Raw genomic sequence first — 111,330 nt, forward strand, 5'->3', positions numbered from 1 at the left:
CAAAAAGGATGATAAAAAAGACGACAAAAAAGAGCCTTCGACTGAACAAAAAGTGTTAGATGCAGTGCTAGCTGGTGAAATGCCTCTTATTGCAAGCGTGCAGCGCGCATCAGACATCTATGAACTTGTTAAGTTAAAACAAAGCTATGGCATTAATTTAGTGATTCATGGTGGTGATGATGCGGTTGTTGTGGCTGATACGCTAGCTAAAGCTAATGTACCTGTGATCATCAGTTCAATGGCTAACTTACCGGGTAGCTTTGATTCATTACATGCAAACCTTGCTAACGCAGGTAAGCTTGAAAAGGCCGGTGTAAAAGTCATTATTGGTGTAGCGGGCGATTCTAGCCACAATGTATACCAGTTACGCTTTGATGCGGGTAATGCTGTATCTTATGGTATGAGCCAGCAAGGTGCACTAAGCGCTGTTACAAGTAACATTGCTGATGTATTTGGTTTAAACTCAGGCGCAATTGCGACGGGTAAACGTGCCAACCTTGTAATGTGGTCTGCAGATCCATTTGAGCTTAATTCACACGTCAGTAAAATGTGGATCAACGGTGAAGAGGTTTCAACCGAAGCGCGTCAAGATAAACTACGTGAACGTTATACAACTGATTCAGCGATGCCACGTGCTTATACAAAATAAGCGCACGAGCACTTAGAGAAAAGGCCGCTATTGCGGCCTTTTTTGTATTTAAAGTGTTTATATTACCAAGTTTACAAGCTTATAGAGGCTTAGCCCGAATATCAGCAATAATACAGGCACAATCACAAGGTTAACTAACATCGAGTTAGTATGCTCTTTCATTACAGATTTTTGATTCACTAACCAAACTAGGTAACAAGTAACAATAGGTAATAATAAACCATTGGCAGCTTGCGCGAAGATGATCACCGCAACAGGATCAAGCCCTAGCGATGCGACAAAAGCACCAAAAAGCAAAATAACAATAGCGACAAGCTTAAACCGTGTATCGCTCATTTGTGTTGACCAGCCAAGCATACCACATACCGCATAAGCACCAGCGAGTGGGGCGGTGATGGCACTTGTAAGGCCTGCGGCACACAAACCGATAGCAAAGAAATAATGAGCCATACCCCCAAGCAGAGGCTCAAGTTGCACGGCCATATTAGCAGCTGATATTTTACCTGCGTCAGTCCCGTAAAATGCCACTGAGGCCGTTGATAAAATGGCTAAAGTGATTATGCCACCTAAAGTAATTGAAATACCGGTATCAAGGTTCGTTTCTTTAATAACTTTATCGATGTCTTGTGAGCTATCGTGTTTTTCAGCAAGTACCCCTGAATGTAAAAACAGGTTATAGGGAACGATAGTTGTACCAATTAAGGCAAGCACGGTGGTGAGAGAATCATCAGGTAGACTAGGTATAAAACCCTTCATAACTTGGCCAAGAGGCGGTGCCGCCATTACCAGTGTTGAAATAAACACCAAGCTCATTAAAACAACTAAAACAATCAGTGCAGTTTCAATTACTTTATGTTTACCTGTGTATAATAATGCAGCACTTAATAGCGCAATAAGTGGTGTCCAGATCAATGGGTTTATTGATGGGATAATTTCTTGTAACCCCATACTTGCACCAGTCAAATTTCCCGCCTCGTAAGCTGCACTACCAATACCAATCGCACTGATCACTAATATCGCAGCAAGGGCTTTAAAGATCGGTGTTTGAATAGTGGTTCTAAGTGCAGTTGCTAAATCTTGACCAGTAGCCACACCAAGACGAGCAGCCATTGATTGCAACAAAATAGTCGCTATAACAGAGAATAATAACGTCCAAATAAGAGCAAAGCCAAAATTAGCACCTGCAACACTTGCTGTGGTGATTGTACCTGGGCCAATAAAAGCGGCGGTGACAAGAAGTCCGGGACCTAAACGCATGACAAAACCTTTTATTATTATTTTTAGTGCATTAACAGTTTAAACAAAGCAGATCTTAAGGGTATAGAGAGTATTTGCAAGGGTAAAGTAAAAGAGATGAGTCGTTTAGCGTTAGTGTGTTGAACTTATAACTAACCCACACTGTAATTTTTATACACTTTACGTAGTAATGGCACAGCATGTTTAGCTTTTAAATATGCTTAATTATTATAAATCAGGCAGTTATATTAACTGGAGTATTGGTTGGATTATTGCAAGGTATAAGCATATTTGTTATAAGCAAAAGGAAATAAAATGCCTGAACTTACTTTTTCAGCTTACGCGGCTGTGTATGTTTATCTAATTATGTTGACTATTCAGTGGATAGTTGCGGCTGTAACTAAAGCAAAACAACCCAATGCGGTGCCAGGTAAACTCGACAGTTCCTTGAGTCATGATAGTTTTGTGTTTCGCGCGCATCGCACCTTTATGAATAGCCTAGAGAATAGCCCATTATTTTTAGCCACTGTGTTTTTAGGTTTTTTTCTTAACTTGAATAGCATGGCATTTGCTTTGTGCATCTGGATATATGTAGCTGCGAGGCTTATCCATATGATTCTGTATTATGCGATAGCAACAGAAAAGAACCCAAGTCCACGCAGCTATTTCTTTTTGATTGCAGCAATGGCTAACATGGTGATGTTGGTATTAATAGGCTTACGTTTATTGTAAAAGGGTGGTGAGGTATTGTGATTCAATGCCTCACCTGAGATTTATTTAAATTGACAAAGTCATTATTCGATATTTATTAAAACACTGCTAATTTCTGTGTCATATTGAACAGTGATCAATGCTGTTCCCAATGTATTTGAGGTACTTGTAACTCTGTAGCCGGCTTGAGCTGTGCCCGCATTTACTAATTTAGTCGTTACTAGATTACTGTTATTAATACTCCAATTAGCAAACTCAGTTACATTTAAAGATGATTGATTTGAGCTGTAGTTAGCGAACAATTTGAGTTCAATCGTTCCTAAAGGAGAAATTGAATACTCGCTAGAGCCATCATTAATTTCTAAAGAATCAAGTTCAGCGTCACCTTCAATTTGTACTGTTGTAATCTTTTGCTTAGTACCACAATCGGCTAACAGTTGCGTGGTACCAGGTTTAAGTGCAAGAAAACTAGCTGTCGAATCACTATCGTCAATACTTTTTGGTGTTAAACCAATAAAGTTACTGTTGATTGCAGACCACTTGATACTTGAGCTAATGTCTTCTGTTTGCTCTGAATTGCCATTTTGATATACCGCTTTGGCAGCAAGTTGGATTCGATCTCCAACGCTGATGTTTAACTCACTATCTTGTTCAGAATTAAACGAAACATTAATTTCTTTTAAATTGCTAGGATCTGCAACAACAGATAATTGATCGGTAACATTGCCAATTGCAGCTGTAATTACAGTGCTTTCAACAGCTGCAGCAGATGTATATACAAAGCCTTGCTGATTGATTTTGGCAGTTGTATTTTCATCGACACTTAGATTTATATCTCTCAAGCTATTTAATGCAGTATATCCATCAACGTAGGTTATATCGGCCGATACTCTCGCAGGCGTGCATGTATTGATAGAGCCTGTTGCAGGAATGACTTGTTTTAAATTAATTGATTCTGCCGCCACATCTGCAATAGATATTTGTTTTTCATCACTAATATCATTTATAGTCGTCGCGGATATAGTAATTAACCCTTGGTTCGATGGCGAATTTTTTAGAGCAGTTAACAAGCCATTACTATTGATTTTAGCAATACTCTCGTCACTTGTTTGCCAGGTTATTTCATTGGTTACGTCTCTAGATTCACCATTTGAATCTATACCCGTTACTTTCAATTGATGGGTGTCACCTTCTTTTAAACGAACTTGGTAGTTTTCAATACTAAGTGACTCAATGATAGTGCCTTCTTGGCGTAACTTTTCAAGTTCAACTTCTTTTGCTAACTGAGTTGAGTCAGTTTCAGATCCGCAACCCAAAATAGCGCTAACAATTAAAGAGATACTGAAAAGTTTTGATACGTTCAACTGCGTGTTCATGAAAATCCTTGCGATTAGCTATTTAAAAATGGTAAGTAAGGCCAAGTGTTACACCACTGATTTCTACGTCGTCTCCTTTGAATAAAGATTGGTAGGCTAATCTCACTTGTGTATTTTTGATATAAGGTATCTGCTGGTGAACTGCCACTCCCCATGCAAAGCCATCATAATTATAATTTGTGGGGAGCTTTTCAGATGTTGAATTAACGATCATTTCGTTTTTTGCATAGCCTAATGAAATATCAAGTCCAAAGCCGTTAACCACATCAGATTGCATAACAAAAAAGAGTGCGGCGCTTTTTTCAAGTTCAAACTCTAAATTGTAAATGTTGTCGTCATCACTTGATATTAAGTACTGTGCCTCAAATGCCATATTATTGTTGCTGGCGCCTGCTCTTAAGAAGGTAGCAGTTGGTTTAGCACTTTCACTACTAATTTCAATATCACTGAGCATATAGTCAGCACCTAGATAGTACGTATCTGCTTTAGTCTGAAAACTAGCTGCAAATATAAAAAGCAAAATATACTTTTTCATAATTTAATTTCTTGTGTTTATATTAGGGTCGATACTAGCGTTTAGTATTAGTGGAATCAAGCAGCGTAATTGTTAATTTACATACAACTGGTTGAATTATATTTGAAACTGTAAATAACTAGCTTGCAGATACAAGTACCAGTTAGCTAGTTAAATACAGCAAAAACTTAATTACTCAACACCAATAAAACCACCGGTTTGATGTGACCACAGGGCAGCATAGATGCCACCTTGTGAAATTAATTGTTGGTGAGAACCTTGTTCAACCACGCCACCTTCATCAAGTACAATGAGTCTATCCATTTGTGCAATAGTTGATAAGCGATGCGCAATTGCTATAACCGTTTTACCCGTCATTAAATCGTCTAAGCTGGTTTGAATTGCCGCTTCTACCTCTGAATCAAGGGCACTAGTTGCTTCATCTAATATCAAAATTGGAGCATCTTTTAGAAGGACTCGTGCAATAGCAATACGCTGTCGCTGACCACCTGAAAGCTTCACACCTCGCTCACCGACTTGTGCTGCAAAGCCTTTATTACCTTTGCTATCTTCTAAGTCTTCGATGAACTCAAGTGCCTTAGCTTGCTTTGCAGCAGCGAGCATTTCTTCTTCAGTTGCATCTGGCCTGCCATAAAGAATGTTGTCTTTTACAGAGCGATGTAACAGCGAGGTATCTTGCGTCACCATCGCAATATGTTTACGTAAACTTTCTTGGCTTACATCAGCGATGTTTTGACCATCAATACGGATAGTGCCCGAGTCAACATCATAAAAGCGCAGTAATAAGTTCACTAGGGTCGACTTACCAGCGCCAGAACGACCCACTAAACCAATTTTTTCACCTGGTTTTATATCAAGGTTTAAGCCATTGATAACAGGGCCGCGATGGGTTTCGTTAGCTGCTTTACCATAGTTAAATTGCACATTCTCAAAGCTTATCGACCCTTTATCAACGTTAAGGGTGCTCGCATCTGTTTTATCATCTACTTCAATCGGCGTTGATAGGGTTTTCATACCATCAGCAACAGTACCAATGTTTTCAAACAGGCTACTGATCTCCCACATGATCCATTGTGCCATACCGTTTAATCTAAGAGATAAACTCACTGCAATAGCGATAGCCCCAACACTGATGGCACTAATAGACCACAGATACAATGACAAAGCGGCAATGCTAAATACCAGCAAATAATTAAGAGTATTGATAGAAAAGTTCAAGCTGGTAACTAAACGCATCTGCTTATATACCGGCTGTAAAAACACATCCATGCTGTCTTTTGCGTATTGCTCTTCACGCTGCGTATACGAGAATAATTTTATTGTTGAAATGTTAGTATAACTATCAACCACACGTCCGGTCATTTCTGAACGCGCATCTGCCTGCGAGCTGGCTACTTTTTTGAGTTTGGGCACAAAATACATCTGAATTGCAGCATAAAGGACTAACCAAACTAACAATGGCAGCATCAAACGCCAGTCAGATTCAGCGACTAAAAATACCATGGCACCAAAGTAGACTACGATATACATTAGTACATCGAGCAGTTTCATCACTGACTCACGAACGGCTAATGAGGTCTGCATGACTTTTGTCGCAATACGACCGGCAAATTCATTTTGATAAAAGCTAACACTTTGACGAAGCAAATAACGGTGCGCTAGCCAACGGATAGACATAGGGTAGTTACCCAGTAGCGCTTGATGTAACACTGCTGAGTGAAAAAATACAACTATGGGCAATACTACCAGCAGCACAATTGCCATTTTTGTAAGCTCAGCCTGCTGCTCAACAAAAAGGGTATTAGGGGTGTATTGACCGAGCCAATCAACTAATTGCCCCATATAACTAAAAAGCGAGACTTCTAAAATAGCAAGTGCAGCTGCGCTTAAAGACATCAGTAGCAATGAGAGTTCCATGCCACGGGTATAATGACGACAAAATGCAAATAAGCTATTAGGTGGTTGAGATGGTTGCTCTTTCGGAAACGGATTAGTCATCCGTTCAAATAAACGATACATAGACGACGCTTTTTAAAAATCAAAGTAGCACTACTATATCATTTGAGTGGTTTTTTAGCAGTTCATTTAGCTCAAAAACTCAGATCAAAATCTATCCTCTATTCAGTTATTTACATCTTCTGTGAGAAGTGAAAATATAATAAGAAAAAGGAATTAATTATGAAAAAGTTGCTCTTTACACTTTCGCTAGTTATTAGCTTACCACTTTGTGCCTACCAAACCGAAACCCATACATTTAAGGGTAAACAAACCGCCATTGAGAAACCCGTTACGGTAACGATACCGGATGGCTATCAAGAATCTAATAATTACAATGTTATTTATGTATTACATGGCTATAGCGGCAACCATACTGATTGGACAAAACTAACAGATATCGAAAAACTTGCCGATCAATATAACGTCATTATCGTTAATCCTGATGGAAACTTCGGCTCTTGGTATCTCGATTCTGACATCGACAAAAGTTCGCAATACGAAACTTACATCGCTGAAGATTTAGTCAATTATATAGACACAACCTATTCGACCAATCGGTCTAAAAATGGCCGTGCAATAACAGGTTTATCGATGGGGGGATTTGGTGCTTTGCATATTGCCATTAATAACCAAACTCGTTTTGCCGCAGTATCGGGAATCTCGGCAGGTGTTGATGTAAGACCGTTTAGTGCTGAATTTGGCCTTGCAAAAGTATTGGGTGGCTATGCCGATAATCAAGAAAAGTGGGATAACATTGCCATTATTAATAACTTACATAAAATAGCTGCAGGTAACACAGCATGGAAAAAAGGCGCTGATACTCTCGCTATCATGCTCGATATAGGTGTAGATGACTTCTTTGTAGAGCAAAACCGAGCGCTGCACCAAGCTATGCTTAAGCTGCGAATTCGTCACGATTACATAGAGCGTCCGGGTTCTCACGATTGGCATTACTGGAATAAAGTAATCCCTTATCAGTTTCTGTTTTTAACAACTCATATGGGGCAATAAGATGATGTTGCAACGACTGCTGTTTTTAATGGCGCTAATCTTTTTTGGATTTATTGGTTGGGTAATTTATTTAGCAAATACGGGGCAAAAATCACTGCTTTTTGATTTAGTTGCTGCAATTCCTTATGGCGATAAACTGGGCCATTTTTGCCTGTTTGGTTTGCTGACTTTATTCATTAACCTTGCGTTTAAATTTAAAACTATCAAAGTTGTTGGACATGAAATTTATTTAGCGGTGCTCATTGTTTCCACGTTCGTTGTATTAGAAGAATTTAGTCAATATTTTGTGGCAACGCGTACTTTAGAAGTTTTCGATTTCATTGCAGATTTCTTAGGGATTGCTGTATTTAGCGCAATATCACTTTGGCTTAGTAAAAAGTTATACCCAGTTAAGCCCTAAACTTTCAGTCACTTGCTTGGTTTCGTCTATACTTATTGCAAAGCAAACAATTTAGTCGCGTATGAACCAAGAAACATCGGAATATTTATCTGATATTATCACTCTCTTATTAGATGCTGTTTGTGTTGTAGACTCGAAAGGTACTTTGCTTTTTGCAAATCCAGCCTTTGAGTCTATTTTCGGATACGCACCAGAAGAGGCTATTAATAGACAGATGCTCGACTTTGTTTATCCAGAAGACAGAGCAAAAACAATTCAGGCTATCAACAAAATAGTTTCTAGCAATGATGATCCACGTTTTGAAAATCGTTGGGTAAGAAAAGATGGCAGAATAGTCCATGTTTTGTGGTCAGTTTATTGGTCAAAAGAAAAACAAGTCAGAGTGGCAATCGCTTATGACATTACTGAGCAAAAAAAATTAGAACAAAAATTAATTTATATGGCAGGCCATGACTCACTTACCGATTTACCTAACCGTCATTATCTGACCACACAATTAGAAGAATCTTTGTCAATTGCGAATACCATTTCAACAGTAATAGGCGTGTTATTTATTGATATTGATGGCTTTAAGCAAGTTAATGATATCCATGGTCATGGAGCGGGCGATAAGCTGTTAAAAACAATTGCCATGCGTATTCGCCATGTATTGAAAAAAGGTGACTCAGTAGGCCGTTTAGGTGGAGATGAATTTGTCGTGGTATTGAAAAGCGTTAAGAATAAAAATGACGTGATAGAAGCCGTTGATAAGTTAAAAGCAGAAATCTGTAAACCACTTATCTATAATGATGCAGAGCTTATTTACTCGCCAAGTATTGGTGCTGTGTTATTTCCAGAACATTATGGCGATGCAGAGTATTTAATTCAGTGCGCCGACAAAGCCATGTATAACGCAAAGTACGCGGGTGGCAATCAGGTGGTGTTTTATAATGATACGATGACATTACCAGGTACAAAATCATAGTGTCACTTACAACTGAGCCGTTACCTTCAATTCCTACGATTCTTACTTACTTTAAACTTCACAGCACCTACACAAAAGATAAACCCTGATTATTCAACCTGATAATTTGTTTTCTAACTCATAACTATTGCGTGAAATGAAATATTAGTTAGCCTTGAATGATTCATTGAAGGAGTGAAACTATGTTTAAGCGTAAAATAATAAAAACAACGGGTGCTTTGTTTAGCTCATCGCTGTTATTGGTCTCGGCAGCTCATGCCACAACACCTCAATACAAAGATCAACAAGCTTTGCATGATATTGCAAATGCAGTTTCAAAAACGCGTATAGAACAAGATATACAAACGCTGGTTGATTTTGGTACTCGTCATACTCTCTCTGAGACCAAATCTGATACCCGCGGCATTGGTGCTGCACGACGTTGGATCAAGTCTGAATTTGAGGCAATTTCTAAAGCTTGCGGAAATTGCCTGGAGATTATCGAAGTAAAAGACACTATTTCCGGTGAAAAGCGTATTCCAAACCCGGTAGAGGTTGTCAATATTGTGGCTATTCAGCGCGGCCAAGTTGATGCAAATCGTATGGTTATGATGTCAGGTGATATTGACTCGAGAGTCTCTGATGTAATGGACTATACCTCGGACGCACCCGGTGCAAACGATAATGCATCCGGTGTAGCTGGTGTGCTTGAATCAGCGCGAGTTTTATCGAAGTATAAATTTAATGGCTCAATTGTTTATGCGGCCCTTTCTGGTGAGGAGCAAGGCTTGTTTGGCGGTAAAATTTTAGCTAAATACGCACAAGAGCATAACTGGCGTGTCCATGGCGTTTTAAACAACGACATGATTGGTAACTCAACGGGAATCAATGGTGTAACAGATAATACAACTGCACGTATCTTTTCTGAAGGCACCCGCGTTATCGAAACCAAAGAGCAAGCTCATAAACGCCGTTTTACCGGTGGTGAGGTTGATTCTGCAAGTCGTAACCTTGCGCGTTACATAGATACAATCGCAGACCGCTATATTGAAAACCTAGATACTATGCTGGTATATCGCCTCGATCGTTTTGGCCGAGGAGGGCATCATCGTCCATTTAACGATGTAGGCTTTGCAGCTGTGCGTATTATGGAAACCAACGAAAATTATAACCAACAACACCAAGACTTACGAACTGAAAAAGGTATTACCTACGGTGACACCATTGATCATGTTGATTTTGCCTATGCAGCGAAATTAACGTCACTAAATGCAGTGACGATGGCATCAATGGCATGGGCGCCTGCACCACCAACGGGGGTCAGTATTTCAGGTGCTGTAAAGCCAAGTACAACCTTGGCGTGGCATGAAAGTGATGACCCAACTGTGGTTAGTTATAAAATCTATTGGCGTTATACCAGTGAGCCACAATGGCAATTTAGTCGTGATGTTGGCAAAGTCACCGAAGCAACACTGAAAAATATTGTTATCGATAACTACTATTTTGGGGTCGCTGCTGTGAACAAAGATGGAATTGAATCACCGGTTGTATTTCCTGGTGATGTTGGTGTATTTGAATGGCCAGACAAATCAACTAAATAGCAATCGTTAAATCATAGCGGACACCACCTAGTTCGCTATGGGCTGCCGTTATACGCCAATTATGGGCTTCGACAATTTGTTTTACTATCGCAAGCCCAATCCCTGATCCTGATTGCTTAACTGTATTTAAGTCAGGCACTCTATAAAGGTGGTCAAAAATCTTTGTTAAACTTTCATCGCTCACGCCAGGGGCTGAATCTTCATAGCCGATCAATAGCTGTGTTTGGCTTTGGCTAATCGTTAAATTAATCTTACCGGGCTGATGCGTGTACTTAAGCGAATTACTGATTAAGTTTGCAAATAACTGTGAAAGCCTTGTTGCATCACACTCTAATGTTAATTCATCGGCTATGTTTTGTGTGAATCCCACTTCAAATTGATCCAGCTGGATCACCATATCTGCGTGTAAACTTTGGAAATACTCAGCAGCATTAATTGCTGTTAGCTTGAGCTGAAAACTACTTTGTTCTAAAAGAGAGATTTTATTTAAATCAGCAACTAAGGTCGCCATGTCGGTGATTTTTTGGTTGAGCTTTTCGTAGGTAAGCTCATTAAATTGAGTAAGACCAGCTTGCAGAGTTTCAAGGTGTAAGCGCAACCCTGTTAATGGACAACTTAGTTCGTGGGCAACTTGTGATAATAACTTACTACGTTGGCTGATTTGTTTATCTAGATAATTCCGGCGTTGTTCAATCAGTTGTTTTCTTTGTTTTACTCTTAATAATGCGATGCCCATTACAGCTAAAAGCAAGCTAAATAATAAAATGCTGTATAAGATTGTTTGACGCTGTGAGGCTATGGCTTGGCTTTTTTCATGGTCTTGCAGTTTTAAATTTTGAATGGCCAAATCTCGGTCGCGAATAGCAATTGAGTTTTGTAACTCTGCTAAACGTTGATTGTAGTTGTTATGGGCAAAGTTTTTTTCAAGCTCCGTGATAGTGCGTTGATACGACAATGCTTGTTGATAATCAGCTTGCTGTTGTGCAACTGTAATTAGATGTTCAAGGGCAAGGATCTGCTTTTGCAGCCTATTTTTTTGATTACTTAATTGAAAGGCCTGCTGTGCATAATGTTTAGCTTGTTTAAGCTCAGTCGAGCCAATGTATAGTTTTGCTAATGTCAGTAACACATCAGTATATAAGTGATCGTCTTCTTTCAGTTCAGTGATTACTTGTTTTTCAATTGCTAATGCTTCATCAGCTTTATCAATTTCAAGCAAATTTATCGCAATATTATGCTTGGCCCAAGCGGTATTTCTTGTGCTGTTATAACTAGCAAATACTTGCTGAGCCTCTTGTGCGTATTCAAGTGCTTTAGTGTAATTGTGTAGCCCATATTCGCATTGTGATAACTTAACTAAGCTATGTCCGATATCTGAAAGTGACCCCGTTTGTCTATCAAAACTGAGGGCTGTAATAAATTCGCTCTTTGCTTTTTCGTATTGGCCTAAATCTAAATAACTTTGAGCAATTGAATAGGTTATGCCTGCTTGTAATGAAATAGACGGTGACATCTGCTGAACTAGCTCACGGCGTTTTAGTTTATACTCCAGAGCAAGCGTTAACCGGTCTAACTGCTCAAGATTACGTGAGTAACCATGGTAGAGCATTTCTTTTTGCTTTAAGGTTAATTCGCGATTGTTGTCGTGAATATAAACCTCAAGCAAGTTCAAGGCGGCTTGATACTCACCAGCATTATGATAGGCACTGACAAGGCTCGCCACGGCGTCAATTTCATAATCGCTAAGTTGCAAACGCTGAAATAGCGCGACATTTTGTTGAGATAACGAAATCGCGGTTTCTAAGTCACTTTCTCTGTAGGCCAGTCGTGCTTTAGCAAGATACAACTCGCTGTATATAGGGGAGTCGTTTTTGTATTTTGGGCCTGCTTCAAGCTCATCTATGATAGTTTGCGCCTGCTGAAACTGTCCTAGCTGTATATGAACGTGAATTAATCTAACGTTAAAACTAATTCTTTCTGCAAGGCTTGCAGATTCTACAAGTTGTTTATCGATACTTAATAAATACTCATATCGTTTTTGGTAATCACTGATTGCTCTGGCTTCGTCAATATGGTTTTGCAATGATGATGCAAAAGCACAGTTCATTGATAAGGCAAAATACAGAAAAACAGCGGCTTTAAGTTTCATAGTAGGGTTTATTATTTTTTTAAATCCCAACTAGTCTAGCATGTCATACTTTTAAATGGGAATGATTTGCTTTTATAGTTAAAAGGAGTTGCATTATGCAATTATTCTTCTCGCAACTTGCGAATAATATTGGCTAGATTTTTATAACGCATTGTTAAAAGGCAATTTATTTTTTGGAATGGTTGCTGCTTTAAGTAATTACACACCCAAAGGAGAGTGTAATTATGAAAATTAACATGTTCATTTACTTAACAGCGGCACTTGCTAACGGCTTGGTAAGTGCAGCACCATTTGAGCAGTGTCCAAGTAAAGCATTTTTAATTCAGGGTTCGCCCGCACAGATGTATGGTGTTGATTTAGTATCTGCGAAAACGACAGTGCTTGCAGCAGCAATGGATTTTGCAAGCGAAGCTAATAACGACAGTGTTAATGCGGTGGGTTTTAATTACCAAGACCAATATATGTATGGTTTTAGTAAGCAAGCCCCTAAAAGTGTGGTACGCATAAATAACCAATACATGTTAGAGCGTTTAAATGTAAGCGGCTTACCAGATACGAACTTTTATGTGGGTGATATTTTAGTTGATGAGCAGCAAAACAAGGCTGTGTATTACTTATATCATCCGCGCTTTGGCCTTTACGCCATTAATTTAACAGCACAAAATGAACAATACCAAGCTGAATTAATTCCAGGCTCTGCTAACTGGAATCTCTCTATTTATGACTTTGCATTTCATCCGCACAGTACTCTTCTTTACGCTGTTGAATCAAATGGCGACTTATATGAGATCAACGTTGAAAATGGTGGCCCTGTTTTTATTACAAATCTCGACATTGCAGGTGATACAGGCGCCAATGGTGCAGCTTACTTTGATTTGCAAGGACAGTTTTATTTTAGTAACAATCGAAGCGGTAAAGTCCATAGGGTTAATTTAAACATCAGCCCTGTGTCGGGTTATACACCAACTGCGTCTGTGTTTACGTTGGGCCCTACATCTAACCAAAATGATGGGGCACGTTGTGCTATAGCAGAGGTAAAAGTTACAGATAACTCGATTGATTTTGGTGATGCGCCTAGACCTTATCAAACAACGTTAGAAGATAGCGGTGCAAGACACTTGTTCGATCCTAATGAAGACCAATCTAACCTTGTTTATCTCGGCGCAAGTGTTGATGGAGAAAACCTAAACACTGCCAGTGATCTTCTCCAGTCATCAGTAGATAGCTCTGACGATGGGGTCAAGTTTGTGACTGATTTTGTTGCCGGCTCAACAAGCCAAATTATTGTCACATCACCAAATGATAATGGCTATTTATATGCTTGGTTTGATTGGGACCAAAATTACCAGTTTGATGCAGACGAAATCACAGTGAGTAAATATCGCCTTAATCAAGGGGATAACAGTGTTCTTGTTGATGTACCAAATAATGCTGTTATGGGGGCAACATGGGCACGTTTTCGGGTTACAGACGGTAGCGAAGCAAATCCAATAACTGCAACAGGTGGGGTTACAGGCGGAGAAGTTGAAGACTATCCCATTAATACCTACGGTAGTCTTGCTTACCCAAGTGAGAATGGCTGGGTAACTCTGGCTTATGAAGACCAATGGCCCTTCGCTGGTGATTATGACTTTAATGATTTGGTTATGAATTACCGTACAAAGTTGATTGATAAAGATGGACAAGCGCTTGGTTATAAAATTGAAGGAGATCTTGTAGGAATAGGTGCTACTTTTCATAACGGGTTTGCAGTTCGCCTTTATCAATCTAGCGCCAGTGGTATAAACAAACGCATTTTACGCAGTCAAATAGACCAAGCATCAATCAGTTTAATCATTAATGGCGAACAGCAAACACATACGATCCTTGAAGAAGGAACAGAAGACGCAATTTTTATTGTGATGCCAGACACATGGGCCTATGCAAGTAAAGATTCTAGCTGTAGTTTTTTCAGAACAGAAGCGGGTTGTAACATTAATAATAAAGTTAGCTTCACTTTGAGTGTGTCATTAAATACTTATATAGCGAGTGTTGATGCACCTAAATATACACTGGACCCATTTATTTTTGCGGCAGAAGGTCATTATCACGGTACTTTTTTAGATGGCTTGAATCCTCGCGGATGGGAAGTGCATATTAAAAACCAACCGCCGACAGAAAAATTTAATCAAAGCTTGTTTTCTTTAGTAGGCAGTGATGATGCAACTAATACTCAGTTTGGGTATTACTTCCAAACGCCATCTGGATTACCTTGGGCCATTGAAGTGGGGTCATCATGGGCGCACCCAAAAGAAAGTGTTGATATAACCCAAGCCTATAGTGAGTTCCAAACATTTGCTGAATCTGATGGCAGAGAAAGTCCAATGTGGTTTAACAATGCAACAACATCTAAAGTGATTTCGGGAGCACAGTAGCCATGAAACATCTATTAATTACAATGATTTGTTTAATTCTTACAGCGTGTGGTGGTGGCGGTGAAGGTGATGCTGTTAATGAAAACTCAAATACTTTGGCAACATCGGCAACAACCGCCACTACAGAAAACGAAACAGCAACTGAAACAACAGTACAAACGGATACAATGACTGATTTAACTATTTCTCCAACGTTTGATTTGTCTAGTAAAGTGTTACTTTATGTTGATGTTGATATAAATATGGGCAATCCACGTGCGTATATAAATATCTGCCTTAAAGGTGAGGATAACAAAGCGGATTACTCCGAATGTTTGTTACGCTCTTCACTTGTCGAGAGTAAGTTGAATTCGGATATTATGCTTGCAAACTCAGCGGTTGAGCTAGTGGCTGAGATATGGTTTTACGATGGCCAGCATGAACCAATGCGCTATTTTTGGCACTTTGATGCTTCGCAAGAGTCTCAACGGTTTGCGATTCGTTAAACTAAGTGATCGTTTAAGGCTGTTTAGAAGTTTAATAGTAATTAGGTGAATACAATATTTTCAATAGCTTGAGGAGTTAATATGCAATATCTACAAGATGTACTTAACCAAGTAAAGGAAGCAAATGCAAACGAACCTGAGTTTTTCCAAGCTGTTGAAGAGGTATTTCACTCGCTAGAACAGGTTGTGCAAACCGGGTCCGATTTTCAAAAACAGGCAATATTAGAGCGATTAGTTGAACCTGAAAGGCAAATTATTTTTCGAGTACCTTGGCATGATGATAAGGGCAATCTTAGAGTAAACCGTGGGTATCGAGTCGAATTTAGTTCATCACTTGGCCCCTACAAAGGCGGTTTGCGATTTCATCCAAGCGTGAATCTGAGTGTCATTAAGTTCTTAGGTTTTGAGCAAGTTCTTAAAAATGCCCTAACAGGGTTACCTTTAGGTGGAGCGAAGGGTGGCTCAGACTTTGATCCTAAAGGTAAAAGCGACAATGAGATCATGCGCTTTTGTCAGTCATTTATGACTGAGCTTTACCGTCACATTGGCGAAAATACAGATGTTCCAGCCGGTGATATCGGAGTTGCTGGTCGGGAGATTGGTTACTTATTTGGCCAGTACAAACGAATCACCAATCAGTTTCAAGGTGTGCTGACAGGCAAACCCGAAATAATGGCGGGATCTGCTTTGCGAACAGAAGCGACTGGTTACGGAGTAGCGTATTTTTTAAGTGCTATGCTTGATGCCAAAAATGACTCATTACGTGGTAAACGTTGTTTAGTATCAGGCGCTGGTAATGTGGCGCTCTATTTAATGGAAAAACTAGCGCAGCATGACGCGGTTGTACTTACCTGTAGTGATTCGCAAGGTACCCTATATTGCAAAGAGGGATTAGATGTTGAGTTAGTCAAACACCTAAAACAAGAAAAAGGTGCGAAGCTTCGTGATTATTTAAATGAACACCCAGATGCTGAATTTACCCCTGTAAATCAGTACCCGAGTGATGCCCATCAAGTGTGGCAATATGAGGCTGATATTGCTTTGCCATGTGCAACACAGAACGAAATAACTCAAAAGGATGCAGAGGCACTTGTTTCAAACGGCTGTATGACCGTGTGTGAGGGCGCTAACATGCCAACGACTGCAGACGCACTTGCTGTCTTTAAAGAGCATGATGTTTACCTAGGGCCGAGTAAGGCTGCAAACGCTGGTGGAGTTGCGACCAGCCAATTTGAAATGGCTCAGAATGCCAGTATGCAGAAATGGCGCCCACAGCAGGTCGATGAAAAACTTCAACAAGTTATGAAAGAAATTTTTGATCGAGTATCATCAACTGCAAAACAATACGACCATGAAGGTGATTTATTGTTAGGGGCTAATGTTTCAGGGTTTGAACGTGTTTCACAGGCTATGATCAAACAAGGCGCTGTTTGATATCACACACTGCTAGCGCAAACCTTAAAATAGTTAACTATCATAACTCCACCAAATAGTCGGTTGGGCGTTAGAGCTCAATAGTACTGCAAATAAGTTAAATTGAATTAAACGAGTTAAAGCTCAGCATGGCTGAGCTTTAATACTGGATGCTTACGAAAATGCGTTTTCTTTAAGAAGCTCTTGCATTTGCTCGCGCATTTTAAATTTCTGTAATTTACCAGTTACAGTCATAGGGTATTCTTCAACGAAGCGAATATGCTTCGGTACTTTAAAATAGGCAAGCTTATCTTGTAGGAAATCACGTATAGCATTTTCATCAAGCACTGCGTCATCTTTAGGTTGGATCCACGCACAAACTTCTTCTCCATACTTTTCATCACTTATACCAAAAATAGCGGCATCTTGAATACCCGGGTAACTATAAAGCACTTCTTCTATTTCGCGAGGGTATATATTCTCACCGCCGCGGATGATCATATCTTTAATACGACCAACAATAGCAACAAAGCCTTCTTCATCCATTACACCTAAATCACCGGAGTGTAACCAACCTTCGTTATCTATGGTGGCATTGGTTTTCTCTTCATCATTCCAATAACATCGCATAATGCCTGCACCACGGCTGCAAACTTCACCAGGAACACCGATTTGTTGAATATCCCCAACTTCATTAATAATTTTAACTTCTGTATGTGCTAGTGCACGCCCTACAGTCGTCACTTGCTTTTCAAGAGGTGAGTCAGTTTCAGTTACATTGTTGATAGGGCTACACTCAGTTTGACCATAGCCTATTACTACTTCTTGCATATGCATTAATGAGTGAACTTTACGCATCACTTGTTCTGGACATGTCGAACCGGCCATGACGCCTGTTCGTAAGCTTGAAAGGTCATAACTGCTAAACTCTTTTAGTTCAAGTTCAGCGATAAACATGGTAGGAACACCATGTAAACCCGTGCAGCGCTCTTTTTCTACCACCTCTAGGGTTGTTTTAGGGTCAAAAGAATCTCCTGGGAAAACAGCTGTAGCCCCTTTACTTATACAAACCAAGTTGCCTAGTACCATACCAAAGCAATGGTACAAGGGCACGGGGATACACAACTTATCTTGATGAGTAAGCTTCATCGCTTCGGCCATTAAAAAGCCATTATTTAGAATGTTCTTATGGGATAAAGTGGCTCCCTTGGGGTTACCCGTGGTACCTGAAGTAAATTGAATATTGATATCCTGATCGCAATGCAAAGTGGCAGCGATAGCATCAAGCTCAAGTTTATGGGCTTCAGTAGGGCGTTCCATTACATCAGTAAAGCTATACATACCAGGAGATTTTTTGTCGCCAATTCGAATAATATTTTTTAAATGCGGTAATTTTTTTAGGTTTAATCCATCTGCAGGTAAATGGCTTAATTCAGGTGCAAGTTCATTAAGCATTTCAATATAGTTACTAGACTTAAATTGACTTGCAGTGATCAACGTTGAACATTCAACACTATTTAACGCGTACTCTAATTCACTCGGACGGTAAGCGGGGTTAATACAGACCATAATGGCACCAATTTTCGCTGTTGCGAATTGGGTTAGACACCACTCAATATTATTTGGTGACCAAATACCAACTCTGTCTCCCGGTTTAACCCCTAATGATAATAACCCCATTGCTAATTGGTTAATTTGTTGTTGGTATTCTTTGTAGGTAAGACGAATATGTTGATGATGAACCACAATAGCAGGGTGGTTAGGGTAATTGTCGACAATATCATCAAGGTACTGACCAATAGTCTGTTCGATTAAGGGTACATCGGTGCAACCTTTAAAATAGCTTTTCGAAAGTGGAAGATTATTGTTTGGTGTGTTCTTTGTCTGCATTGTTTTCTCCGTGTCCGGCTAGTTAGTTGTCATGGACTTGATGCAATGCGTAATGAGGTAATCAAAAACTTGAGTCTCAAAACGTGCGTTCGTATCTAACTAAACACAGATTGTCGACAAAGAAAAGTTTTTTAAGACTAATGTATATGTTGGTTTTTTATGGGTAATACTTAATGGGTAATAAAAAACGTGCCGTAGCACGTTTTATTGGAAGTTATTGTTCGTCTTGTTTGTAGGTTTTGCGCATAAGGTAAACGTAGGCGCTAATAAAAGCATTTTCTTGAAATTTCTTTAACCCAGTATCTTCGAAATCAATAGGAATTGGATTACGTTTAAGTTGCTCTTTAATTGTCGTTGCACTAAAAATTTGCACATCTAACTCGTCAATAAGCTGAATAGCAGTTTCCATTTTAAACCCTTTAGCACTGCCAGCAAATTTCCCTTTTGGTTGACGCTCTTTAATTGCAACAGAGTCAATTTGGTAATCTTGCATCAACTTCCTAAAATCAAACTGAAACTTACGCATTACTTCGGTGTCATTGCCATCACCTAAAGTGAAGCGTGTTTGTCTGACATCACGGATATCAAATACGTCATTGTCTTTGGTTAAAATACACAGTAGTACATCACTACCCGTAATTTCTACACCGCATGTTCTCATGGTCATTCTCTAAATAACTTAATTTGCGCAATTATAGCAAGTAACGTCATGAAAAACAGTTGCTTTAAAAATGAATTTTTATAGCAATTGCGCTGTGGTCACTGACACTGATGTCTTCAGTTGATTGTGTAGGGTTTAAATGCGCTGCATAGCTTTCATATTCCAGCAGTTTAACCTTAGACATCTGGCAGTCAGGATTAAAGTGAGCAGAGGCCAATATATAATCAAGTACATTCCCTTTGCCATGAAAGTAATGACTAAACGGTTTTTCTTGTTGCTGATGAAATGCTGCACTGAACTCATAGCTATCTGTTAACCCAACAACGGGTTCATTGTGCTCAATGCAAGGTTCACAGCGGGTAGGGTGAAAGCCTTGTGTCATAAACGAAAGGGTTGGGCTGGTAAGTGAATCATTAAAATCCCCCATTACTAGCGTGGCGCATTGCTTTTCTCGTTGAGTTTTTAAGGCATCATAGTAAACAATCGATGCCTCTAGCGAACGAGATATCTGTGATTGCATTGCCCCAACTGTTTGATGTAGTAGTTGTAAAAGTGGATCTTCAAGATTATGAATATTTAATATATGTGCCATAGACTGCACACGTTGTGATTTAAAATGCACAACATAACAGCATACATCGCCAAACTCAGGGAATGAAAACAAGCATTTTATTGGAGTACGGTTAAATTTAAATTCATTTTGATTATTTAAGTACTCAAGCATCTCTGGGCATGGGCTTAATGCTTCAGCTTTTTTAAATGGAAACTTACTGGCGATTGCAACAATTGGGTTAAATAAAACTTGTGGGTATAGGGCATCTTGAGAAGGAGAATCCACAGTTTTAAAATAGTCGTAGCCCGCTTCTTTGCACTGTATCTCTAAAGCATGAGCGCTAAACACTTCTTGAAAAGCAACAACATCGGCGTTTGTAGTTGATAAAAAGTTAGCGACAAATTGTTGTTTTTGTTGCCATTGAGTATTGTTGTAACGCTCGTGTAACTGATAAAAGGAATAGGGCGGCGCAGTATAATTTAGCAAGTTTAACGTAGCAAACTTGAGCGTATGCATGTGTGGCATTATGGTAACCTTCGAAGTACAGACCTCCTAATTATGAAATGAGTTAAGTAATTGTCAATTTGCTCGCATAACTACTTGTATTTAAGTGCTTGAGCAGCGACAATGGCCGCTTGTATTTGCGAAGACTCAGTAAATACATGCTTAATTAGCAATGCTTATTCGTAAAAGCGTTGCAGAGTTATTCAATTTTTTAAAAAATACTACATGTGATGCATTGTAGGCATCACCACTGTATAAGGATTTATAATGCCAGTTATTACCCTCCCTGACGGCAGTCAGCGTAGTTTTGAAAACCCAGTAAGTACTTATGATGTTGCAAGCGATATCGGTCCAGGTTTAGCTAAAGCAACCATCGCTGGACGTGTTAATGGCACACGTGTAGATGCATGTGACTTAATTACTGAAGATGCGCGTTTAGAAATTATCACAGCAAAAGATGAAGACGGCTTAGAGATTATTCGTCACTCTTGTGCGCACCTTATTGGTCATGCAGTTAAGCAACTTTTCCCTGAAGCGAAAATGGCTATCGGTCCAACCATTGATAACGGTTTTTACTACGATATCGATATGGATCATTCTTTAAGCCAAGATGATTTAGATGCAATTGAAAAGCGTATGCTTGAACTTGCTAAAACAAACTACGATGTGGTTAAAAAGACCGTAAGCTGGCAAGAAGCGCGTGATACATTTGAAGCACGCGGTGAAACTTACAAGATGGAAATCCTAGACGAGAACATTGCAAAAGATGACCGTCCTGGTTTATACCATCACGAAGAATACATCGACATGTGTCGTGGTCCACACGTACCAAACATGAAATTCTGCCAACATTTCAAAATCATGAAAGTGGCAGGTGCATATTGGCGCGGTGATTCAGAAAACAAAATGCTGCAACGTATTTACGGAACAGCATGGGCGGATAAAAAGCAACTTAAAGCATATTTAAAACGCTTAGAAGAAGCTGAAAAGCGTGACCACCGTCGTATTGGTAAAGCACTTGACTTATGGCACTGGCAAGAAGAAGCGCCAGGTATGGTGTTTTGGCATAACGATGGCTGGAGCATTTACCGTGAGCTAGAAGACTTCGTTCGTGAAAAACTACGTGAGTATGATTACGAAGAAGTAAAAGGCCCATTGATGATGGACCGTGGTTTATGGGAAAAATCAGGCCACTGGGATAAATACGCAGATGCAATGTTCACAACTGAATCTGAAAAGCGTGAATATGCAATTAAACCAATGAACTGCCCAGGTCACGTACAAATCTTTAATCAAGGTTTAAAATCGTACCGTGATCTACCATTACGTATGGCTGAGTTTGGTTGTTGTCATCGTAATGAACCATCAGGCGCTTTACACGGTTTAATGCGTGTACGTGGCTTTACCCAAGATGATGCACATATCTTCTGTACAGAAGAGCAAATCATGGATGAAGTATCATCATGTATCAAAATGGTTTACGATACATACGAAACGTTTGGTTTTGAGAAGATTGTTGTAAAACTATCAACTCGTCCAGAAAAACGTATCGGTGAAGACGCAATGTGGGATAAAGCTGAGTTAGCGTTAGCCGATGCATTAAAAGCAAACAACATTGAATTTGATTACCTACCAGGTGAAGGCGCATTCTATGGCCCTAAAATCGAATTCACGCTTTATGATTGCTTAGACCGCGCTTGGCAATGTGGTACTGTACAGCTAGACTTTGCATTACCAGGCCGTTTAGGTGCGACTTATGTTGCAGAAAACAACGAACGTCGTACACCAGTGATGATTCACCGTGCTATATTAGGCTCGATTGAGCGTTTTATCGGCATTCTAACTGAAGAATACGCTGGATTGTTCCCAACATGGCTTGCACCAAAGCAAGTTGTGATTATGAACATCACCGATAAACAAGCTGATTATGTGCAAGAAATTGTACAAAAATTAAATAAACTTGGAATTAGAGCCGCTGCTGACTTGAGAAATGAGAAGATTGGCTTTAAAATTCGTGAACATACGTTAAAACGTATTCCATATTTACTTGTTGTTGGCGATAAAGAAGTTGAACAACAAGAAGTAGCAGTACGCACTCGCACAGGTGAAGACCTAGGCAAATTTAGTGTTGATGATTTCATTGCAAAAGTAAGTGAAGAAATTAAAAATCGACAATAAATCATGAGCGTGTAGGGCAAAACAAACAGCCAACTACACGCTTTTTATTTTATATTCTTGGAGGATCGTACCATTAGAGGCGGCAAGAAAGGGCAACAAACAGCTCAAAAAAATCGTATCAACGAAGATATTACAGCTAAAGAAGTTCGTTTAATTGGCATCGACGGCGAGCAAGCTGGCATCGTGTCATTAAAAGAGGCGCAAGCTATCGCTGATGATGCGGGTGTAGATCTTGTAGAAATCAGTCCTAATGCTGAGCCACCTGTTTGTAAGGTTATGGACTACGGTAAGTTCATCTTTGAAAAAAGCAAAGAACTAAAAGAACAAAAGAAAAAGCAAAAGCAGATCCAGGTTAAAGAAATCAAGTTCCGTCCAGGTACGGATGAAGGTGACTACCAGGTTAAGCTTCGCAACTTGCGTAAGTTCTTAGAAGCGGGTGATAAAGCTAAAATCACCATCCGTTTCCGTGGTCGTGAAATGGCTCACCAAGAAATTGGTATTGAATTATTAAACCGTGTTAAAGCCGATTTAGAAGATGTTTCACAAGTTGAATCATTCCCTAATCGTGTTGAAGGTCGTCAAATGGTTATGATGATGGCCCCTATTGCTAAAAAGCAATAAACAGGTTATATTACGCACCGATTTTATTTCAGGTCTGCAAGTAACAGTTTACTGTTCACCTGAAATAACCGGTTTAAAGTAAGGTTGCAAAGCAATAGCAATGAACCTTCACCGGATTATGGCAGTAAGTTAGGCCTTATAAAGTAGAGCTATTTTATATATCTCTCGCCTGCTTGCTAATGTTTTAAGCAATACATTTGGAGTTATTGCAATGGCTTATAAGCTAAAAACTCACAGAGGCGCGGCTAAGCGTTTCAAGAAAACTGCTTCAGGCGGTTTCAAGCGTAAACAAGCGCATCTTCGTCACATTCTGACTAAGAAAACTTCTAAGCGTAAATTACACTTACGTCCTAAGATGATGGTTCATAAGAATGACCATGGTCTAGTTTCACGTATGTTACCATTCGCTTAATAGGAGTCTTCAGAAATGGCAAGAGTTAAACGCGGTGTTATCGCACGTGCACGTCACAAAAAAGTTTTAAAACAAGCTAAAGGTTACTACGGAGCACGTTCACGTGTTTACCGCGTAGCTTTCCAGGCAGTTACTAAAGCGGGTCAATACGCTTACCGTGACCGTCGTGCTAAGAAACGTACTTTCCGTCAACTTTGGATTGCACGTATCAATGCAGCAGCTCGTCAAAACGGTCTTTCATACAGCCGTTTTATCAATGGTCTTAAAAAGACATCTGTAGAAATCGATCGTAAGATCCTTGCAGATATCGCTGTTTACGACCAAGTTGCATTCGCAGCGCTTGTTGCAAAAGCAAAAGAAGGCCTAGCGGCTTAATTTCGCTTTTAATACAGTTTAAAAAGGAGCCTAGTGCTCCTTTTTTTGATCCTGAAAATCACTCGTTACTTCATTATAGATGCTAGCTAGCATGTCATTTGCTCCATTTTTTTGTTGAATCACCGCAGTTTACGCAATCCATAATAATTAGTTGGTATAATTTCAGGTATTAGAATAAGTTCTGCACTTGAGAGTGATATGTTTGCGAGTTTAGTGTTTTTATCTGCTGTAGTAACGTTAGACAGCCACTTACCCCCATTAATGCCATGGCACGGAAACAGTGTGTCATTACTACAAGAAAAAGGGCCATTAACGACAGAGTTCGAGTTAAGTGATGGTACTTTGTCTCCTAATTATGATGAGACAATGGCATTTGTTGACCGTTTAGTTGCAGCTAACCCAACTCAATTTAAATTAAAGACCATCGCTACTAGTAGTGCAGGTCGTGCAGTGAAAATGTTAGTCGCAAATGAGCAGGGGTTATTTGATGCAGAGCAGCTAGTTGCAGACACTAAACCTACGATTTTTATTCAAGCGGGCATTCATAGTGGCGAGATTGACGGCAAAGATGCCATGTTTATGCTGCTACGCGATATTGCCACGGGTAAACGTCGCGATATCTTGAGCAAAGTTAATATTCTATTTATACCGATTTTAAACGTAGACGGTCACGAGCGTAGTAGCCAATATAATCGTATTAATCAGCGTGGCCCAGTAGAAATGGGTTTTAGAACAAACGGTCTAAATTTAAACTTGAATCGTGATTACACAAAGCTTGATACTCCAGAAGTTCGTGGTGTGATGAAGGTGATCAATCAGTTTAAGCCAGATTTATATGTTGATGTTCATGTAACCGATGGTGCTGATTATCAATACGATGTCACGTATGGCTATAACCCTGTATTTTCAAGTGAATCACCAAGTGTATCTGAGGCATTAGATAATTTGTTTAAGCCTGTAATAGATGCGAAGCTTGAAAAGGCAGGGCACATACCAGGACCTCTTGTGTTTGTGATGGATAAGCGCGAATTTAAGAAAGGGCTAGCTGGCTGGGTTGCCACACCACGCTTTTCAAATGGTTGGGGTGACTTGCGTTCATTACCGACGATTTTGGTTGAGAACCATTCATTAAAGCCCTATAAGCAGCGTGTATTAGGTACTTATGTTTTCATTGATGGTGCAATTGATGCCTTAGCTGCAAACGATAAAGCACTAAATGAAGCGGTTAGAAAAGAGCTTGATTTCAAACCAACGCAATTAGTTGTTGAACGTGGATATGCAAAACAACCAGACACTATTGAATTTAAAGGAATTGCGTACAGTCGTTCTGAAAGTGCTCTTTCTGGTCAATCTGAGGTCAAGTATTTAGGTCAGCCTAAAGACTATGACGCGTTACCTATTTTTTGGCAAAAAGAAGTTAAAAAGACTGTTAATGTGCCAAGCGCGTTTTACATTCCACCTGCGTACAGTCACATTATTGAAAAGTTAAACTTGCATGGTATTAGGGTTGATAAAGTTACTGAAAACGTATCTGTACCGTTAACTCAAGCAATTGTGAAAGATTACAGCTTTGCCAAAGCGCCTTTTGAGGGACGTTTTAGGGTTGATGCTAGCTTTGATTATACCAAAGTAGACAACCTAAATATGTTAGGTTGGTATAAAGTATCGACTGAGCAACCATACTCTGAACTTGCTACTCACTTACTGCACCCAGAAGCGCCAGATTCATTCTTTGCTTGGGGAGACTTCAATACTATTTTTCAGCGGACTGAGTATGTTGAAAATTATGCATTGATGCCTTACGCAAGACAGATGCTTAAAGAAAAGCCTGCCTTGGCGTTGGAGTTTGACCAAAAAATACGTGAGGACAAGCAGTTTGCAAATGACCCACAAGCGCGCCTAGATTGGCTTTATGAGCGTACGCCATTTTATGATCAAGCTTATTTAAAATACCCAATTCTTATGAGCTTTGAGCAATCTGAACAAGGACAGTAATATGAAAGTAGTGACAGTTCCGGTGACTGGTTTTGCACAAAATTGTCGTATTATAATTTGCACCGAGAGTAATCAAGCTGCATTAATTGATCCCGGCGGTGATAAAGAAAAACTTATCACTGAGCTGACGAAATTAAAATGTAAAGTGGTTGCGGTATATCTTACTCATGGGCATTTAGATCATGTTGGCGCCGCTAAAGAACTAGCTGAGCACTATGATGTTGAAATAATCGGTCCGCATATTGATGATCAATTTTGGTTTGATGCACTTCCTATGCAAGCACAAATGTTCGGTTTTAATGCTATCGAACCATTTTATCCTACAAAGTGGTTATGCCACGGCGATACGATAGAGGTGGGTCAACTATCGCTTTCTGTTCGCCACTGCCCAGGACATACACCAGGACATGTTGTGTTTTACCATGAACAGTCACAGCAGGTAGTTGTCGGCGACGTAATTTTTCAAGGTTCAATTGGACGTACTGACTTCCCTAAGGGTAATAGCAGTCAGTTAATTGAATCTATTCAGTCACAAATACTTACGCTGACTGATGATGTTGTTATCTTAGCGGGTCATGGTCCAAACACTACGGTAGGCCATGAGCGAAAAACAAACCCTTTTATCAGTGGTAAGTATGGCTAAAATTGCAATTTCATTGCATAAGTAGTAGAAAATAAGCAGACTGTTTTTTAAATCAGTTATATAATTTAACCCATAATCTTAAAGAAAAAGAAATAAAATGTCTCTTAACCAAGTAGATCGCCAAATTTTGGCATTATTACAGCAAGATGCTAGCTTATCAACGGCAGAGATTGCCGATAAAGTTGGTTTGTCTCAATCGCCATGTTGGCGTCGTATTGCTAAGCTTGAGCAAGATGGCTACATCAAAGGTAAAGTTGCTTTGCTTGATGAGAAAAAGCTTGGCTTTGATATGTTAGTCTATGCCCATGTTCGTTTATCAAATCACGGCAGAACAAACTTAGCTGAGTTTGAACGATTAATTATGAGCTACGACGAAGTCACTGAGTGTTACAGTATGGCTGGTACAATGGACTTTATGCTTCGTATTATCTCTAAAGGTATTGAAGGCTATGAGCAATTTGTTCGCGATAACCTGTTAAACCTAGAGTTTGTACAAGAAGTTCATTCTAATGTCACTATGACGTGTGTTAAACGTAGTACGTCTTTACCACTTTAGTTTTTATTTACTACGATTGATAACAGTTAAAAACGGTTAGTACTTAACAGTACTGACCGTTTTGTTGTTAATAATTGTTAACTTTTCTGCTTTTTGCTAGAATTGCGCGCCTTGCCGAAACGTATTCACTACAAAGAGGAACTTAATGTTTAACTTACTCAGCAAAGCGCCAAGCTCTGCTAAAAATGATATTTTATCTGGCTTGACGGTCGCACTGGCATTGGTGCCTGAAGCTGTTGCATTCGCTTTTGTTGCTAATGTAGAGCCTTTAGTCGGTTTGTATGCTGCCTTTATTGTTGGTTTGATCACCGCTATTTTTGGTGGCCGTCCTGGTATGATTTCTGGTGCTACCGGCGCATTAGCCGTTGTAATGGTAAGTTTAGTATTAGATCACGGAGTTGAATATTTATTTGCGACCGTGCTTTTAATGGGCATTCTGCAGGTCTTAGCGGGTGTCTTTAAACTTGGTAAATTTATTCGCATGGTTCCGCATCCCGTTATGCTCGGCTTTGTTAATGGTCTAGCTATTGTTATTTTCTTAGCTCAACTTGGTCAGTTCAAAGTACCTGATGGCATGGGAGGGCAGCAGTGGATGGAAGGTCAAGCCTTGTATATTATGCTTGGCTTAGTGGCACTTACAATGGCAATTATCCATTTTTTACCTAAATTGACTACGGCTGTGCCTTCTTCATTAGTTGCAATTGTCACAGTTACAGGATTGGTAATTGGTTTTGACTTAGAAGCGCGTACCGTTCTTGATTTCTTAAAAGGTATGACGGGTAATGAGCAAGCAACTATTGCCGGTGGTTTACCACAATTCCACATCCCTATGGTGCCATTTAACCTAGAAACATTAAAAATTATTTTCCCTTATGCGCTTGTTCTTGCGGCAATTGGTTTAATCGAGTCATTACTAACATTAACCTTAATTGACGAAATAACAGAAACACGTGGTCACAGTAACAAAGAGTGTATCGGTCAAGGTGCTGCGAATATTACCTGCGGTTTCTTTGGAGCGATGGGCGGTTGTGCGATGATCGGTCAGTCAATGATTAATATTAACTCTGGTGGTCGTTCACGTTTATCTGGTATCAGTGCTGCATTATTGCTGCTAGCGTTTATTATCTTCGCTGCAAGTCTAATTGAAATGATCCCACTGGCTGCACTTGTCGGTGTTATGTTTATGGTTGTTCTTGGTACGTTTGAATGGGCAAGCTTTAAGATGATGAAGCGTGTGCCTAAGTCTGATGCCTTTGTGATTGTTCTTGTATCGGGTGTAACGGTAGTTACTGACCTTGCTATTGCGGTATGTGTTGGTGTTATTGTATCGGCACTGGTATTTGCTTGGCAGCATGCAAAACATATTTACACAAACAATTATATTGATGAGCAAGGCTCAAAAGTATACGAACTTCATGGTCCATTATTCTTTGGTTCAGTGAAAAACTTCGCTGAGTTATTTGATGTTAAAAATGACCCTGAAGATGTGATCATCGAATTTAAGCATAGCCGAGTAGCAGATCACAGTGCGATTGAGGCAATTGATAACTTAGCAGATAAATATGCTAAAACGGGCAAGAAATTGCACTTACGCCACTTGAGCCCTGATTGTATCCAACTTCTGCATAATGCGCGTGATTTAGTTGAAGTAAACGTGATTGAGGATCCGCATTATAAGGTGGCTTCTGATAAGTTAGCTTAAATAGACAATGTTTAAAAAGCGAAGGCGGCTGTCGTCTTCGCTTTTTTTATACCTGAATTATGCGTTAAGGCTATAAAAAATTAAGATAGGCGGCAGTGCTTTGTATAACTGTCTATCGGTATAATAACTATAAGTTTGTAAGGTAACTTGATATTTTGAATTGGCAATCATTAGTTGATAATCGACAACGTTTTTTCTGGGTTTTGCAAATTGCAGGCTGGATAGGGTATGCGTTAGTTAATTACATCGGCTCTAAAGTATTTGAAATGCGTGATATTTACGTGTTTGTTATTGTATTAAATGCTTATGCTGGTTGTTTAATGACAGTGCCTTTACGCTACATGTATCGCAAAGTGTGGAATGCTTCGCCTTGGGTACTCATGTTAGTGGTATTTGGTGCCTCTTATTTAACGGGCACACTTTGGGCTGTAGTACAAAAATTTAATTTATGGGAGATATATCGCCATGGTTATCGCCCAAATGAGTGGTTTTATTACTTTCAGCAAGGTTTAGATTCAGTCTATATTATCCTTTGTTGGAGTGGATTATATTTTGGTATTAAGTATTACCAGTTATTGCAAAGTGAACGTCAAAAGGCTTTAAAAGCGACAACAATGGCTCACGAAGCACAACTTAAGATGCTACGCTATCAGCTTAATCCGCACTTTTTATTTAATACGCTTAATGCAATCTCTACACTTATTTTGGTTAAAGAGAATAAAGATGCTAATTTAATGGTGTCTAAATTAAGTGATTTCTTGCGTTATACACTCAATACAGATCCAATTAAAAAAGTTCCATTAGAGCAAGAAATTCATGCATTAATGCTGTACTTAGAAATTGAAAAAGTACGCTTTGATGAGCGTTTACAAATTAACGTTGATGTAAGCGAACAAGCAAAAAAAGCCTTAGTACCAAGTTTAATTCTCCAGCCGTTGATAGAAAACGCCATTAAGTATGCGATAGCACAACTCAACGAGGGCGGGGTCATTGATATTAAGGCACAAGTTTTTGCAAATGAATTATTATTGGAAGTAGGCGATAATGGTCCTGGCACTGAGCTTAAAAATGGTCAGCTTGTTAATTCTCAAGGGGTTGGTATAGCTAACACTCAGGATCGATTAAAAACACTTTATGAGAACAACTACTCGTTTGTTCTCTCTGACAATACGCCAAGTGGATTAAAAGTAAATCTGCGCGTTCCGTTTGAAAAGGCTGTTAAGAAATGAGCAAAATTAGAACTTTGATCGTTGATGATGAACCGCTTGCAAGGAAAGGCTTAGCCGTTCGACTTTCTGAATTTGAAGACATAGAAGTAATTCGTTTATGTAGCAATGGTCAAGAAGCAATAGATGAGTGCTTATCAGGTAATATAGAACTGGTATTCTTAGATATTCAAATGCCAAATATGAATGGTTTTGAAGTGGCCCGCGCTTTAAGCGAAAGTGTTAATCCATTGCCTGCCATTGTGTTTGTAACTGCGTTTGATCAGTTTGCGGTAAAAGCATTCGAGATTCATGCATTGGATTATATTCTTAAACCAGTCGATGACAACAGACTAAAACAGGCGGTAGAAAAAGTGCATACTTATTTAAAAACACAACAAGATAACGCCCATAAGAAGAAACTAGCAAGCTTTGTGGCTGGTATTACTGGCAACAATTGTGAAGAGATTTTGAAAAAGCTTGCGACAGGCGATAGCCTTGCAGATCGTCGTTATCCTGAATCACTGGCAGTAAAAGAGCAGGGCGAAATTGTTCGTGTTCCTGTTGTTACAATTCAATGGGTTGATGCTGCAGGTGACTATATGTGTTTACATTGTCAAGATGGCCAAACTCATATCTTACGTAAAACCATGAAAGAGCTAGAGCAAGAGTTAGATCCGCAACTGTTTGTTCGTGTTCACCGCAGTGCCATTGTTAACACCAAGCAAATTAGTAAGCTCGTTACTCAGGTGAGTGGGGAGTACTTGTTAGTTCTCGATAATGGGCAAGAGTTAAAAGTTAGCCGCAGCTATCGTGACAAAGTAAAAGCTGCACTAGCAAGTTAATAAGCTGTCATAATAAGTTAAAGACAAATAAGGCGCAATCAATGCGCCTTTTTTAATCAGTGATTGCAACAGTTTAAACTGTCACAATCTTCATTGTATTGGTAGCACCAATAGTTTCCATCGCATCACCGTGCGTTAAAATCACAGTATCTCCGGTGCTTAAAGAACCAAGTTCTACTAATGTATTAAGTGCTTCGCGAACCATATTTTCATCTTCACACTTAGTTGAATCAAAAAATACAGGGTAAACACCGCGATACAATGCAGTTTGACCTAAAGTGCTAGCGTGACGTGATAATGAGTAAATTGGTAAGCCAGAACTAATGCGAGACATTAACTTAGCTGTGCTACCTGATTCAGTCAGTGTCACAATCGCTTTTACAGAATCAAGATGGTTGGCTGCATACATAGCAGACAGTGCAATTGATTCAGCATTAGATGAAAAGCGGCTGTCTAAACGGTGCTTAGAAACGTGAGTTTCTTTTTGAGACTCAGCACCTAAACATACGCGGGCCATAGTAGCAACGGTTTCTTCAGGGTAGTCACCAGCTGCTGTTTCAGCAGATAACATTACTGCATCAGTGCCATCTAGAACCGCATTTGCAACGTCCATAACCTCAGCGCGTGTTGGCATCGGGTTATCAATCATTGATTCCATCATTTGCGTTGCTGTTACTACAGTACGGTTTAGTGAACGTGCGCGGCTAATAATTAGCTTTTGTTTACCAACGAGGGCAGCATCACCAATCTCAACACCAAGGTCGCCACGAGCAACCATAACAGCATCAGAAGCTAGTACGATATCATCAACTGCTTCAACTGTTTCTACAGCTTCTGCACGTTCGATTTTGGCAAGAAGCTGCGCGTTAGAACCAGCAGCTTCTGCTAATGAGCGAACATAGCGCATGTCATCGCCACTACGTGGGAATGATACAGCAATATAATCAACACCAATTTCTGTTGCTGTGATTAAATCTTCTTTGTCTTTATCTGTAAATGCCGGAGCCGTAAGACCACCACCTAAGCGGTTGATACCTTTATTGTTAGAAAGTACACCACCCACAGTTACTGTGGTGTGAACTAAATGACCATCTACACTATCAACAGTCAGTTGGATAAGGCCGTCATTTAATAACAGTAAGTCACCTGATTTAACATCGTTTGGTAACTCTTTATAATCGATACCTACAGCATTTACATCGCCTTGGCCTTTTTCCATTTTTGCATCTAAGGTAAATTTAGCGCCAACTGCTAAGTTTACTTTACCGTCTTTAAACGTAGATACGCGGATTTTTGGGCCTTGTAAATCAGCAAGAATTGCAATGTGCTTGCCTAAACGCTTTGCAATATCGCGAACTGCTTGTGCGCGGTCTTTGTGATCTTGTGCTACGCCGTGTGAGAAGTTCAAACGAACCACGTTTGCACCTGCACGAATGATTTTTTCTAAGTTGTTATCGCGATCGGTTGCCGGCCCAAGTGTCGCAACAATTTTAGTGCGTCTTAGCATCAAATTCTCCTGTGCGCTTAAAAATATTAAGCGAATTGATGGTTATCTATAAAAATGTTGTGCTTATTTAATAGCATATAAATGAATCAAATTAAGCTTAATGCAGAATTCATAAGTAAAAAATCATTGTTTTTACGTATGAGTATCTGGCTCTTTGTATTAAATACAGAGTTTACAAAGCATTAATGACGCTATTATGACACCGGTGTCAGGTAGCGTCAATACACATACCTTTTTAAAGGGTATTATAAAAATCTGGTCCGATGCCCTTATTAATTTGATATACTAACCCCAGCTTGCTGCGTGCCTTTTATAGATTTATAGCAAGTTAGCTCGGAAGCTCGCATTTTTGGGCTGCTTGGGTATAATGCGCGCGTATTTATTTTGATTAACTAACCAATAGTTGTTACCGAGGAGGACACTAAATGCAAGTTGCATTAGTAGGGTTAGGCGTTATGGGTAAAAATCTTGCCCTCAACCTGATTGAAAAAGGGCTGACATTAGTAGCTTATGATAAAAACCCAGATGCGGGTGCCGAGTTACTAAGCTGTGCGAAAGCACTAGGTTTGGCAGACCGTTTACATATTGTGTCTGATTTAAATGATATGGTTAGACGCTTAGAGCCGCCTCGTTCGATTCTACTTTTAGTTCCTGCTGGTGAATTGGTTGATAAAGTATGTACAGAGCTTGCAGAAGCAGGCGTTGACTGTGATGACATTATCGTAGATTGCGGCAATAGTAACTATAAAGACGGCATAAGCCGTAAACTTAAATATCAAAACAAATTTGAATTTGCCACTATGGGTATTTCTGGCGGTGCCGAAGGTGCTCGTCACGGCCCAGCTATGATGGCAAGTGGTTCAGAAGGCGGCTGGGAGCGTGTTGAGCCGTGGTTTGAAAAAGTAGCTGCAAGCTATAAAGGTGAGTCATGCTTTGCCCGTGTTGGCCAATCTGCAAGTGGTCACTTTGTGAAAATGGTTCATAACGGTATCGAATATGCGTTAATGCAATTAATTGCAGAAATGTATCAATTATTGCGTTTAGGCACGAATCGTTCACCAAAAGAAGTTGCGGACATTTTTAATGAATGGTCTGAAGGCACATTAAATAGCTACTTACTGTCAATCTCAAGCCATATCTTGAGCCTCGAAACAACAGAAGGTGAACCGCTAGTTGATTTAATCGACAACAAGGTTGGCGCTAAAGGCACTGGTTTATGGACTGCGCAAAATGCGCTAGAGCTTGGTATTGCGGTACCATCATTAGTTGCTGCTGTTCAAGCACGTCACTTAACAAATACTTGTGATACGCATGCTGCTAAAGAAATGACTTACGCTGCTAAAGCAACTGACACAGTTGATTTAGACTTAGCTGAGCTAAAAGATGCATTCACTCTGGCAAGTTTACTTGCTTATCGTCAAGGTTTAGCACTTATCAAAGGTGCATCACGCGCTCATCAGTGGAAAGTTGATCTTTCTAAAACGCTGCAAACATGGCGCGCAGGCTGTATTATCCGTGCTGATTACTTAGACAACGTTGCTGAAGGTGTAGAATTTATTGATTCTATGCAGTGTGAGTCAGCGGCTTTACGTAAAGTGACAGGTGCAGCGGTTGCTTCTGGTCTTGCTTTCCCTGTATTAACAGCTACGCAAACTTACATTGCGACGTTAACAACACCAAGCAATGGTCACCTTGTACAAGCACAACGAGATTACTTTGGTGAACATGGTATTAAAACCCACAGCGGTGAAATATGCCATTTAACTGACTTAGTTGAGATTGACGAAAAAGTTCGTTAATCATCAAAAAACGAAAAAAGGCACCAATTGGTGCCTTTTTTTAACGGCTTAACTCGCCGCGAAGGTTATCTTGCATCAAGTGTCGAATTGTTTCTACTTCAAGCTTTTGACTAAATAAGTAGTGCAACTTGGTCAAACAGGCTTCTAATGTCATATCATAGCCGCTAATAACACCGCAATTAAGCAAAGCATTCCCTGTGGCATAGCCGCCCATATTCACTTGGCCTTTTAAGCACTGCGTTAGATTAACAATTACCATACCGCGTTTACTTGCATCATTAAGAATATCTAAGAACGCCGGAACTTGCGGGGCATTACCCACGCCAAAACTTAATAAAACAAGTGCTTTGATGTCGTCATTAACTAAACTTTTAACCACTTTTGGGCTTATCCCAGGGTAGAGATAAAGCACACCAATTGGCTGTGGTGTGATATTTGACACCTGTAGTTCGTTATCAACGTAAGGGCTTAGTTGCCCTTTGATCAGTTGAATATTAATTCCAGACAGTGCTAATGGTTCAAGGTTCGGTGATGCAAAGGCATCAAAGCCATCAGCATGGGCTTTTGTCGCACGGTTACCACGGAACAACTGGTTATTAAAAAACAGGCTTACTTCAGCAATTGGGTAATTAGCGGCTAAATACATGGCATTAAGTAAGTTTACTTGGCCATCAGAACGAAGCTGAGAAAGCGGAATTTGCGAGCCTGTGACAATCACAGGTTTTGTCAAGTTCTCGAACATAAATGACAGGGCAGAAGCGGTATAAGCCATAGTATCTGTACCGTGCAGAACCACAAAGCCATCATAGTCTTGGTATTTACTTTTGATATCGTCAGCAATTAGTTGCCAGTGGGCAGGTGACATATCTGAAGAATCAATCAGTGGGCAATATTCGTGAATATCAAACAAAGGCATTTCGTCACGATTAAATTCTGCATTATTGACCACAGTTTCGGTTAAAAAACCTTCAGCCGGTACATAGCCTCGGCTCGATTTTTTCATCCCGATGGTACCACCTGTGTAGGCGATATATATACGTTTACGTTTCATAAAAAAGGCCCAGTTAAATAACTGGGCCTAGTATACCTAAAATTGAATTGCTAAGTAACTTATTGAATTACATTACACACCAAACAACGAGCGTATACGCCTTGTGGATCGTTGTAATCTTTAAGATTGTCAACTTCACTACTTAGTTGCTTGATCAGGCTCTGTAAATTAGCTTGTGTTGCCAATACTGATTGTGATGGATCAGACTTAGCAAAGAAGCTTTTAACTGCTGCTGTACCAAAGATATCTTGAAGCATTTGCTCTTGCGGTGTAAGCGATTGTTTGATGGTTTTAACATCATAATGCTTAAGTTTAGCTAGTTCAGCGGCAGCTTCAATTGCATCTTGCTTGTCACCCAGTTTATCAACTAAACCAAGCTCTTTTGCTTGTGTTGCAATCCATACACGACCTTGAGCAATTTTATCTACTTGTTCAGGTGTCATATTGCGCGCTTCAGCCACAACATCTAAAAAGCGTTTATATGCATTTTCAACACTTAGTTGGATAATATCTGCCATTTTCTCATCAAGCGGTCGCGCAATTGAGAAGCCTGCAAGATCTGTTGTCGCAACACCATCTGAATAAATACCCAGTTCAGCCATAGTATTTTCAAATGTCATGAACGTACCAAACACACCAATTGAACCTGTAATTGTGCTAGGTGCAGCCCAAATTTCATTGGCGGCTGAGGCAATCCAGTAACCACCCGATGCTGCTACCGAGCTCATAGAAGCAATAACCGGTTTACCAGCAGCCTTCAGAGCTAAAACTTCAGCTCGAATAACTTCAGATGCGAACATACTGCCGCCGCCTGAATCTATACGTAATACCACTGCTTTTACTTTGTCATCTAAACGAGCTTTACGAAGTAGGGCAGCTGTAGAATCACCACCGATTTCACCGGCTTTACGTTCGCCATCGACAATAGTGCCTTTAGCAACAACAACCGCTACTTTTTCAGTGATTGGGTTGTCAAATTCAACAGGTGGTTTTACCAATGATAGATATTCACGGAAACTGACTTGCTTAAAGGTTTTACCGGTTTCTTCTGCACCGACTAATTCAATCAGTTGCTGGCGGATTTGCTGTGATGTTTTTAAAGAATCAACCCATTGATTGTTCAAAGCGTACTGACCAGAGTTACCGTCAACGGCCTGCATTTTAGCTAAGTACACATCCATATGTTCATCAAAATTGCTTTCATCGAATGGGCGGCTTGCAGCAACATCTGTTTTATATTCATTCCAAAGTGCTGTTAACCAAACGCTGTTCGCTTCTTTAGCTGCATCAGACATGTCGTTGCGAATAAATGGTTCGACTGCTGATTTATAAGTACCAACACGGAAAATATGCTGTGTTACTTTTAGCTTTTCTAATGCCTCTTTAAAGTAAAGAGGGAACATGCCATAGCCTTCGATACTCACACCACCGTAAGGATGCATTGAGATTTCGTCAGCATGGGCTGCAATATAATATTGTGCTTGAGTGTAATAATAGCCTGTAGCAATGACTTGTTTACCAGCCGCTTTAAACTCATCGATAGCTTTAGTAATTTGCTTAAGCTTATTGATGTGTGCACTAGGCATTTTTTGTAGGTCAAGTAGCATTACAGTGATGCGATCATCATTGGTTGCTTCATTGATAACTTCGATTACATCATCTAGTAAAATTTCTGATGGTTCTTCTTTACCCATAGTTGCGTCATTAATCGCAGCTTCTACAGGATCAACGTAAGTTTTTTCTTCAACTATTGGGCCATTTAAGTTGAGGCGCAACACAGTTCCGTCTGCTACTTTTACTTTGTCTTCTTCACCTGTTATTGCAACGAAAAAGAGTATTACTAGTAATAAAAATAAAATGTTTAGGACTAAACGGCGGGAGAAGTTAATCCCAGTCCAAATGCCTTTAAATATCTTTGCTAGCAAAATAAATCCTTAATTCAATACAGCTTTGTAATGACTCATCTTAGCTTAGATTAACTTTAAATTTAACTGTTAAATAGTAACAGAGTGTTTAAAAAGACAATTTGCTACAGAATATTTACTAGCGAAAAGTTGATTATTCTAAGTTATTACCGCAGAATCTATTTCAAGTAGAGGTTCGACCAGTTAACGGGGCACACAATGTTAGAACAAAAATTACAATTACAGCATACCGAACTTCGTAACCGTTTGGTTATGGGATCAATGCATACCGGCTTAGAAGAGGGATGGCACAACCGTAAACGCTTACGCGCATTTTATGAAGCACGTGCAAAGGGTGGCACTGGATTAATTATAACTGGTGGTTACAGTCCAAATTTACGAGGCAAACTATCGCCTTTCGCCTCAACGTTTAACTCGTTTTATGATGTGATTAAACATCGCGCATATACGGATGCAGTGCATCAACATGGCGGAAAAATTTGCTTACAATTATTACATGCTGGCCGTTATGCATATCATCCATTTAATCAAGCACCAAGTGCTATTCAAGCACCTATAAATCCTTATAAACCTAAAGAAATGTCGTTAGGCTCAATTAAAAAGACTATTAAAGACTTTGCAAGCTCAGCAAAACTTGCTGAAAAAGCAGGTTACGATGGTGTTGAAATAATGGGATCTGAAGGTTATTTGATTAATGAGTTCATGGCCAACCATACTAATAAACGTACGGATAGTTATGGAGGTAACCTTGAAAATCGTATGCGTTTAGCGATTGATATTGTAAAAGCTGTACGCGCTAAAGTAAGTGAAAAATTTATTATTGTATTTCGCTTATCTGTAATGGATCTGATCCCAAACGGCTCGACACCTGAAGAAGTTAAACAGCAAGCGCTTGCACTTGAAAAAGCGGGCGTTGATATCTTTAACACGGGGATTGGTTGGCACGAAGCACGTGTTCCAACAATAGCAAGCATGGTACCACCAGGCGCCTTTAAAGAGGCATCAAAACGTTTAAAAGATACAGTATCGGTACCGGTAATCGCAGTAAACCGCATTAATACACCTGAAATAGCCAATGGTATTTTAGAGGCGGGTGAGTCTGATCTAATTTCGATGGCGCGTCCTTTATTAGCTGATCCTGAGTTTTTTAATAAATACGTAAATAACAAGTCAGAGCAAATCAATATCTGTATTGGCTGTAACCAGGGTTGTTTAGACCATGTATTTAAAAACAAACGTGCGACTTGCTTAGTTAACCCACAGGCGGCTTTTGAATTAGACTATAGCCTTGAAAAAGCGTCATCTTCTCGTTTAGTGCTTGTTGTTGGTGCAGGCCCCGCTGGTCTAGCTGCTAGTTGCTATTTAGCAGAAAAAGGTCATAAAGTGACTCTAATTGAGCGTAAAGAGCAGATGGGCGGTCAATTTAATTTAGCAATGCAAGTACCTGGTAAGGAAGACTTTAACCATACTCTTAATTACTTTACTAATGAGTTAAAACGCTTAAATGTTGATTTAAAGCTAGGCACTGAATTTACAGAAAACATGCTTAACCAATACGATGATGTTGTGTTTGCAACAGGCGTTAGACCTCGTGAAGCAAAAATAGAATGTAACGATGGCAAGCGTGTGTTTGCCTATGATGAAGTGATCCGCGGTGAGGTAGAGCTAGGTAACAAAATAGCGATTTTAGGTGCCGGCGGTATTGGTTTTGATATGGTTGCCTTTTTAAGTGAACACAAAGGGCAAACTATTGAGCAATTCAAAACTCAATGGGGTATTGAATGTGAAGCTGCACCTGAAAAAGATAACCGCCAAATATACATGCTTAAGCGAAGTGCAGGGCGTTTTGGCAGTGAACTGGGTAAAACAACGGGTTGGATCCATCGTCAAGTTGCTAAACAGCATGGTGTAAAACAAATTGCTGAGTGTCAGTACCTTAGCTTTGATAACCAAGGTTTGAAAATTACTGTTAAAGGTGAAGAGCAAATCTTAGATGTTGATACTGTGATTGCTTGTATTGGTCAGGTTTCAAATACAGAAACATTCGAAAAACAAACAGAAAACGCCAAAGTTCACGTTATTGGTGGAGCCAAACTAGCTGCCGCTATTGATGCGAAACGTGCGATTTTTGAAGCGCTACAAGTCGCTCGTAAAATTTAATTGAAAGTAAACTAGAAAACCCGCGGTCTGTGTGATTAATCTAATTAGTCACGAGACCGCAATGTCGAGCACACACTTATTACCTCTTTACCAACGCATCTTAACTAAACTTCAGTTTTTAGATGGACTACCCAGCCTATTTATTCGCTTAATCTTAGCCCCAGTGATGATCATTGCCGGCTTTAATAAACTTGCCTTAAGCGGTGATGTTACCCATTTTTATCAATACTTTTTAGCCTCTGATGATATCGTCGCTTGGTTTGGCAATAGTGAATGGGGGTTAGGCTTACCAATGCCCTCTGTACTGTCCTTTTTAGCTGCATGGACAGAGTTTTTAGGCGGCATTTTGCTGTTATTTGGTCTGTTCACACGTTTAGTAGCAATCCCCTTAATGATAACTATGCTTGTTGCTGCAACGACTGTCCACGCAAGTAATGGCTGGTTTGCTGTTACCCCAACAGATGCGAGTACTAGCCCTGCAAGAGTCCTCAGTTGGCTTGCAATTCCCGCAAGTGAAGCCAGTTTGATTAATTCAAAAGAAGCGGGTGAGAGATTAACTAAAATGCGCGAGTTATTAGAGATTCATGGTTATACGGAATACCTGTATGCTAAAGGGAAACCTGTGATTTTAAATAATGGTATTGAGTTTTCAGCGCTCTATTTCGTGATGCTACTTAGCTTATTTTTTTCGGGGGGAGGTCGCTATTTTAGCCTCGATTATTGGCTTGTTAGAAATCGCACTAAGCTCTTTATTGCAAGTGAATATAAATGATAAGCTAGAACTTTAATGCCTTTATAAAATGAGGCGCTGTATTAATGTTTTAATAGGAATTAAATGGACGCTTTAACTCTTTTACAAACTCGACAATCAGATCCACGTCTTATTGCTCCTGGTCCATCAGAAGAACAGCTTGAGATTATTCAAAGAGCTGCAATAAAAGTACCGGATCATGGTTGCCTTGCTCCTTGGCGTTTTATTGTTGTTGAAGGCGATGCTCGGCATAGATTAGGTGATATTTATCATCAAGCTGCAGTTGCTGAACATCAAGATGAGCGCACGGTTAATCGTGCAAAAGAACTACCACTTCGCGCGCCTATGATTATCATTGCAATTGCTGATGTAAAAGAAAACCCTAAAGTGCCACGTATTGAACAAGTTCAAAGTGCTGGTTGTGCAGTGCTTGCCATGCAGCAGGCCGCTTTTGCCCAAGGATTAGGTGGGATCTGGCGCACAGGCTATTTTGCTCAAAGTGAATCAGTCAAAAAAGCTTTAAATTGTAAAATTGATGACGAGATAGTTGGCTTCTTATATTTAGGTACTCCTGAAGTTGATATTAAAAAGCCTATTAGGCATAAACCAGATACTTTTTTTGAGAGACTTTAAAAATTAGGAACTTTTTTATATTTATGCAGTCAGATGCTATTAAGCTTGCATGTGTTAGTTTAATTAATTTAGGCTGCAGTGTAAGAATTATTAGGATGCAAAAAACAAAATAATTATTCTTCAGTGTGTTTTTTAATCGGTTGTTTTTTGTTAACGTAGGGATAGTCTTAAAAAATAACGATAAAGAAGACGAGGACAATGGGAAACTTATTTTTACGAGAAAAAGAAAATTGGTTCGCTTGGTCAATATGGGGCATTATAGGTGCTGCCGTCACTTTTTTTGTGGCTATCTCAACTAGAGCGCCACAATTTCTTGGCTTATCTGCTATTGGGTTCTTGTTGTTACTTACGTGGTGGATGCATAGTACTAAGCGATTTGATTTTGGTCGCGCTTTTAAAGTTTGTTGTTATGTATTGACCTTAACCTGCTTACCCGCATTTTTATTAGTGATAGTACCAAATAACAATCTAAACAAAATAGACGTTATTGTTCAGGGGGCAGGGTTTGCTCTTATCAGTTTAATTGTCTGTTTTGTCTGCTCAATGATTGCGCGTCGACCTAAACAGTATTACTAAATATGAGTTTTTATTGTTTTTTTACAATTAAGGCTTTACATCGACCACGGTAACTAATATTATGCGCGCCGTACGGAGAGATGGCAGAGTGGTCGAATGCACCGGTCTTGAAAACCGGCAGGGGTTTGTAGCCCCTCTAGGGTTCAAATCCCTATCTCTCCACCATTATTTAAAAAAACCGCCTACAGGGCGGTTTTTTGCTATCTGGAGATAAATAATGTCAGCAAGCACACCTTCTACACCTATAAGAATGATAAAGCATGTTTTACTTTGGTGTATCTTCTCTTATTTTTATCATAGTGGCATTAATGTACTTGTTGCTATGGCTCATGATGCACAACCAGATTACGGATTGTTATCCTCAATTGCGTATGGCATTGGTTTCAATGTACTCGTAGGTCATTTAATTGGTAAGTACGACAAACATTGGCCTGTTATTGCGGCAATATTTATCGCTGTAGTTGGGCTTGTTGTAGTGCCTTTAATATTAATGGGGCAGGCGAGTTTAAAAGATACATATTTTATTTTGGCTATGGTGATAAGTTTACCGGTTGCAACATTAGTCATTGAAAAAATAAAGCAACGAATTAGTTTAAACACTGAGCAAACGCAATAAACTAAGCGATATTCGTTGTTTTTTTATGTTAGTATGAGCACGTCTTTTAACTAAATAAACGTGAATTTAAACATGTCAGATAATTTTACAACAGACGCTGAAAAAGCAAGTTACGGTATTGGTTTACAAATGGGTGAGCAATTAAAAGCAAACCCTTTTGAAGGTTTAAACTTAAACTCTGTATTTGAAGGTATGAAAGACGCATACACTGGTAACGATTTCCAAGTTGAAATCCCAGCAATTCAAGCTGCCTTTGAAAAGATCAATGCTGAAATCCAAGCTCGCCGCGAAGAAGAAGCTAAAGTACTTGCTGCTGAAGGTATTGCCTTCTTAGAAGAAAATGCAAAACGTCCTGAAGTAACAGTAACTGAGTCAGGTCTTCAATACGAAGTGCTTACTGAAGGCAATGGTGAGAAACCAACTGTAGATTCAACAATTCGTGCGCATTACCATGGTACACTTATCAATGGTACGGTATTTGATAGCTCTTATGAGCGTGGTCAACCAGCTGAATTCCCAGTGGGTGGCGTTATCAAAGGTTGGACTGAAGCAGTACAAATGATGGGTACTGGTTCAAAATGGCGTTTATACGTACCGCATGAGCTTGCTTATGGTGAGCGTGGTGCTGGTGCTGCAATCGCACCTTTCTCAACACTAATCTTTGATGTTGAGCTATTAGAAATCATCTAATTGATTTTAATAGGTATAAAAAAACCTGCTTTAAAGCAGGTTTTTTTATGTCTGAAATAAACAGCTAATTAGCTATTTGACTCAGCGTATTCTTTACACTTAACTTTGTCCTCACACTCACCATAAAGGTAAAGAGAGTGGTTAGTTAATTTAATGCCATTTTCTGTAGCAATCTCTTCTTGACGACGTTCGATTAAATCATCTTCAAATTCAACAACCTTGCCGCATTTAAGACAAACGAGGTGGTCATGGTGAGTGCTACCTGATAATTCAAATACTGACTTGCCGCCTTCGAAGTGGTGGCGAGATACAATACCAGCATCATCAAATTGGTTAAGTACACGGTAGACAGTTGCAAGACCAATCTCTTCGCCTTTGTCTAATAGAATTTTATAGACATCTTCAGCGCTGATGTGTTGATTGTCTGGAGATTGTAGAATCTCTAAAATTTTAATACGCGGCAAAGTTACTTTTAACCCTGCTTTTTTTAGTTCCAAGTTGTGATCAGTCATTCAATCTGTCTCAATTTATTTAGTTATACTAGGCATCATTAAGATGCACACGACACATTAGCAACTGTTAGAATAACGTGCCTAGTTACTAAGTGCAAAGAACAATTCGTTTGATTGCTGTTTTTTTAGACGAAAACGAACTGGTTGTGCATCTTTACATCAGCTAGTAAATGCGAGTAGTACTTGTTATTAATCAGCAAGTTCCGCTAAACACATCTCTTCATAAACTTGAGCGCACCAGTCTTTTACACGTTGCTCTGTCAGTTCAGGTTGACGATCTTCGTCAATCCCTAAGCCAACAAACGTTTTGTCATCAATTAATGCTTTTGATGCTTCGAAGTCATAGCCATCAGTTGACCAGTGACCTACTACAATCGCGCCACGCTCAGTAACGATGTCGTTGATCATACCCATTGCATCTAAAAAGTATTCAGCATAGTCTTCTTGGTCACCACAACCGAAAATTGCAACCAGTTTACCTTCGAAGTCTACTTCTTCTAATTCAGGGAAAAAATCATCCCAGTCACATTGCGCTTCACCGTAGTACCAAGTTGGAATACCGAATAACAATAAATCGAATTCAGCAATCTCTTCTTTAGAACTTTTTGCAATGTCATGAACCGCGACTAGCTTTTTACCTAATTCTTTTTGAATCATTTTAGCTACGTGTTCAGTATTACCTGTGTCGCTTCCGAAAAAAATACCTACGCTTGACATGGATTTAAAACCTTCTATCTATCAATAGCCAATCTTTCTTGTAAAATTGTTTCAATCAACGCGCTACGGCTAATATTCTGCGCATCTGCCATATCGCTTAATGCCTGATATAACTGTGATGAAACCTTAAATTCTACACGCTTTAAACCACGTGCTTTATCTCGCTTTATTTGATTACGTTTATTTACTTTTAATTGCATGTCGCGAGGTAGGGGATTTGTTTTAGGTCTACCTGGACGTTTCTCGTATTCAAATAAATCGGGTGTTGTTCTATCTGTTTCTGATTTTGCCATATCTAGCCCACACCTGCGCCTTGCCAAAAGACTTGAATAAGACCTTTAGCTATAAACCCAGAACAGCCTAAGAATAGCACTAACCAAACGATGTATCGGCCAAATTTTGGTACATCACCTTTTTTAAGGACGTCTTGAATTGCCATTCCAATAAAAAAGAAAATGCCGGCTAAGCCAAAATACAACCCTAAGGTATCAAATTCGTTAATTAACTGACTGACCATCAACGTATAAACCTTCAAAATAAACGGCGCGTACTATACCACACAAATTCATAATAATTTAGTGCGCACGATCAAAAACAGCGAAATTTATCTGTCTTTTATGTGGCTAAAAAATCGCTAATTGCTTTATTTACGGCAAGCGGTTTTTGTGCGTGTAACCAATGACCAGCGCCATGAATTATTTTTGCTTTAGCATTAGGAAATAACGCCATAATTGCAGGGCGGTGCTCAGCTAAGATGTAGTCTGAATCATTACCTTTGATGAACAAAGTATCACATAAACAAGAATCATTTTCATCAACTTGAGCTAAAATATTTCCATATTGCTCATATATAACCGCTAAATTAAAGCGCCATTGGTAGTGGCCTTGATCGTTTTTAGCAAAGCTCTTTAATAAAAACTGGCGTACACCCACTTCATCTATGTGCTTTGCAAGGACTTCATCAGCGGCTTTCCTGTCAGCAACATTCGACTCGGCTACCTCATTCAGGCCTGCAAAAATAGCACTATGACGAGGGTTATTAGCAACAGGAGAGATATCTAACACCACTAGTTTATTGATTAGCGCTGGGTGATTAAGGGCTAATTGCATAGCAACTTTACCGCCCATTGAATGACCAATGATGTGAGCTTTATTAATGTTCAAGTGTTCAAGTAACTCACTGACATCTTGAGCCATAGCATGGTAATTCATGGTATCGCTGTGGAATGATTTACCATGATTTCGTAAATCGATATTCGTTACGCGGTAATTTTCAGCTAAGGCTTTTGCGATTACATTGAGGTTTTCTAGCGAGCCAAACAAACCATGGATCAACACAACGTCTGAACCTTGACCCATTTGTTGGTAGTTTAATAGCATTTTCAACTCCTAATTTTAATGGCAGTATTTTGCCTAGCGAAATAACAAATTGCAAAACATAGAGAATTACTGCGAGCTTAGGTATAATCATCGAGAACTTTTATAATGTGACCCGTAAAGACAGGAATAACATGAAAAAAATTGACATAGACGACGAGTTATATCAATACATAGCTAGCAACACGCAAAGTATTGGTGAGAGCGCTTCCACTATTTTACGTCGTTTATTAAACCTTTCTGATGGCACCTTAGCGCCCGTTGAAACAGCAACTAGCAAAACTGAACAAGAATCTCCAGTTGTTGAACCTGAACAAGCAATAGAGCAAGAACCAGCCCCTAAACACGATGAACCTGAACAAGTCGAAACTGTCACAACAGCACAACAAGTCAAAGGTAATGTGTTTAATGTGTTAAACAAAGAAGAACTGGCAATGCAAAAAGGTGTTGTTGGTCGTTTCTTATTTATCTTGGCAGCGCTTTACAGAACACACAAAGCAGATTTTGCGAACGTTCTAGAAATTAAAGGCCGTGACCGCGTCTATTTTGCAACTAGTAAAGAGGCGTTGCTTGAAAGTGGCAGTAGTATGAATCCAAAAAATATCACCGATACAGAGTATTGGGTGATGACTAACTCAAATACAACCAGAAAAAAAATGATGCTTCATGAAGTGGCCTTAAGCCTAGGCTATAGTGCGGACGAAGCAGAAAAAATTCGTGATTACTTATAATAGGTAAGGAAATAATATGGCGATTCATCCAGAGGCAGGGAAACCTGCGCCACAACAGAGCTTAGTAAATGTTCCAAAACTAATCTCTGCTTATTACTTAAATGAACCTGATCTTGAACAAAACCCAGAGCATTGCGTTGCTTTTGGTACGTCTGGTCACCGCGGTTGTTCATTCGATGTAAAATTTAATGAATCGCATATATTAGCGATCACTCAAGCAATTTGTGATTATCGTAAAGAAAATAACATTTTTGGACCTCTGTTTCTTGGCAAAGATACGCATGCTTTAAGTGAAGCTGCTTTTAATTCAGCAATTGAAGTGTTGGTTGCGAATGAAGTGCAAGTTATTACTCAAGAGAATGACGACTATACGCCAACCCCAGTGATCAGCCACGCAGTTGTTTGTCATAATAAAGAAAATCCAAATGAATTGGCCGATGGTATTGTTGTAACTCCATCACACAACCCGCCTGAAGATGGTGGTTTCAAATATAATCCACCAAATGGCGGACCTGCTGATACTGACGTTACTAAATGGATTGAAGATAGAGCAAATCAATTACTGCTTGAAGATTTAGTTGCTGTAGAGTTATTTCCGTTTGCTAAAGCATCACGTTCTGGCTTTATCAAATACCAAGATTTAATAACACCTTATGTCGATGACTTAGCGAACATTGTTAATTTAAAAGCTATTAGCGATGCAAAAATCAAAATTGGTGTGGATCCACTCGGTGGCTCTGGTATCAACTTCTGGCCAGTGATTGCCGAAAAATATAATTTAGACTTAACGGTCGTAAATAAGTCTGTTGATCCAACATTCTCGTTCATGCCTTTGGATAAAGACGGTAAAATCCGTATGGACTGCTCATCTCCTTATGCAATGACTAATCTTATTGCATTAAAAGATGACTACGATATTGGTATTGGTAACGACCCTGATTATGACCGTCACGGCATTGTTACACCTGACGGCTTAATGAATCCAAATCACTTTTTAGCGGTTGCAATTGACTACTTACTAAATAACCGTGAATGGTCAAAAGATGTTGCAATTGGTAAAACGCTCGTATCAAGCGGAATGATTGATAAAGTGGTTGCACGTAATAACCGTGAAGTAAAAGAAGTACCAGTAGGCTTTAAATGGTTTGTTGAAGGCTTAAGCAAGGGGACACTTGCTTTTGGTGGCGAAGAAAGTGCAGGGGCGTCATTCTTGCGCTTCGATGGTACAGTGTGGAACACCGACAAAGACGGTTTTATCTTAGGTTTACTAGCGGCTGAGATATTAGCAGTAACGGCTAAAACACCTTCACAGCTATACAAAGAACTTGAGCAAGAGTTTGGTGCACCTATTTATAAACGTATTGATGCCCCAGCTAATGCACAGCAAAAAGCGCGTCTAAAAGCGTTATCAGCAGATGATGTAACTGCCAGTACCTTAGCGGGTGATGCTATTACACAAAAACTAACTCATGCACCTGGCAATAATGCTGCTATTGGTGGTTTAAAGGTTGTTACCGAAAATGGTTGGTTTGCAGCTCGTCCATCAGGCACAGAAGATATCTATAAAATTTACCTAGAATCATTCAAAGGTGAAGAGCATCTAGCATTACTAGAAAAAGAAGCGAAAAAACTGGTTGATTCAGTAATTAGCTAATTTCATTTTTATCTTTTAAAACGGCTGAGATTCTCAGCCGTTTTTGTATTCTACTCTCACGTATTTTTAGGATAGGACAATGAGCTATTCAATTCCTTCATATCTTGACGAATTAAAAAGCAATGGCGACTTTTTAACCTTAACCCGTAACAATGAATTTTCACTTGAGCCTTGTGCATTCACCCTTGAAAATGGCACTGATGTGACAGTTCATGATACGGGCATCATTGAATTTCAACCAAATCAGCAAACAAACAAAGATATTGTTCTTTCAAGTGCGATACATGGTAACGAAACGGCGCCAATTGAAATTTGTGACCAATTAATTAGAGCAATTATTAAAGAACAACTGCCGCTTAAGCAGCGTGTACTGTTTATTTTTGGAAATCCAAAGTCGATTAATATAGGTAAGCGCTTTGTAGATGAAAACCTAAACCGCCTGTTTAACGGTCACCATACTGTAGAAGGTATTGCTTCAAACCCTGAGCGAGTTCGCGCTAAGCAGCTTGAGGATGTTGTTTCTGATTTCTTCCAAAGAGGCAACCACAACAGTGAGCGTTTTCATTATGACCTTCATACTGCAATTCGTGGCTCTAAAAATGAAAAGTTTGCTGTATACCCATTCTTACATGGAAAACCGTGGAAAAAATCACAGCTGCAATTTTTACTCAGCTGTGGTGTAAACACAGTATTAATGATGAAATCAGCGGCAACAACGTTTAGTTACTACTCGTCGTTTGTACATGGTGCTGATTCATTTACGGTAGAGCTTGGTCAAGTAAAGCCATTTGGTGAAAATGACATGAGCCGTTTCGAGAAAACCAAACAAACTTTAACTGCATTAATTAGTCAAGAAAAGGTGGATTATAAAGAATTTAATGCAGATGATTTTGAGTTGTTTTCAGTTTATAGAACAATAAACCGTACGTGTGAAGACTTTAGCTTCCCATTTGCTGATGATGTAGAAAACTTCACCGGTTTCGCAAAGGGTGAATTATTGGCAATTGATGGTCAGACCAGATATGAAGCGGAGGTAGAGGGTGAAGCTATTATCTTCCCAAACGCTGATGTAGCCTTAGGTCAGCGTGCTTTGCTTACCGTTATCCCAATGCAAGTTGATAGCAACTTTATTTAAAATCTCTGCATTAACACCCATCTATATTAAGTTAACTATATGACTATAAAGAGTTTATTTTGTTGTATAGTTAACTTTCCATGCGTTTTTAGCCATTTCTCATCTATTCGTCTATGATTAGTTGAATAACAACTTACGTTAACGTAAAGTGACGGCAGTTTAATTTAATTAGATTGAATATTGCGCAAACTTTATCCTTACAGCAAATGCTGATAATAAACACAAATAAGGGCAGTGGCGTAGGTTTCTGACAACGAAAGAAGGTAGGTTATGAGTAATCCAAATAACGTATCGCTAAACATTAATCATGATCTGTCATTTATTGATGGTCACGCATTAACGATCCCTACATTAAGTATTCTTAATGAGGAAGGCGACATTCATGAAGGTGCCACCGCACCCGATATCGACAAAGCAACCGCAATCCGTTTATACGAGACAATGCGTTTTATTCGAGCACTTGATGAACGTATGCAAGCAGCACAGCGTCAGGGTCGTGTAAGCTTTTACATGCAATGTTTAGGTGAAGAAGCGGCTGTAACCGCATCAGCAGCAGCGCTTGACCAAAACGATATGATCATGGCCCAATACCGTGAACAAGCCGCTTTGCGATACCGAGGTTTTACACTTGACCAATTCATGAACCAAATGTTTTCAAACGAAAAAGATTTGGGTAAAGGTCGCCAAATGCCAATTCACTATGGCTCACGCGAACTTAACTACATGACAATTTCATCACCACTTGGTACGCAAATTCCGCAAGCAACAGGTTATGCGTATGGTCAAAAAGTTCGCCATATTGACCCACAAACAGGTGAGTTAAACAGCACAATTGATAACATCACCATTTGTTATTTTGGTGAGGGTGCAGCCTCAGAAGGTGATTTTCATGCGGGCTTGAATATGGCTGCTGTTCACCAAGCGCCAGTTATCTTTTTTGCTCGTAATAATGGCTATGCGATTTCAACCCCTGCTGATGAGCAATTTAAAGGGGATGGTATTGCTTCTCGTGGTGTCGGTTATGGTATTAAAACAATCCGTGTTGATGGTGCTGATGCCCTTGCAGTTTATGCTGCAACTAAAAAAGCACGTGAAATTGCCACTAAACATGGTGAGCCAGTTTTAATTGAATCAATCGCTTATCGTTTAGGGGCTCATTCAACGAGTGACGACCCAAGCGGCTACCGCAGCAAAGACGAAGAAGCTAAACACAAAGGCTGTCCAATCGAACGTTTCCGTAACTGGTTACTAAAACAAGGTTGGTTAGACGAAGCGCAAGACGCAAAAGACAAAGAAACAATTCGTGAAGAAATTTTAGCAGCGCTTAAGCGTGCTGAAAAAGTAGCAAAACCAGCATTAGAAGATCTCATTTCTGATGTTTATGATAAGCCAATCCCATCACTGCAAAAACAATACGAACAATTAAAAGAGCACATTTTGCAGCATCCTGATGCTTATCCAACAACTGCTGGGAGATTAAAGTAATGGCTAAAATGAACATGCTTCATGCAATTAACTCTGCCCTTGATATCACCATGGCAGAGCATCCAAATGCATGTATTTTTGGTGAAGACGTTGGTTATTTTGGTGGTGTATTCCGTGCAACATCGGGCTTACAAGAAAAATATGGTAAGCACCGTGTGTTTAATACACCGTTAACTGAGCAAGGTATTTTAGGTTTTGCTAATGGTTTAGCGGCGTTTGGTGCACCTGCTTTAGCTGAAATTCAATTTGCAGATTATATTTTCCCTGCATTTGACCAAATCGTGAATGAATCAGCTAAATTCCGTTACCGCAGTGGTAATGAATTTGATGTAGGCAATCTAACAATTCGTACTCCGTATGGCGGTGGTATCGCAGGTGGTTTATATCACTCACAATCACCAGAAGCCTATTTTGCTCATACACCAGGTTTGAAGTTAGTTGTGCCACGTAATCCTTATCAAGCAAAAGGCTTACTTCGTGCATCAATCAAAGATGATAACCCTGTTATTTTCTTTGAGCCAAAACGTTTATACCGTGCATCAACGGGCGAAGTACCAGAAGAAGATTACAGCATCGAACTTGGCAAAGCTGAAGTTGTGCAAGAAGGCACTGATGTCACTTTGCTTGCTTGGGGCGCACAGATGGAAATCGTTGAAGATGCGGCTAAAAAAGCAGCTGAACAAGGTATTAGTTGTGAAGTTATCGACTTACGTACTATTTTACCTTGGGATGTTGAGACAATCGCTAAATCAGTGACTAAAACAGGTCGTTTAGTCGTTAGCCACGAAGCACCAATCACTAATGGTTTTGGGGCTGAAATCGTTGCAACAATTCAACAAGAGTGTTTCTTACACCTTGAGTCGCCAATTGCTCGCGTGTGTGGTCTAGATACGCCATATCCATTAGCACTTGAAAAAGAATATGTGCCGGATGCACTAAAAGTGCTTGCTGCGATTAAGCAATCAGTTGAGTTTTAGGAGTCAGTATGTCTAAAGATTTTATCTTGCCAGATATCGGCGAAGGCATCGTAGAGTGTGAAATTGTAGAGTGGTTAGTTGCAGAGGGCGATGCTGTAAAAGAAGACCAGCCTATTTGTGATGTGATGACCGACAAAGCGCTTGTGCAAATTCCAGCTGTCCATGATGGTGTGATCAGCAAGCTATATTATGCAAAAGGTGATATTGCGAAAGTCCATGCGCCATTATTTGCAATGGATGTTGATGGCGAAGCACCAACACAAAGCGAAGAAGCTCAAGCTTCTGCGGCTACTGAAGCACCATCTGAGACTGGTGAGCACTTAGAAGATTTCATTTTGCCAGATATCGGTGAAGGTATCGTTGAGTGTGAAATTGTTGAGTGGTTAGTGAGTGAAGGCGATGAAATCGTTGAAGACCAAGCTGTGTGTGATGTAATGACAGACAAAGCATTGGTGCAAATTCCGGCTAAATACACAGGTAAAGTGAAAAAGCTTTATTACCAAAAAGGTGATATTGCAGCGGTTCATAGCCCATTATTTCAAATGAGCATTGCGGGCCAAAGCGCAGAGCCTGATGTAAGCTCTGCGGTAGTTAAAGCACAAACAAATGCAGTGACTAAATCTGCAGAAAAGCCAGCACCTGCATCTAGCGCAACTAAACAACTTAACAAAAAAGCAGTTGCTTCACCTGCTGTTCGTCGTAAAGCCCGCGAACTAGATGTTGATTTAACGCAAGTACCAGGCTCTGGTAAAAATGGCCGGATTTACAAACAAGATATCGAAGATTTCTTAAACGAAACACCAAGCCAAGAAACACAACAACAAGCTGCGCCAAAAGCGGCAGAACCAGCGGCAACTGTAACAGCAGTGTCTGGTGGTAGTCGTGTTGAGCCAATTAAAGGCATTAAAGCCGCAATGGCTAAGCAAATGGTTGCCTCAGTTTCGACAATTCCTCACTTTACATTCTGTGATGAAATCGACCTGACTAAACTAATTGCAATGCGCAGCGAGTTAAAAGAGCAGTATAAGCAACAGGGCGTTAAGCTCACTATGATGCCGTTCTTTATCAAAGCGCTGTCATTAGCTATTAAGCAATTCCCAGTACTTAACTCACAAGTTAATGATGATTGCAGTGAGCTGACTTACTTTGATGATCATAACATCGGTATGGCGGTTGATTCTAAGATTGGTTTACTCGTGCCAAACATTAAATCATGTCAGTCAAAGAGCATTGTAGATGTTGCAAATGAGGTTACTCGTTTAACTGAAGCGGCACGTGATGGTCGTGTTTCACCAGATGATTTGAAAGGCGGCACTATTAGCATTTCTAACATTGGTGCGATTGGCGGCACAATTGCAACCCCGATCATCAATAAACCTGAAGTAGCGATTGTTGCTTTAGGTAAACTGCAGCATTTACCTCGTTTTGATGCACAAGGTAATGTAATTTCAGCTGCTATTATGCAAGTAAGTTGGTCTGGCGACCACCGCGTGATTGATGGCGGAACGATTGCCCGCTTCAACAATTTGTGGAAGTCATACTTAGAAGATCCTGCAAAAATGATGATGGCGATGAGCTAACATTAACAAGCATTAAAAAACCAGCCTCGGCTGGTTTTTTATTATCTAAAGCAAAAATTATATTCCGTAAAAGTACAAGCCATAACCGAATAACAGTGCCGGTATTGTTGAATACACAGTTGCCATTAACGCTGCTTTTGGTGCTAATGCGATTGCTGGGAATAGGGCGTCGCCATCATTCGAAATTGCATTTGCTGCCATCGCGCTAAATGGAATAATACCTTGAATATAGAGTGTCATTACGACAATTTGCGGCCCACAACCAGGTAATAAACCAATTGCTACAGCCACCAGCGGTGCTAAATATGCGTAGTCAGAAAACCATACGATCAAATTTATACCAGCCAGATTAACTAAAATTTCAAAAAGCATAAAGCTGGCGACAACCCAGGCCGTAACAAAGTGGGTGTCCATTAAAACCTTTGTTAGTTTTGAAGGTGGAGTACAAGGAGCCTCTTCACTGGTTACTTGTTTATAACTGCTGCCTTTAGATGAAAGTGCCCATACAACTACAGTGAATAACGCCATAATCGAGCCAAATAGGGTGATACCTTGATTAACGCTATTACCGAATACGCTAAGGTCGTTATTGGTGGCGATAACAAAGGCAACTATCAAGCTTGGTACTAGGGTCAATTTCCAAACAGAGCGGCTAAATTTCAAAGCGCTTGGTCGGCACTGCGGCGGTTCTGTGTATTCGCTTGCTTCATCAGGTTGAAATTTATCAGCTTTATGAAATGTGTTAACTAACTGACCGCTAATAACGCCCACAGCAACACCGATTAACATCATTAATAAACCATCAAGTGGGCGAGTGGCTAATAGCAAAAAAGCAGCATCCCCCATGGTTGCGGTTAAGACTGCAACAACAGAACCAAAACTAGCTTGTTTTTTGGTAAATTGGGTTACCACAATAATGGCACCCCCACAGCCAGGTAAAGCACCTAAGATTGAAGCAAAACTCACTTCTAGAATGCCTGATTTAGCACGTAAATAGCTAAGCTGTAACTGAGGAAGGCGATCAATAAGGTAGTAATAGATTAATAAGGTGGCTGCAACAAATACTGATACTTGAAAAAAAGCATCACTTAAAGCTTGAAGGGTAAATTCACGCGTTGTTGGTTCTACTAATGCAACAAGCAAAAGAAGGGGTAAAAACAAGCGTTTATTATCCGTAATATAACACCTCACTTTTTTAGGAATGAAACTCGATGTTTGTGATAATGAGAGCATACAGTGCAACCTAAAAATTAATCAGGTTACACTGTAAATTAGATTTTAATGTAAATCAATCTCATTTGCATCTATTGGCGTTGGAACTCTGAAGTAGCATTCCATTTAGGCCATTCTTTACGCTCAGAGATATCAAAACCTACTTGATAGAATAACTGAAGATCCTGAACGGCACCTGATAAATCCCATTCATCACGGTAACGATCGCATGGCTGATGGTAACAACCACGAAGCACTAAACTCATACGCTTACGGTAATTTGCTGTTTCTTCATCAAGGGCTTCACTACCGCCACCGGCATACATTGCTGGTACACCCATGTTTGCAAACGCAAAGTGATCAGAGCGATAGTAACCACCTGAAGACGGTTTAGGGTCGCCAGATACTGTACGGCCTTGTGCTTTTGCAGCTGTTTCTAGCAGACTATCCATTTCTGATTTGCCAATACCAACAACACTGATATCTTTCACTTTACCTAATAAGTTCAAGCTATCCATATTGATGTTTGCAACAGTTTGAGAAGCTGGGATCACAGGGTTTGCAGCATAATATTTAGAGCCAAGTAAACCTTGCTCTTCAGCCGTGACAGCTAAGAATGTCATTGAGCGGCTAGGGTGCTCTGGTAAACTTGCAAACGCTTCTGCCACTTCAATTAAACCTGCAGTGCCAGTCGCATTATCGTGGGCACCATTATAGATTTGGTCGCCTTTACGGGTTTTATCTGTACCAAGGTGGTCCCAGTGAGCAGAATAAATGATGTGCTCATCTGGCTTTTCGCTACCCGGTAAAGTCGCGATAAAGTTATACGAAATTGACTTTTTAATCGTATTGTTTACTTCAACGCTGGCTGTTAGGTCGCCCATATCAACATGGTAAGCACCTTTTGCAGCATTTGCTTTCATGGTGTCGAAATCTAAACCGGCGTTCGAGAACAACTCTTTAGCAACGTCTGTGGTTACCCAGCCTTCAACAGCAACACGATCCATGTTGTTGTTTTCTTTTTGGAAACCAAACTGTTCGCCGCTCCAAGAGTTTTCAACAACAGACCAAGGGTAAGAAGCTGGTGCTGTTTCGTGAATGATAATTGCACCTGCTGCACCTTGACGGCTCGCTTCTTCGTATTTGTATGTCCAACGACCATAGTAGGTCATGGCATCACCGGTGAATAAATCAGGGTTTTTAGTCGCAAAACCAGGATCGTTTACCAGCATGACAACTGTTTTGCCTTTTACGTCCAGGCCTTCGTAGTCGTTCCAGTTGTATTCAGGTGCATTGACACCATAACCAACAAACACAAGTTCTGAGTCTTTAATACTTTCTTTTGCACTTATGCGGCTACTGCCCATAACCATGTCTTTTTTGTATTGGTAATCTTTGCCACCAATAGTCAGTACCATGTTTGAATCTGCTTCAAGTGAAACAAGCGGTACTTCTTGTAAGAAACTATCACCGTTACCCGGCTCAAAACCTAATGCTTTGAATTGTTCAGTTAAATAGGCAAGGGTAAGCTCTTCACCTTTTGATGATGGTGCACGGCCGCCAAACTCATCTGATGCCAACACTTTAATATGCTCAGCTAATTGCTCTGAGTTAATGCTTTGATAGGCTTTTTCTACATCATTTGAAGTGATACTTGTTGAAGCACAGCCTGCAATGATAGCACTTGCAAGGAGTGTCACTGGAAAATAGCGTTTCATAATAGCTCTTTTTTTGTTTTATGGTGGCATTAGTATATGAGGTTCTATTAATGAGAACCAGTTTTTGCGGTAAACTAGTCACAATACATCAAGAAGTTAATATATTACGCAATGAAACGATTTACCGCACCCGAGCAGTGGTCTACACAATACTTAACAACCGGTGCCTTTGCTGATTTAGCAACACTATTTAATATAGATAAGCTATCAGATTGGCCTTCATGTCACTGGTTTAGTCAGTATCTGAATGCACAAACATCACAAGGCACCGCCATTAGTTTTGTTGAAGATGAAAAATTTGCTGACGAAACTCGCTATTACGAACAAATTATCTTTGAAACTGGGCAAGTACCAACAAGACAACAAAATTGGCACGACCTTTTTGGCGGATTTATTTGGTGTTTATTCCCAAAAACCAAAGCGCTGATCAATCATCAACATATAGAAGAAATTAAACTACACGGTCTAAAAGAGCGTAGCAAACATAGAAACGCACTGACTTTATTTGATGAATGTGGTGTCGTGCTTGCAATTACAGAACAAAGTTGGCAACAGCTGTTACGCGACCACCAATGGCAACAGGCGTTTGTTGAGCAGCGACAACAATGGGGGAAAAGTATTAGGCCATATATGTTTGGTCACGCTAATTACGAAATGCTCACTCAGCCTTATATAGGCCTAACAGGTAAGGCTTTGTTTGTTGTTGTTCCTGATGACATATTTTGTAAAGATTTAAGCGAGCAATATGCGTATCTAGATCAACGTCTTTATGAGATGATAAAAAATGATGATTGCTTGCGGGACAATAAAAATTTATCGCCGCTGCCATTGTTAGGTGTGCCGGGTTGGTGGACTGACAATGAAAATCCAGATTTTTATAGTAATACCGATTACTTTAGACCGAAACGAAGGAAACGCACATGATTGAAGTCGCAGGGCTTAAGAAAAAGTTTAAGCTAACGAAAGATCATAAGAAAAATAAAACGGACAATATAGATCCCCGTGAAGATAAAGAGTTTTTTCATTCTGTAAGAGACGTTAGCTTTCAATGTAATAAAGGCGAAGTGTTAGGGTTGTTAGGTCCAAATGGTGCTGGCAAAACGACCACTTTAAGAATGATTTCAACAGCTTTAAAACCAGATGAAGGTAGTATTACTATCTCTGGGCACGATATTGTTAAAAAGCCATTAGTTGGCCGTAAATCTATCGGTTTTCTATCTGGCAGTACTGGCTTATACGGGCGTTTGACGGTTAAAGAAAACATAGAATATTTTGCCCGTTTACATGGTATGAGCAAAAAAGCAGTAGCAGCACGTTGTGATGAGTTATTTACATTGCTTGATATGCACAATTTTATTGATAAACGTGCAGAAAACCTCTCTACGGGTATGAAACAAAAGGCCAATATTGCTCGCGCTGTTGTTCATCACCCTGACGTGGTTATTCTTGATGAGCCAACGACTGGCTTAGACATTATGACAACGCAAACTGTTATTAACTTTATTCGTGGTCTTAAAGAGCAGGGTACACCGGTTATTTTCTCAACCCACCACTTAGATGAAGTAGCGTTACTTTGCGATCGGGTTGCGGTAATTAATCAAGGTATTAGCTGTTTTGATGGCACCTTAGATGAGTTTAAACAAACGGGTAAAAGCGAAGAGCTAAACCAAGCGTTTATGAATATTTTAACGGAGAGCCGTGATGTTTGAAGTATTTAAAAAGGAATTAAAAGAGCTGCTACGTGACCGTAAAACCTTGATATTCGTCGTTGCTCTTCCGGTTGCTATATTCCCACTGTTATTTGCTGTTATGGCATTTATTAGCTCGCAAGCGGCACTTGAGGCCGAGCAAGAAGTGCATACCTACGCAATTATTAATGGTAACTACGCGCAAGAGTTTACAGATAAGGTGTTTTACCACAAAAGCTTTACTTTATATAAAGGCGACGAAACCTTTAATAGCGTAGAAGACCTCACTAATGCGGTAAAAGAAGGCACCATCGATATGGGTATCTATTTACCGTCAGACGCAAAGCAAACACTAGACGACGCTAAGCAAAGTGAATGGCAAGTTGTTTATAACGATGCAAAGGCAATTAACTTTTTATTTGACCGCGTTAAAGAGCTTGCAAAAGACTATGGCGATAAACTGCGTACTAGCAAATTATTAAGCTTTGGCGTATCTGAGCAGCAACAAGCTGCCATTATCGAGCCTATCAAAGTTGTAAAGGTTGATACCGCAGATAAACGTGAAAATCTGGGTGAGAAAATAGGTGGGTTTATTCCTTATCTACTTATTCCTCTGGTATTGGTGGGCGCAACGTATCCTGCGATTGATTTAGGTGCTGGTGAAAAAGAACGTGGAACGTTAGAAACTCTGCTACTAACACCAATAACACGCACTCAATTGGTACTTGGTAAGTTTATTACTTTATTAGCGTCATCGATTGCAACAACGACAATTACTGTATTGAGTATGGGAATATGGATCGCGGTTGCAATTGCGTTTGTTGATTTAGCTGTTGTTAAAAACGCATTTAGCTCTTTAACGGTATTAGATTTAGGGCTGATCTTTGTATTACTGTTACCGATTGCAGCTATTTTTTCCTCATTAGCGTTAGCTATTTCTATTTATGCTCGAACATTCAAAGAAGCGCAAAACTATATGGCGCCGCTTAGCATGGGCGTATTTTTCCCCATAGTGCTTTCAGTTTTACCTAATATAGAGCTTACAAGCAAAACAGCCTTTATTCCTGTTACAAATGTAGCTTTGGCAATTAAAGAAATCATTAAAGGCACAGTTGATTACACATTAGTGGGGTTAATTTTCTTAGCGACAGTCATTGTGGCAGGTGCATTACTCGCGTTTTGTGTTAAATGGTTTAATAAAGAGGATGTACTGTTCCGCTAGTCAAAATTCTGGCTAATAAAAGAGCACCGCAGCGGTGCTTTTTTATTGTCTGTGCGAAAGTAAAAGTACGTCTTAGTGGTTTTGTTTTTTATTTACGATCAATCTTTATTATTATAATTTTGACCTATACTGAAGGAAGACTCGCATAATAGGCAATTGATTAAATGGACTATGTACAGCCGGGACGTATTTTTAGTCGCCATAAAATCCCCATTATTACCTTGTTTGTGTTAGTAATCGCGGCAGGCTTAATCACAGTACAATACGAATACTCGCTGCGTGAACAATTATTTGAACGTACTCAAATAAAGATGCAAAGAGAACTGACTGATAAAGAAGCTGCTTTACGCTCTGTATTTAGAGAAAATATTTCTGCACTTAACTTTCTAGATGCAACCCCACCTATTATGGCCATTATGCGCGCCACTAATGAACAACAAATAGATCCTGTACTTGGAACACCTATTTCAGCATGGAAAGACAGGTTAGCAAAAATTTTCAGTGGTTTTATGACTACAGATAAGAATATAGCCCAAGCAAGGTATATTTACATTGCAGATAACGGTAAAGAAGTTGTAAGAGTCGATAATATAGATGGTCAAGTTATTCGTGTGGCAGAGGATAACCTACAACATAAAGGCAACAGAGAATACATGACCATCACCTCACAATTAGCAAATGGCTTTGTATATATTTCGCCAATTAATTACAACCGAGAAAACGGCCAAATTCAGCAACCCTATGTGACTAGTTACAGGGTTTCTAAACTGGTTCAAGATGCCAATGGAAGCCCATTTGCGGTACTTATCATAAACTACTTTGCAGACAATCTTTTACGTGAGCTAACAGCTGATACTGATAAGCAGTTTAATGTGTACTTGCTTAATGCTAACCAGCAATATTTGTATCACCCAGATGAAACATACCGGTTTAGTTTTGAGTTAGGGAGCGATAAATCGTGGTCTAAGGATTTTTCTGAAAATCAAAACATAAACACAGTCGATTTTTTTGATGCTTTTTATCTACATAAGCAACTTTACTTAAAACAAACAGTGGAATTTAAAAACGGTATAAAAATGGCACCATTAACGATTGCGGTGTCAGTTGATACAGATGACTTACTAAAAAAATTAGAGCAAAAGCGAAACAAATTTATCTTTCTAATCTGTTTAGCACTTATATGCGTTATAGCTGTATTTATTATCTATCAGCGCAACATTAACAGAAAGCTAGAATTAAATTTTTTGAAAGAAAAAAATAGCAAGATTATCGAAAGTTCTTCAGATTCAATTTTCATGATTATGCCTAATGGGATCATTTGCTATGCAAATAAAACAGCAAAAACTTTCTTTGGCATTGAGCAAAACAAAACTGAATTTGAGCAGCTATTTAATTTTAACGATGAAGATTTTTTAGGCGTCAAACATGCTATAAAATCAGATAAGCCTTGTTCATTTGAGGCTATTCATATTGATCAAAATAAAACGCATTATTTTTCTATTACTCTCGCGACGATATATGACGCAGCGAATCAACAAACTCAGTTAGCAGCAATTGCTAGGAATATTGATACGCTAAAAAACGCGCAGCATCAGCTTGAAAAGTTAAATGACACTTTAGAAGAAGAAGTTAAAAAACGTACCGCTGAGCTTGAGTCTGCAACCGAGCAAGCTTTGGCAGCCAGTAAAGCTAAAAGTGAATTTGTCGCTAATATCTCCCATGAAATTCGCACCCCTATGAATGGGGTATTGGGGATGCTAGAAATGCTTGAAGAGCAACCCCTAACAAAGCAACAGTTACAGTATTTACATTATGCAAATGCAAGTGCCAACTCGTTGATGACTTTAATAAACGATATTTTAGATTTTTCTAAGATTGAAGCAGGAAAGTTAGATTTAGATTTTCATGAGTTTGATGTTGTAGCGGTATGTAGTGACTTAATCACCTCAATGGCAATGCAGGGGCATAAAAAGGGCCTCGAAGTGTTACTAGATACTTGTGATGTAAAACATCGAACTGTAATAGGTGATAGTCATCGTTTAAAACAGATATTAAATAACTTATTAAGCAATGCGTTTAAATTTACGCACAAAGGTCATGTGCTTTTATCGGTGGCTGAACAACATATTGATGAACACACTGTACAATTGACGTTTGCAGTAATTGATACAGGAATTGGTATATCTGAGCAAAATCAAAGCAAGTTATTTGAAGTATTTACCCAAGAAGATTCAAGCACAACACGGCATTATGGTGGAAGTGGACTTGGATTATCGATCAGTCGGCGCCTCGCGCAGATGATGAGGGGAGATATAGTTGTTACAAGTCAAAAAGATGCAGGCAGTTGTTTTACAGCGACAATTTCAGTTGAAATTGTGCAGCAAGAAAAGCCATTAAATAAACCAATGGCATTATTGGCCGAAAAAAGAATTGGTTTAGCAGTAAGTTATGAAGTTTTAGCGCAGAATATTGAGAAAAAGCTGCAAAGTATATGTTTTCCGACTTATAAAAGTTTACAAAAAATAAAGTCTTTTAGTAGCAATGAACTTACTAGCTTTGACTTAATCATTATTGATCACAAACATGCAGAAATTGATAGCGTTATCAGCTATGCAAAACATAATACTGATAAATATTTAATGGTTTTGGGGATTTTATCCTCTATGTCTAAACGACAACTTTTGCCAGATAATATTATCTTCATTGCTAAACCCGTGACTAAAGATGAGTTAGTTTACCGATTAGCATTACTTTATAAAGATTCAGATCATCTTATTGAACGTAAAAACCACGATGAAAAAGAGCGTATAGAGTTAGATTTATCAAACCGGTCAATTTTAATCGTGGATGACAACTTAATTAATATAGAAGTTAGTAAAGCAATATTACGAGACAGCCATATACATATTGAGTCTGCTAGTGATGGACTGGACGCTCTCGATGTGTTGAAAAATAACAAATCAGTATTTGATTTAATTTTAATGGATTGTCAGATGCCCAATCTCAATGGTTATGACTGTACAAAAGCGATCCGTCAGGGAAAAGCAGGACAGCAATACCAAGATGTTGTCATAATAGCGATGACGGCAAGCGCTATGGCAGGCGATAGAGAAAAGTGTTTAAGTGTTGGTATGAATGACTACATTACCAAGCCTATAAAACAAGCCACATTACGTAAAAAATTAGCAATGTGGCTAAAAAACTAGGCTGCATCTTGGCTATTATTAAGTCCGTGATTAGGTGTCAGTTTACTAATGTCTGCAGAGTGAATCACTTTTTGTGTTTCACTCCAGTGTAGTAACTCAATACGACCTGAACTGTTTTCAACTAATGCAGTGCAACTTTCTATCCAGTCGCCATCATTACAATACAAAATACCATCAACTACTTTAACGGCAGGGTGATGAATATGCCCGCAAATGATGCCATCGACAGCTTGTTTTTTTGCTTCATGGATGGCTGCTTTTTCAAATGCATCGATCGCTTCACGCGCTTTATGTACTCTAGCTTTTATCCAAGACGCTAAAGACCAATAATTTCCACCAAATAAACGGCGAATACGATTAGTCCAACGATTTAGAAATAATAACAAGTCGTAGCCAGCATCGCCTGCAATACTGATTAATTTGTTGTATCGGGTTGCTGAGTCAAAATCATCACCGTGTAAAAGTAAAAAACGTTTGTTGGCCTTAGTGGTGTGTATATATTGTTTGTGTACTTCGATACCGAACAACGACTCATTGGCATAATGGCGAAATGTTTCGTCATGATTACCGGGTATATAAATAACTCTGGTGCCTTCTTTCGCTTTTTGTTGAATAAGCGCTAACACATCGTAGTGACTTGGATGCCAGAAAAATTGTCGTTTCATTGACCATAAGTCAACAATATCACCAACCAAATACAGTACGTCGCATTCAATGGCATTTAAAAAGTCGAGTAAGTACTGCGCTTGGCAGTCTTTGTAACCTAAGTGAACGTCGGAGATCCAAACGGCAGGATAGTGGGTTTTACTACTGCAAGTGGTGTTATTCATGGCATTTACTCATGGTGTAATAAAGTAAATGCTAGGGAGAATCAATGACAGTAAAAAGACGCTTTAGCGAAACATCTATGACAATTAATAAAACAAAAAAACCGCCGAAGCGGTTTTTTATATTTTGTAGAGCTGACTTAATTAGCCTTTAGTCAATGCTGCGATCTCTGCTACTGCAGTATCTAAATCTAGCATTAGCTTTTCACCTGTGCGGCGGTTTTTAAGTTCAACCTTGTTTTCGTCTAGGTTACGCTCGCCAATAACAAGTGTGAAAGGTACACCTAGAAGTTCCATGTCGTTGAACATCACACCAGGGCGCTCTTTACGGTCATCAAATAACACGTCTAAACCCGCTTCTTTTAACCCTTTATAAAGGTTTTCAGCGATATCAGGAATACGATGAGACTTATGCATGTTCATAGGTACAATCGCTAAATCAAATGGAGCGATTGGCTGTGGCCATTTAATACCGTATTGGTCGTTGTTTTGCTCAATAGCCGCAGCTACGATACGTGAAACACCAATACCATAACAACCCATGGTCATAATTTGGTTTTTGCCAGATTCACTCAGTACGCCTGCTTTCATAGCTTCTGAGTACTTAGTACCTAGCTGGAAGATATGACCTACTTCAATACCACGTTTGATTTGCAGTGAGCCTTGACCACATGGGCTTGGATCGCCTTCCACGATGTTACGAATATCAGCAACTTCGTAGTTTTCTACATCACGATCCCAGTTAATACCGCTGTAGTGTTCGCCGTCTTTGTTTGCACCCGCAACAAAGTCAGCAAGTACATTTGCAGAGCGGTCAACAATAATTGGCATCGTTAGGCCTACAGGGCCTAATGAACCCGGCTTTGCACCAATAGCTGCAACGATGTCTTCTTCTTTCGCCATTTCAAGTGGTGAGTCCACAAGTGGGTGTTTTTCAGCTTTTAATTCGTTTAATTCATGGTCGCCACGTAAAACAAGCGCAACTAAACCACGTTGTTCGTTTTCATCTGGCGCACCATATACGATTAATGTCTTCACGCCGCGATGAGGTTTAACACCGTAATGTTGTTTAAGCTCAGCGATGGTTTTTGCATCAGGCGTTGGGAACACTTTTAACTCTTTGCTTGCTGCTGGGCGCTCTTCAGTCGGTGCTAATGCTTCTGCTTTTTCGATGTTTGCAGCGTAATCACTTGCATCACTAAAGGCAATTGCATCTTCACCAGATTCTGCAAGTACGTGGAACTCGTGCGATACGCTACCACCAATAGAACCTGTATCAGCAATAACAGGGCGGTAATCAAGACCAAGACGCTCAAAGATGTTGCAGTATGCTTTGTGCATTACTTGATATGTTTTCTCTAAACACTCATCACTTAAATGGAAAGAGTAAGCATCTTTCATGGTGAATTCACGAGCACGCATTACACCAAAACGAGGGCGAACTTCGTCACGTACTTTGGTTTGTACTTGATATAAAGTAAGTGGTAATTGCTTATAAGAGCTTACTTCTTTACGCACAAAATCAGTGATCACTTCTTCGTGAGTTGGACCAAGAGCAAATGGGCGGTTGTGGCGGTCATTAATACGCAGTAATTCAGGACCAAATTGCTCCCATCGACCAGACTCTTCCCAAAGATCAGCAGGTTGGATAATTGGCATTAACATTTCGATAGCGCCAGCTTTATCCATTTCTTCACGTACAATATTTTCTACTTTTTTAAGTACGCGTAAACCAGAGGGCAACCATGTATACAAACCCGACGCAACGCGGCGGATCATGCCTGCTCGTAGCATTAATTGATGAGAAACAATTTCTGCATCAGACGGAGTTTCTTTAAGTGTTGCGAGTATATATTGACTGGTACGCATCTCTATTCCAAGTAGTGTTAAAATTATTATCGTTTACTCAAGACGTTTGAGTAGTAACAAGGCGCTCAGTTTACCAGTGGAATCACTGACACTAAAGCGCTATATGTAAAAAAGCTAGCATTTTTCAATGCTGATCACTGTATTGTGGTTATCTTTAACATGCCAACGAATATTAAAGTCATATAAGGTCATGCCGTAGCTTTGCTCTGAATCACGTTGCTTTTTGTATGCCGGGCGAGGATCTTGCTTTAATACATTGCTTATAAACGCTTTTAATTCAGGTTGTTCAGTTTGTTTTTCGATAAAGGCTAGGGCTTCATCGCTAAATTCGACACTCATATCGGTTTCTGGTCGGGTATCGGCAAAGCCTGCCGTAGCATCAGTCATCGCATCTGAGTAAGGTAAATAAGGCTTAATATCTAATATTGGTGTGCCATCGAGCAAATCGATGCCTGATAGTAATAGGCTTAGTTGACCATTTTTATATTCGATGCCTTCCAGTTTAACAGCACTCATGCCAATTGCGTTTGGGCGAAAGGTTGCGCGTGTTGCAAATACACCTTTACGCTCATTACCACCAAGACGCGGGGGTCTTACCATTGCTGAGTAGCCTTTATCAGCGGTTTCGTGAAATCTGAATAATAACCAAATATGGCTGAATTCATCGAGGCCGCGAACAAACTCTTCGCGGTTAAAATTGCTGCTGAATACCAGCTTTGCTTTCGCTTCAGGAACCAAACGAGGTTGGCGCGGTATAGCAAATTTTTGTTTGTAAGGAGATTGAATGTGGCCGACGGCAGTTAATTGGTATTCGCTCATTGTGCATTGTCGTTAAGATAATCTGCCGACATTTTACATGCAAATGCAAAAAAAGGCAGTCGAGACTGCCTTTTAATAATTAGACCAATAGGTTTAAATTAGAACATGTATTGGAATGATACTGAGGCAACATCCATATCTGGGTCGATATCATCTTCTAATTCATAGCGCTCATATTCTAAACGTACTTGCATATTCGTAGTGAAAGCATACTCGATACCTGCACCATAAAATACATCACCACCATCAGTGTCGGCACTAATGCTGCCAAGTTCACCTAAGTCTTGCTCAATTTCAGCGTCCCATTCTAGCCAGCCACCTTTGGCATAGACAGAAAAACTTTCTGTAATCGGCGCTGCTAATCGTGCAGCCAGTGAAACACCGTCAATTTCAGCTTTAGAATCGATATCGCTTACTTCATCAAAGTTTTGGTATGCAAGTTCAAGACTTAGGTATTTATTAAATTGCGTACCAATATAACCTTTTAGCATTTGTGAATCATCATCGAAGTCAGTGTCATTTTCGCTGTCTTCAAACTCAAAAGAATATTGACCGTAGCCGATACCGGTATAAATACGCGGAGAATCCATTTCGGTAATATCTGCATGTGCAGCATTGTTAAAACCTAGTAGTGCTAAAGAAAGTGCAGACATTGAAATTGCTTTAATCATTTAATAGCTCCTTTATAAAATAAAAAACGAATGTTTCGCGTCATTCACTAGGAGTATTGCAATGGCAATGCCAACGCAAAAATAAAGCCTAAAGTATTGTTTTTAGGCTTTATTAAGCGATTTTATGGCCAGGTTGTTGAAACTGTAAACAGGCGTTCAGTTTGGCAGTCGTAACAATTTCAGGGTGCTCTGTAGAAGTTACTAGGTGCAGTTTTTAAATCAGTGTTGTTTTACGCTTTTTGCAAAAGGGTTTCTGTTTCTATTGCGATCTCTTTCATTTTTATCGCATAGTTTTCAATTTTCTTTTCTTCGTCAGTCACAGCGGTATAAGAAGGTACTTCGATTGGGTAACCTGCTTCATCCATCGCAATAAAACTAATAACACAATGATTGGTTTCAACTAGGTTTTGTGTTTTTGGGTCACCGCAGCGGACTTGAATAAAGATTTGCATGCTGGTTTTACCAGTGTGAGCAATACTGGCTTTCACTTCGACAATTTGGCCAACCAAAATAGGGCGCTGAAACTTTACACCCGCTACTGAAACAGTAACGCAGTAATGACCACTCCAACCTGCAGCACAGGCGTATCCTGCTTGGTCAATCCACTTCATTACCACACCACCGTGAACCTTACCGCCAAAATTTACATCGGTAGGTTCAGCTAAAAAACGAAAGGTTACACTTGAAGACGGCATATTTTACTCACTTTTAATCACGACTAATATCAGTTCACCTTTAACGTCTTAATCTGTAAAGGTAAACAGACCTTTAGCATAGCCTAAAAAAGGGGCCGAAGCCCCTGCAATTTAGGATGAATTTTAATTAAATGAGTAACGTTAGTTATTACATATTTGGGTAGTTTGGTCCGCCAGCTCCCTCAGGTGTTACCCAAGTAATATTTTGACTTGGGTCTTTTATGTCACAGGTTTTACAGTGCACACAGTTTTGCGAATTAATCACAAACTGTTTTTCACCTTCGACTTCTTGTATTTCGTATACGCCAGCAGGGCAGTAGCGTTGCGCTGGTTCATCAAATTGCACCAAATTCACTGTAATTGGAATCGAGTTATCTTTTAGCTTTAAATGGCATGGTTGCGATTCTTCATGATTGGTATTTGATAAAAACACCGATGAAAGTTTATCGAAGCTTAGTTTGCCATCTGCTTTTGGGTAGTAGATTTTTTCGGCCTGATCAGCAGTAACTAAGGTGGCATGATCTGGCATGTTATCTTCAAAGTTAAACGGTAAGCTGCCACCAAATAGGTTTTGGTCTAGAGTGTTATAAGCACCCCCTAAGAACTTACCCAATTTGTGCATAACAGGGCCAAAGTTACGCGATTGATAGAGCTCTTTATACGCCCAGCTTTGTTCAAAGGCCGTTTTATATTCTGCTAAATCGGTATTTTCTTTTCCGTCGCTAAGGGCTGCTACAATCACATCAGCAGCGACCATGCCTGATTTCATTGCGGTATGGTTACCTTTGATCTTCGCAAAGTTTAATGTGCCGGCATCACAACCAACAAGTAAACCACCCGGGAAGTGCATTTTTGGTAATGAGCGCAGGCCACCTTTGGCGATTGCTCTTGCACCATAGGCTATACGCTCACCGCCTTCTAATACATCTTTAAAGACAGGGTGATGTTTCATACGTTGGAATTCATCAAACGGGCTTAAATGTGGGTTTGAGTAGTTAAGGTCAACAATTAAGCCTACGACGACTTGGTTGTTGTCGCTGTGATACATAAACGCACCACCACTGGTATCGCCGGTTAATGGCCAGCCTGTGCCATGTACAACGGTGCCTTCTTTATGTTTACTCGGGTCGATTTGCCATATTTCTTTGAATCCTAAACCGTAATGCTGTGGAGACGCATCTTTATCAAGGGCAAAGTGTTTGATTAACTCTTTACCTAAATGACCTCGGCAGCCTTCAGCAAATACGGTGTATTTTGCTCTAAGCTCCATACCCGGCATATAACCGTCTTTTTCGTTGCCGTCTTTATCAAGACCCATATCGCCAGTGATAATGCCTTTTACTGTCTCGTCTTCAATGATTAAAGAATGCGCACTAAAGCCTGGGAATATTTCTACCCCTAAGTTTTCAGCTTGCTCAGCTAAAAAGCGACATACATTACCCATAGAAACAATGTAATTGCCCTCGTTATGGAATGTTTTAGGGCTCGCAAAGTGGGGGATGCTGGTGGCTTTTTCACTGTTATTAAACCAGTAAATATCATCTTGCGTTACTTTTGTAGTAACCGGAGCGCCTAATGACTGCCAATCGGGTAGTAATTCATCGAGTGCTTTGGTTTCAAAAACGGCACCAGATAAAATGTGCGCGCCCACCTCAGAGCCTTTTTCTACCACACAGATCATTAATTCTTGTTGTTTTTCTTGTGCTTGTTGAGCCAATCTAATCGCAGTTGATAAACCTGCTGGGCCTGCGCCTACGATGACTACATCAAATTCCATGGTTTCGCGTTCGACCATATAAACCTCTTCTCGGTGACGGACCTGCTGTAAAGAACCTTATTTCATACTTGCAAATGAAACGTTACAGGCTGTGAATACTTTAAGGTTATTTTAGGTTGACGTTTACGTCAACAGGAAGTAGTCTGAATTCATAAAATAAATAAGTTGACGCGAAGGTCAACTTTGAGAACACACAATTGATGGAGTCACGATGAAAGTCCTCGTTCCAATTAAAAGAGTAATTGACTACAACGTCAAAGCACGCGTTAAAGCCGATAAAACGGATGTTGATCTAGCTAATGTAAAAATGGCGATGAACCCGTTTTGTGAAATTGCAATTGAAGAAGCTATTCGTTTAAAAGAAGCAGGGACGGCCACTGAGGTTGTTGCTGTGACTATTGGTAATAAATCATCTCAAGAGCAATTACGTACGGCCTTAGCACTCGGTGCCGATAAAGCTATTCATATTGAAACAGAAGAAAAGCTCGAGTCTTTACATGTTGCTAAATTACTGAGCAAGATTGTAGAGCAAGAATCACCTGAGCTAGTTATTTTAGGTAAGCAATCGATTGACTCTGACAACAATCAAACCGGTCAAATGCTTGCTGCTTTAACAGGTCGTGGCCAAGGTACCTTTGCATCTAAAGTAGATGTACAAGCGGGTACAGTTAATGTAACGCGTGAAGTGGACGGAGGCTTACAAACAGTCGCTCTTAAACTACCTGCTATCGTAACGACAGATTTACGTTTAAATGAACCACGTTACGCTTCATTGCCAAACATTATGAAGGCAAAACGTAAACCACTTGATGTGATTGCTGCTGATAGTTTAGGTGTAGACCTTACGCCTCATGTGCAGCTGGTTGAAGTAAACGAGCCAGAAAAACGCAGTGGTGGCATTATCGTTGAAGATGTTGCGACATTGGTAGAAAAGTTAAAAACAGAAGCGAAGGTGATCTAAATGAAAACATTAGTGATAGCCGAACACGACAAAGGTGTTCTAAAGCCTGAAACCAATAAAACGATCACTGCTGCTGTTAAACTAGGTTTTGATGTAGATTTACTACTTGCAGGCGAAAACTTATCTGCAATGAGTGAGCAAGCAGCATCTATTGCAGGTGTTAGCAGCGTCCTGATTGCTGATGATGCCGCTTACGCACATCAGCTTGCTGAAAACCTAGCGGATCTGGTTTTATCTTTAGCAGATAACTATTCACACATTGTCGCGAGCGCTACAACAACGGGTAAAAACTTTATGCCACGTGTTGCAGCACTTTTAGATGTTGCTCAAATCTCTGAAATCATCGATGTGATTGATGCTGATACCTTTAAACGTCCTATTTATGCAGGTAATGCGATTGCCACAGTTAAATCTCTGGATAGCAAAAAAGTAATCACCGTTCGTGCTAGTAGCTTTGATATTGCATCAGAGCAAGCACCGGTAGCTGTAACAAGCGTTACAGGTAAAGGCTCTGTTGGTTTGAGTGAGTTTGTATCAGAAGAACAAACTGAATCAGAACGCCCAGAGCTGACTGCTGCACCTGTGGTTATATCTGGTGGTCGTGGTATGCAAAATGGTGAAAACTTTGCGTTATTGAATGGTATTGCTGACAAACTAGGCGCAGCAATTGGTGCTTCACGCGCTGCTGTTGATGCGGGTTTTGTGCCAAACGATATGCAGGTTGGTCAAACCGGTAAAATTGTTGCCCCAGACTTATATATTGCTGTAGGTATCAGTGGTGCGATTCAACACTTAGCGGGTATGAAAGACTCTAAAGTGATTGTTGCCATCAACAAAGACCCTGATGCGCCAATTTTCCAAGTCGCTGACTATGGTTTAGTTGCTGATTTATTTGATGTGTTACCTGAGCTTGAAAGCGCTCTGTAATTCATAACGATTCTGGTTGTTAAAAGCTGTTCACCTTTTAGGTGCGCAGCTTTTTTTATGGTAATTTATAAAAACGAGCTGGAAAGGACGTTATACATAAACCGTTTTTCAATAAACCGATAGATTAGAAGTTTTCATGCTTGCTTCATCTAACCTTTCGGATATTGGCTAAAGGGATTTTACATTCTAAAATTAAACTATAATTTCATAATCCAGAATCACATTTCAATGTTATTTTAAGGCAAGAACCATGTTCAAAAACCTTTTATTTTTATGTTTTTTATTCTGTCCTTTAATAGCCTTTGCTGGCAGCAGTTTTAGGTTATCTGATGGAGATCTTGTACTTAAAGACATGAGCAAAATCGAAGTTTTAGATAAATTAGGCACTCCCTTACTCAAAGACGTGCAAAGTTTAGGTATTGATACAGGCGGCAATATAAAGCCCGGTCAAAAGGTAGAAACTTGGTCATATAACCTTAAGGGATCAATTGGCGGTGAGTATTTAGTATCTATCACCTTTGAAGGAGATAGAGTTGTCGATATTACATCTGTACAAAAGAAAAACTAAAAAGCCGCTCGAGAGCGGCTTTTTATTTGCTAGGCGATACTGATTAGTATGTCGCGCTGCCTTTAGTACGAGGGAAGGCGATAACGTCACGAACGTTGCCCATACCTGTTACATAAGCAACTAAACGCTCAAAACCTAGACCAAAACCAGAGTGAGGTACAGTACCGTATTTACGTAGGTCACGGTACCAGCTGTAGTCTTCTTTGTTTAAGCCCATTTCTTCTAAGCGCTTATCTAATACATCTAGTCGTTCTTCACGTTGAGAACCACCGATGATTTCACCAATACCTGGTGCAACTACGTCCATCGCTGCCACTGTTTTACCGTCTTCGTTTTGACGCATGTAGAACGCTTTGATATCACGTGGGTAGTTTTTGATAACTACTGGCGCGTTAAAGTGTTCTTCAGCAAGGTAACGTTCGTGCTCAGATTGTAAATCCACACCCCATTCAACAGGGAACTCAAACTTTTTACCACATGCTTTTAAAATTTCGATAGCATCAGTGTAATCAACTTGTGCGAAATCTTTAGTCACGAATTCTTCTAAACGAGAGATAGCTGTTTTCTCAACACGTTGTGCAAAAAATTCCATATCATCACGACGCTCAGTTAATACTGCTTTGAAAACATATTTAAGCATGTTTTCAGCAAGTTTCGCGATGTCTTCTAAATCTGCGAATGCAACTTCAGGTTCAACCATCCAAAACTCAGCTAAGTGACGAGATGTGTTTGAGTTTTCAGCACGGAAAGTAGGGCCAAAAGTATAGATTTTTGACATTGCCGATGCGTATGTCTCACCATTCAACTGACCAGATACAGTTAAGAACGCTTCTTTACCGAAGAAATCTTCACTGTAGTCAATCTCACCTTTATCTGTACGCGGTAAGTTTTCCATATCTAAAGTTGATACACGGAACATCTCACCAGCGCCTTCACAGTCACTTGCAGTGATGATCGGTGTGCTGATCCAGTAGAAACCTTGCTCGTGGTAAAAACGGTGAATCGCTTGAGCTAAACAGTTACGTACACGTGTTACCGCGCCCATGATGTTAGTACGAGGGCGAAGGTGTGCGTGTTCACGTAAATACTCAATGCTGTGACGTTTAGCCGACATAGGGTAGGTGTCTGGATTCTCAACCCAACCTAATACTTCAACAGAGTTAGCTTGAATTTCAAAAGACTGACCTTGACCCGCTGAAGGTACAAGAATACCCGTGACAGATACTGAACAACCAGCAGTTAAACGTGTTACTTCATCATAATTATTGAGTGAATTAGGTACTACCGCTTGAATAGGATCAAAACACGAACCGTCATGAACGGCTAAAAATGAAATTCCTGCTTTTGAATCGCGGCGTGTACGGATCCAGCCTTTTACTGTTACTTGGCTGTCAACCGCAACCTTGCCTTCTAATAGCTCTGAAATCGCTAAATGGCTCATCTTCACTCCAATGATATAAGTTGCCTAATATAATAATGCTGTGCATTGCACTTGAATCGACTATCTTACCTTCGTAAATCAAATAAAAAAACTATTCAGACATACTCTTTACTAGTTTTTCTTCAATTGAACAAAATAACAGCGGTTTTTTGCGTAAAATTCGTGATAATTTAATTTCTCACTGCGCTAATTGGTTATTTTGTGGCATTATTAACAATTCTCAACAGGATAACTGTCCTTTAGTTTTTATTTTTTATTGTATTACAGGTGCTATGAAACAAGTTTTTATTCTTCGCGGCTTACCCGGCTCGGGTAAATCATATTATGCGCAAAGCCTAGCTGATGAGTTAGTTGCTGGTAACGAAACTGAGTATGTCGTTTGCGCAACAGATGATTATTTTTATAACAGCGAAGGTGTGTATCAATTTGATAAATACAAGCTTCCTGAGTATCACAACTTAAACCTTGCGCGGTTTATTAATGCTTTAGCAGAAGAAATCCCATTGGTAATTGTTGATAACACCAATATTAAAAAGTGGGAGTTTATCGCCTACGCGCAAGCGGCTACAGCCCTTGGTTATCAAGTAAAAGAAGTGATTGTTGGTGAGATTAAAGATAAATCATTGCAGCATCTTTATGCTAAACGATGTGAACACAATGTTCCTTTACGAACCATAAGTAAAATGGCGTATATGTTTGAATGGTAAAGTATGAATAAAAAAGGAAGCATTAGCTTCCTTTTTTAATGTCTTGTTTACTAGCGCGTGTTTGGCATTGATGCTGCGTTATCGCCTATTTATGTGGAACAACCACACTACATAGGCTCTGCCTTGCCTAAATACCAAACACACAGCTGCAAAATTAATCACAAAGGGTCAACACGCCCTAATACGCCTGTTGTTCTATGGCTGCATAAATAGCGTTACACAACTTAGTTAAGCTCTGTTCATCACTTATATAAGGTGGCATTAAGTAAATTAATTTACCAAACGGACGGATCCACACACCTTGCTCTATAAAAAAGCGTTGAATTTTTGCCACATCAACATTACGTTTTAGTTCTACAACACCAATTGCACCTAGGGTACGAACATCTGCTACGTCATCAAGTTGTTTGCATTTAGCAAGCTGCTCGGTGAGTACATGGTTAATATGTACTATTTGTTCTTGCCAAGGTTGTTCGAGCAGTAAATCAATACTGGCGCAGGCAGTTGCGCATGCTAATGGATTACCCATAAAAGTAGGACCATGCATAAGCACTCCGGCTTCACCTTCACTAATACCAATAGCAACTTTGCTGGTGGTTAAGGTTGCAGAAAGTGTCATCATGCCACCCGTTAATGCTTTACCAATACACAAAATGTCTGGTTCTATATCGGCGTGCTCAACAGCAAACAAGGTACCTGTGCGGCCAAAGCCTGTGGCGATTTCATCACAAATAAGTAAAACATCATACTTATCGCAAAGTATGCGTAGATGTTTTAAGTAATCGGGATGGTAAAAATTCATACCCCCAGCATTTTGCACAATGGGTTCAATTATAAATGCCGCAACGTGTTGGTGGTGAGCTGCAAAGTAGTTTTCTAGGTTTTCAGCCTCTGTAGAACTAAACTCACCGTTAAACTTAGCACTTGGAGCAGGAACAAAAACATGCTCAGGTAAAAAACCAGAGTACATACTGTGCATTGAATTTACAGGGTCGCAGACACTCATGGCAGCAAAGGTGTCACCATGGTAGCCCTTAAGTGGCGTCATTAGTTTTTGTTTACCAGTATGTCCTTTACTCAGCCAGTATTGAAGAGCCATTTTTATTGCTACTTCAACACTGACAGAACCGCTGTCGGCTAAGAACACTTTTTCAAGTGAGGGTGGCGTCATACTAACGAGCTTTTTACACAGTTCAACAGCGGGCTGATGTGTTAGGCCACCGAACATAACATGGCTCATTTTGTTTAGTTGTGTGGCTATTGCTTCATTTAAAACCGGATGGCAATAACCATGAATAGCACTCCACCAAGATGCCATTCCGTCAATTAATACTTCACCCGTTTCTAAAAAAATGCGGTTAGCACGAGCATGACTTACCGGATAAGCGGGTAAAGGATTAGTCATTGATGTATAAGGGTGCCAAATATGTTCGCGGTCAAAACTTAGATCAATAGATTGTTTTTTGTTCATATGTAAACTTTAATAGCCTCCTGTTCGTTGACAATGTTACGTCAACTCGTAGACTTAGCCAATCATACCGTCCCATTAATTTAAAAAAAGAGACTATTATGGAGCACGCTGTTGTCCGTCACGATTGGACTCACCAAGAAGTAAAAGCATTATTCGAAATGCCGTTCAATGATTTATTATTCAAAGCGGCCAGTGTTCATCGTGAAAACTTCAACCCAAATGAAGTACAAATTTCTACTTTATTATCGATTAAAACGGGTGCTTGCCCAGAAGACTGTAAATATTGTCCTCAGTCTGGTCATTATAAAACGGATTTAGAGCGTGAACGCCTAATGGAAGTTGAAAAAGTGGTAGAGCAAGCACGTGCAGCTAAAGAAAAGGGTGCAACGCGCTTTTGTATGGGGGCCGCTTGGTCTGATCCAAAAGATCGCGACATGCCATATATCGAGAAAATGGTAAAAGAAGTCAAAGAGTTAGGGCTTGAAACCTGTATGACCCTTGGCATGCTTGATAATGAAAAAGCCCATGCATTAAAAGACGCGGGTCTTGATTACTACAACCATAACCTTGATACATCACCAGAATATTATCAACAGATTATTACTACTCGTACTTACCAAGACCGTTTAAACACTATCGATAACGTGCGTGATGCCGGAATGAAAGTGTGTTCTGGCGGTATTGTTGGTATGGGCGAGCAGGCAGCTGACCGTTTTGGTTTATTAATGCAATTAGCTAATTTGCCGCAACAGCCTGAAAGTGTGCCAATCAATATGTTGGTTAAGGTAAAAGGTACGCCTCTTGAAGATGTCGAAGATTTAGATCATTTTGAATTTATTCGTACCATTGCTGTAGCACGTATTATGATGCCAAAAAGCTATGTCCGTTTATCAGCTGGTCGTACGGCGATGAATGAACAAATGCAATCAATGTGTTTCTTTGCTGGTGCTAATTCAATTTTCTACGGTGATAAACTACTGACTACAGAAAACCCAGAAGCAGATGCTGACATGATGCTGATTAAAAAATTAGGCATGAACCCAGAAAGGCGTGAAGATTATTCTGATGAAGCGGTTGCAGCATCACTTTCATCAAAAGTTGCAGATAAAGCAACATCAAAACTATTTTACGAAGCGTAACATTTAAATGGCTTTTGATTTTATTGCCGAGCATCTTCTTAAGTGTAAAGCAGATGCATTACTGAGAAAGCGTCAGCTTGTAGAGCAAGCAAGTGGGCGCTTTATTCAGGTTGCAGGTAAACAGTATTTAAATTTTGCCAGTAATGACTACCTTGGTTTTGCAGATGATTTTATCGAAATACAAGCGCAGCAACTAGGTAGCCACAGTTCAGCGCTAGTGAATGGTTATAATAAAGCACAGCAACAGCTTGAAATGCGTTTATGCGAGTTATTAGGCTATGAAAGCGCCATGTTATTTAATAGCGGATTTAGCGCTAATAGCAGTGTTTTAAAAGCGTTGTTTCAAGATAAAAGCGTGGCGCAATCATCGGCAATCTTCCAAGATAAGCTTAATCATGCCAGCCTTATTGATGGCGGCCTTCATTCTTCCGCTGCCATGGTACGGTTTAATCATAACGACCTTAAGCACTTAGAATCGCGGTTACAAAAGTCAAAAGCAAAGCACAAGCTTATAGTGAGCGAAGGGGTGTTTTCGATGGATGGCGATCAAGCCCCCATTGAAGCACTCTGTAAACTTGCTAAACAATACAATGCGTGGCTGATGATTGACGACGCCCATGGCTTTGGCGTGTTAGGCGAGCAAGGTTTAGGGAGTTGTGAGTCAATCAAGCCTGATTTACTGATTATCACCTTTGGCAAGGCACTGGCAAGTAGTGGTGCTTGCCTGCTTGCATCAAAGCAAATGATTGATTACATGCTGCAGTTTAATCGTGAATACATTTATTCAACAGCAATGTCTCCTCTGATGGCTAGTTGTACTCTTGAACGGCTCGAAAAGTTATTAAAAGCGGATAATAGACGCGCTCAGCTTACAGATAATATTGCCTACTTTAGAGCGCTTGCCAAAGAGCGTAACTTAGCATTAATGGAATCTAAAACAGCTATACAACCTCTGGTATTAGGCGATGCAGAACACACGCTTGCTGTTGCTAATAAGCTTAAAGAAAAAGGCGTGTGGTTAACCGCTATTCGACCGCCCACTGTGCCATTTAATACGGCACGACTTAGAGTAACCATAAGTAGCGCTCATCAAGCTGAGGATATAAAACAGCTTGTTGATTCGCTAGTGGAGTGTTTATGAGTGTTCAACTGCAAGTACCTTTAAGCTTTCAAGACAGTAATAAGCTAACAACACAAACTAAGTTCTCTAAAGCGGCTGCAAATTACACAAGCCATGCTAAAGTACAAAAACAAGCGGCTGCGCACTTATTCAAAATTATGGCCAGTAAACATCAGCAGGGTACTTGCCTTGATTTAGGGGCTGGGCCATTAGTTAACACCGCAATGCTTAAAGCACATTTTGATACTGTATTGGCAATGGACTTAAGTCACTCCATGCTAAGCACTGATCAAAACTCAAGTTGTTTAAAAGTGTGTGCTGATATGGATAACCTACCATTACAGCAAAACTCACTTGATTGTGTGTTTAGTAATTTTGCAATGCAATGGTCTGCTGATTTAGAAGCATTGCTCAATAACCTTTTTTGTGCATTAAAAGTAGGCGGAAAGGTTTATTTAAGCTGCGTGGTAGATGGATCGCTCAAAGAGATCAAACAGGCTTTTGCTTGTTTAGATGAGCAAAACCATATTAATCAGTTTCATGGTGCTAATAATATTATTGAGTATGCACAAATGGCCGGATTTAAACTCAATTTTGCAGCCGACAGATGTTATATAGATGCCTATAAATCGCCCTTAGAAGCACTGCGCTCGATAAAAGCGATTGGCGCTACCTCATTGCAAACTAAGAAAAAACGCGAAGGGTTATTAACTAGGCAGGCACTTAATAGTGTTTGTAAGGCATACCCTCTGGTTGATGGGCATGCTAGAGTGAGCTATCAAGTTGTCCTTTTAGAACTAGAAAAGTAGAATTTACTCAAAAATGAAAGAATTTTTTATCACGGGTACAGACACCGATTCCGGAAAAACACATGTTACCAGTTTGTTGTTAAACTTACTGGCGCAACATAAACAGCGTGCGGTGGGTTTTAAACCCATTGCCGCAGGTGCAGAAGAAGCGTTTGGGCAACTAGTTAATGATGATGCATTAACCTTAATGGAAAGCTCATCAATTGGGGTTAAATATAACATTGTTAACCCCTTTACCTATGAGCCACCCATTGCACCACATATTGCTGCAGCCCAAGTAGGGGACAGGCTGACATTTGATAAGCTTGATGCTGCTTATGTAAACATAAAAGCACTCAATGCCGATTATATTCTTACAGAAGGTGCAGGTGGTTGGTGTTTACCAATCAACGAAACCGATTTACTCTGTGATTGGGTTAAATCACAAAATCTTAATGTAATTTTAGTGGTTGGCATGAAGCTAGGCTGCCTTAATCATGCATTACTGACAGCTGCTCATTTTAAAGCGCTAGGTGTTAATTGTGTGGGCTGGATTGCAAATCATGTAGACCCAAACATGCGTGAACAAGACGCCAATTTAGAAACTTTAAAATCAGCACTACCTTTCCCGCTTTTAGCGATTAGTCCTTATACAGATGGCACCCCTAAATTAAAAATTTACAAAACCTTACTTGAAATTTTATCTATTAACCCATAATAATTGAGTTGTTACTTTTGACATACTCTGTCACAATTGGTTGCAATTAGTTCCTTGCAACCAATTGCATTAGCCCTAAAATAAGTTGGTAGTACGCCCAGATAATTTTATTAACTAACGATTTTTAACCATGTCGTTAGTTAATACAATTGGTATGTTTATTCTGAGGTTTTTATGAAGCGTGTATTTTTGTTTCTACTGACTAACTTAGCGGTAATGCTAGTGTTAGGTATTGTGTTGTCTATTGTGATGAGCGTACTGGGTATTAGCCATCGCAGTTTAGGCGGCATTTTAGTTATTTCAACCGTATTTGGTTTTGGTGGCTCGTTTATTTCGTTATTTATGTCGAAATGGATGGCAAAAAAATCAACCGGTGCACATGTTATTGAACAGCCTCGTTCTGAGACAGAGCAATGGTTAGTTTCTACGGTAGCAGCGCAAGCGAAAAACGCAGGTATCGCGATGCCAGAAGTGGCTATTTACGATAGCCCTGAAATGAACGCTTTTGCGACCGGCCCAAGTAAGAACAATTCGCTGGTGGCTGTGAGCACAGGTTTATTACACAACATGAACCAAGATCAAGCCGAGGCGGTATTGGCTCATGAGGTGTCACACATTGCAAATGGTGACATGGTTACGCTTACTCTTATTCAAGGTGTAGTGAATACCTTTGTTATCTTTATAGCGAAAGTATTAGCAGGTATTGTTGATAACTTCTTAAATAGTGATGAAGAAGAGGGTGGTAGTAGCTGGACTTACTTCTTATTCGATATGATTTTCCAAATGCTATTTGGTGTTCTAGCAAGTATGATAGTTGCTTACTATAGCCGTAAACGCGAATTCTCTGCGGATGCGGGTGCAGCTAAGCTAGTAGGTGCAGATAAAATGCGAAGCGCCCTTGAGCGTTTAAAACAAAACCACCCATCACAACTAGAAGGTTCAATGATGGCGTTTGGTATTGCAAGCGGTAAAGGTGTTGCTGAGTTATTTTCATCGCACCCACCACTTGACGAGCGTATTAACGCATTACGTTAATTTTAAACACGAAAAAGCCAGCTTGATGCTGGCTTTTTTTATTGTTGGTTTTTCTCTCGCTCGAGCTGTTGCGGTAATAATACCTCAACAATTTCACGGGCTGGTAAGGTATACCTTACGCCATCGAACATCACAGAAGTATGCTCATCAATGCTGGTGATCCCTGTTAAAGTCCAGCCTTCGCCGCGTTCTTTACAATACACTGTAGTGGTAGGTTGAATTACTTTAAACTCTTCACTCATCGAACTTAACCTAATTGCTTGTATTTACCCTTATAGTAAGACAATAATGCCAGCTCATAAAGAAAAAGAAGTAATTACCGTGTCAAGCCACAATGACTTAGCCTTTGACTTACGCCCAATTCGACACAAAGATTGCCAAGCAATTTGGGATATTTTAAAAGATCCTCATGTTCAATCTTTTAATGATTACAGCGCTGACATAACCAAAGGTGACGTTTACGACTTTATTCAAGGCGACATTGAGAGTTTTTATAATCAACAAGGTATTCGGTTGGTTATTGTTTTGCGAAGTACTGGCCAAGTTATTGGTAGTATTGGCATATTTAACATAATTAACGGGCAGGGTATTTTAGGATTTGAATTGTCGTCGCAATACTTTGGCAAGGGGATAATGCAAAAGGTATTAGCCATGTTATTTGAAAAATTAACAACCTTTGTGCCGGCCCCGCTAAACACTATTGTAGCTTTAGTTAACCCAAATAATAGTTCATGTATTAAGCTTTTAACAAAATGCGGCTTTCAACAGCATGACGCTCACTGGATAAAACATGTTACCTAATTACTATAATAGTACAATCTTGTTCTGCTAGAGTTGCTACTATAAAATAGCGCCTCATTTTTAAAAAGGAGCGCTTGCAACTATGGCAAAAGCCAAACCAATTACCAGTATTGAAAGTTACGGCATTTACAGTCATTGGGATGCAAAAGAGAAAGACCTGCCTCAAATCACCGAATTTACAACAGACGTTCCTGCACAGTTAGATATTGAATTTGGTTTTATTGTTAACATTAAAAAGGCCAAAGGACAAAAAATTAAGTTTTGCGTTTACCACCCAGATATCCCCGATGAGGATGGCGATATTATGCCGCCGTTTGAGGGTGAACAGTATGTTAAAACAAACGATTGGCAGTTTTACTTAGGTGATACTATATGGGCACCTGTTGATAATAAAGTAGGTATTTGGCGCATGACTATTGAGTTAAATGGCCATATAATTGCCGATAAATCCTTTAACTTATTAAAGGAAGCCGAAGGCACTGCCACTGATTTTTGGAAGCATCGCGGCTATTAAGCTTTAACCTTGTGAGGGACTATGTATAAAGGAAGTTGTTTGTGCGGCAAAGTAAAAGTAACGATTGTTGGTGGTATAGACTCAATTATTCATTGTCATTGCTCGTTGTGTCGTAAAAACTCTGGCACAGCTTACGCAACCAACGGCTTTATTCAACGAGATGGTTTTAACCTAACAGAAGGCAAGCAGCATCTAAGTGCGTTTGAATTTAAACCCGGTAGAATTCGCTATTTTTGTAGCAGCTGTGGCTCCCCAGTTTATAGCGAAAATAAAGATGACCCAAGCCGCTTACGTATTCGCCTAGGTTTATTAGATAGTGATATAAACGAACGTCCGATAAGCCATAATTTTGTGAGCTCTAAAGCAAACTGGGATACGTTTAACACAGAAATCCCATGCTATGATGGCTTTGAACCTAGTAGAGGGAAGTAATAGCCATGATAGCGAATACACCAAAACCGCCTTATTACGCCGTAATCTTTACGAATATCTTATCTGACGATACCGCTGGTTATGAAGAGGTGGCGAATAGAATGGTGGAGCTCGCAGAACAACAACCTGGGTATTTAGGCATGGAATCTGCTCGAGATGGATTAGGTATTACTGTGTCGTATTGGCAAAGCTTAGAAGCAATTAAAGCCTGGAAACAAAACGTAGAGCACTTAAATGCCCAACAACTTGGAAAAGACAAATGGTACAGCGCTTTTACAACGCGCATTGCAAAAGTAGAACGTGATTATTCAATGTAGTAATAATTCTCTGTATAGGAACACATCATACTGTATTTGACCTCATTATAACCTCAGCGTATCTTTAAATTTAAGTATATTGATAAACAAGATAAGTAGTTATAGAAACTCAGGCGTGGAATCTTCTCGGTTTATCGAATGCGATGGTTTTTCTTGAATTTTTATGACAACATTTTAAATGTTAAACACCCTAAATACACACTTTTAAAAGTAACATGGAAGGAATTCATAGGCTTTATGTTATATATCCTTGGAGGTCTACCCGCAACAGGTAAGACTGAACTTTCTAAGTTTTTAGCTTCTTCCTTGGGCGCAGTTCATATTCGTATTGATACTATCGAGCAAGAACTAAAAAACTGTGGTTTTAATAAGCTACATGACGAAGGTTACAAGGTAGCTTTTGCTCTTGCGTTAGAAAATCTAAAAAGCGGCCTTTCTGTTGTAGCTGACTCAACAAACCCAGTTTTGGAATCTCGAGAAGGGTGGATAAGCGTAGCAAATAAAGCTTCATCACCCTATATAGAAATTGAAGTTATCTGCTCGAATAAAGCCGAACATCGACAACGTGTAGAAAACAGGCAAACAGATATTCGAAACCTTTTACTTCCATCATGGGAAAGTGTGATTTCAAGAGATTATGACTTGTGGGAAACAGCACGTATTGTCATAGATACTGCGGGCAAAAATCCTGAGCAAAGTAAGAAAGAGTTGAGTGAGTTACTCAGTAGAAACAATGAAGCATAACAAGCAAGCTGGGTTAGTCAATAAAAGTGCATCAACGAAATGCTTGAAATTGATGTAACTAGAATCAGTTTATTGATTTGGATTGCGACCAAAAAGCAAAATATTTGAGTTGTACATTAATTAGAATATATAAAAGCCCACTAAAGTGGGCTTTATGTAAATGCAATTACAATGTGTAATTAAATCCGATGGCAATACCATCATCTTCGGTTTGTGACATCTGTGCTTCTTGCTCAGCATCATTACTTGAAAAGTCACTAAAATCTTTACGTGCTTCGATGTATAAAATAGTGTCATCGCCCAAAAAGTAGTGCAAACCTAAAACAGCAAATTGTCGTTTAAACACATCATTAGGATCAGCATTAAAGTTTGGTTGAATCACGTAATCGTCACCAGCATCAAATATGTTGTAGGCTAAGAAAGTGCGGATATCGTTATCGAAACGGTAACTGACTAACGATTCAGAACCGACAGCTTCTTTAATTAACCGTCCTAAATTATCAGTATCATGGTTTTCATTTTTATTGATATTCGCTGATGCATACCAACCAGGTTTATTAAAATCACCATAGGTCATACCCACACCATAAATTAGATCTGTTACTGATTGTTTTCGCCCGCCAGCATACAGAATCTCAAATTGGCCTCGGTTTACACCTGCTGTAAATTTAAGTTCATCAGTTACATAGTAGGAGAGGGCAGCACCATAAGTTGAATTAAACTCAACTTTTTGAGCAGCATTATTACCTTGATCCCATAATGCCTGACATGATGCACGCGAAATATCGGCGATATCGCAGGTATAAAAGTCATCTGATTTTAATTGCGTTTGCAATGCTATATGGACATTTCCCCAGTTATTACGATACTGCAGTACTTTATCGCCTCGACCAGTACCATTTACTGCTCCATCGTCTTTATTGTAGGTGTAGACCCCAGCAGCATTGCCATCCCATACTAGGCTGTAGTTTGTGTTATAAACCACGTCATACCAAGCCCCCCATTGCTTACCTACAGTAATTCGTCCATATTTTTCGTGTTTTACACCAACATAACCTAAACGGTTGTATAAAAACTCATCTTGCACAGTTTCAAAGCGATTATTGTAAACAATGTCACTATTACCTACAGGGTTTACTCCCCACTCTAGGAATGCCAAGGCTTGCCATTCATTTTTTAGCTGGCGTTTAAAATCCAAATTTATACGGGATACACCATTTACAATTTCAGTCTCACCTTGAGTGCTGATCACTCTGGCATCAATAAAGCCACCAACAGTGACACTGTTTTTATCATCTTTATATATCTCAATAGCATGACTGTTAATTGTGACCATGCTCATACTTGCGATTAATGTTGCTATGTAAGTTCTTTTCATAGAAATCCTTGTTTATACATCGTCCCTAATAAGTGTTATTTTGCAAAACTAGGAGATTATCAGAGCTAAAATAGGGTAAAAAGTGAAAAAAAATCAACAAAGATATCAGTTTTGAGGAATATTTATTCATTTTGAGTTCACTATACTGAATTATCAATAAGTTAGTGTAGCTAAAAAATGGACACCTTTTGACTTAATGTTTTTAGCATATCTTTTGTGCTGGGTTTGTCTGAGCATAAACCGTGCAATAAGGTCATAAAATAGCAGTCTAGTAGAATGGCCGCTTTAACTTTATTAAAATGCGGTTGATCGGCAAAGATTAATGATTCCATCAATCTTATGTGCTGCTCCTGAAACGACTCACTAAACAAACGATCGCTGAAAAGAGGTTTGTAAAACTGATGGTGTGTGCAATAGAATTGATAAAAATACTGTGCATAGTGGCTTATTTTTAAACGGGCAGGGCGATGGATGTCTGTTTCTTTAGCGTGCTCCAACACTTCTGCAAATCTGTTTTCTAAGCAGCCCTCTAAAATAGCAACTTTATCTGGAAAATAATTAAATAAAGTACCCACAGCAATATTACTGGCCGCCGAAATTTGTCTAGTAGAGGTGTCAGAAAACCCTTCTTTTTCGAATAATGACCAAGCAGCATCTAAAATTCGCTGTTCTGTGTTATTATTTCTCATGCTAACAAACTCCTTGTTTTATAATGATTATTTAAAAAGTGAGCGCGCTCACATTCGTTTGTGAGCGTGCTCATTTTATGTGCAGTTCAGCATAGGTACTGTATTTCATTTTGTAAAACTACTGAGTTGATTTATTTAAACTATCATGGCGTGCAAAGCGGCTTTAGTTTAAAATTGCATGCAGATTTGTTTTTACTTTTTACCCGCTGGAGGGTACCGCTATCATTAGTACAGCTAATATCACCATGCAATTTGGTGCTAAACCTTTATTCGAAAATATTTCAGCAAAATTTGGCGATGGAAACCGTTATGGTTTAATCGGTGCGAATGGCTGTGGTAAATCAACCTTCATGAAAATCCTAAGTGGTGAACTTGAGCCATCTTCAGGTAATGTCAGTACAGATCCAAACGAGCGTATTGCTAAACTAAATCAAGATCAATTTGCTTATGAAGAGTTTTCTGTGATCGATACAGTTATCATGGGTCATAAAGAGCTGTGGGAAGTAAAAAAAGAACGTGATCGTATTTATAGCTTACCAGAGATGAGCGAAGAAGACGGTATGCGTGTAGCTGATCTTGAAACTGAGTTTGCAGAGATGGATGGTTACTCAGCAGAAGCTAAAGCCGGTGAGCTACTGATTGGTGTAGGTATCGGTACAGAGCAACACTACGGTCCTATGTCTGAAATCGCACCGGGTTTTAAACTGCGTGTGTTACTTGCACAAGTGCTGTTTTCTGATCCAGATATCATGCTACTGGATGAGCCTACCAATAACTTGGATATTTACACCATCAAGTGGTTAGAAGACGTGTTAAACCAACGCGACTGCACCATGATCATCATTTCGCACGACCGTCACTTTTTAAACTCAGTATGTACACACATGGCTGACATCGATTATGGCGAACTTCGTATTTACCCAGGTAATTACGATGAATATATGTTTGCAGCAACACAAGCCCGCGAGCGTTTACTGAGCGAAAATGCGAAGAAGAAAAGCCAAATTGCAGAACTACAGCAGTTCGTATCTCGTTTCTCTGCAAATGCTTCAAAAGCAAAACAAGCAACATCACGTGCTAAACAAATCGATAAAATTCAGCTTGAAGAAGTTAAAGCGTCTTCTCGTCAAAGCCCATTTATTCGATTTGAACAAGAAAAACAGTTATTCCGTAATGCCTTAGAGCTAACTAACTTAGCGCAAGGTTTTGATGACATGCTTTTCAGTGGCCTTGAAGGTTTAGTTGAAGTAGGTGAGCGTATTGCGATTATCGGTGAGAACGGTGTTGGTAAAACAACATTATTAAATACCCTTGCAGGTCGCTTAGCACCAAAACAAGGTGAATTTAAATGGTCTGATAATGCTAATATTGGTTATTACGCGCAAGACCATGCTGATGAGTTCGAACAAGACATGAACTTATTCCAGTGGATGGAACAATGGCAACAAGAAGGTGACGACGAGCAAGTTGTTCGTAGTTTCTTAGGTCGTATGCTGTTTTCACAAAACGACATTAAAAAGTCAGTAAAAGTGATTTCAGGTGGTGAGCAAGGCCGTATGTTGTTTGGCAAAATTATGATGCATAAACCAAACATCTTATTAATGGATGAGCCAACCAACCACATGGATATGGAATCTATCGAAGCGCTTAACTTAGCACTTGAAGCATACGAAGGAACTTTATTATTCGTATCACACGATAGACAATTCGTATCATCACTTGCTAACCGCATTTGGGAAATCAAAGACGGCAAAGTTATCGACTTTAAAGGTACATACACTGAGTACCTAGCAAGTAAAGAAGCTTAATCAGATAATGAGTGATTAAAAGCCATGCATGTCATGGCTTTTTTGTGCTTCTAGAGTCGCATCTTGAGATGGTTTAAAGCGATTTATACTGCGTTTTTGATTATAACAATAGAGCCACTATTATTTGCAGTCAATGCCATGCCTAAATCGTTTTAATTCCAACTGAAACTCGCATCTTGATGTGAGTTAGGTATATAATACCCGCCACAAAATAAGGACAAAAGTCCGCTTTTTAGAAAACAATTTACTGAGGTGTATTTATGACTGTTGGCATTATTATGGGTTCCAAATCAGACTGGCCAACGATGGAACATGCGGCGTTAATGCTAGAAAAATTCGGCATTGAATACGAGACTAAAGTTGTTTCTGCTCACCGTACCCCTCAATTACTTGCCGACTATGCAAGCACTGCAGCTGAGCGCGGCATTAAAATTATTATTGCAGGTGCCGGTGGTGCTGCGCACTTACCAGGTATGGCAGCGGCCTTTACATCACTACCAGTTTTAGGTGTACCCGTTAAATCTAAAACTCTTAATGGTGTAGATTCGTTATTATCTATTTGCCAAATGCCTAAAGGTGTTGCGGTAGGTACTCTTGCTATTGGTGAAGCGGGCGCAGCAAATGCAGGCCTTTTAGCTGCACAAATTTTAGGTTGCCAACAGCCAGAAATTTTCGCAAAAGTTGAAGCATTCCGTAAAGAACAAACAGACACTATATTAGCTAACCCTAATCCTGCAGAGTAATATGAATATTCTAATTTTAGGTGCGGGTCAGTTAGCTCGAATGATGAGCTTAGCGGGCGCACCCCTTGATTTAAATGTTGTTGCCTACGATGTGGGTAGTGAAAAAATCATTCACCCATTAACCGGTGAAGTTCATAACAGTACATTACAACAAGCTATTGATAGCGCAGACGCAATTACAGCAGAGTTTGAACACATTCCTGATGATGTACTAACACTGTGCTGTCAAAGCAACAAGTTTTACCCGGGTAAAGCGGCGATTAAAACAGGTGGCGATCGTGCACTTGAAAAAGCATTACTTGATAAAACAAATGTTGAGTGCGCGCCTTATCAGCTAATTACCGAAAAAGCACACCTTATTGCTGCGGTAGAGCGTTTAGGTAAGCCACTTGTGATCAAAACTTGCCAAGCGGGTTACGACGGTAAAGGCCAGTGGCGCTTAAAATCAGATGATCAAATTGACCAAATTTGGTCAGAAATGGCAGATTTCATTGCATCTGGTACCGACAGTGCACCGCATTCTATTATTGCTGAGAAGATGATCCCATTTGACCGCGAAGTATCTATCATCGGTGCACGCGACAAAGCAGGTAACACAGTAATTTACCCATTAACTGAAAACCAACACACTAACGGTGTGCTTACACTTTCAGTTGCAGGTAAAGAAAAAGCTGCAATTCAAGAACAAGCTGAGCTGGCGTTTAACAAGCTAGCAAATGAACTTGATTATGTGGGTGTATTAGCAATTGAGTTTTTTGATGTTCAAGGTACGTTATTAGTAAACGAAATTGCACCGCGAGTTCATAACTCTGGTCACTGGACACAGCAGGGCACGCATTGCTCTCAGTTCGAAAACCACATGCGCGCTGTTGCAGGTTTACCATTAGGCAGTACAGAATTGCTTCGTCCTACTGCCATGATCAACGTGTTAGGACAGCCTTCAATTCCACACTCAGTACTTGCTACTCAAGATGTTACAAGCCACTGGTATGGTAAAACGGCTAAACCAGGCCGTAAAATGGGACACATCAACGTATCTGCCAATAATCTTCACCAATTAGGTGAGCGATTAGCTGCACTTGCTGAAATATTGCCAGAGCAAGATTACCCAGGTGTAGCTGCTACCAGCACCCAACTTATTTTAAACTAATCAGTTTAAATTCTTAAAAGCCGAGTTTATCTCGGCTTTTTAATTTTTGGCCTTACGCGTAAACTTCGCTAATTTTGTACCTCTTGTCTCAAAGCACTTGCGTCAGGTTTTTCTTCCTATAGACTAATATTTTTATATTAATATTAGCTTGTTATGTTACATCCTCGATTTAGAACAGTCGTGTTTGCCTTTTTTATGGCGCTGTTTATGTCTGGATTTATGTCTTTAGTGATCAGCATTTTTAACGTTGGTTTAATCGATAACATTACAACCATTTGGCTTAAAGCGTGGGTTTTTGCTTTTTGTGTGGCATTTCCTACCGTTATTGTTGTCGCACCTCTGGTACATAAATTAACCAACAAACTAATCAGAGTGCTGTTGTGATAGCTGAACGCCCAAAACAATTTCTTTTTATTACGCTTTTTTTAGCATCTGCTTTGCCATTTGTCGGTTCTGCTACGGCACTTATAGTCGGTGCACTATTTGCCATGACTTTAGGCAATCCATTTGTAGCTCAGTCACAAAAATTTAGTAAATGGATGCTAAAGTTAGCGGTTATTGGCTTAGGCTTTGCTGTTGATTTTAATCAAGTAATAGAAGTAGGGCGCAGTTCTATTGTGCTTACAATTGTCAGTATTACTGCGATTATTGGTCTTGGCGAAATTTTATCTCAGTTATTTAAGTTAAATAAAAATACCGGTGTACTTATCTCATTTGGTACAGCAATTTGTGGTGGCAGCGCAATTGCAGCTATGGCCCCGGTGATTAAAGCCAAAGATCACGAAGTGGCGATATCACTCGCTGTGGTATTTTTATTAAACGCCCTTGGCTTAGTGTTGTTCCCGATGATTGGCCATTATTTTGGCCTAACCGAACAGCAATTTGGTGTTTGGGCGGCACTTGCGATTCACGATACCAGTAGTGTAGTGGGGGCTTCCGCTGCTTATGGCGCATCAGCACTTGCTATTGCAACAACAATTAAACTAACCAGAGCAATGTGGATCATACCTTATACAAGCATCGCGGGTGTGTTTTGGAAATCAGATGAAAAAGCAAGTATTCCATTGTTTATATTTGGTTTTTTAGCGGCTGCACTGATTAATTCAAGCTTTCCTGAGTATCAAACACTTTGGCATGCACTGAATGTTGGTGCTAAACAAATTTTGGTAATGACCTTATTTTTGATTGGTAGTGGCTTATCTATTTCAGTCTTAAAACAAGCAGGCATTAAACCTTTTATCATGGCGATGATCTTATGGATCATTGTCAGCAGTATTATTTTACTACTTATAGTAGACGGATTTATTTCATGAAAAACGCTTTATTAACTTCCTCTTTAGCCCTGGCTGTAGGTGTATTTGTTAACAATGCACTAGCTGCAGATTTACGTGTTGCTACCTTTAACGTGAGTATGGATGCAACCAACTATGCTAAAAAAGGCGAAGCTATTGATAAAGATGCTTTAAGCAAAGCATTAGCGAGCAACCACCAGCAAATTCGCAACATTGCCGAAATAATTCAGCGAGTAAGACCTGATGTTATTTTACTCAATGAGTTTGACTATATTGATGCTGATAAAGGCATTAACGTATTTCGTAAAAACTACCTGCAGGTATCGCAAAATAAGCAGGTTGCCATCGATTACCCATACTACTTTATCGCACCAGTCAACACCGGTTTACCTACCGAATTTGACTTAGATAACGATGGTGTAAAGGGGCATTACAAAGGTGACGCACACGGCTTTGGCTTCTTTGAAGGGCATTATGCAATGGCTGTACTTTCTCGCTACCCAATTGATTTAGATAAAGCGCGAACATTACAAACATTCAAATACAAAGATATGCCAAATGCACAAATGCCTATCGACCCCAAAACAGGTAATGATTGGTATTCTCCTGAAGAATGGCAAGCGATTCACCTAAGCTCTAAATCATTTTGGGACTTACCGATTGATATAAAAGGCAAAACAGTTCATTTACTTGCGTCGCACCCTACGCCGCCAGTATTCGATGGCCCAGAAGACCGCAACGGTAAGCGTAACCACGATGAAGTGCGCTTAATTGCTGATTACATCAACAATGCTAACTACATTTACGATGATAAAGGCCAAAAAGGAGGCTTAAAAGCGAACAGCCGCTTTGTAATTGTTGGTGATTTAAATGCTGCGCCAGAAGGGGGCAAGGCACGTCCAAATACTACAGACCAGATTTTAAAAAACCCATTAGTGAATACCTCTTTTACGCCAACAAGCAAAGGCGCTAAAGAATCTTATAAAGAAGATTACGCTAAAAACTATACCGCTTATTGGCAAGCCAGAGCCGATTACGTACTGCCATCTAATTATGGTATTGAAATAAATGACGGCGGAGTATTTTGGCCAACAGAAAATTCTGAGTTATTCAGATTAATTGAGGATCGCAATGCCTCTTCTGATCATCGTATGGTATGGCTTGATATCACATTGAAATAAGCTGTTATTAAACGGAAAAGTTTGGCTGTTTATCCTATAAAAATTGCTATTTCATCAGTGCTTCTGCTTAAATAAGGCGAATTATAATTACCCTAAAGAAGCACTATGAATTTCAAAACCACTGCTAATAAAACGTTAGTGGCTCTCGCAGTCGCATCTAGCTTTATGCTAGCTGGTTGTCAATCAACCGCCTCAACGCCTTCTGAAGAACAAGTTACCAATGTAGCACCCGTTGTCGTTACTCCTGCTGACACAGGTTCCGCTGAAATCACGTTAGAGCAAGCAATGGCTCACCCTGATTGGTTAGGTCGTCAGCCTGAGCGTGCTTTCTGGAACGGCGATTCTAACAGCATCGTTTATGCACAAAAGCAACAGGGCAATGAGTTACGTGATTTATACGTTCAAGCAATTAACAGCCAATCTGCATCACAATTAGCGTTAAATAAACTACACACTGTAGGCGCTAAAAATGCTGTTTATTCAGCAGATAAAAAGCAACAGGCTTATTCATTTGAAGGTAATATCTTCGTTAAAAACTTAAGCACTGGGCAAATTACTCAAATTACTCACGATAGCGCACAGCAATCAAAACCACAGTTTTTAACTGATGGTAGCCTTGCTTTTCGTCAAGGTAATGCATTTTATAAAGTTGATTTAGCAACGGGTCGTCAAGTTGAATTAGTAAACTTACACCTAGACGATGCACCTAAAGGTGTACAAGAGCCTGACACTTACATTGCAAAAGAACAGCATAAACTAATTGATTACATTGCGCTGACTCACAAAAACAAAAAAGATCGTGAAGCGCGTAAAGCACAAATCAACGAACAAAACGACAGCATTGCTAACGCGCAGTTTTACTTAGGTAAAGGCAAACGTTTAGCAGATGTTCAGCTTTCACCAAATGGCCAAGCACTCGTTGCAGTAACCACTGAGAACCGTTCATGGCGTGATGAAGGCGATATCATGCCTAATTACATTGCCGATGATGCACGTGTAAAGGCTGAGAAAGTACGTCGTCGTGTTGCTGATGAAAAACCAATCAGCTCAGATGTTATCTACATCGACCTTAAATCAGGCGAGCAAACAACCCTTGCATTCGATACCTTACCTGGCTTTGATGAAGACGTACTTGCAGCTGTTAAAAAAGAAAACTACGACCGTGAAGGCAAAACCTACAAGTCTGAAAAAGCACCACGCGCCATCAATCTAATGATGGATTGGGGTTGGGACCAAAGTGCAATCCAATGGAACACAGATGGTTCACAAGTGGCACTTATGCTTGAAGCATGGGACAACAAAGATCGTTGGTTAGCCACTGTTGATACACAAAACAACAAACTTGTTTCACAGCACCGTCTGCATGACGATGCATGGGTTAACTATGCATACAACGATTTTGGTTGGTTAAACAATTCAGATACGCTTTACTACTTATCTGAAGAGTCTGGTTACAGCCACATTTACAAAAAGCCACTTAACGGTAAGGCAACACAGCTAACTAAAGGCCAATTTGTTGTTTCAAACTTAACGTTAACAGCTGATAACTCAGCGATTTACTACAAAGCTAACGTTGAGCATCCAGGTCTTTACGAAATCTATCGTGTAAACCCTGCAAACGGTGAATCTGAACAAGTAACCAACCTTGATGGTATGACTGATTACCAGTTAAGCCCAGATGAAAGCAAACTATTGCTAACTCATTCAAAAATTATGTCACCGCCTGAGCTTTACGTTGCTGATGCAAAAGCAAATACCCAAGCAACGCAGTTAACGCACACGGTATCTGATGAGTTTTTAGCGAAGAAACTAATCGCACCTAAGATTGTTGCTGTGCCTTCAAGCCACACTGATCAGCCAATTTACGCAAAAGTATATTACCCAGCTGATTATAAAGAAGGCGAAACAGGTAAAAACCGTAAAGCGGTTATCTTTAACCACGGTGCTGGTTACCTACAAAACTCACACATGGGTTGGTCTGGTTACTTCCGTGAGTTTATGTTCCACTCACTACTTGCTTCAGAAGGCTACGTAGTAATGGACATGGACTACCGTGCATCTAAAGGTTACGGCCGTGATTGGCGTACAGCCATTTATCGTCAAATGGGTACACCTGAGATCCAAGATCTAGCAGACGGCGTAAGCTGGATGGCAGACAACGCAAACGTAGATACACAAGCTGTAGGCACTTATGGTGGTTCTTACGGTGGTTTCATGACGTTTATGGCGCTATTCACACAACCTGATTTATTCAAAGCAGGTGCTGCACTTCGTCCGGTAACTGATTGGGCTCACTACAATGGTCCTTATACGTCGAACATTTTAAACCACCCAGATGTTGACCCAATTGCTTATGAAAAGAGCTCACCAATTTACTTTGCTGAAGGTCTTAAGAGCCATTTATTAATTAACGCGCCTATGGTTGATGACAATGTATTCTTCCAAGATTCGGTTCGCTTAGTACAGCGCTTAATTGAACTTGAAAAAGAAAACTTTGAAACAGCGATCTTCCCAGTTGAGCCGCATGGTTTTGTACAACCATCAAGCTGGTTAGATGAATACCGTCGTATTTATAAGCTATTTAAAGAAACGCTTTAACTTTCAGAACAATTTATCACTGACTAATAAGCAGCCTTGATATTCAGGGCTGCTTTTTTTGAATAGCAATTGATATTTACCATTAGATATAAGTATTTAACTTGTTTTGCCATAAATAATATCTTTATGTTTCTCGCTAATAAAATCCCGAAATCCACCACTCACTAAATTAGGCTGCTTTGTGTCGTTCATCGAATATCGCTTCTGATTGCTCACAAGATATTCATTATCGTTGCCTTGCATTGAGCCCCGTTCTAAGTGAGCAATTCAATTACTTGTAACCCTTAGTAATACTGTTCATAGACCTAGCAATATTATGAAACCAGCTAGTTATGTTAATTTAATAGCAAAATGAGGTACAGCGACCATTAGTAAGACAACATAAAAGTGCACGCGCCCTTTGAATGGAATAAGTTTAGTGATATGCAAATAAAACTTTACCTTTAGTAAATCCATATTGGTTTATGTAAAAATTAGCTTTGATCAAGTAATACGCCTACAAGTGCTCTTGATAACACTTAGTCTTTTGGTAAAGGTAGTTTATGTTGCGCAACAACGGAAGCTGAGAACCATGACCCAAAAAAATGTGATGAAATTAGAAAAGATGATACTTATGTCGAAAGTTGCATTAACGCTGAGTTTAAATCGATAGGTCCAAATGGTACCGATTGTCAAGGGTACAGTGATAGTTTAGCGGATAAATGTTTAAGATTATGTCAGGTGAAATAGTATGAATCTAAAAAAATCCAGATATTGAAACTAGTATGGATAACCTGTTTTACTTTAGTCATTCTTTCTGTTTTAGAATCTGTTCAATATGTAAGCCAAACTCACGAGTTAGGTGTGTTCATACTAGTTTTACTGGGACTTTTAAGTTTTCCATTAGGTCCGTTTTTATTGTATCTAGTTACAGCTTTACTAACTATAGATTATCAAAGCAGCTTTGGTTTAGAAGTGTTTGTTATTAGTATCTGTTGCTTTATCGGTGGATATTTTCAGTGGTTTATAATTTTACCCAAGATTATTAATAAATATTGGAATTAGCTATTAATTTAAAGCCTCACAAACCGAGGCTTTTGCTAGAAATATACAAATTGAAATAGGATGAAGCTAGTCTATAACTATCTAAGTTCTAACTTGACAGATCTAAACCAATTTAGTGTACAACTAATTTAGGGATTACGCTCCTGAATTAGGACGCTATATTTAGTCTGCCCCAATTTGTTTAGCGAAAATATGTACGCGACCATTAAATGGACTAGGAAAGTTTAGAACTAATGGTGCATCTAATATGAATTTAGGTGTTTTCCACGAACAAATTTTGTATAAGGATGGTACAAATAGTGGCTTTTCTTATGCAGATCCTGATACGAGTGGATATTCATGCAAGGATAAAGAATACGATGATGCATTAATGAGAAAGCAGAGGAACGAGCAAAAATCTCATTTGATATGAAAAACTATAATGTGATAACTAACAACTGTCAGGACTATGTTGATGAGGTTATTAACCAATATTATAACGTATTAGCAGACCTAAATAGGCATGAACGATGAGATTCAAGTGGGTTTTATTAATATTGATTTTTGTTCTAGTTCTTATGCCACCATTAAATATTTATGCTAAGTGGCATTTAAAAACATTCTCAGGTGGATTTATTTATACGCTTTTAAATTTGACTTATGTTCCCGATGATTATTATCAGCAAGTAGGAGGAATTTGGGTTGATACAGGCAAAAGTAGAAGTGACAACATACACTTAGAACATCGATATAGAGGGAAATACGGAGTATATGTTATCGGTGAAACTGTTCAAAATAAAAACCACAATGTGTCAGCAATAATGAATTGTGCAGACAAAACTATAGAGTTAGAGTCTGGCTTTAGTAAAATCACTGATTTTAATAGGAAAACCGCAACTTCACTCTTAATTGGTATGTATGATGTAGAAAGTGACTTTCCTCACGAAGTAAGCTGCTCTATATCAATTGACGAAAAAACAAAAGGACAGTTTTTTATATTCGTTAAGAAATTTAGACATTATTAGCAAAGCCTAAATTTTTGAATCCAAAGTCGCGCTAGACGGGATTTTGTTTTACATCAAATCAAAATAGGCAGCGTTGGGTGTATGGAAGGGGGTACTTAGAGGTATCTACAGGGCAATGTTTTGAAATTGCAAATACATTAACCGGTAATGTTAATGTAAGAGCAAGTGACAGCAAATACTCTGAAAAAAGAGGTACAGCGCCAGAGGGCTCTTTGTGGGTGTTAGACAGTATCCACGGTAGTTGGCTTAGTTTCTGGTATGACGCTGAATTAAGTTTTGTTCATAGCAATTATACTGTTTTGGATGAAATAAATAATCGCCATGAACGTTACTATCAATATGATTCGTCAGGTATGCTGATTGCTGAATTGGATGGCAATGCGGAAACGTTGATAGAGTATATTTACCTAAATAGACAACGTATCGCATTTGTTGTCGCAAACGAAATTTATTTTATACATACAAATCACTTAGATGCGCCCATTGCAATAACGAATAGCGCTGCAGAAGTTGTTTGGAGTGGCTACTACACACCTTTTGGTAAATTTATTGAGACTGAAAATGAGCTAACAGAAGAAATGGCATTACGCTTTCCAGGCCAATATGCCGATGCTGAAACTGGTTTATACTACAATTACTATAGGGATTACGATCCTGAATTGGGACGCTACATTCAGTCAGATCCGATTGGTTTAGCGGGTGGGATTAATACTTATGGATATGTTGGAAATAACCCTGTAAATAATTATGACCCTAACGGCTTAACAGCGATTCCAATTGTTGGGCCGGGTCCCACTCCTGCTGCTCATCCGGTATTTTTACCGGGTACAAAAGAAAATATGGCTTTTGTCGATTCTGTTATTCAGATTTCTAATTTGTTTGGAAATGAGGATAATGAAAGTTGTGAAGTTGATAATGCGGGTCTGAAAATTAGCCCTGCGGCAAATAACATCGAACCTCCCGGTCAATGCTCCCCATCTGAACAGCAAAAACTACAGCAAAACGTAAACCAAGAATGCAAACGACAAAGAAGATGTTCCCAATCCATGTCTAGAGGTGATTTATTCCTTCGGGAGGTCGCCAACCAGAGGTGTGCAATAGCGAGAGACACAATAAATAAAAAGTGTTTCATGGGAGGAGATGCAAATCATAGAAACCAAGCTATTGATGCTTGGAAAAGTATGGCTAAATGTCAATCTTTACAAAAATAAATGGGAAGTTAGTTCAATGAATAAATTAGCGCTATTAGATAGTTTGTCATATGCATTTGGCAGTACAAAGCAACCCAATTGCCCCTTAATAGATAGGCCTAATTTAGATTGGGAAGACGAAGAGGTTATAAGAATTTTGAGTGGTAAATCTTGGGAAGACTTTGGAATAGATGTGATCAAATGTTGTCAAGTAGATTTGACAGCAATAGTCTACCGACTAGCTCCAGCTTATTTCGTTTATTATTTACCTTCATTCATGACTCTTTGTTTATCTAATTTTGATGAGATTGATGTTTTATCAGATTCCATCTTTTCTGTCTTGAGCCTCAATATACAAGGTGGCTCAGAGTATGAGCCTTTATTTGTAAAGTTATCTTTGAATCAAAAAAATACTATACGTTCATTCATAAAGTATTTTCTACATGAGTCTCAATTTGACCTAGAGAAAGAAGCTAAGGTAGCTGATTTAGTTTGGGAACGATTGAGTTGATTTTGAATCCAAAGCCTCGTTAGCCGGGGCTTTGTAATATCTGATATAGAAGATAAATCATAACCAATTTTTTATGAAAAAGATTAAATAGCAGGAATAATAACCAGATAATTAAATCGCGAGTAAGGTTACTCGCGATTTTTTATTATTTTTATAAAGACAGGTAAAGCCAACAGTGTGCCGCCAATTGCGCCGATAAAGTGGGCGTCAATGGCAACATTAGAGGCGATGAACTGACTAACCGATTCACTCGGGCCTGCTATTTGCTCCCAAATCACTTTTGCCCACGTACCCGCAAACAATAACCAGCCTGAAAACATGCCTGCTTGTACGTCTTTAATTGCCCCCCAAATGATCACACCGTGCAGTAACGCGCTTAATCCGGTGTAAATTTGGATATCAGGGCAAAATAGCCACACACCTAAACCACACCACAATGCAAGAATAGCAATATTAAATGCATAACGAGGTGGGCTTGTATGCTCAGCATGTAGAGCCCAAATTAATAAAATTCCGGCACAATTTAAGCCTAAATGGGGCCAATTTGCGTGTACGAATTGACTGGTGAAAATACGCCAAAACTCACCATTTGCGACTAACTCACGGTTAAATTCGAGATATTCATTTAAGTTGAAAAGTGCAAACAAGGAACTTAGTAGTATTAAACACAATGGGGGCAGAATATATTCTAGTTTCAGGGGCAGGTTTATCATGTTATTTTTGTTGTATCTGAGATTGTGACACTATTGTGCACGTTTAATTTTAAGATGCCAAATACACTACGGGATTAAGTATATTTATGTTATTCAAAACCAAAGCTTTGTTAGCTCTTTCCACTTCATTTATCTATTCAACGGCTCTTTTAGCGACTCCTGCAAAAGTTGAAACACGCGAACCCGAAGCTGCAACCGGCTTTGCCCATAAACAGGTTGTTGAAGGCGATAAGTACATGGTCGCAGCGGCAAACCCTTATGCTGTAAAAGCAGGTCAAAAAATGCTTGAGCTAGGTGGCTCAGCAGTTGATGCTGCTATTGCAACGCAATTAGTACTGACACTGGTAGAACCGCAATCATCGGGCATCGGTGGTGGTACATTTATGATGTACTTCGACAGCAAAACCAAAAGCCTAACCAGTTTTGATGGCCGCGAAACCGCACCAAGTAACGCTGATGAAACACTGTTTTTAGATAAACACGGTAAAGCCGTTAAGTGGATTGATGCCGTGGTAGGTGGTCGCTCTGTTGGTGTACCGGGTATTTTAGATGCCTTTGCTTCAGCACATAAGCGTTATGGTAAGTTAGAGTGGCAAACTTTATTTGGCCCTGCCATTGAATTGGCTGAGCAGGGCTTTATTGTGTCACCACGTTTGCATCAATTACTTGCCAAAGAGTTAAACCCAGGGGTTACAAAGCTTCCTGTTATTCGTGATTACTTTTTCCCTGATGGTAAACCGCTTGCTGTTGGTACGGTGAAAAAGAACCCTGAACTTGCCGCGCTTTATAAAGATATTGCGAAACAAGGCATTGATGCTTTCTATAAAGGTGAAAACGCCAAAGAACTTGTGCATGCAGTGCAAAACTCAGCGGTAGCACCGGGTACTTTATCTGTTGAAGACTTAGCGAATTATAAAAGCAAAGAGCGTGCTCCAGTATGTGTTGATTATCGCCAATACGAGGTTTGTTCAATGGCTCCGCCAAGTAGTGGTGGTGTTGCTGTATTACAGATCTTAGCCTTACTCGAACATAAAGATATGGCTAAACTAAAACCAAATTCAGTACAAGCGTTGCATTACTTTACCCAAGCATCACGTTTAGCTTTTGCTGATCGTAACGTGTATATGGGCGACCCTGATTTTATGCCAATCCCGACACAAGGATTACTTGATAAAGACTACCTTGCAGGTCGTGCAAAGCTTATCTCTGAAAAAGATGCTCACGCAGAAGCAGGTACTCCGCCAAACTCACTTGCTTATGCACAAGATGATGCTTACGAGCTACCTTCAACGACCCATGTATCGATTGTTGATAGCCAAGGTAATGCGGTTTCGATGACCAGCTCTATCGAAATGGCGTTTGGTTCAACAGTAATGGTGAACGGGTATATTTTAAACAATCAGCTTACAGACTTTGCTTTATCACCAACAAAAGATGGCAAACCTTTAGCTAACCGCGTTGAAGCAGGTAAACGTCCGCGAAGTTCAATGTCGCCAGTGATGGTGTTTAACAAAGACGGCAGTTTACGTTTAGTGGTCGGTTCACCGGGTGGTAGTCGTATCATTGATTACGTTGCTCAAGTGGTAGTAGGTGTGCTTGATTGGAACTTAGATGCGCAAACTGCCATTAATTTACCGCGTATTACTAATCGCAACAATTATACAAGCCTTGAAAAGGGCACTGAACTTGCAAACTTGGAAGCTGATTTTGTTAACCGCGGGCACACAGTTCGTATCCTAGATTTAAACTCTGGTTTACATGCTGTTGAAGTAAAAGACGGTAAACTTTATGGCGCAGCCGATCCGCGCCGCGAAGGTATCGCTTTAAGTGATAAAAGCCACTAAAAACAAGCTCAGCAGCCTTAAAGCTGCTGAGTTTTCATGTATACTATTCGTTGTGCCGTTTAGGGCATAAAATTCATTTTCTTCAATGGTCTGACAAGGTGAATTGTCATTGCAATTTCGCCTTTAAGAGTAATAATGTCAGGTCATAATTATGACGCATCAAAGCTTGGAAATATGACTACAAATACCGATCCAAATTATCTTTATATTCCTTATTCAGGCCCAGGTCTGATCGAAACGCCACTATTAAACAAAGGCAGTGCTTTTTCACAAAAAGAAAGGGAAAGTTTCAACTTAGCCGGTTTACTGCCACCGCGTTATGAAACAATTGAAGAACAAGTTGAGCGTTGTTACCAACAGTATTCAAGCTTTAGCGATAATTTAAACAAGCACATTTACCTTCGTGCAATTCAAGATAACAACGAAACACTTTACTACCGTTTAGTACGTGATCATCTTGAAGAAATGATGCCAATTATCTACACACCAACAGTAGGTGATGCCTGTGAAAAGTTTTCAGACATTTACCGCAGTGCCCGTGGTCTATTTATTTCTTACGAAGATCGTTTCCAAATTGATGATATTTTACGTAACGCCACTAAAGGCAAAGTAAAAGTTATCGTTGTGACTGACGGTGAACGTATTCTTGGTCTTGGTGACCAAGGTATTGGTGGTATGGGTATTCCAATTGGTAAATTGTCACTTTACACAGCGTGTGGTGGTATTAGCCCAGCTTATACATTACCAGTGATGATTGATGTTGGTACTAATAACGAAAAACTGCTTAACGACCCTATGTATATGGGTGCTCGTCATAAGCGTATTTCGCAAGAAGAGTACGATGAATTCTTAGACCTATTCATCAAGGCTGTTAAACGTCGCTGGCCAAGTGTTTTACTTCAGTTCGAAGACTTTGCACAACCAAATGCAATGCCATTATTAAAACGCTACCGTGATGAAATTTGTAGCTTTAACGATGATATTCAAGGTACTGCTGCGGTAACTGTGGGGTCTTTATTGGCTGCTTGTCGTGTTAAAGGTGCGAAACTTTCAGAGCAAAAAGTGGTATTTGTTGGTGCAGGTTCAGCAGGCTGCGGTATTGCTGAGCAAATTATCAGTACTATGGTTGCTGAAGGCATTAGCGATGAGCAAGCTCGCTCACAAATCTTCATGGTTGACCGTTTTGGTCTACTAACTGATGGTATGGAAGGTTTACGTGATTTCCAACAAGCGCTTTGCCAATCTAAAGAAGGTTTAAGTGAATGGACGTATAGCGGTGAGTACGCATCACTATTAGATGTAATGCACTGTGCACAACCAGATATCTTGATTGGTGTATCTGGCCAACCTGGTTTATTCACAGAGCAAGTTATTCGTGCAATGCATGCATCTTGCCCACAACCGATTATCTTCCCGCTAAGTAATCCGTCTAAGCAAGTAGAAGCACTTCCTTCAGATGTTATTGATTGGACAGAGGGTCAAGCGATTGTTGCTTCGGGTAGCCCATTTGATCCGGTTGAGTATAACGGCCAAATTTTCCCAATCCCACAATGTAACAATAGCTACATTTTCCCGGGAATAGGTTTAGGCGTTATTGCAGCTAAAGCTACTCGTATCACTGATGCAATGCTGATTGTATCAAGTGAAACATTGGCAGAGTCTTCACCTCGTGCAAACACTGGTAAAGGCAGCTTGCTACCAGCATTAACCGAAATCCAAGCGTTAAGTAAACGTATTGCCTTTGCAGTAGCGAAAAAAGCGATGGAAGAAGGTGTGGCCCTTGAGTTAAGTGATGAGGCTTTATGGGCTGCAATCGAGAAAAACTACTGGCTCCCAGAATACCGTAACTATAAGCGCCGTAGTATCTAAACTATATCGCTTTGAGTGGTTAAAAAAACAGGCTTTTAATGCCTGTTTTTTTATATCTGGATAATAGGGGTTGTTCATATTGAATTAACCCTTTAAGGTGATAATGAACGGAGTTTTTAATTAAGGAACAGTATTATGCGTAAGTTAGTTTTTACCGCTATGGCCGCCGCACTTAGTTTTAATGTGTTAGCACAAGCAACACCAGATGCGCCGCATATTTATATCCAAGGTAATGCAACGGTTAAAGCAATCCCTGATAACGTTAAGTTGACTGTAGGTATTGTTGAAGTAGATAAAGATTTAATTGCCGCTAAAAACAAAGCTGATGCAACCATGGCCAAAGCCATTAAGCTTGCTAAAAGCCAAGGCGTAGAAGAAAAGGGCATTTATGCGTCTAATATCTCAATTCAACGCCAAACAGAATACAACCGTGAAATAGGCAAACAGGAATTTGTAGGGTACAGAGTATCGCGTAGTCTGTCTGTTACTCTAACGGATATTAAAAAGTACCCAGTTATGCTTCAGCAACTAGTGAATGCGGGTATCAACGAAATTAATCAAACGCAATTTGTATCGAGTCGCTATGAAGAGCTACAAAAGCAAGCGCAAAAGCTAGCCATTAAAGATGCGCGTGCTGCTGCAAAAGAGTTTGCCAGTGATTATGGGGTTGAACTCAAAGGCCTTTATACTGCATCAAGCAGCCCACTCGATACTGGAAGCCAACCTTACATGCGTGCTAGCAAAATGGTAATGGCAGATGCTGCACCAGAAAACTATGTACCTGATGCATACAATGGTGGTGAGCTTACTATTAGCGCAAGCAGTTATGCAGTTTATTTTATCGAAAATTAGTCTATTGATTGTTGCTGGTAAAGCGCGCCAGCAACTTTTCACCCTGTTGCTCTGAAATACGGGCAATCGCTTTTAGCATATTAGTAATTTGTTCACGGTCGTACTCATTACTAATATGCGTATCTATATCTTCAATAATCGCCCCTAAGTAAATAAACAAACTCTTAGTCGCTTTTTCGTTATCAGATGCTCTAAACAATATGTTTTTAAACGCCTCAAGTACGTTAACCATTACATAGGCGTCATTTTTTGCATAATTGCGAATAGGTGTGAAGTTATCATGCAGCAGCTCATCGAATGATGTTTCATGTAAAAACAACTTAGGATGGTTATCATCGCATTGTTTAAGCGAATAATTCACATCATAAATGTCTAATCGCAAAATGAGTAAAATACTCAGCATATCAATAGCTTTTACTGCAGTACCTGGATCATTAATGCCCGGACTCATTGCCTTAACAGCAATCTCAGATATTTGCGTCATTCCATATCGGTAATGATCGCTAACATATTCTTCAATGTAAAAAATAAAGCATGCAAGTAGCTCATCAATGAGCTCTGGTTTGTCAGTTAAATCAGTATCGCATTTTAAAAAAGGGTAACCTTTTACAGTAAAAAAACCTTGTTTAACAGAGATATAAATTTTAATGTCGTGCTCTTTACAGATAGCGCACAATTTATCGCTATGAGCGCCTTTAAAATAACCTTCCGTTTTACTTTTTATGCTGTACCAGTCGTCAAAGGTCGGAAAATCATCAACAGGATGTTCATGCTGCATAGCTTTAATGCTATTAAGTTCACTTTTAGTATTTTTAAATAAGTCATTCAGTACATTATCGACTTGGATAGCTCTGGATATAGAGTGAATAAAATAAACAAAGAAACCCAGTGAAATTAAGCCAAGTACCAGTGATATAAAAATACCCAGTGAAGGGATGCCCATATTACCATTTCCTATGGTACGAATATTGATGAGCATTAGAATGGTGTAAATTATACTGCCTAAATAAAAGCCTAAAACTAGTTGATGAGATTTACGAGTTATAAGTCCGGGTAATACTCGAGGAGAAAGGCTGGCGCTGGCGCTATTTAACACGACCATAACCATAGAGAAGCTAAATACAGTTAACGAAATAATGCTTCCCGCTAAAGTACTTAGGATGGTACGTGCATTTTCTTCACTGTCTACTAGCAATACACTTAAGACTTTCTTAACACTCATTGCTGGATCAGAATACTCAACAGCTGTTGTAATTAAAGCAAAAGTCAAAAATACAACAGACAGCATAGACGGATAAAATCCTATGCTGCTGATCATTTCACGGTAATTATCGGCTATTTTTCTTGGCGTAATCATGCACTTCCTTAAGAACTGTTAGACTTTAATTAGGATTTTGAGCTAACCTAGCAAATTATATGTCAGCCTAGCAATAAACAGTGCTAGGCGTCTAACTTTAAATAATAAATGGAATAAATTGTGATAGTTTCAACTTTTGCTGCTATTTTGGCTATTTTGTATATTCAACTTAGCTTTCGTGTTATTAAAATCCGTAAAGCTAAGCGTATTTCTTTAGGAGACGGTGGTGATGCAAGTTTACAAGCCGCGATCCGCACCCATGCTAATTTTATAGAATATGTGCCATTTTCTTTAATTCTGCTATTTTTATTAGAGTATCAAGGGTTACCCAGCCATTTTACTTATATTTTAGGTGCGATGTTATTAGTAGGTCGTTTTTGTCATAGTTATGCATTAGCTGATGAAAAAATGCAGCTACGCGTCGTTGGCATGGTTTTAACGTTTTTAATGATCTTCATAAGTTCGGTTATGTTATTAATAACACAGGTTTTTTAATATGATAAGAGTTGTATTTACGATTGCATTCGTATTTGTTTCGAATCAAGTTGCCGGTAGCACAGAAGATACAGCTCATGTCAAAAAATCAACTATTCCACCAAAAGTTTTAAATATAATTTATCCTAAAACCTTGCCCAGTTTAGTTGAAGAAGTTTATTACCCACTTATTTTGTTGGATACAGCACTAAAACGCAGTGGCTACAAATACAAACTAACTGCTGCACCAAAGTTATTAGGTCAAAATAGGGTATTAAAAGAAATTGAACATGGCGGTGATATCGATGTCACCTGGACTATGACTAACAAAGTAAGAGAAGACAAGTTACTGCCGGTTCGTGTTCCTATATTTAAAGGCTTGTTTGGTTGGCGTTTAATGTTCACAACAGAGCCGAAACTACCTTATTTAAGCCGGCTAAAAACCCTCGACGATTTAAAGAAAGTTTACTTTGTACAAGGACAAGATTGGCCCGATACCCAAATATTGCGTGACAATGGCTTGGTTATATCAACGTCAGGAAACTTTGATTCGTTGTTTGTTATGCTCGACAGAGGCCGGGGCGACTTATTCCCACGCTCTGTGCTTGAAATTGAAGATGAACTAGCAGTTTTTAAGCAACAAATGCCTCTGGTTGTATTGCCTCATTTAATGTTGAAATACACCAGCCCAATCTATTTCTTCTTCAACAAAGACAACACCGCAGTTGCAAAAGCAGTCAATAAAGGCTTACGCATAATGATAGAAAGCGGTGAGTTCGATGAAATCTTTTTTAAATACAATGGTAAATTAATAGAAAACGCCCATATTCATGACAAGATTATTGTAGAATTAGAAAACAAAGAACTACCACCGCTAACCCCTGTAGGCGATAAGTCCTTATGGTTACCGATCCAAAAAGTTAAATGAACAACAAAATATTTATTATTGGCCTACCTCGCACAGGCACTACCAGTCTGTGCCATAGTTTTTTACAATTGGGCTATAAAACGGCCCACACAGCGTATACCGAAACAGCCTTAAAAGAAGCAGACGTTATTGCTGATACTCCTGTTTTTAGCGAATTCCCGTTATTAGATGCGCACTTTGCTAATAGCCGCTTTATTAACCTTGAACGAGACTTGTCTAAATGGGTACCTTCGATCCGTCAACTGCTGGCCCGAATGCACACCAATTTAATGCGAAGTGACGGAGGCTTTAACACGCATTTAAAGCGTTGCTACTTTGAGACATTTGGTAAATATTCGTTAGCAGATATTCAGTCTGATGAGTATTTGATTAACTGCTATGAGCAACATCAACAACGTGTTTCTAATTTCTTTAAAGACAAAAAAGCCAACCTATTAACGTTAAATGTTGCACAGCCACACAGCGCTAAAGCGTTACAGACATTTTTAGTTACAGATGCAGATATACAGTTCGAGCAGCTAAATATGGGTGGTAAAGTAACGGCTTGGAATGATATTAAACACCCCGATAAAATTGCCTCCACCAGAAACGGCAAAATTGATAAGTCACTTGGTTACAATCACAAGATTTTATAACAGAAATACGCTAAAATCGCCGCCATTGTTAGTTAAGTAGTTCGTTATCATGTTTGAATTAAAATATCACACTCCATTTGAGTGGACAGAAGGTGTCTTGGCAGATTTTGATACCTTTTTACAAGATCATGCCGCTGCTGAGAAGAAAGCCTCAGGTATGGCAATGTCAATGCTATCGCATTATCCTGACCGTCGTAAGCTTGTAAAAGCAATGACAGACTTAGCTCTTGAAGAAATGATACATTTTAAACAAGTACTTAAGTTATTAATGGAACGTGATGTTTCACTTGGTAATGACCAAAAAGATCCTTATATCAAACAAATTCGTGCGGTATTCAGAAACGGTCGTGATGAGTTTTTAATGGACCGCTTACTCGTTGCAGGTGTAATTGAAGCTCGAGGCCATGAACGCTTTTCATTGGTCGCTGAAGCATTGCCACCGGGCAAAGAAAAAGAGTTTTATGTTGCAATTGCAAAGTCTGAAGAAAAGCACAAAAACCTATTTGTAGAGTTAGCGTACGAGTATTTTGATAAACACGAAGTGGATGCCCGATTAGAAGAAATTCTTGTAGCCGAAGCTGAAATTTGTAAAAAAATTCCGTTTACCGCGGCACTACATTAATTTAAATACTTATGTATTAGGTTGTAAAACCTAATACATAAAATAGGTACTTATAAAACAATAATTAAGTATTTTGTAAATACTTATAACCAGCCAAATTGATTAAATAAACGGTAAATCATTCATATTATCTCCTATAGTTAAAATAGAGCTTTTAACAGGGATAGAAGTATGAAATGGATGATGACTCTTACAACCCTTTCATTAATTGGGATTGTTTTTACAGGTAACTCGATTTATACAGAGCTAAAACTATATAAGTCGAATAAAAAACCGACTGAAATCAGTGCTAGTATGTATCGTTCGCTAATTTGGCACAGTGATGTATATAAAGATAATGTGTTTTTATATACCGCTGAACAGTATTTTAGTGATGGTATCATCGACACCAGTGAATATATTAAATTAAACCGCTTAGCAAAAGAAACCTCAGGGCCACTTATATTTATTCAGCAAGATAATGAGCAATTATGGCATGCTCGTTTGGCCTATAAACAATATCTTGAAGTACATGCATTAACACAGGTTGCAACCTTAGACTGAATTTAGCTGCATAAATGCTTTAATGAGTGGTTTAAGTTCAACAATGGTAGGCTTGCCACTCAAATAATGAGTATCTATATGATAAGTGTTGCCAAGCCAATAAGGTTCAGCAGTGGTGTTATGGCCATGCACAGAAAAGTCTATGCTGGCATTTATCTTTGTTATCGTTTGTTTCACAATTGTGCGATCCCACAACAACGATGCCGCGGCATATGGTTTATGCTCACTAGGAGCTTGCCAATTCCAATCTGCAGATACTGTGTGCGACAAGCCTATTTGCATACCAGCATAGTCAAGCAAATAAGAAAGAGGGCACTGTAAAAGCTGCTCAGTTATCGCTTTTAATACATCATCGGTTGCTTGAGTATGCCAACGCCCACCATTTTCAACCCATAGATAATAGTAGCTATGATCATCGGCAAGTAGCGACTCAAGCATCATGTGCTCATGATTACCCAGTGTCATATAAACACCCAGCTCTTTAAAGCGTGATAACAACGCAAAATTGTCGTTGCCTCTATCTATTGCATCACCAAGTGAAAATAAAACATCGTTGCTTTCATCAAAATCGACAGCGACTAAAGCTTGCTCAAACTTAGCTAAATTAGCATCGAGATCACTGATAATAAATACACGTTTATTTTCATTTATCTTAAGTTTTATTTGCGTTGGGTTATTGGCTATCGCTTGACAGTTAACGTGCTTCAAAATCCTTTCCTTTAATGCAATATCAAACAAACCCTAACATAAATTGTTGCCAATTTAATACTAACTGGCTAGTATGAAGGGCATAATTTTAGGAGTAATAGCCAACATGAACAACTAAACCTGTTATCCATTTTTACATCTTTCTTTGGAACAACAGGGCTAGTAGGCGTTGCTCACTCTTGTCAGTAGTATAAATCAATTACCATTTTGGTGGTCATACGCTTAGTTCAATTAGCTTTATAATTAAACGAATTGCATTACTGTCCCTGTATAACAGGAGGCAGTATGCCAAAATTACAAGCAGCCAACTTATCTTATCAACACGCCAATGGCGGCCAAGTTCTGAATAATATTTCAGTGTCGTTAAATGCTAAAACAACAGCTTTAGTAGGGCGAAATGGTGTAGGGAAGTCAGTATTAGCATCGCTACTTTGTAATCGCCTTATCCCGTCGTCGGGTAATGTTGTTTGCAATGGTCAACTTGGTTTTTATGAGCAACTAGTTGATAGTTACTCATTAAAAAATAAAACGATTATAGACGTACTAGGGCTTAACCATTATTTCAAAGCATTACAGCAAATAAATAACGGTCATTTTACAGAGCACGAACTTAACTTACTTGATGGGTTTTGGGATCTGCCCGAGCGATTTTATGCTGAGTTAACTCGTTTAGGCATTTATGGTATTAATGAGAACAGTTGTGCAACATCATTAAGTGGAGGTCAACTAAGCCAACTCAGATTATGGGCACTATTTACCATACACCACGACATTATAATCCTTGATGAACCATCTAACCACTTAGATAAACAAGGTAAAAGCTGGCTTTTAAATCACATAGAACGATTCACTGGGCAGCTACTTTTAATAAGTCATGACCGTGAAATACTGCAAGTAGCCGATGAAATATGGGAACTCACATCTATGGGGTTATCAGTGTTTGGCACCGGTTTTAGTGATTACGTAACCCAAAAAAACTACCAGCTAGCAGCGCTTGAAAATAAGCTATCTCATACTACTAAAGAGCAAAATAAACTGCTATTAGAGCAGCAGCGCAGCAAACAAAAAGCAGCAAAAAGAGCCGCTAAAGGTGCAGTAACAAGAAAATCTGGTAGCCAAGCTAAAGTGCTTATGGATGCTAAAAAAGATAAAGCGAGCGCTAATTTATCTTCGCAAAATAAAAATACCGCAAAGCGAGAAGAGCTACTTAATAGTAATAAAAAACATATAGTTAACCAGCTCGAACAAATAAAACAACAGCAGTTTTATTTTAATAATCCTGACACTAAACAACGCAACGCACTAAATCTTGAAAACGTAATTTTACAATATGGGTCGCAAACCCCCATTAACCTTCAAATATTCAATAATGAAAAAATACACTTAATTGGTGTAAATGGCGCAGGAAAATCGACGCTACTAAAAACCTTAATAGGTGAGTTAAAAGTGAGAGCAGGGCACATACATAGGAATAGCCCGTTGTTGTATTTAGATCAGTACTTTTCTTTAATAAAGGCAGAGCTAACTTTGCTTGATAACTTAAAATTCTACTGTAAGACCCTTGATGAGAGCACCGCACGTACATTATTAGCAAGCTTAGGCTTTAGAAAACATGACGTATTCAAGCAAGCGACACATTTAAGTGGCGGTGAAAAAATGAAGCTCGCCATGTGTATCGTCAGTAATATTGAAAGTACAGCATTTTTGTTACTCGATGAGCCAGATAATCATCTAGACCTTGAATCAAAACAGCTCTTGGCTCAATCATTACAAAACTTTAAAGGCGGATTTATCCTAGTAAGTCATGATAAATACTTTGTAGAAAGCATCGGCTGTAATAGGCAAATTGTTCTGTAAAATAGTCATTAAAAATATGCTTACTAGGGTGGTTGTAAGTACATTACAAGGAATGACAATGAATTTTACAGCCACTAACCGTGTTTTTATTGCTTCGGCTTTTACCCTTGGTTTACAAATTACCAAGAAGTCGCCGTTTCATCATCCACTTCAACCCTCGATTTTATCATCATCCCAGTATGGGCTACCCTATATGGCGCTGGATTTGTGGTGCTGCATGAAATAGCACTAGGCGTTGCTAGGGTGTTTGATTGGGGGAAGTGAATTTCCGAAATGGCTTCTTCTTTTAACACTCTGATTCATAGTCGGGCACAACTTTTTCTGCCGTTTCACTACCAAAGCGGTCAGTAATAAAGTTTCTAAAATTGCCAATAATGCATGTGAGGGTGTTTATATGAGATTATAAAGTTACTTTATCAATTCTGAGTTTATTTTAACTGTTTGAGCCTTTACTTCACTTCGATCATATCTGAAGCGATCAAAGTGTTTCTTATATTTTGTATCATGTAAGTTTGCATGGATTATTTCTCGGTGAGGTATTGCAATTGCAAACTTTTTATAAATATCATTGGGTTCTATTGTACTCGATGAATCATCATTATCGAGTTCCTCATTAGCTAAATCAACATCTGTTGTTCCATTACCTTCAGTACATTCCTCTTCAAGGATATGCCTAATTACAGGGCTATAATCAATCAGATATACAAGATCCTTTGTATCATCACATCTATAGCCACTTAAAATTGGCAGCAAATGTATATCATTGCTATCAATACCAATTTCAGAAATATAACCTATATATACTTTATTGTTAGACAGAGTTAAAGCTACGGGTAACCCGTATTCCCATGAATTAAATGCTAAATGAGTAAACTCAGGAGTTAAATCTTTTCTCGCGGCTGCCTTCCAGCTGTTGTAAAGAGGTGAGTCTTCTCGGAAAGAAGCAACAAAGAGTTTAAGTTTAGGCACAAGCCAACTGAAAACAATTGTGAAGAATAATACTGAAATTAAATTAACAATTTCAAAATTTTGACCAACAGAAGGGGTCAGGATGCTTAATTTAGAACTAAACCAAGCTCCTATAGACTTGGCAAAACTATAATGAGAAACATTAGTTACAAAAATATATGAAAACACAAAAAGCAACATGCCAGTTGACGCTGCAAGTAAAAAGGTATGATAACCCTCTGATGCCTCGTATTTTGGATATAATTTATAGTTAGTCTTTCTGTAGATATGGCCAGCAATAGTGATAACCATAATAAAAATAACTGTAGGTTTAATCATAATTTCCCTATAAAAAAAGCGCCATTAAGGCGCTTTCCTCAACTAGCTCTTTTTACATAAGACCTAGCTTGCTTTACTTGCTGCTTGACAACTTCACTTTTCGAAAGTGAGTTTAAATCAGCTATAAAATACTTACCACCTGAAACCTTAACTTTGATTTCATCAGTATTTGGTTTATATGTAAAGAATTTTTTAATAGAATCAAACATTTGTCACCTCCTCAGGGAAGTGTTCCCTTAATAGCCCTTTGTCATCAATTCCTGTGTGACAGTCACAACAAAAATATGTGACTTGTTAGTAATATAATCCACAAAACGATCCCTTTCAATAATTATCATAATTCAATGGGAAATTTATAATTATTTAACCAAAGCTTTAATTGTATTTTTTCATATCATCGACAAAGCTATCAAAAGTAGAGCTCATATCGCTTAAAAAGCTTCCTATTTGATCAAAATCTAGCGGCGTTAATTCTAATTCTTGCCTTATGGCAGATATAAAAGGGGGTAGTGCCTCACTTACTTCATCATGTTTTTCTACACATAGTTGAGAAAAGGAAAGCTGGTCATCAACTATGCTACTTTCTAAATCGTTCAATCTATTGTTTGATCTTCCCTCAAATAACTAGACATCTTTTATTTTGAAAATGAAGTAAGATAGAAGGTGTTATGAGAAATAAATATCCGCAAGAATTTAAAGACGAAGCAGTTCGCCAGGTTATCGAGCATG

At 39.4% G+C, this 111,330-nt stretch carries 105 protein-coding genes and 1 tRNA gene (1 of these 106 cut by a window edge); 71 read left to right on the plus strand and 35 right to left on the minus strand.

What is annotated here, in order from left to right; all coding sequences use genetic code 11:
- Window positions 1–649 carry the 3' portion of an amidohydrolase family protein gene (locus tag AAEU31_RS13635; RefSeq protein ID WP_421967502.1) on the plus strand. Its footprint begins 590 nt before the window's first position, so 649 of the gene's 1,239 nt are visible here — the last part of the coding sequence; its start codon lies off the left edge, out of view; the stop codon is at window positions 647–649.
- 57 nt (window positions 650–706) lie between these two features.
- Here AAEU31_RS13635 and AAEU31_RS13640 read toward each other — a convergent pair whose 3' ends face one another.
- The gene (locus tag AAEU31_RS13640) at window positions 707–1,906 is read right to left on the minus strand and encodes an Nramp family divalent metal transporter (RefSeq protein WP_295507878.1); all 1,200 of its coding nucleotides are present in this window, start codon (window positions 1,904–1,906) and stop codon (window positions 707–709) included.
- A gap of 294 nt (window positions 1,907–2,200) precedes the next feature.
- Between AAEU31_RS13640 and AAEU31_RS13645 the strand changes: the two genes are divergently transcribed.
- Window positions 2,201–2,617: an MAPEG family protein gene (locus AAEU31_RS13645; protein WP_135924375.1), complete on the plus strand. Its 417-nt coding sequence runs from the start codon at window positions 2,201–2,203 to the stop codon at window positions 2,615–2,617.
- A gap of 62 nt (window positions 2,618–2,679) precedes the next feature.
- Here the strand turns inward: AAEU31_RS13645 and AAEU31_RS13650 are convergent, their stop codons facing one another.
- The 3 genes from AAEU31_RS13650 to AAEU31_RS13660 form a co-directional block, all read right to left on the minus strand.
- The gene (locus AAEU31_RS13650; protein WP_135924376.1) at window positions 2,680–3,972 is read right to left on the minus strand and encodes an Ig-like domain-containing protein; all 1,293 of its coding nucleotides are present in this window, start codon (window positions 3,970–3,972) and stop codon (window positions 2,680–2,682) included.
- A 22-nt stretch (window positions 3,973–3,994) separates the two neighbouring features.
- Window positions 3,995–4,507 carry a putative outer membrane beta-barrel protein gene (locus AAEU31_RS13655; protein WP_421967503.1) on the minus strand — a complete coding sequence of 171 codons (513 nt, stop codon included), beginning with the start codon at window positions 4,505–4,507 and terminating at the stop codon, window positions 3,995–3,997.
- Window positions 4,508–4,678: 171 nt separating this feature from the next.
- On the minus strand, window positions 4,679–6,526 hold the full coding sequence (locus tag AAEU31_RS13660; RefSeq protein WP_421967504.1) for an ABC transporter ATP-binding protein: 1,848 nt from the start codon (window positions 6,524–6,526) through the stop codon (window positions 4,679–4,681).
- A 159-nt stretch (window positions 6,527–6,685) separates the two neighbouring features.
- Between AAEU31_RS13660 and AAEU31_RS13665 the strand changes: the two genes are divergently transcribed.
- The 4 genes from AAEU31_RS13665 (at window position 6,686) to AAEU31_RS13680 (ending at window position 10,460) form a co-directional block, all read left to right on the plus strand.
- Window positions 6,686–7,516 carry an alpha/beta hydrolase gene (locus tag AAEU31_RS13665; RefSeq protein ID WP_421967505.1) on the plus strand — a complete coding sequence of 277 codons (831 nt, stop codon included), beginning with the start codon at window positions 6,686–6,688 and terminating at the stop codon, window positions 7,514–7,516.
- Window position 7,517: 1 nt separating this feature from the next.
- Window positions 7,518–7,916, plus strand: coding sequence for a VanZ family protein (locus AAEU31_RS13670; RefSeq protein ID WP_421967506.1), 399 nt, complete (start codon window positions 7,518–7,520; stop codon window positions 7,914–7,916).
- A 61-nt stretch (window positions 7,917–7,977) separates the two neighbouring features.
- Window positions 7,978–8,880 (plus strand): sensor domain-containing diguanylate cyclase, encoded by a 903-nt coding sequence (locus tag AAEU31_RS13675; protein ID WP_135924380.1) that lies wholly within the window; start codon window positions 7,978–7,980, stop codon window positions 8,878–8,880.
- Window positions 8,881–9,062: 182 nt separating this feature from the next.
- On the plus strand, window positions 9,063–10,460 hold the full coding sequence (locus AAEU31_RS13680; protein ID WP_421967507.1) for a M28 family metallopeptidase: 1,398 nt from the start codon (window positions 9,063–9,065) through the stop codon (window positions 10,458–10,460).
- On the opposite strand, the gene AAEU31_RS13685 is transcribed toward AAEU31_RS13680, so the two are convergent.
- The gene (locus tag AAEU31_RS13685; protein ID WP_421967508.1) at window positions 10,453–12,609 is read right to left on the minus strand and encodes an ATP-binding protein; all 2,157 of its coding nucleotides are present in this window, start codon (window positions 12,607–12,609) and stop codon (window positions 10,453–10,455) included. The genes AAEU31_RS13680 and AAEU31_RS13685 overlap by 8 nt on opposite strands.
- A 224-nt stretch (window positions 12,610–12,833) precedes the next feature.
- Between AAEU31_RS13685 and AAEU31_RS13690 the strand changes: the two genes are divergently transcribed.
- From AAEU31_RS13690 to gdhA, 3 genes are all read left to right on the plus strand, one after another.
- The gene (locus AAEU31_RS13690) at window positions 12,834–15,023 is read left to right on the plus strand and encodes an LruC domain-containing protein (protein WP_421967509.1); all 2,190 of its coding nucleotides are present in this window, start codon (window positions 12,834–12,836) and stop codon (window positions 15,021–15,023) included.
- A 2-nt stretch (window positions 15,024–15,025) separates the two neighbouring features.
- Entirely contained in the window at window positions 15,026–15,508 is a 483-nt protein-coding gene (locus AAEU31_RS13695) for a hypothetical protein (RefSeq protein ID WP_199526550.1), read from the plus strand.
- A gap of 81 nt (window positions 15,509–15,589) precedes the next feature.
- Window positions 15,590–16,942 (plus strand): NADP-specific glutamate dehydrogenase, encoded by a 1,353-nt coding sequence (gene gdhA, locus AAEU31_RS13700; RefSeq protein ID WP_421967510.1) that lies wholly within the window; start codon window positions 15,590–15,592, stop codon window positions 16,940–16,942.
- 153 nt (window positions 16,943–17,095) lie between these two features.
- Here gdhA and AAEU31_RS13705 read toward each other — a convergent pair whose 3' ends face one another.
- The 3 genes from AAEU31_RS13705 to AAEU31_RS13715 form a co-directional block, all read right to left on the minus strand.
- Window positions 17,096–18,811, minus strand: a complete 1,716-nt coding sequence (locus AAEU31_RS13705; RefSeq protein WP_421967511.1) for an AMP-binding protein — start codon at window positions 18,809–18,811, stop codon at window positions 17,096–17,098.
- Between the two features lie 214 nt (window positions 18,812–19,025).
- A complete protein-coding gene (locus AAEU31_RS13710; RefSeq protein WP_135924387.1) occupies window positions 19,026–19,472 on the minus strand; it encodes a DUF3010 family protein in 447 nt (148 codons plus the stop codon).
- A gap of 64 nt (window positions 19,473–19,536) precedes the next feature.
- Window positions 19,537–20,550: an endonuclease/exonuclease/phosphatase family protein gene (locus AAEU31_RS13715; RefSeq protein ID WP_421967512.1), complete on the minus strand. Its 1,014-nt coding sequence runs from the start codon at window positions 20,548–20,550 to the stop codon at window positions 19,537–19,539.
- Window positions 20,551–20,796: 246 nt separating this feature from the next.
- Here AAEU31_RS13715 and thrS point away from each other — a divergent pair, with 246 nt between their 5' ends.
- The 10 genes from thrS (at window position 20,797) to AAEU31_RS13765 (ending at window position 31,061) form a co-directional block, all read left to right on the plus strand.
- Window positions 20,797–22,707 (plus strand): threonine--tRNA ligase, encoded by a 1,911-nt coding sequence (gene thrS / locus AAEU31_RS13720; RefSeq protein WP_135924389.1) that lies wholly within the window; start codon window positions 20,797–20,799, stop codon window positions 22,705–22,707.
- A 57-nt stretch (window positions 22,708–22,764) separates the two neighbouring features.
- Window positions 22,765–23,328, plus strand: coding sequence for a translation initiation factor IF-3 (gene infC, locus AAEU31_RS13725; protein WP_082389338.1), 564 nt, complete (start codon window positions 22,765–22,767; stop codon window positions 23,326–23,328).
- A gap of 211 nt (window positions 23,329–23,539) precedes the next feature.
- Window positions 23,540–23,740: a 50S ribosomal protein L35 gene (rpmI, locus tag AAEU31_RS13730; RefSeq protein WP_054554888.1), complete on the plus strand. Its 201-nt coding sequence runs from the start codon at window positions 23,540–23,542 to the stop codon at window positions 23,738–23,740.
- A gap of 15 nt (window positions 23,741–23,755) precedes the next feature.
- Window positions 23,756–24,115, plus strand: a complete 360-nt coding sequence (gene rplT, locus AAEU31_RS13735) for a 50S ribosomal protein L20 (protein WP_036968189.1) — start codon at window positions 23,756–23,758, stop codon at window positions 24,113–24,115.
- 198 nt (window positions 24,116–24,313) lie between these two features.
- The gene (locus AAEU31_RS13740) at window positions 24,314–26,110 is read left to right on the plus strand and encodes a M14 family metallopeptidase (RefSeq protein WP_421967513.1); all 1,797 of its coding nucleotides are present in this window, start codon (window positions 24,314–24,316) and stop codon (window positions 26,108–26,110) included.
- Between the two features lies 1 nt (window position 26,111).
- Window positions 26,112–26,753 (plus strand): MBL fold metallo-hydrolase, encoded by a 642-nt coding sequence (locus AAEU31_RS13745; protein WP_138556891.1) that lies wholly within the window; start codon window positions 26,112–26,114, stop codon window positions 26,751–26,753.
- A 97-nt stretch (window positions 26,754–26,850) separates the two neighbouring features.
- Complete coding sequence (locus tag AAEU31_RS13750; RefSeq protein WP_036968198.1) at window positions 26,851–27,309, plus strand: Lrp/AsnC family transcriptional regulator; 459 nt, start codon at window positions 26,851–26,853, stop codon at window positions 27,307–27,309.
- Window positions 27,310–27,454: 145 nt separating this feature from the next.
- Window positions 27,455–29,011, plus strand: coding sequence for a SulP family inorganic anion transporter (locus AAEU31_RS13755; protein ID WP_135924392.1), 1,557 nt, complete (start codon window positions 27,455–27,457; stop codon window positions 29,009–29,011).
- 155 nt (window positions 29,012–29,166) lie between these two features.
- Window positions 29,167–30,240: a sensor histidine kinase gene (locus AAEU31_RS13760; RefSeq protein ID WP_135924393.1), complete on the plus strand. Its 1,074-nt coding sequence runs from the start codon at window positions 29,167–29,169 to the stop codon at window positions 30,238–30,240.
- Window positions 30,237–31,061: a LytR/AlgR family response regulator transcription factor gene (locus tag AAEU31_RS13765; protein WP_135924394.1), complete on the plus strand. Its 825-nt coding sequence runs from the start codon at window positions 30,237–30,239 to the stop codon at window positions 31,059–31,061. Before AAEU31_RS13760 ends, AAEU31_RS13765 begins: the two co-directional genes overlap by 4 nt.
- 73 nt (window positions 31,062–31,134) lie before the next feature.
- Here AAEU31_RS13765 and pyk read toward each other — a convergent pair whose 3' ends face one another.
- On the minus strand, window positions 31,135–32,568 hold the full coding sequence (gene pyk, locus AAEU31_RS13770; RefSeq protein WP_135924395.1) for a pyruvate kinase: 1,434 nt from the start codon (window positions 32,566–32,568) through the stop codon (window positions 31,135–31,137).
- Window positions 32,569–32,993: 425 nt separating this feature from the next.
- Here pyk and gnd point away from each other — a divergent pair, with 425 nt between their 5' ends.
- A complete protein-coding gene (gnd, locus tag AAEU31_RS13775; protein WP_421967514.1) occupies window positions 32,994–34,367 on the plus strand; it encodes an NADP-dependent phosphogluconate dehydrogenase in 1,374 nt (457 codons plus the stop codon).
- Window positions 34,368–34,407: 40 nt separating this feature from the next.
- On the opposite strand, the gene ansA is transcribed toward gnd, so the two are convergent.
- Together ansA and sppA are read right to left on the minus strand one after the other, a co-directional pair.
- Window positions 34,408–35,418, minus strand: a complete 1,011-nt coding sequence (gene ansA, locus AAEU31_RS13780; RefSeq protein WP_421967515.1) for an asparaginase — start codon at window positions 35,416–35,418, stop codon at window positions 34,408–34,410.
- Between the two features lie 59 nt (window positions 35,419–35,477).
- A complete protein-coding gene (gene sppA / locus AAEU31_RS13785; protein ID WP_421967516.1) occupies window positions 35,478–37,343 on the minus strand; it encodes a signal peptide peptidase SppA in 1,866 nt (621 codons plus the stop codon).
- A 198-nt stretch (window positions 37,344–37,541) separates the two neighbouring features.
- Here sppA and AAEU31_RS13790 point away from each other — a divergent pair, with 198 nt between their 5' ends.
- From AAEU31_RS13790 to bamJ, 7 genes are all read left to right on the plus strand, one after another.
- Window positions 37,542–39,503 carry an oxidoreductase gene (locus AAEU31_RS13790; RefSeq protein ID WP_421967517.1) on the plus strand — a complete coding sequence of 654 codons (1,962 nt, stop codon included), beginning with the start codon at window positions 37,542–37,544 and terminating at the stop codon, window positions 39,501–39,503.
- Between the two features lie 61 nt (window positions 39,504–39,564).
- On the plus strand, window positions 39,565–40,275 hold the full coding sequence (locus AAEU31_RS13795) for an HvfX family Cu-binding RiPP maturation protein (RefSeq protein WP_421967518.1): 711 nt from the start codon (window positions 39,565–39,567) through the stop codon (window positions 40,273–40,275).
- Between the two features lie 63 nt (window positions 40,276–40,338).
- Window positions 40,339–40,887: an NAD(P)H nitroreductase gene (locus tag AAEU31_RS13800; protein WP_135924400.1), complete on the plus strand. Its 549-nt coding sequence runs from the start codon at window positions 40,339–40,341 to the stop codon at window positions 40,885–40,887.
- Between the two features lie 198 nt (window positions 40,888–41,085).
- On the plus strand, window positions 41,086–41,463 hold the full coding sequence (locus AAEU31_RS13805) for a hypothetical protein (protein ID WP_135924401.1): 378 nt from the start codon (window positions 41,086–41,088) through the stop codon (window positions 41,461–41,463).
- 74 nt (window positions 41,464–41,537) lie between these two features.
- A tRNA-Ser gene (locus tag AAEU31_RS13810) sits at window positions 41,538–41,628 on the plus strand.
- Window positions 41,629–41,680: 52 nt separating this feature from the next.
- Complete coding sequence (locus AAEU31_RS13815; protein ID WP_135924402.1) at window positions 41,681–42,079, plus strand: hypothetical protein; 399 nt, start codon at window positions 41,681–41,683, stop codon at window positions 42,077–42,079.
- 72 nt (window positions 42,080–42,151) lie between these two features.
- Entirely contained in the window at window positions 42,152–42,769 is a 618-nt protein-coding gene (bamJ, locus tag AAEU31_RS13820; RefSeq protein ID WP_135924403.1) for a BamJ family beta-barrel-assembly machinery protein, read from the plus strand.
- A gap of 68 nt (window positions 42,770–42,837) precedes the next feature.
- Here bamJ and fur read toward each other — a convergent pair whose 3' ends face one another.
- The 5 genes from fur to AAEU31_RS13845 all read right to left on the minus strand — a co-directional run bounded on the left by fur (window position 42,838) and on the right by AAEU31_RS13845 (window position 45,378).
- Window positions 42,838–43,281, minus strand: coding sequence for a ferric iron uptake transcriptional regulator (gene fur, locus AAEU31_RS13825; RefSeq protein WP_135924404.1), 444 nt, complete (start codon window positions 43,279–43,281; stop codon window positions 42,838–42,840).
- Between the two features lie 189 nt (window positions 43,282–43,470).
- Window positions 43,471–43,998: a flavodoxin FldA gene (gene fldA / locus AAEU31_RS13830; RefSeq protein WP_135924405.1), complete on the minus strand. Its 528-nt coding sequence runs from the start codon at window positions 43,996–43,998 to the stop codon at window positions 43,471–43,473.
- A 14-nt stretch (window positions 43,999–44,012) separates the two neighbouring features.
- Window positions 44,013–44,291: a LexA regulated protein gene (ybfE, locus tag AAEU31_RS13835; protein WP_004586673.1), complete on the minus strand. Its 279-nt coding sequence runs from the start codon at window positions 44,289–44,291 to the stop codon at window positions 44,013–44,015.
- Between the two features lie 2 nt (window positions 44,292–44,293).
- Window positions 44,294–44,515 (minus strand): DUF2788 domain-containing protein, encoded by a 222-nt coding sequence (locus tag AAEU31_RS13840; RefSeq protein ID WP_062569139.1) that lies wholly within the window; start codon window positions 44,513–44,515, stop codon window positions 44,294–44,296.
- Between the two features lie 98 nt (window positions 44,516–44,613).
- Window positions 44,614–45,378, minus strand: coding sequence for an alpha/beta fold hydrolase (locus tag AAEU31_RS13845; protein WP_421967519.1), 765 nt, complete (start codon window positions 45,376–45,378; stop codon window positions 44,614–44,616).
- A gap of 131 nt (window positions 45,379–45,509) precedes the next feature.
- On the opposite strand from AAEU31_RS13845, the gene seqA reads away from it, so the two are divergent.
- The 6 genes from seqA (at window position 45,510) to AAEU31_RS13875 (ending at window position 52,937) form a co-directional block, all read left to right on the plus strand.
- Entirely contained in the window at window positions 45,510–46,106 is a 597-nt protein-coding gene (gene seqA, locus AAEU31_RS13850; protein ID WP_135924407.1) for a replication initiation negative regulator SeqA, read from the plus strand.
- 16 nt (window positions 46,107–46,122) lie between these two features.
- The gene (gene pgm, locus AAEU31_RS13855; RefSeq protein ID WP_421967520.1) at window positions 46,123–47,760 is read left to right on the plus strand and encodes a phosphoglucomutase (alpha-D-glucose-1,6-bisphosphate-dependent); all 1,638 of its coding nucleotides are present in this window, start codon (window positions 46,123–46,125) and stop codon (window positions 47,758–47,760) included.
- A 79-nt stretch (window positions 47,761–47,839) separates the two neighbouring features.
- A complete protein-coding gene (astE, locus tag AAEU31_RS13860; protein WP_421967521.1) occupies window positions 47,840–48,895 on the plus strand; it encodes a succinylglutamate desuccinylase in 1,056 nt (351 codons plus the stop codon).
- Between the two features lie 270 nt (window positions 48,896–49,165).
- Window positions 49,166–50,380, plus strand: a complete 1,215-nt coding sequence (locus AAEU31_RS13865; protein ID WP_135924410.1) for a thiamine pyrophosphate-dependent dehydrogenase E1 component subunit alpha — start codon at window positions 49,166–49,168, stop codon at window positions 50,378–50,380.
- Entirely contained in the window at window positions 50,380–51,357 is a 978-nt protein-coding gene (locus AAEU31_RS13870; RefSeq protein ID WP_199526539.1) for an alpha-ketoacid dehydrogenase subunit beta, read from the plus strand. The genes AAEU31_RS13865 and AAEU31_RS13870 overlap by 1 nt, the downstream gene beginning before the upstream one ends.
- 8 nt (window positions 51,358–51,365) lie before the next feature.
- On the plus strand, window positions 51,366–52,937 hold the full coding sequence (locus AAEU31_RS13875) for a dihydrolipoyllysine-residue acetyltransferase (protein ID WP_421967522.1): 1,572 nt from the start codon (window positions 51,366–51,368) through the stop codon (window positions 52,935–52,937).
- A 57-nt stretch (window positions 52,938–52,994) separates the two neighbouring features.
- Here the strand turns inward: AAEU31_RS13875 and AAEU31_RS13880 are convergent, their stop codons facing one another.
- Together AAEU31_RS13880 and AAEU31_RS13885 are read right to left on the minus strand one after the other, a co-directional pair.
- Window positions 52,995–54,170: a putative manganese transporter gene (locus AAEU31_RS13880; protein WP_421967523.1), complete on the minus strand. Its 1,176-nt coding sequence runs from the start codon at window positions 54,168–54,170 to the stop codon at window positions 52,995–52,997.
- 71 nt (window positions 54,171–54,241) lie between these two features.
- Window positions 54,242–55,867, minus strand: a complete 1,626-nt coding sequence (locus AAEU31_RS13885; protein ID WP_421967524.1) for a M28 family metallopeptidase — start codon at window positions 55,865–55,867, stop codon at window positions 54,242–54,244.
- A gap of 111 nt (window positions 55,868–55,978) precedes the next feature.
- Between AAEU31_RS13885 and AAEU31_RS13890 the strand changes: the two genes are divergently transcribed.
- From AAEU31_RS13890 to AAEU31_RS13905, 4 genes are all read left to right on the plus strand, one after another.
- A complete protein-coding gene (locus AAEU31_RS13890) occupies window positions 55,979–56,791 on the plus strand; it encodes a DUF3025 domain-containing protein (RefSeq protein WP_421967525.1) in 813 nt (270 codons plus the stop codon).
- On the plus strand, window positions 56,788–57,576 hold the full coding sequence (locus AAEU31_RS13895; RefSeq protein WP_135924416.1) for an ABC transporter ATP-binding protein: 789 nt from the start codon (window positions 56,788–56,790) through the stop codon (window positions 57,574–57,576). The genes AAEU31_RS13890 and AAEU31_RS13895 overlap by 4 nt, the downstream gene beginning before the upstream one ends.
- Window positions 57,569–58,777 (plus strand): ABC transporter permease subunit, encoded by a 1,209-nt coding sequence (locus tag AAEU31_RS13900; RefSeq protein ID WP_421967526.1) that lies wholly within the window; start codon window positions 57,569–57,571, stop codon window positions 58,775–58,777. The genes AAEU31_RS13895 and AAEU31_RS13900 overlap by 8 nt, the downstream gene beginning before the upstream one ends.
- Window positions 58,778–58,941: 164 nt before the next feature.
- Window positions 58,942–61,983, plus strand: a complete 3,042-nt coding sequence (locus tag AAEU31_RS13905; RefSeq protein WP_421967527.1) for an ATP-binding protein — start codon at window positions 58,942–58,944, stop codon at window positions 61,981–61,983.
- Here the strand turns inward: AAEU31_RS13905 and AAEU31_RS13910 are convergent.
- The 6 genes from AAEU31_RS13910 to AAEU31_RS13935 form a co-directional block, all read right to left on the minus strand.
- Window positions 61,980–62,813, minus strand: coding sequence for a UDP-2,3-diacylglucosamine diphosphatase (locus AAEU31_RS13910; protein WP_135924420.1), 834 nt, complete (start codon window positions 62,811–62,813; stop codon window positions 61,980–61,982). The genes AAEU31_RS13905 and AAEU31_RS13910 overlap by 4 nt on opposite strands.
- Before the next feature lie 141 nt (window positions 62,814–62,954).
- A complete protein-coding gene (locus AAEU31_RS13915) occupies window positions 62,955–64,679 on the minus strand; it encodes a proline--tRNA ligase (protein WP_421967528.1) in 1,725 nt (574 codons plus the stop codon).
- A gap of 114 nt (window positions 64,680–64,793) precedes the next feature.
- Entirely contained in the window at window positions 64,794–65,498 is a 705-nt protein-coding gene (tsaA, locus tag AAEU31_RS13920; RefSeq protein ID WP_421967529.1) for a tRNA (N6-threonylcarbamoyladenosine(37)-N6)-methyltransferase TrmO, read from the minus strand.
- 98 nt (window positions 65,499–65,596) lie between these two features.
- Complete coding sequence (locus AAEU31_RS13925; RefSeq protein WP_138556916.1) at window positions 65,597–66,169, minus strand: outer membrane beta-barrel protein; 573 nt, start codon at window positions 66,167–66,169, stop codon at window positions 65,597–65,599.
- 230 nt (window positions 66,170–66,399) lie between these two features.
- The gene (locus AAEU31_RS13930; protein ID WP_054561436.1) at window positions 66,400–66,864 is read right to left on the minus strand and encodes an acyl-CoA thioesterase; all 465 of its coding nucleotides are present in this window, start codon (window positions 66,862–66,864) and stop codon (window positions 66,400–66,402) included.
- A 148-nt stretch (window positions 66,865–67,012) separates the two neighbouring features.
- Entirely contained in the window at window positions 67,013–68,659 is a 1,647-nt protein-coding gene (locus AAEU31_RS13935) for an electron transfer flavoprotein-ubiquinone oxidoreductase (RefSeq protein ID WP_421967530.1), read from the minus strand.
- 193 nt (window positions 68,660–68,852) lie between these two features.
- Between AAEU31_RS13935 and AAEU31_RS13940 the strand changes: the two genes are divergently transcribed.
- The 3 genes from AAEU31_RS13940 to AAEU31_RS13950 all read left to right on the plus strand — a co-directional run bounded on the left by AAEU31_RS13940 (window position 68,853) and on the right by AAEU31_RS13950 (window position 71,097).
- Entirely contained in the window at window positions 68,853–69,602 is a 750-nt protein-coding gene (locus AAEU31_RS13940) for an electron transfer flavoprotein subunit beta/FixA family protein (protein WP_421967531.1), read from the plus strand.
- Complete coding sequence (locus AAEU31_RS13945; protein WP_235382155.1) at window positions 69,603–70,529, plus strand: electron transfer flavoprotein subunit alpha/FixB family protein; 927 nt, start codon at window positions 69,603–69,605, stop codon at window positions 70,527–70,529.
- A gap of 250 nt (window positions 70,530–70,779) precedes the next feature.
- A complete protein-coding gene (locus AAEU31_RS13950) occupies window positions 70,780–71,097 on the plus strand; it encodes a hypothetical protein (RefSeq protein WP_421967532.1) in 318 nt (105 codons plus the stop codon).
- Between the two features lie 43 nt (window positions 71,098–71,140).
- On the opposite strand, the gene asnS is transcribed toward AAEU31_RS13950, so the two are convergent.
- On the minus strand, window positions 71,141–72,538 hold the full coding sequence (gene asnS / locus AAEU31_RS13955) for an asparagine--tRNA ligase (protein ID WP_135924437.1): 1,398 nt from the start codon (window positions 72,536–72,538) through the stop codon (window positions 71,141–71,143).
- 272 nt (window positions 72,539–72,810) lie between these two features.
- On the opposite strand from asnS, the gene AAEU31_RS13960 reads away from it, so the two are divergent.
- Window positions 72,811–73,245, plus strand: coding sequence for an AAA family ATPase (locus AAEU31_RS13960; protein WP_421967533.1), 435 nt, complete (start codon window positions 72,811–72,813; stop codon window positions 73,243–73,245).
- Window positions 73,246–73,423: 178 nt separating this feature from the next.
- On the opposite strand, the gene bioA is transcribed toward AAEU31_RS13960, so the two are convergent.
- Window positions 73,424–74,716, minus strand: coding sequence for an adenosylmethionine--8-amino-7-oxononanoate transaminase (bioA, locus tag AAEU31_RS13965; protein ID WP_421967534.1), 1,293 nt, complete (start codon window positions 74,714–74,716; stop codon window positions 73,424–73,426).
- 98 nt (window positions 74,717–74,814) lie between these two features.
- On the opposite strand from bioA, the gene bioB reads away from it, so the two are divergent.
- The 5 genes from bioB (at window position 74,815) to htpX (ending at window position 79,516) form a co-directional block, all read left to right on the plus strand.
- On the plus strand, window positions 74,815–75,855 hold the full coding sequence (bioB, locus tag AAEU31_RS13970; RefSeq protein WP_421967535.1) for a biotin synthase BioB: 1,041 nt from the start codon (window positions 74,815–74,817) through the stop codon (window positions 75,853–75,855).
- Between the two features lie 7 nt (window positions 75,856–75,862).
- Window positions 75,863–76,996, plus strand: a complete 1,134-nt coding sequence (locus AAEU31_RS13975) for an aminotransferase class I/II-fold pyridoxal phosphate-dependent enzyme (protein ID WP_421967536.1) — start codon at window positions 75,863–75,865, stop codon at window positions 76,994–76,996.
- Window positions 76,993–77,784 carry a methyltransferase domain-containing protein gene (locus tag AAEU31_RS13980; RefSeq protein WP_421967537.1) on the plus strand — a complete coding sequence of 264 codons (792 nt, stop codon included), beginning with the start codon at window positions 76,993–76,995 and terminating at the stop codon, window positions 77,782–77,784. Before AAEU31_RS13975 ends, AAEU31_RS13980 begins: the two co-directional genes overlap by 4 nt.
- Window positions 77,785–77,797: 13 nt before the next feature.
- Window positions 77,798–78,481, plus strand: a complete 684-nt coding sequence (gene bioD, locus AAEU31_RS13985) for a dethiobiotin synthase (protein WP_421967538.1) — start codon at window positions 77,798–77,800, stop codon at window positions 78,479–78,481.
- 174 nt (window positions 78,482–78,655) lie between these two features.
- Window positions 78,656–79,516, plus strand: coding sequence for a protease HtpX (gene htpX, locus AAEU31_RS13990; protein WP_421967539.1), 861 nt, complete (start codon window positions 78,656–78,658; stop codon window positions 79,514–79,516).
- 38 nt (window positions 79,517–79,554) lie between these two features.
- Here the strand turns inward: htpX and AAEU31_RS13995 are convergent, their stop codons facing one another.
- Window positions 79,555–79,758: a hypothetical protein gene (locus AAEU31_RS13995; RefSeq protein WP_054561447.1), complete on the minus strand. Its 204-nt coding sequence runs from the start codon at window positions 79,756–79,758 to the stop codon at window positions 79,555–79,557.
- A gap of 46 nt (window positions 79,759–79,804) precedes the next feature.
- On the opposite strand from AAEU31_RS13995, the gene AAEU31_RS14000 reads away from it, so the two are divergent.
- The 5 genes from AAEU31_RS14000 to AAEU31_RS14020 all read left to right on the plus strand — a co-directional run bounded on the left by AAEU31_RS14000 (window position 79,805) and on the right by AAEU31_RS14020 (window position 82,324).
- Window positions 79,805–80,317 carry a GNAT family N-acetyltransferase gene (locus tag AAEU31_RS14000; RefSeq protein WP_421967540.1) on the plus strand — a complete coding sequence of 171 codons (513 nt, stop codon included), beginning with the start codon at window positions 79,805–79,807 and terminating at the stop codon, window positions 80,315–80,317.
- Between the two features lie 82 nt (window positions 80,318–80,399).
- Complete coding sequence (locus AAEU31_RS14005) at window positions 80,400–80,831, plus strand: DUF3859 domain-containing protein (RefSeq protein WP_135924463.1); 432 nt, start codon at window positions 80,400–80,402, stop codon at window positions 80,829–80,831.
- A gap of 21 nt (window positions 80,832–80,852) precedes the next feature.
- Entirely contained in the window at window positions 80,853–81,263 is a 411-nt protein-coding gene (locus tag AAEU31_RS14010; RefSeq protein WP_135924466.1) for a GFA family protein, read from the plus strand.
- 5 nt (window positions 81,264–81,268) lie between these two features.
- The gene (locus AAEU31_RS14015) at window positions 81,269–81,580 is read left to right on the plus strand and encodes an antibiotic biosynthesis monooxygenase family protein (RefSeq protein ID WP_421967541.1); all 312 of its coding nucleotides are present in this window, start codon (window positions 81,269–81,271) and stop codon (window positions 81,578–81,580) included.
- A 237-nt stretch (window positions 81,581–81,817) separates the two neighbouring features.
- Window positions 81,818–82,324 carry a P-loop nucleotide/nucleoside kinase family protein gene (locus tag AAEU31_RS14020; RefSeq protein WP_421967542.1) on the plus strand — a complete coding sequence of 169 codons (507 nt, stop codon included), beginning with the start codon at window positions 81,818–81,820 and terminating at the stop codon, window positions 82,322–82,324.
- 166 nt (window positions 82,325–82,490) lie between these two features.
- Here AAEU31_RS14020 and AAEU31_RS14025 read toward each other — a convergent pair whose 3' ends face one another.
- Both AAEU31_RS14025 and AAEU31_RS14030 read right to left on the minus strand, forming a co-directional pair.
- Window positions 82,491–83,702, minus strand: a complete 1,212-nt coding sequence (locus tag AAEU31_RS14025) for a porin (RefSeq protein ID WP_421967543.1) — start codon at window positions 83,700–83,702, stop codon at window positions 82,491–82,493.
- A 170-nt stretch (window positions 83,703–83,872) separates the two neighbouring features.
- Window positions 83,873–84,391, minus strand: a complete 519-nt coding sequence (locus AAEU31_RS14030) for a TetR/AcrR family transcriptional regulator (RefSeq protein ID WP_421967544.1) — start codon at window positions 84,389–84,391, stop codon at window positions 83,873–83,875.
- 221 nt (window positions 84,392–84,612) lie between these two features.
- Between AAEU31_RS14030 and AAEU31_RS14035 the strand changes: the two genes are divergently transcribed.
- The 11 genes from AAEU31_RS14035 (at window position 84,613) to AAEU31_RS14080 (ending at window position 96,912) form a co-directional block, all read left to right on the plus strand.
- Window positions 84,613–86,199: an ABC-F family ATPase gene (locus AAEU31_RS14035; RefSeq protein WP_135924478.1), complete on the plus strand. Its 1,587-nt coding sequence runs from the start codon at window positions 84,613–84,615 to the stop codon at window positions 86,197–86,199.
- Between the two features lie 260 nt (window positions 86,200–86,459).
- Window positions 86,460–86,942 (plus strand): 5-(carboxyamino)imidazole ribonucleotide mutase, encoded by a 483-nt coding sequence (gene purE, locus AAEU31_RS14040; RefSeq protein ID WP_138556934.1) that lies wholly within the window; start codon window positions 86,460–86,462, stop codon window positions 86,940–86,942.
- Between the two features lies 1 nt (window position 86,943).
- Entirely contained in the window at window positions 86,944–88,092 is a 1,149-nt protein-coding gene (locus AAEU31_RS14045; protein WP_235382146.1) for a 5-(carboxyamino)imidazole ribonucleotide synthase, read from the plus strand.
- 153 nt (window positions 88,093–88,245) lie between these two features.
- Complete coding sequence (locus tag AAEU31_RS14050) at window positions 88,246–88,476, plus strand: DUF2798 domain-containing protein (RefSeq protein WP_498049588.1); 231 nt, start codon at window positions 88,246–88,248, stop codon at window positions 88,474–88,476.
- On the plus strand, window positions 88,473–89,405 hold the full coding sequence (locus AAEU31_RS14055; protein ID WP_421967545.1) for a YeiH family protein: 933 nt from the start codon (window positions 88,473–88,475) through the stop codon (window positions 89,403–89,405). The genes AAEU31_RS14050 and AAEU31_RS14055 overlap by 4 nt, the downstream gene beginning before the upstream one ends.
- On the plus strand, window positions 89,402–90,565 hold the full coding sequence (locus tag AAEU31_RS14060) for an endonuclease/exonuclease/phosphatase family protein (protein ID WP_421967546.1): 1,164 nt from the start codon (window positions 89,402–89,404) through the stop codon (window positions 90,563–90,565). The genes AAEU31_RS14055 and AAEU31_RS14060 overlap by 4 nt, the downstream gene beginning before the upstream one ends.
- A 105-nt stretch (window positions 90,566–90,670) precedes the next feature.
- A complete protein-coding gene (locus AAEU31_RS14065) occupies window positions 90,671–93,163 on the plus strand; it encodes a prolyl oligopeptidase family serine peptidase (RefSeq protein ID WP_421967547.1) in 2,493 nt (830 codons plus the stop codon).
- Window positions 93,164–93,916: 753 nt separating this feature from the next.
- Window positions 93,917–94,207 (plus strand): hypothetical protein, encoded by a 291-nt coding sequence (locus AAEU31_RS20260; protein ID WP_498049589.1) that lies wholly within the window; start codon window positions 93,917–93,919, stop codon window positions 94,205–94,207.
- A gap of 509 nt (window positions 94,208–94,716) precedes the next feature.
- On the plus strand, window positions 94,717–95,211 hold the full coding sequence (locus AAEU31_RS14070) for a hypothetical protein (protein ID WP_135924494.1): 495 nt from the start codon (window positions 94,717–94,719) through the stop codon (window positions 95,209–95,211).
- 77 nt (window positions 95,212–95,288) lie between these two features.
- A complete protein-coding gene (locus AAEU31_RS14075) occupies window positions 95,289–96,422 on the plus strand; it encodes an RHS repeat-associated core domain-containing protein (RefSeq protein WP_421967548.1) in 1,134 nt (377 codons plus the stop codon).
- 16 nt (window positions 96,423–96,438) lie between these two features.
- The gene (locus AAEU31_RS14080) at window positions 96,439–96,912 is read left to right on the plus strand and encodes a hypothetical protein (protein WP_421967549.1); all 474 of its coding nucleotides are present in this window, start codon (window positions 96,439–96,441) and stop codon (window positions 96,910–96,912) included.
- A gap of 128 nt (window positions 96,913–97,040) precedes the next feature.
- Here the strand turns inward: AAEU31_RS14080 and rrtA are convergent, their stop codons facing one another.
- Complete coding sequence (gene rrtA / locus AAEU31_RS14085; RefSeq protein WP_421967550.1) at window positions 97,041–97,625, minus strand: rhombosortase; 585 nt, start codon at window positions 97,623–97,625, stop codon at window positions 97,041–97,043.
- 86 nt (window positions 97,626–97,711) lie between these two features.
- Between rrtA and ggt the strand changes: the two genes are divergently transcribed.
- The 3 genes from ggt (at window position 97,712) to AAEU31_RS14100 (ending at window position 102,190) form a co-directional block, all read left to right on the plus strand.
- On the plus strand, window positions 97,712–99,469 hold the full coding sequence (ggt, locus tag AAEU31_RS14090) for a gamma-glutamyltransferase (RefSeq protein WP_421967551.1): 1,758 nt from the start codon (window positions 97,712–97,714) through the stop codon (window positions 99,467–99,469).
- A 174-nt stretch (window positions 99,470–99,643) separates the two neighbouring features.
- Window positions 99,644–101,338, plus strand: coding sequence for an NAD-dependent malic enzyme (locus AAEU31_RS14095; RefSeq protein ID WP_421967560.1), 1,695 nt, complete (start codon window positions 99,644–99,646; stop codon window positions 101,336–101,338).
- A gap of 135 nt (window positions 101,339–101,473) precedes the next feature.
- Entirely contained in the window at window positions 101,474–102,190 is a 717-nt protein-coding gene (locus tag AAEU31_RS14100) for an SIMPL domain-containing protein (RefSeq protein ID WP_421967552.1), read from the plus strand.
- Window position 102,191: 1 nt separating this feature from the next.
- Here AAEU31_RS14100 and AAEU31_RS14105 read toward each other — a convergent pair whose 3' ends face one another.
- On the minus strand, window positions 102,192–103,547 hold the full coding sequence (locus tag AAEU31_RS14105) for a DUF2254 domain-containing protein (RefSeq protein ID WP_138556943.1): 1,356 nt from the start codon (window positions 103,545–103,547) through the stop codon (window positions 102,192–102,194).
- A gap of 120 nt (window positions 103,548–103,667) precedes the next feature.
- Between AAEU31_RS14105 and AAEU31_RS14110 the strand changes: the two genes are divergently transcribed.
- The 5 genes from AAEU31_RS14110 (at window position 103,668) to AAEU31_RS14130 (ending at window position 106,749) form a co-directional block, all read left to right on the plus strand.
- Window positions 103,668–104,042, plus strand: a complete 375-nt coding sequence (locus tag AAEU31_RS14110; RefSeq protein WP_135924515.1) for an MAPEG family protein — start codon at window positions 103,668–103,670, stop codon at window positions 104,040–104,042.
- Window position 104,043: 1 nt separating this feature from the next.
- On the plus strand, window positions 104,044–104,949 hold the full coding sequence (locus AAEU31_RS14115; RefSeq protein WP_138556944.1) for a substrate-binding periplasmic protein: 906 nt from the start codon (window positions 104,044–104,046) through the stop codon (window positions 104,947–104,949).
- Window positions 104,946–105,584, plus strand: a complete 639-nt coding sequence (locus AAEU31_RS14120) for a sulfotransferase (RefSeq protein ID WP_421967553.1) — start codon at window positions 104,946–104,948, stop codon at window positions 105,582–105,584. Before AAEU31_RS14115 ends, AAEU31_RS14120 begins: the two co-directional genes overlap by 4 nt.
- A 49-nt stretch (window positions 105,585–105,633) precedes the next feature.
- Window positions 105,634–106,206 carry a MiaE family protein gene (locus AAEU31_RS14125; protein ID WP_135924522.1) on the plus strand — a complete coding sequence of 191 codons (573 nt, stop codon included), beginning with the start codon at window positions 105,634–105,636 and terminating at the stop codon, window positions 106,204–106,206.
- Window positions 106,207–106,377: 171 nt separating this feature from the next.
- A complete protein-coding gene (locus AAEU31_RS14130) occupies window positions 106,378–106,749 on the plus strand; it encodes a hypothetical protein (protein WP_135924525.1) in 372 nt (123 codons plus the stop codon).
- Here the strand turns inward: AAEU31_RS14130 and AAEU31_RS14135 are convergent.
- On the minus strand, window positions 106,741–107,457 hold the full coding sequence (locus tag AAEU31_RS14135; RefSeq protein WP_421967554.1) for a metallophosphoesterase: 717 nt from the start codon (window positions 107,455–107,457) through the stop codon (window positions 106,741–106,743). The genes AAEU31_RS14130 and AAEU31_RS14135 overlap by 9 nt on opposite strands.
- A gap of 285 nt (window positions 107,458–107,742) precedes the next feature.
- Between AAEU31_RS14135 and AAEU31_RS14140 the strand changes: the two genes are divergently transcribed.
- On the plus strand, window positions 107,743–109,314 hold the full coding sequence (locus AAEU31_RS14140; protein WP_421967555.1) for an ATP-binding cassette domain-containing protein: 1,572 nt from the start codon (window positions 107,743–107,745) through the stop codon (window positions 109,312–109,314).
- A 408-nt stretch (window positions 109,315–109,722) separates the two neighbouring features.
- On the opposite strand, the gene AAEU31_RS14145 is transcribed toward AAEU31_RS14140, so the two are convergent.
- The 3 genes from AAEU31_RS14145 to AAEU31_RS14155 form a co-directional block, all read right to left on the minus strand.
- Window positions 109,723–110,601: a hypothetical protein gene (locus AAEU31_RS14145; RefSeq protein ID WP_421967556.1), complete on the minus strand. Its 879-nt coding sequence runs from the start codon at window positions 110,599–110,601 to the stop codon at window positions 109,723–109,725.
- 38 nt (window positions 110,602–110,639) lie between these two features.
- Window positions 110,640–110,810 (minus strand): hypothetical protein, encoded by a 171-nt coding sequence (locus AAEU31_RS14150; RefSeq protein WP_171041546.1) that lies wholly within the window; start codon window positions 110,808–110,810, stop codon window positions 110,640–110,642.
- A gap of 166 nt (window positions 110,811–110,976) precedes the next feature.
- Window positions 110,977–111,198, minus strand: a complete 222-nt coding sequence (locus AAEU31_RS14155) for a hypothetical protein (protein ID WP_421967557.1) — start codon at window positions 111,196–111,198, stop codon at window positions 110,977–110,979.
- Window positions 111,199–111,330 lie beyond the last annotated feature (132 nt).

The sequence above is a fragment of the Pseudoalteromonas thalassia genome (genome assembly GCF_049257215.1).
Lineage (GTDB): Bacteria > Pseudomonadota > Gammaproteobacteria > Enterobacterales > Alteromonadaceae > Pseudoalteromonas > Pseudoalteromonas lipolytica_C.

Bases quoted from the DNA above. Each gene is read 5' to 3' on its own strand.
- AAEU31_RS13640 (WP_295507878.1), bottom strand. From the start codon at position 1,906: ATGCGTTTAGGTCCCGGACTTCTTGTCACCGCCGCTTTTATTGGCCCA.
- AAEU31_RS13645 (WP_135924375.1), top strand. From the start codon at position 2,201: ATGCCTGAACTTACTTTTTCAGCTTACGCGGCTGTGTATGTTTATCTA.
- AAEU31_RS13650 (WP_135924376.1), bottom strand. From the start codon at position 3,972: ATGAACACGCAGTTGAACGTATCAAAACTTTTCAGTATCTCTTTAATT.
- AAEU31_RS13655 (WP_421967503.1), bottom strand. From the start codon at position 4,507: ATGAAAAAGTATATTTTGCTTTTTATATTTGCAGCTAGTTTTCAGACT.
- AAEU31_RS13660 (WP_421967504.1), bottom strand. From the start codon at position 6,526: ATGTATCGTTTATTTGAACGGATGACTAATCCGTTTCCGAAAGAGCAA.
- AAEU31_RS13665 (WP_421967505.1), top strand. From the start codon at position 6,686: ATGAAAAAGTTGCTCTTTACACTTTCGCTAGTTATTAGCTTACCACTT.
- AAEU31_RS13670 (WP_421967506.1), top strand. From the start codon at position 7,518: ATGATGTTGCAACGACTGCTGTTTTTAATGGCGCTAATCTTTTTTGGA.
- AAEU31_RS13675 (WP_135924380.1), top strand. From the start codon at position 7,978: ATGAACCAAGAAACATCGGAATATTTATCTGATATTATCACTCTCTTA.
- AAEU31_RS13680 (WP_421967507.1), top strand. From the start codon at position 9,063: ATGTTTAAGCGTAAAATAATAAAAACAACGGGTGCTTTGTTTAGCTCA.
- AAEU31_RS13685 (WP_421967508.1), bottom strand. From the start codon at position 12,609: ATGAAACTTAAAGCCGCTGTTTTTCTGTATTTTGCCTTATCAATGAAC.
- AAEU31_RS13690 (WP_421967509.1), top strand. From the start codon at position 12,834: ATGAAAATTAACATGTTCATTTACTTAACAGCGGCACTTGCTAACGGC.
- AAEU31_RS13695 (WP_199526550.1), top strand. From the start codon at position 15,026: ATGAAACATCTATTAATTACAATGATTTGTTTAATTCTTACAGCGTGT.
- gdhA (WP_421967510.1), top strand. From the start codon at position 15,590: ATGCAATATCTACAAGATGTACTTAACCAAGTAAAGGAAGCAAATGCA.
- AAEU31_RS13705 (WP_421967511.1), bottom strand. From the start codon at position 18,811: ATGCAGACAAAGAACACACCAAACAATAATCTTCCACTTTCGAAAAGC.
- AAEU31_RS13710 (WP_135924387.1), bottom strand. From the start codon at position 19,472: ATGAGAACATGCGGTGTAGAAATTACGGGTAGTGATGTACTACTGTGT.
- AAEU31_RS13715 (WP_421967512.1), bottom strand. From the start codon at position 20,550: ATGCCACACATGCATACGCTCAAGTTTGCTACGTTAAACTTGCTAAAT.
- thrS (WP_135924389.1), top strand. From the start codon at position 20,797: ATGCCAGTTATTACCCTCCCTGACGGCAGTCAGCGTAGTTTTGAAAAC.
- rpmI (WP_054554888.1), top strand. From the start codon at position 23,540: ATGGCTTATAAGCTAAAAACTCACAGAGGCGCGGCTAAGCGTTTCAAG.
- rplT (WP_036968189.1), top strand. From the start codon at position 23,756: ATGGCAAGAGTTAAACGCGGTGTTATCGCACGTGCACGTCACAAAAAA.
- AAEU31_RS13740 (WP_421967513.1), top strand. From the start codon at position 24,314: ATGTTTGCGAGTTTAGTGTTTTTATCTGCTGTAGTAACGTTAGACAGC.
- AAEU31_RS13745 (WP_138556891.1), top strand. From the start codon at position 26,112: ATGAAAGTAGTGACAGTTCCGGTGACTGGTTTTGCACAAAATTGTCGT.
- AAEU31_RS13750 (WP_036968198.1), top strand. From the start codon at position 26,851: ATGTCTCTTAACCAAGTAGATCGCCAAATTTTGGCATTATTACAGCAA.
- AAEU31_RS13755 (WP_135924392.1), top strand. From the start codon at position 27,455: ATGTTTAACTTACTCAGCAAAGCGCCAAGCTCTGCTAAAAATGATATT.
- AAEU31_RS13765 (WP_135924394.1), top strand. From the start codon at position 30,237: ATGAGCAAAATTAGAACTTTGATCGTTGATGATGAACCGCTTGCAAGG.
- pyk (WP_135924395.1), bottom strand. From the start codon at position 32,568: ATGCTAAGACGCACTAAAATTGTTGCGACACTTGGGCCGGCAACCGAT.
- gnd (WP_421967514.1), top strand. From the start codon at position 32,994: ATGCAAGTTGCATTAGTAGGGTTAGGCGTTATGGGTAAAAATCTTGCC.
- ansA (WP_421967515.1), bottom strand. From the start codon at position 35,418: ATGAAACGTAAACGTATATATATCGCCTACACAGGTGGTACCATCGGG.
- AAEU31_RS13790 (WP_421967517.1), top strand. From the start codon at position 37,542: ATGTTAGAACAAAAATTACAATTACAGCATACCGAACTTCGTAACCGT.
- AAEU31_RS13795 (WP_421967518.1), top strand. From the start codon at position 39,565: ATGTCGAGCACACACTTATTACCTCTTTACCAACGCATCTTAACTAAA.
- AAEU31_RS13800 (WP_135924400.1), top strand. From the start codon at position 40,339: ATGGACGCTTTAACTCTTTTACAAACTCGACAATCAGATCCACGTCTT.
- AAEU31_RS13805 (WP_135924401.1), top strand. From the start codon at position 41,086: ATGGGAAACTTATTTTTACGAGAAAAAGAAAATTGGTTCGCTTGGTCA.
- AAEU31_RS13815 (WP_135924402.1), top strand. From the start codon at position 41,681: ATGTCAGCAAGCACACCTTCTACACCTATAAGAATGATAAAGCATGTT.
- bamJ (WP_135924403.1), top strand. From the start codon at position 42,152: ATGTCAGATAATTTTACAACAGACGCTGAAAAAGCAAGTTACGGTATT.
- fur (WP_135924404.1), bottom strand. From the start codon at position 43,281: ATGACTGATCACAACTTGGAACTAAAAAAAGCAGGGTTAAAAGTAACT.
- fldA (WP_135924405.1), bottom strand. From the start codon at position 43,998: ATGTCAAGCGTAGGTATTTTTTTCGGAAGCGACACAGGTAATACTGAA.
- ybfE (WP_004586673.1), bottom strand. From the start codon at position 44,291: ATGGCAAAATCAGAAACAGATAGAACAACACCCGATTTATTTGAATAC.
- AAEU31_RS13840 (WP_062569139.1), bottom strand. From the start codon at position 44,515: ATGGTCAGTCAGTTAATTAACGAATTTGATACCTTAGGGTTGTATTTT.
- AAEU31_RS13845 (WP_421967519.1), bottom strand. From the start codon at position 45,378: ATGCTATTAAACTACCAACAAATGGGTCAAGGTTCAGACGTTGTGTTG.
- seqA (WP_135924407.1), top strand. From the start codon at position 45,510: ATGAAAAAAATTGACATAGACGACGAGTTATATCAATACATAGCTAGC.
- pgm (WP_421967520.1), top strand. From the start codon at position 46,123: ATGGCGATTCATCCAGAGGCAGGGAAACCTGCGCCACAACAGAGCTTA.
- astE (WP_421967521.1), top strand. From the start codon at position 47,840: ATGAGCTATTCAATTCCTTCATATCTTGACGAATTAAAAAGCAATGGC.
- AAEU31_RS13865 (WP_135924410.1), top strand. From the start codon at position 49,166: ATGAGTAATCCAAATAACGTATCGCTAAACATTAATCATGATCTGTCA.
- AAEU31_RS13870 (WP_199526539.1), top strand. From the start codon at position 50,380: ATGGCTAAAATGAACATGCTTCATGCAATTAACTCTGCCCTTGATATC.
- AAEU31_RS13875 (WP_421967522.1), top strand. From the start codon at position 51,366: ATGTCTAAAGATTTTATCTTGCCAGATATCGGCGAAGGCATCGTAGAG.
- AAEU31_RS13880 (WP_421967523.1), bottom strand. From the start codon at position 54,170: ATGCTCTCATTATCACAAACATCGAGTTTCATTCCTAAAAAAGTGAGG.
- AAEU31_RS13885 (WP_421967524.1), bottom strand. From the start codon at position 55,867: ATGAAACGCTATTTTCCAGTGACACTCCTTGCAAGTGCTATCATTGCA.
- AAEU31_RS13890 (WP_421967525.1), top strand. From the start codon at position 55,979: ATGAAACGATTTACCGCACCCGAGCAGTGGTCTACACAATACTTAACA.
- AAEU31_RS13895 (WP_135924416.1), top strand. From the start codon at position 56,788: ATGATTGAAGTCGCAGGGCTTAAGAAAAAGTTTAAGCTAACGAAAGAT.
- AAEU31_RS13900 (WP_421967526.1), top strand. From the start codon at position 57,569: ATGTTTGAAGTATTTAAAAAGGAATTAAAAGAGCTGCTACGTGACCGT.
- AAEU31_RS13905 (WP_421967527.1), top strand. From the start codon at position 58,942: ATGGACTATGTACAGCCGGGACGTATTTTTAGTCGCCATAAAATCCCC.
- AAEU31_RS13910 (WP_135924420.1), bottom strand. From the start codon at position 62,813: ATGAATAACACCACTTGCAGTAGTAAAACCCACTATCCTGCCGTTTGG.
- AAEU31_RS13915 (WP_421967528.1), bottom strand. From the start codon at position 64,679: ATGCGTACCAGTCAATATATACTCGCAACACTTAAAGAAACTCCGTCT.
- tsaA (WP_421967529.1), bottom strand. From the start codon at position 65,498: ATGAGCGAATACCAATTAACTGCCGTCGGCCACATTCAATCTCCTTAC.
- AAEU31_RS13925 (WP_138556916.1), bottom strand. From the start codon at position 66,169: ATGATTAAAGCAATTTCAATGTCTGCACTTTCTTTAGCACTACTAGGT.
- AAEU31_RS13930 (WP_054561436.1), bottom strand. From the start codon at position 66,864: ATGCCGTCTTCAAGTGTAACCTTTCGTTTTTTAGCTGAACCTACCGAT.
- AAEU31_RS13935 (WP_421967530.1), bottom strand. From the start codon at position 68,659: ATGGTCGAACGCGAAACCATGGAATTTGATGTAGTCATCGTAGGCGCA.
- AAEU31_RS13940 (WP_421967531.1), top strand. From the start codon at position 68,853: ATGAAAGTCCTCGTTCCAATTAAAAGAGTAATTGACTACAACGTCAAA.
- AAEU31_RS13945 (WP_235382155.1), top strand. From the start codon at position 69,603: ATGAAAACATTAGTGATAGCCGAACACGACAAAGGTGTTCTAAAGCCT.
- AAEU31_RS13950 (WP_421967532.1), top strand. From the start codon at position 70,780: ATGTTCAAAAACCTTTTATTTTTATGTTTTTTATTCTGTCCTTTAATA.
- asnS (WP_135924437.1), bottom strand. From the start codon at position 72,538: ATGAGCCATTTAGCGATTTCAGAGCTATTAGAAGGCAAGGTTGCGGTT.
- AAEU31_RS13960 (WP_421967533.1), top strand. From the start codon at position 72,811: ATGAAACAAGTTTTTATTCTTCGCGGCTTACCCGGCTCGGGTAAATCA.
- bioA (WP_421967534.1), bottom strand. From the start codon at position 74,716: ATGAACAAAAAACAATCTATTGATCTAAGTTTTGACCGCGAACATATT.
- bioB (WP_421967535.1), top strand. From the start codon at position 74,815: ATGGAGCACGCTGTTGTCCGTCACGATTGGACTCACCAAGAAGTAAAA.
- AAEU31_RS13975 (WP_421967536.1), top strand. From the start codon at position 75,863: ATGGCTTTTGATTTTATTGCCGAGCATCTTCTTAAGTGTAAAGCAGAT.
- AAEU31_RS13980 (WP_421967537.1), top strand. From the start codon at position 76,993: ATGAGTGTTCAACTGCAAGTACCTTTAAGCTTTCAAGACAGTAATAAG.
- bioD (WP_421967538.1), top strand. From the start codon at position 77,798: ATGAAAGAATTTTTTATCACGGGTACAGACACCGATTCCGGAAAAACA.
- htpX (WP_421967539.1), top strand. From the start codon at position 78,656: ATGAAGCGTGTATTTTTGTTTCTACTGACTAACTTAGCGGTAATGCTA.
- AAEU31_RS13995 (WP_054561447.1), bottom strand. From the start codon at position 79,758: ATGAGTGAAGAGTTTAAAGTAATTCAACCTACCACTACAGTGTATTGT.
- AAEU31_RS14000 (WP_421967540.1), top strand. From the start codon at position 79,805: ATGCCAGCTCATAAAGAAAAAGAAGTAATTACCGTGTCAAGCCACAAT.
- AAEU31_RS14005 (WP_135924463.1), top strand. From the start codon at position 80,400: ATGGCAAAAGCCAAACCAATTACCAGTATTGAAAGTTACGGCATTTAC.
- AAEU31_RS14010 (WP_135924466.1), top strand. From the start codon at position 80,853: ATGTATAAAGGAAGTTGTTTGTGCGGCAAAGTAAAAGTAACGATTGTT.
- AAEU31_RS14015 (WP_421967541.1), top strand. From the start codon at position 81,269: ATGATAGCGAATACACCAAAACCGCCTTATTACGCCGTAATCTTTACG.
- AAEU31_RS14020 (WP_421967542.1), top strand. From the start codon at position 81,818: ATGTTATATATCCTTGGAGGTCTACCCGCAACAGGTAAGACTGAACTT.
- AAEU31_RS14025 (WP_421967543.1), bottom strand. From the start codon at position 83,702: ATGAAAAGAACTTACATAGCAACATTAATCGCAAGTATGAGCATGGTC.
- AAEU31_RS14030 (WP_421967544.1), bottom strand. From the start codon at position 84,391: ATGAGAAATAATAACACAGAACAGCGAATTTTAGATGCTGCTTGGTCA.
- purE (WP_138556934.1), top strand. From the start codon at position 86,460: ATGACTGTTGGCATTATTATGGGTTCCAAATCAGACTGGCCAACGATG.
- AAEU31_RS14045 (WP_235382146.1), top strand. From the start codon at position 86,944: ATGAATATTCTAATTTTAGGTGCGGGTCAGTTAGCTCGAATGATGAGC.
- AAEU31_RS14050 (WP_498049588.1), top strand. From the start codon at position 88,246: ATGTTACATCCTCGATTTAGAACAGTCGTGTTTGCCTTTTTTATGGCG.
- AAEU31_RS14060 (WP_421967546.1), top strand. From the start codon at position 89,402: ATGAAAAACGCTTTATTAACTTCCTCTTTAGCCCTGGCTGTAGGTGTA.
- AAEU31_RS14065 (WP_421967547.1), top strand. From the start codon at position 90,671: ATGAATTTCAAAACCACTGCTAATAAAACGTTAGTGGCTCTCGCAGTC.
- AAEU31_RS14070 (WP_135924494.1), top strand. From the start codon at position 94,717: ATGAGATTCAAGTGGGTTTTATTAATATTGATTTTTGTTCTAGTTCTT.
- AAEU31_RS14080 (WP_421967549.1), top strand. From the start codon at position 96,439: ATGAATAAATTAGCGCTATTAGATAGTTTGTCATATGCATTTGGCAGT.
- rrtA (WP_421967550.1), bottom strand. From the start codon at position 97,625: ATGATAAACCTGCCCCTGAAACTAGAATATATTCTGCCCCCATTGTGT.
- ggt (WP_421967551.1), top strand. From the start codon at position 97,712: ATGTTATTCAAAACCAAAGCTTTGTTAGCTCTTTCCACTTCATTTATC.
- AAEU31_RS14095 (WP_421967560.1), top strand. From the start codon at position 99,644: ATGACTACAAATACCGATCCAAATTATCTTTATATTCCTTATTCAGGC.
- AAEU31_RS14100 (WP_421967552.1), top strand. From the start codon at position 101,474: ATGCGTAAGTTAGTTTTTACCGCTATGGCCGCCGCACTTAGTTTTAAT.
- AAEU31_RS14105 (WP_138556943.1), bottom strand. From the start codon at position 103,547: ATGATTACGCCAAGAAAAATAGCCGATAATTACCGTGAAATGATCAGC.
- AAEU31_RS14115 (WP_138556944.1), top strand. From the start codon at position 104,044: ATGATAAGAGTTGTATTTACGATTGCATTCGTATTTGTTTCGAATCAA.
- AAEU31_RS14120 (WP_421967553.1), top strand. From the start codon at position 104,946: ATGAACAACAAAATATTTATTATTGGCCTACCTCGCACAGGCACTACC.
- AAEU31_RS14125 (WP_135924522.1), top strand. From the start codon at position 105,634: ATGTTTGAATTAAAATATCACACTCCATTTGAGTGGACAGAAGGTGTC.
- AAEU31_RS14130 (WP_135924525.1), top strand. From the start codon at position 106,378: ATGAAATGGATGATGACTCTTACAACCCTTTCATTAATTGGGATTGTT.
- AAEU31_RS14140 (WP_421967555.1), top strand. From the start codon at position 107,743: ATGCCAAAATTACAAGCAGCCAACTTATCTTATCAACACGCCAATGGC.
- AAEU31_RS14145 (WP_421967556.1), bottom strand. From the start codon at position 110,601: ATGATTAAACCTACAGTTATTTTTATTATGGTTATCACTATTGCTGGC.
- AAEU31_RS14150 (WP_171041546.1), bottom strand. From the start codon at position 110,810: ATGTTTGATTCTATTAAAAAATTCTTTACATATAAACCAAATACTGAT.